Raw genomic sequence first — 105,285 nt, forward strand, 5'->3', positions numbered from 1 at the left:
GCCTTCGTGGGGTTCAAGACATGGGTCGTGGGCGAGATCCTGCGCGCGGCCGACGTCAACACCTATCTGGCTAAGCAGGTCATCGCCGTGGTGACCAGCGGCACTCGACCGCCGAGTCCGGTCGAAGGCCAGATGATCTATGAGACCGACACCGCTAGCTTCGTGGCCTACACCGGAAGCCACTGGGAAGTTTTCTCGTACCACGGCGACGAGCAGACCTACACGCCCGAGTGGACCGCGGCCACCACCAACCCCAGCATCGGAAACGGCACTTTGGACGGCCGGTATCGCCGTCTGCCCGGCCGTATGGTGAGCCTGCGCATCCAGGTGATCATGGGCTCCACCACGAACTTCGGTGACGGCATCTACGAACTCGGCCTCCCCCCGGGGCTGCCCGCGGAGGCCGGACACCGGTGGTTGGGCGTCACCCATCTTCAGACCGCAGCTCCCACCACGGACCTCTTCCAAGGCATCGCGCTCATCAGCGGCGACTCCAGTGGGGCCCGCATCAACCGCATCCGCTACTACAGCGGTGGCACGGGTGGTGAGCTCTTCAACTGGTCCAGCACGCATAACCACATCGGCGGAGACGGTGACCTGCTGACCGTCCAGCTGCTCTACGAAACCGCCACTCTCGGCTCGACGGAATAGGAGACCCGTATGGCCCTGTACGTGTGCTCGCTCGACGTTTCTCTGGACCAGGAGATCCCCAACGACGAGGCCTATCACCTGCTGAGGTTCCCGCACGAGAACCCCAACTACGACCCGTGGGGGATGCACTCGGCCACCCAGCCGGACGGCTGTCAGGTCACCGCATGGGAGAGCGACGACCGGTCCGGCCTGATCTGGCCGACCGTCGCTGGGTGGGGCACGCTCACCGCGGAGATCCAGTGGGCGGGCGGCGACTACGGGGAGCTGCGCGATCGCTTCGTCCGTGATCCCCTCGGCACCCCCAACGAGACGAACTTGGAGGACAGGTGCCCGACCGGTGGCATGCAGTTCGTCCACAAGTGCCACCAGATTTTCGTGAACCCGTCCGTCCCGCTGGGCCTCCAGGTCAAACACAACGCCAGCAAGCCGGTCAAGGTCACCTACGCCCAGTTCAAGATCTCAGTCGAGACGGACGTGGCGAGCCCATGAGCACCCCGGGAACGGAGGACTACCGCCACTTGGAGGCGTTGATCGAGCTGCTGCGCGCGGACCTGCGCGGCGCCGTCGGAGAGATCAAGACCGCACTGGCCTCGCGTGTGGACATCGCCGTCTACCAGGCTGATCAGCGCCGCGTTGAACAGCAGATTGAGAGCGTCCGCCTGGAGGCCGCCCGCGAGGTTGCGGCCGAGCAGGCGCTGCGCACGCGGGAGGTTGCGGCCGAACAGGCCCTGCGCGCACGTGAGATCGCGGCTCTGGGCGAGGAACTGGAGGAGGTCAAGAAGCAGCGCGCGGACGACAAGACCCAGCGCGTGGAGGAGCACAAGGAGCGCCGGGCCGACCGGCGCGTGGTCATCGGCGCCTGCATCGGCGCGGCACTGTCCTTCCTGGCGACCCTGGCCATGCTTCTCGTCCAGCTCTTCATCGGCTGAGCATCACCGCGCAGCTCCATTCCCCTCTTCCAGCTACAGAAAGTCACCGTGGCCGCCCCAGTGGGCGGCCTTTCGTATGCCCGGAGGGCGCCATGAAGTTCGAGTCCCGATCCGCCGTGGGGCTGCCATCGGTATCCGGTGTCTCCACCAACATCACACCCCGCTCCGGCGGCACGACCATCCACTACGTCGGAGGCGCCGTCGGCATCCCGGCCTCCGCCCCACACTCCCGCTGCCGAGCGAAGATCCGCGAGATCCACCGCTTCCACACCCGCGGCCGCGGCTGGGCGTTCTTCGCCTACAGCCTCGCGGTGTGCCAGCACGGCATCGTGATGGAGGGCCGCGGCAAGGGCCGGCGCACCGCGGCCAATGGCACCAACCCGGGCAACCAGCGCTACTACGCGGTGCTGGGGCTCATCGGCGGAAGTGAGCGCCCCTCGGCCCAGATGATCCAGGGCATCAAGGACACCGTCGCCTACCTGCGCTCCAGCGGCGGCGCGGGCTCGCGGGTCAACGGCCACCGCGACCACCTGTCCACCAGCTGCCCCGGCGACCGCCTCTACCAGCTCGTCCGCGACGGCGCCTTCGGCTCCGGCGGTTCCGGCTCGCCCGTGACCCCGGGTCCCGAAGGGATGGACTCCGAGCGCTCCTTCTCCAGCCAGCAGAAGGCCATCAACGCCCTGGGCTACCGGCCGCGCCTGGCGGTGGACGGCATCTTCGGGCCGCTCACCGAGGACGGCGTGCAGTGGCTCCAGCGTCTGGTCGGCGTCGACGCCGACGGTCTGTGGGGCCCGCGCACAGAGGCGGCCTACCGGGCCTACCTCGACGGCGACCCTGAGCCCGCCGACCCGCGGCCGCGCCTGGCGGTGGACGGCGACTTCGGCCCTGCCACGACCGGCGCGCTCCAGGAAGCGACCGGTGCCGACATCGACGGCGACTTCGGGCCGCAGTCCAAGCGCAAGCTCCAGGAGCACCTCAACGACCACGGCGCTGGCCTGGAGGTCGACGGCGTGGTCGGGCCGCTCACCACCAAGGCGCTCCAGCGCCACCTCAACAAGGTCATCGGCGCCAAGCTCGCGGTCGACGGCGACTGGGGCCCGAAGACCACCCGTGCCCTTCAGAAGGCCCTGAACGCGGGGGAGTTCTGATGCAGGACCTCACCGGGCGCAGCGCCGACACCCGGCACCTGGCCGGCCTGTTCATCTACACCCACCTGCCCCCGCACCTGCGGGAGATCAGCATCCCCTGCCACGACCTGGCCGAGGCCATGATCCTCGCCAGCCCCGACGGGCCCGAGCTCACCGCGGGCCTGCGCAAGTTGCTGGAGGCCAAGGACTGCTTCGTCCGGGCCGCACTCTGACCAGGAGGTATGCCATGGTCACGTCCATCGTCCGCACCGTCGTCCCCTACGCTGTCGGGCTGATCGTCTCGCTCGCCGCGAGCATCGGCCTGGACCTGCCGGCCGAGGCGACCACCGAGGTCCTCACCGCGGTGACGACCTTCGTCGTCGGCACCGTCTACTACTGGGTGGCGCGCTTCTTCGAGGAGCACATCTCCCCGCGCGTCGGCGGCCTGATGCTGCTCTCCCGCCGGCGCCCCGAGTACACCAAGGCCGCCTGACGGCGGCGCCGTGTAGCCTCACTGACTGCCCGCACGGGCGGACGCAACGAGCCCCGCTTCCTTCGGGAGGCGGGGCTCGTTTGCCATGTCTCAGAGGGTGTTCGCATCACATGGCGTGGATTCGGAAGGTGTTGCGCACACGGGCAATCGGTTCCCGATCACGGCTGTAGAAGAGCTTGTTGGTGAGCAGAACCGCCCACCGGTCAAGGTGCGGGGCGACCCACATCGCGGTCCCGGTGAACCCGTAGTGCACCCACACATCGTCGGCCGCGGTGGTGCCGGGCGCCGGGTGCCAGAACAAGCCGCGAGCCGGTTCCAGATCACCGGTCTGCACGCGCAAGGACTCATTGATCCAGGCCTTGCCGAAGGTGGCTTCGGTGGCAGGACGGAGCATGTGGGTCAGGAATCGGGCCAGGTCCTCGGCCACTGAGAAGACCCCGGCGATCCCGCATACCCCGCCCAGCAGTCGGGCGGAGAAGTCGTGCGCGATTCCGCACAGGTGCGCCCTTGTCTCCTCGTCCAGCTCGGTCGGTGCGGTGCGGGCAACCAGGTCCGCGGGCAGCGGCCCGAAACGGGTCTCGCGCATCGCGAGGGGATCCCACACCCGGTCGTGGGCCAGGTCGTCCAGATCGGTGCTGGTAATCTCCTCGGCGAGGAACCCCAGGATGAGGGCGGCCCGGTCGGTGTAGTGCACACGCTCGCCTGGCTCGTGGTGCAGGCGCTCGTGGAGCACACCGCGGCGAATGGCGGCCGCGTCAGTGCCGTACAGGGCACGCAGCTGCGCCCGGGGCGGCACCCCAGCGGTGTGGGTGAGCAGCTGGCGCACGCTCACCCTCCCCAGCGGAGCATTGGCCAGCTCCGGCAGCAGGGCACCCAGCGGGTCCTCCAGGTGCAGGGCGCCGTCCTCCCACAGGGTGCCGATCACCGACCACACCGCCACGACCTTGGTGAGCGAGGCGATGTCGAAGATCGTGTTGGCCCGCATCGGCGTATGCGGGTCGGTGGGGTCGAGCAGGCCCACCTGCCCGCCGCCGCCGCCGTCGACGCCGTCGGCGCCGCCAACCAGCCACACCGCTCCGGGCATCACCTCCTGGGCCACGGCCTCGTGCAGCAGAGTGGTGATGCGGTCGCTAGCCACGTCGCGGTCCTTCCTGTTCAGGGTGGGTCGGGGCGAGCCTAGCGGCCTCATGCGATCTCCTTGGAGACCTCGCGCAGCGCGGCGGCGGTGGCCGAGAGCGGGAACTGGGCGGCGTTGCGCAGTCCGGCCTCGCGGGCCTGGTCGAGTGCCCGCTGGTCCGAGGCCAGCCAGGACAGGGTGGTGGCCAGGGTGCGGGCGCTCAGGTCGGGCACGCCCAGGGCGCTGTCCCTCAAGGCGTCGGTGAGGCCGGGTACCTGTCGGTAGAGCACCGGCAACCCACATGCCTGTGCCTCGACGGCGACCAGGCCGAACGCTTCCAGGCGGGCGGAGGGCACCACGAGCAGGTCGTGGTGGGCGAACTCCTGCCACAGCCGTGGGCGCTCCAACCATCCCAGGTAGTTCGCCTCCGCTTCGGTGGGCGGAGTGGGGGCGGCGACGCTGAGCCGCACCTCGGCGGCCGCGCACGCGGCCACCAGGTCCTGCACCCCCTTCTCCGGGGATAGGCGTCCGGCGTAGAGCAGCCGCAACGGCCCCCCGTCCCCGCGCGCCGGGCGTGGGGGCGGGGCGGCGAGCAGGGCGTCGGGCACGCCCCAGGGCACCTGCACGATCCGGCCGGTGCCCAGGTCCGGAACCCGGCGCACCAGCAGGTCGACCATCGCCGCGGTGGGCGCGATGATCCGTTGGGCGTAGTGGGCGAGGCGGACCATGACCGCGTGCTGAGTCAGGCTCTGGTCGGCGTAGAGCAGGTCGGTGCCGTGGATCAACGCCAGGGCTGGTGCCTGAGGGAAGGCATCGGCCAGCGCGGGGGAGGCCCCGAAGGCTAGGTGGTGCAGGTGCAGCACGTCGGGGGCGGGCGCCTGAACGAGGAGCTGTTCTGCCAGGTGGGCGCGGTAGGTGCTGAACGCGGGCTCGTGGACGGCCTTGCCGGTTCCGTCGAGCAGGGCCAGGTCGGTGCCGATGGGTTGGTCGGGGCCGAGCATCCACGCCCAGGACTCGGCATGGAGCGGCGCGCCGCGGCGGGTGTACAGGTCGTGGAAGAGTTCCACGGACCCGCCGGGCGCGGTCGCGGGCAGGTCGATGCCGGTCACGATCACGGGGTCAGCTCCTCGAACAGGCGAGAGGTGTCGATCCCGCGGGTGCTCCTGTACTTGCGGCCCAGGCGCTGGTAGGACACGGCCTGGCCGAGCGTGGAGTGGAAGGTGAGCTTGCCCAAGGGCATGCCGGGGTAGACGCGCACCGGGTGCACGACGCGGATCTCCAGGGTCCAGGCGATCGCATGCCCCTGGTGTCCCAGCGGCGCGGAGATGTGCACCCAGATGCCCAGAGCGCCGCTGTCCTGGGACCCGTAGAGGCGTTGGGCGTAGGTCTCCGAGGCGGTGTACTCCAGGGTGCGGCCCAGGTAGAGCACCCCCGGCTCCAACACCACACCCTCAGCGGGCAAGGGCACGGGGGTGTAGGCGGTGGGGTGGGCGGCGTCCAGCACGGGGGCGCACCGGCGCAGCTCCGCTCCCAGTCGCCAGTCGTAGGCGTTGGCCGAGACCTGCTCGCTCCGGTAGGGGTCGATATGGATGGTGCCGTTGGCGACAGCGGCGCGGATCGCCGGACCGGTGAGGATCACGAGGCCACCTGCCCGGGGGCGTGGCGCCACAGCTCCGAGGCGCGCGGGCCGACCGCGTTTTGGTATTTGCCCTGGTAGAGGTCGACGCTGCCCAGGGCGGCCTCGAACATGACCTGGCCGATCTGCATCCCGGCGTAGATCCGCAGGGGCTGGACCGGGCTGAGGTGCAACGTCCACTGCCCGAGGAACCCCAGGTCGCCGATGGGCGCGGTGATCTGGATGTGCAGCCCCAGACGGCCGACGCTGGAGCGCCCCTCCAGTAGGGGCACGTGCTGGGTGGAGCCGATGCGTTCCACGGTGTGGCCCAGGTACAAGGTGTCCGGGCGCAGCAGGTACCCGTCGGGTCCGATGGTGAGCTCGTGGGTGGGGTTGGGCTGATAGGCGTCCAGGACCGGTGTGGTGTACACGCGCAGCGTGTCCCCGAGGCGCACGTTGTAGCTGTTGGGGTTGACTTGGGCGGGCTCGAACGGGTCGATGGTGATCGCGCCCTCTGAGACCGCGGCGGTGATGGCAGGGCCGGTGAGGATCATCGCGCCTCTCCCGAGGGGGTGGTCATCTCACGGATGAGCAGGTCCCGCAGGCACACCCCGGTGGGGGTGGTGGAGCGGGCGTCGAGGTGGGTGGTCGCCAGGTAGGCGGTGGTGACCACTTGCGCCAGCGTGGGCGAGGCCACCGCGGGGACGACGGCGAGGGGGCCAACGTCGCCGATCAGCCGGTCCAGCGTGCCCGCAGTCAATGGCTCCGGCAGATGAGCCGACACCAGGTGGTTGTCGAACGGGTCGAGTTCGGCCAGGTCCCACTCGCTCAGGTGCGCACCGACCCGGGCGGGTCGCAACGCGGTCTCGTTCAGCAGCACCGGCAGACGGGTGCGGTGGTGGGCGTGGCGGGCGAGTCGCTCGGTGAGCTGGGTCCGGTGCGGCACAGCGTGCCGATAGGTGGCCGTGGTGGGGGCGATGGTGCGGCTGGTGGTGCGCACCGAGCGGATGTCGTCGAGCAGGCTGGTCAGCTCCAGCGGCAGCTCGGCCACGTCCGGTTCGGTGATGGGGAAGAGGCCGCGCAGGAACCGCCATCCTGTCGGTTCCAGACGTGCGGCGGCGAACCCGGCCCCGTGCTCGGCGCCCTTGACCACCACCGCCTGGCCGGCGCGGGTCGGGCCTATCAGCGCGCTGTGGCAGTGCCCGGCGAAGACCACCCCGCGCAACGCCGGCAGGCGCGCGGCCAGGCCCTGGTCGTGCTCGAACCCCGAATGAGAGAGCACCACCCACTCGGTGGCGTCCACACTTCGGATCAGGCGGTGGAGTGCTGGCGCCGGATCGATGAGCTGGTGGCCACGACGCTCTGCCGCTGGCACACACGACCACGCCGAGGCCGACATGATGCCGGTGACGGCGACTCTGCGCCCACCGATGCGGCGCAGCTGCACCGGCGCCCACACCGGTGTACCGGTGGAGGAGGTGATGTTGCAGCACACCACCAGCGGCGCCAACTCCCGGGACCGGTAGTGGCGGTAGCCGTGGTTGCCGGGGACCACCGCGTCGTACAGATGCCGCAGCAGCTGGGTCTCCAGGTTGCCGCCGCGGGCTCGGTAGTAGCCGGTGCCCTCGAACATATCTCCGGAGTCCACCACCAGGTGGGTGGAACGTTTGGCCCACAAGGTGTCGACAAGGGAGGCGGCGTTGTCCAGGTGTGAGTGCAGGTCGGTGGTGGCCACCACTCCGGCCAGGGTGCGGGTGCTCACGCCTGCTCCTGAACGATCTTGGCGCCCAGGCTGGTGAGCGCACCGACCAGGTCGGTGTGGCCCCGCTGGATCTGGCCGGTGTCGATGACGCGCGACTCGCCCGCCACGCCCAGCGCGGCGAGGACCAGCGCGGTGCCGGTACGGATGTCGGTGGCGTGTACCCGCCCCGGGCGCAGCCGTTGCGGGCCGGTGAGTTCGCACAGGGTGGACGTGAGCTCCTCGATGCGGGCCCCGAGTTGGGCGAGCTCCCCGAGCAGGTTGGTGTGCCTGCCCGGGTTGATGGCGTCGCCGAACCGGTGGGTGCCCTCCACTCCCAGCGAGGTCACCAGCAGGGCGGGCTCGAAGTCGGCGTCCAACCCGTCCGGGTCCAGGTCCGCGACCGCGCGCAAGGGCGAGGCGGCCCCGCGCTGGGAGGCGTCCAACCGCACCTGGTCCTGCCCGACCTCGGGGGCGAACCCCAGGGTGCACAGCGCGGCGAGGAACGGGCCCAGGTGACCGGGGTCGACGCCGACGATGGTGCCCGACCCGCCGGTGATGGCCAGCCCGCACACCAGGGTGGCTGCCTCGATCTTGTCGCCGGGCACCACCCACCGACCCGGGCGCAGGGACGGGGCGGGGTCCACAGTCAGTTCTGTGGCGCTCACCGTCACGTCCACTCCGCACGATCCCAGTGCTCGCACCACGCTCAGCGTCTCCGGGGACAGGTTGGGGGTACCCACGATCAGTGGGCGGCCCTCCACGAGCGCGCGCAGCACCGCGGCGATCGTGGCACCCCGCGAGCGGAAGGGCAGGTTGATCCGTGGCGGCGGCACCGCTCCCGGGGCGCGGGTGATGGTGTAGCCGTCGGCGTGTTCGGTGACGCGGTCACCGAACACCTCATACACCCGAAAGTGCAGGTCCATGCCCCGCGTGCCGATGGCGCACCCGCCCGGCCAGGGCAGGCGGGCCTGGCCGTGGGCGCCGAGCAGCGCCGGAACGAGGTAGTAGGAGGCGCGGATGCGCGCGGCCTCGTCTAGGGCGCCCGGTGGGCGTGTCCCGGGAGCGACCTGGATCGTGGTGCCGCTGGGACTGACGTCGAACCCCGCATGGTCGAGGAGGCCGATCATGGTGGCCACGTCATTCGACCCCGGCAGGTTGCGCAAGGTCACGTGCTGGCCGACGCAGGCCGCAGCCGCCAGTAGCGGAAGCGCGGCGTTCTTGGATCCTGACACTGAGACGGTGCCGGACAGGGGTATATCTCCGCTGATGAGTATGGTCATGAGAGTGTGCTCTTCTCCACATGAGGGGCGCTGGCCCAAGCGCGCTGGGAGAAGCAGATGCGCGCCAGGTCGGCCAACTCTTCGAAATCAGTTGAGGGGATGCAGAGGGCGTAGCCCGGAGGCGTGGCAGTAGGCGACGAACGGCACATGCCGCTCCTGCCCAGGGGCGTAGGTTGGGAAGGGCGGGGCAGCTGACGGGGCGGCAGCGTCCCGCCGGGGGAGCCACACCGAGGTCCCAGAAACGGGGTGGCTGGTTGGCCCACGCGCCCGGTTCCTGTCTCTTCCGCCGGACGGCCTCCAGCTCTTCCTTCGCGGCGATGAGCTCCAGCCGCGCCAACCCTTCGCGAGCGTCCGCGGCGGCGATCTGCCGGTCCACCATCCGGGCCGGGGCTACCTGCTCGCCATGGCGGGCGTACTGGGGAACGAGCGGAGTTCCGTCACTGGCTACCGAAGTCCTCACCAGGGGACTCCTACAGGCCCAGCCGGATGCGAGCGTCGATGATCGCCTGGCGCAGCTCGCCCAGGCCTTCGCCCTGAACCAGGGTTTCGCCCGGGTACTGGGCCCAGTAGCCGTGCTTGTGGTTCTGGTCCGGCTGCTGCCACCCCAAAACCCAGCCGGGGTAGTCGGCCTCCATGCGCTCCAGGGCGCGGAACTCGGCCTCCTTGTCGGCCGAGACCACGTGGTCCTCGGAGTCCCAGGGGCGACGCAGGAGGATGCGATACGGGTTGTCGGGGTCGGTGCGGATGTTCCATCCGGAGTCGGTCATGTCTGGTCCTGGTCGTTGTCGGATGTCTGCCGGGTAGCCTTCATGCACTCTCGGATGAGTGCCGCTCGCTCCTCCTGGCCCAGCCTCACGGCCGCGCTGTGGGCGCGCTCCAAGGCGGTTACGACCGCATCAGCGGGATCTCCGTACCGCGCCAGGTGCAGGCGCTGTCCTTGGTGAAGCGGCGGTGTCCTCCCAAGGTGCGCACTGACACCAGGCGCCCGAGCCGCTCCCAGCGGATGAGCGTCTTGGTGTCCACCTGGAGAATCGCGGCCGTCTCGCCCGGGGTGATCCTGGCGTCGGCGGCGTGTAGCAGAGCGGGGTCGTGTGGGAGAGGCATGGCTTCCTCGTGAGCGCGCCGATCGTGAGGCGGTCGTGTGCGAAGGGGTTAGCCCGGGCCCCGGCGAGTGGGGGCCGGGGCCCGGGGCGGGACCGCCGCTCTCTCTTCAGCGGCCCCGCGTACCCGGCGGCGTCCCGCCGGGGGAGCCACCCCGAGGTCCCAGAAACGGGGTGGCTGGTTGGCCCACGCGCCCGGCGGAAGAGACAGGAACCGGGCGCGCGGGGGCTAGGTGAGCTGGCGCTGGGTGTCCCACAGGACGTTCTGCGGGGAGTCCACCCAGACGGACTGCTTGCCGGGGGTGCGGTCCAGCGTCAGGCCGAACTGGTCGACGCCCGGCTCGCCGAGGGAGCGCCACCGGCGCAGGGCCTCGCGGGCCTCGTGCACCAGCAGGCGGCGACCGCCCTGCTCGATGCGGCCATCCGCGTGCAGGCGTGCCCACGACTCGCATCGAGAGGAGGACAGCCATACGTGTGGCTCGGTGGCACCGGGTGTGGCGCCGGTGCCGTGCGACCAGTGCGGCAGCAGCAGGGACAGCAGCAGGGACGTGTCGTCGGTGAGCCAGGGACCGCGAGGGTCTCCGGACACGACCTCGGTGTGCTCGGCCCGGGCCTCAGGACCCGGGGCGGGCTGACTCGGCCAGCGCTGCGCGCGCGACCACATGCAGCGCAGTGGCCCGACGAAGCGCCCCTCGGCGAGCCCCGAGCCATAGCGCTCCAGGACGGCGAGCACACCGTGGGGGGATCCCGGGCTCGGCGACCACGGGGTGACCACCAGGCCGCGCGGATGCACCTGGTCGAACCAGGCCCACGGCACGCTTGCCACGGCGCACGTGGAGAGCACCCGGCGAACGCGCGGGAGCTCGATGCGCTCGCCGTTGCCGAGGATCACACTGGGCACGTAGCCGGCGGCGTAGAGGGATCCGCGCGCGGTGTCGGCGAGCTGCTGGTCGATCTCGACGGAAGTGACTTGCTTGTCGCCGACCAGTTCGCTCAGCAGCGCGGCGCCGTATCCGGTGCCGGTCCCGACCTCCAGGACCGGAGACCTCGGCTCGATGCGCGCCGCGTGCATCATGCGGGCCATGGCGCTCGGCGCGGACGAGGAGGAGGTCGCCATGCCCGGACCTCCGGGGCGCCCGTCGTCCAGCTGGGTGATGAGCGTCTGGTCGGTGTAGGCCGCGTGCATCCAGGCCTGCGGGTCCTCGGCTCGGTCGATGCGCTCGCCGGACTCGGACCAGACGACGTCGGGCAGGAAGCGGTGCCTGGGAACCTTCGCGAACGAACGCGCGATGTGCTCGGGTACGCCGGTGGTGCGGACCGCCTCAGCCAGAGCCTGGGCGAGGGGGATGTGGTTCATGGTGGTGTTGTGCCCGGTCATACAGTCACTCCCCGGGGGACCAGGTGTGGGTTGTGCAAGCGCAGCATTTTCTCCAGCTGCGCGGCGGTGAATTCAACCTCGGAACGCCATGGGGCCTCCGGGTCATGAGCGGTGGCCAACCAGATCCCGCTCGGAAGGAGCGCGATGTGGTGGGTGTCCTGCCAGCGCTCGTGGAGGCGAGCGTGCACCAGGAGCGGCGGCTCCCAGCGGTAGCACTTCACGTCCACGTGGTCGCCGAGGTGTCCAGCGTCCTCGCTGCACACACGGCGCCGCCCGTTGCTGTCGAGGGTTGTCTCGTTGCAGGCGGGCAGCAGCATGGCTAGTTCGCCCCCAGGCGGCGCAGTCCGGCGAGCGTGGCTTCGAGCAGCTCGCGACTGGGCGCGTCGAGGCGACTCTGCTGGGGCGCGACAAGGGCCGGCGCCGAGGCCCGGCGGTGGTGCCTGACGGGCCGTCCCGGGGGCCGGGTGCGGTGTTGGACACGCGAGGAGCGGGAGACCAGCGTCCGCACGCGAGCGGCGCGGCGCGGTCGGCTCGGGCGGTGTCCGTGGACCTGCTCCGCGGCGCGGGCCTGGACCTCGCGCAACGCGGACGACTTCAGGTAGCGCGGCATGCGCATCCTCCTGGACGAGTGCCGGATGGGAGGTCCGGCGGGACATCGAGTACCCTCATCATGAATCCTGAATTTCCGATTTTCAAGAGGGCCCGGAAATCCCGCCCTGGAAATCCCCGAATGTCCCGTTCGGGCCCACAGGGTCTACGATCGGCAGCATCGACATGCCAGGAGATCCCATGACGACGAAGCGATACAGCCCGACCGTGCGCCGTCGGCGACTCAGCGAGGACCTGCGCCGCTACCGCTTGGCCGCGCGGATGACCCTGGACGACGCTGCGGCCGCCACCGAGATCTCGCGGACCACCATCAGCAACATCGAGTCAGGAGTGAAGAAGCGGCCGCAGCTTCCCGAGATCAAGGCCCTGCTCGACGCCTTCGGGGTACATGACGAGCGCGAGCGCGAGGAGGTCCTGAACCTCACCCGCCAGTCGCGTGAGCGTGGATGGTGGGCGCGCTACCGGGATGTCCTGAATGGCAAGTTCATCGGCTTCGAAGCCGAGGCGAGCGTGATCCACACCTGGGAGCCGCTGGTGCTGCCCGGCCTGCTCCAGATTCCTGAGTACGTCCAGCTGCTCGCTAAGGCAGCCCGTGTGGGGGACGAACGGGGAATCCAGCGCGCCATCGACGCGCGCATCGAACGCCAGCGCATCGTGAACAGCGACCCGCCCGAGATGTGGGCAGTGTTCAGCGAGGCGTCCCTGCTCGCGCTGTCGGAGCATCCTGATGTGCTGCACAAGCAGGTCGCCTACCTGCTGGAGGCGCTCCGAGCTCCGCTGACGACCCTCCAGATGACGCCAGCGAACCGGCTCACACCGGGAATGGGTGGGCCCTTCGTCCTCATGGATTTCCCTGATGCAGCCGATCCGTCGGTCGTCTACCTGGAGACTGACACCGACGGGCTGTATCTGGAAGAACCCGAAGAGGTGGCGCGGTATCGCCACACCTTCGGCCACCTGCGCATCGCGGCACTGACACCAGATGAGACCGTGGAGCGCCTCCAAGAAATGCTCACCTAGGAAGCACGATGAACTCGACTATCCCAAACGACCTGTTCCGCAAGTCCTCCTACAGCCAGCCCCAGGGGCAAAACTGCGTGGAGGTCGCCGACCTGCCCGCTGCTTCCGCGGTACGTGACACCCAGAACCGCGACCTCGGACACCTGCTGTTCGGCTCCGGCGACTGGGCGAGCGCCCTGGCTGTCGTGAAGAACACTGCGGTCTGACCAACCACAGCAGAGGGGCCCGGCGAGCATCTCGCCGGGCCCCTCTGTAACTCGATATCCCGAAGGGAGTCTACCCCCAGGTGGCGACATCGGGAAGATCAGCAACCATTCACCCCGAAAAACCCGCCTCCTCGCAGGTGATCGGGCATCATCGGGGCTACGTCCTCCTGAGTAGAAGTGAACCCTCCCATGGAACTCGCTGACCCCAACTGCCGAAGCTGTAAGGGCCACGGCCTCAACTTCCCTGACGACACACGAGCCTGCCCTGCCCACACCACACCTCAGTGGCGCGAGCACCTCGCGGACCTCGACCGGCGCGCCAAGACGGTCACCGCCAAGGCGTGGCCCTACGGGCCCAACGTCGACGTCCGGGCGCGCATCGACCTCCTCGACTGGGCCGAGCCCCTCGGTGTGAGGCGCTCCTCGAACCGATGCAACGCCCTGCACTGGCTCCGCACTGGCAGGTGTTCGAGCGCCGTCGGGTCCGAGTGCACGCCGTTCAGCTGGATGGACCACACAACCAGCTGGATGCTGGACAGCAAGCCCGCCCTCGTCCTCACCCAGCCCTACAGCACCGCCGACCGCCTGCGAGAGAGAATGGGTGGACTCCTGAGGGATGAGGGCCTGCGGATCGAGTTCGAACCCGGCTGGTACGGATACGGCACCATCGGCGCGTTCATCTGGCGGAAGGACGCCCACGAGAAGCTGTCCAGGAGGGCGTAGGCGAGCATGCGGAAGGCCCCTGACGAATGCCAAGCAGGGGCCTTCCAGGTGCCCTTGAGTTCGCGCAAGACACTACGAGAAGCGTATCGACATTCGGGCCGCCCGGGGGGCGAATCCGGATACCGTCACAGCGTTCCCTTGTCCTGAAAAGGCCACTTCTCAGGCGATCAACTCGAACAGGGCCGCGAGCCCGCGATCGAGGAACTCCTCCTGAGTCAGCAGGACCTCGCCCTCGTGCAGGCCGGCTCCGCGGACGACGAGATGCCCGTCGAGTCGACACACTGCCGATCCGGGCCCCGCGTAGAGCAAGGAGAGCAGGCGTGCGGTCATGTCACCTGGTGTGGCCACGGCACCTTCCTGTGGATCGCGTTGATTGCTTCCATTGTGCGGGTAGCCAACGACGCTCGCGGCCGCTCACCTCGCCGGAGGCAGCGGGATGGCTTCGACACTCGGAAGGTGGGCCGCCCCCTCCGCGAACACGGTGGACTCGGCCATTTCGGTAGCCACCACGGTGGGATTCACCTCGACAGTGGCATGCACGCGCACGCCCGGGTCACGCCGGTTCTCCCGAGGTCCGCTCGTGTGGATCACCTGAACTCCTGGCGCGCGCTCCTGGGCGGCCAGGAAGGCTTCAACCTCCTCGGGCTGGCCCATGATGCGGACCTGTACAACAGCCATGCTCTCTCCCTCTCGTTGCGGTGACCGCTCAAGCTGCGGCCAGCTCCTTCTCACGCAGTGCCTTCTTGGCCGCGGCCAGGATCCGGCGGCCGGTCCGCTCGGACACGAATCCGAGCTCCTTCACGGCCAACAGGGTGGCCACGTCCTCTCCGCTCGCCGTGGTCAGCCGGTCGTCCAGAGCGCCGGGTTCGGTCAGCCAGTCCATGACCGCGCGCTCTCGGTCAACGGTCAACGCCTTTGGGGCAGGGCGGTGGCCGCTATCTACGGAGGACCGCTTCGCGGTTCGCTGTCCGGTGGCCGCGCGGCCAACCTTCGGCGCGGCCACCGGCGTCATGGCCATCACCTCGGCAGCGGTCACCAGCTGGCCGCAGATGACCAGCCGGTCATCGGCCAGAGACGCGGTCAGCGCGGACAGCGTCACCAGGTCGCCGCAGATCGTGGGCCGGGTGCCCGCCACGGTGGCCACGGCCAGGTGCTCGGCCACCGCCTTCTCCGGGATGAGCTGGCCGCAGATGACCGGCCGGGGCTTCGGCATGGCCACGTCGGCCACGGCCACCCAGCGGCCGCAGATGACCGGCCGCGCGGCCAATGCCGCGGCGTCCTTGGCCGCGGCCAACTCGGCGGCCACCCTGGCCGCGGTCACGCGCTCCATGACTGCGGCCATCGGCACCGTCCGGCCACACAACACTGGCCGCGCGGCCAACCTCTCTCGCTCCTCGGCAGTGGCCAACTCGGCGGCCGTGCGGTCAGCGGTCACCCGAGCGGTGACCGCGGCCACTGGGATGCGGTGGCCGCCGCAGATGGTCATCGATGCCTCCGTGCTCTTGAGTGTCCGCAGTGTCCACATGGCCAGTTGGAATGCGCCCTCTGCGGCGAAGGGCACCCAGATGGCCACGGCGATGCCCTGCCAGCCGTAGGCCACGCCGTGGTAGACGTTCGCCCCAACGGTGGCCACCATCGCGCCGATCAGCACCGGCTTGGCCCAGGGGCTGGGGGCGACGCCGCGGTTGCGGGCCAGCGTCAGGGTGGAGATGGCCAGGACCACGGTGATGTCCACGGTCCCAGCGATCACCACCGCGGACCACGGGGGGTTGCCGGCCTTGAGGACGAAGTCGTAGATGTGTGTGAAGCTGACGGCCAGCAGTCCGGCGGCAATGCCGACGCTACCGAAGATCGGGGTGTAGTCCCCGCGCCCGCGGCGCGAGCGCACGGGGGATAGGGTTGTCACAGGTCCACTCCTGGTCTGGTCAGGTAGTCGGATCAGGCCCCAGGCCGGTGCGCGAACACCGACCCGGGGCCGTTTTCGTTTACTCGATCTCGCCGGCGAAGGTCACCGGCGGGTACAGCGGCGCGGAGTTCTCGTCGTAGAACTCGATCGTCCACTGGAGCTGGGTGTCCTCTTCCGAGGCCCAGCAGTCCTCCTCCCAGGCACCGGACTGTCCGGCCGCCAACTGGTCGGGCGGGTTGATGCTCTCGCCCAGCACCGGGGCCTCGGACTCCATCAGTGGGTCACCCACCGAGCACGAGCTCGTGATCGAGCCGGTGTGGATCGGGGCATCGGTGCCGTTGGTGATCTCCACGGTCCAGGCGATGTAGGGAAGGTCCCCTTCCTCGCCCGTCGTGGAGTTCCATCCGTCCTCGGCGATGCGGCGCTCGACGTCGACGATGCGGATGGTGAACCCGTCGCCGAAGTCGTGGGTCTCGTCCAGGGCGACAGTTGCGGGTTCGGCGACCCCGTCCGGGTTCTCCTCGTACTCCTGCATCTCCTCCATGCCCGGAGGCAGCTCGGACTCATCGGCCTGGGGGGCCGCGGCGTCAGTGGTATCGCCGTCGCCCGTGCAGCCAGCGAGGGCCAGGGCGAGGGCGAGAGGCAGCGACGCAAGGGGGAGTGCGCGCAGTTCCATGGGGGTTGTCCTTCCGAGTCGGATAAGGCGGGAGCCTAGGGCTCCGGAGGGTGGCCTGTCCGGACTTCGCGGGATGTTGCCGTATGTGGCCAAGCAGCTCCCCGGTCTCCCCCGGGGAAGGCGGGGAGACCGGGAGATTCCTGGGAGAAATCTGGGAGACAGAATCGGCTGACTTTCGCAGTCATCGGCTGTCATCCGCACCGAGATACTGCCATTTACCAGGGCATACGCCAAGGCTCCTGGTCAGAAATCATGCACTACTTCAACACCGAGGCCGAGGTGGAGGCGTTGGCGGGCGCGGTCAAGGGGTTGTAGGCGCGCCGGTGATGGCCCGGCCGCCCCGGAGACGGGGACGGCCGGGTGAAGTCGTCGCCTGACCGCTGTGGGTCAGAGCGTGCTCGAAGACCGTCCGCCCAGGTGTCGGGCCAGGAAGCGTTCGAGCGTGCGGTACAGCTCGATGTTGCTGTCCGGGTTGATGAACCAGTGGCCCTCGGCCTCGTTCAGCAGGTACTCGACCTCGGCGCCGCGGGCGCGAAGCGCGTCGACGATGCGGTCGGAGTTGCGCCGGTGGACGCGAACGTCGTTGGCGCCGTGGACCAGCAGCACCGGTGCGGTGATGTCGTAGACCCGGCTGATGGGTGAGCGGGCGAGCATGTCGGCCTCCTGGCGGGGGTCGTCGGGGTCACCGATGTAGCGCAGGTAGCTGTTCTCGACGGCGCGGCGGGCGAACGGGACGACCGACTGGACGAGGTCGACAAGGTCGGACATTCCGGTGTAGCTGACCGCGGCGGCGAACCGGTCCGGGGTGAACGCGGCCCCGACGAGGGCGGCGTAGCCGCCGTAGGAGCAGCCGTAGATCGCGACCCGGTCCGGGTCGGCGTAGCCCTGCTCGACCGCCCAGTCGAGGGCGTCGATCAGGTCGTCGTGCATGCGCCCGGCGAACTGGCCGATCGCGGCCTGGGTGTGGGCCTTGCCGTAACCGGTGGAGCCGCGGAAGTTGACCTGCAGCACCGCGTAGCCGCGGTTGGCCAGCAGCTGCACCTCTGGGTCGTAGCACCAGCTGTCGCGGTACCACGGTCCGCCGTGCACCAGCAGCACGGTCGGCAAGCCGCGCGGGGCGGCCCCGACCGGCAGGGTGAGGTGGCAGGGCAGGGCCAGGCCGTCGCGGGCGGTGACGGTGATCGGGGTGACCGGGGCGAGCTGGGCCGGGTCCAGGTGCGGGAAGGGCCGGAACAGGCGGCGCGCCTGCCCCGTGGCGTGGTCGTAGAACCAGGTGACGCCGGGATCGCGGTCGTGGGCGAAGTCCACCACCCAACGCTGCGCCGTGGTGTCGCAGGACACGTGGGCCAGGTCGCCGTCGGACAGCTCGGCCAGCCGCGGCAGCACCGTGGCGAAGTGCGGGTCGAGCGCGTGGATCTCCTGGCGGGCGCCGAGGTAGCGGGCGCCGAGCAGTTCCCCGGTGCTCGGGTGCAGGATCAGCGAGGAAGGGAAGCGTGGGTCGGCCTCGGGGCGGGGGGTGTCCAGGTCGAACACGGGGTGGCTGTCCACCTCGACCTGCTCACCGGTGTCCAGGTCGACCCGGACCAGGCGGGTGCGGTCCGACCCGCGCGACGAACCGATCCACAGTCCGTTCCCGTCCGGGGTGAGCGCAGTCGGCAGGACCCCGAAGAGGACATCGGTGCCAGGGAACCGCGCGATCGGGCGCCGCTCACCCGTGGCCCACTCCGACAGCACGTGGTCACCCCCCTCCTCCATGGTGAACACCAGCAACCGGTCCGGGGCGCGCAGCCAGGAGAGGATGTCGCCGGGGTTCTCCGCGGCCGTGGTCAGGCGGCCGGTCACCAGGTCGAGCTCGAACAGGTCGACCAGGTCGGGACGGCGCATGTTGAGCTGCACGAAAGCCGTACCCGGCCGGTCCGGTGGGAGTTGCGCAGCGATCAGCCGCACGCCCTCGAAGGGGGTCAGGTCGACGGCGGGCTCGTCGGGTCGGTTCGGGTCGGCGCGGTGCAGGTGCCAGTTCTCGTCGCCGTCGGTGTCCTGCTGGAACAGCAGGTAGCGGCCGTCGGTGGTCCAGAAGAAGGCGTCGATGTTGCGCCGGGTGTCAGAGGTGACGCGCCGGACACCTGGGGCGTCGGCACCGTGTACGTCGTCAGGGGTGGCCCAGTCCGAGTCCAGGTCACGGATGAACACGTTGAGCCGACCGCGCCACGGAGCGAGGTAGGCGACCTTCGTGCCGTCCGGGGACAGCAGGGCCCGACTACGGGTGGGTGAGCCGAAAAAATCTTCGACAGCGATCAACTTCGACGGAGCGGTCATGACGGATCCTCATGGTCGACGGGTGCGAACACCCCTGAGTCCACTCCCCGACGTCGCGTCACACGCAAGTCCACACGAAATGGTCTGGGTCACAGGGGCTCGTCGGCGAAGCGCTTCGGAGCCCGGTCATGCCCCGTCGGGGCGGGCCAACCGTTGCTGGACCCGGCGCAGAACGCGATGCTGCACGGGCCGGAGAGTCTGCTCGTTCAGTTCGTCCATCAGCGCTGAGGCCCGTGCGTCGAACGGGGACAGAACGGTCAGTCGCGCCAGCACCGGTTTGAGGTGCGCGACCAGCTCGTCGATCAGCGATGCGACCTCGTCGTCCGGGGTGTTGGGCCCGAGGGCGTAGAAGCGCGCCGTCAGCGGTGCGGATGCGGCCATGCCCTCGTCCGCCTCGCCGAACAGGGCGGCGAATCCCGCTGGGCCGTCCTTGTCGAGCAGGTGTCCGAGCAGAATCAGCTGTTCGTGCTCGTAGCGGGCCATGTCCACCGGTATCCCCGCCGAGGAGGCGGAACGCCATGCCGAGAGCTCCGGAGGCAGGTCGGGCGGGGCGCCGCTGCGGCGCAGCGCGGCGATGCTGGCCCGGCGGGTGAGGAGCCGTTCGACCTCGGCGGCGGCTTGGCGGTCGAGTTCGTCGAGCAGCTCTTCCGCGGCCGCTGGATCGTCCAGCACCGCGGGTAGTGCGGACAGCGGTACGCCGAGTGCGGTCATCCTCGTGATGCGCAGGAGCCGGACGAGGTGGCCCACCTCGTAGTGCCGGTAGCCCCCGGCCGAGCGCGGTGGCTCGGGCAGCAGCCCGATCTGGTGGTAGTGGCGCAACGTGCGGACAGTGACACCGGCCAGTTCGGCGAGTTCACCGCTGAGCATCGGACAGCTCCTTCGGCTTCAGGTCGAGGTCGCGCAGGGCACGCGAGACGATCACGGCCAGCAGCACGAGGATCCACACCCCGGCGACGCTGAACCCGGCCAGGACAGGGGACCCGTACTCCGCCGTTACCCCGGCCAGACCGATCCCCACCGGTGCGGCGATCATCAGCAAGGCGGTCTTCACGCTGAGCACCCGCCCGCGTACCGCGTCGGTGGTCCGTTCGACCTGCAACACGCCGATGACCGCTCCGACCACGGCGTTGCCCAGCCCGAGCGCCGCGGCGCCGGCGAACACCACGGCCGGGGTGAGCAGGGAGGCCATCAGCAGGAACCCCGCGGTGGTCGTGACGAACCCGGCCGTCAGCCATGCTCGCGAGGGGAGTCGTCGACCGATGCCGCTGTAGAGCGCCGCACCGCACAGCATCCCGACGGCCAACGCGGTGAGGACGAGACCGAGCAGGTCGGGGCGGGCGATGAGACCGAAGTACAGCGGCATCACCAGGCCCTGCAACCCGCCGAGCGCCACGGCCAAGCCGATGAGCAGGCCTGACGTGCCGAGCAGGAACCGGCTGCGCACCACCACCGCCATGCCTTCTCCGAGTTCACGCAGGATCGACCGGGAAGGCGACCCGTTGGCCTCGACCTCACCGAGGCGGCGCGGCAGCGTCCGTGTCAGCAGCGCCGCGCCCGCCGATGTCGCCGCGGTGATCCACAGTACGGAAGTGGTGTCGAAGATGGCGAGCAGCACACCGGCCACCGCCGGGCCGATCACCAGGGCGGCGGAGGTCAGGGTCTGGCGTAGGCCGACTACCTGTGTCAGGTCGATCCCGGCGTGCCGAGCCACCATCGGGGCCAGCACCTCGCGGGCCGTCGTCCCGGGCACGTCCCCGAACGAGCCCAGGATGCCCAACACGATGAACCACACAAGGTCCAGGCCCCACACCAGGTCGGCCAGCGGCAGCGCGGCGACCGAGGCAGCGGAGATGACGTCGGAGACGACCGAGGCCGTTCGCCGGTTGATCCGGTCGATCACCACCCCGCTGAGCAGTCCGACCAGCACGGCCGGGACCGCCGTCGCGGCCGCCAGCGCCGCAGCGCCCAACGGGCTGCCCGTCGTCTGCAGCACGATCAGTGGCAGGGCCACCGCCGCGATGCCGTTGCCGAGCAGGCTCAGCAGATGCGACGCGAGATAGGAGACGACGGCTAGGTACTGTTTGAGCGGCATACGAGTAGGAAAGACCCGGACGTTACGTCGGAGTCAAGGGCGGTCGCGACCGACGATCCTGTCCGGACAGTGATCCCGGATAGGGGGTCCTGGGCCGGTGCGGGCGTCATCTTGGTCCCGACGCGGCGTCGGCGTGTGTCGTCGCCGCGTGACACGCGAGGACGAGTTCCGTCGACTCCTCGTCTGCGGGGCCCAGATCCTGGCGCGGATCCTGGCCGTGGGGCTGGTCGGGCTGGTGATTTGGTGCCCGCCGCGGGGTCGGGTGAGGCGGGGCGCGGCCGCGGGTGGGTGTTGACGGTGCCCTTGGGGCAGGGGCCACACTCAGATCCCATGAGCACCCCACAGCCCCCTGAGGGGCTTTCGCGGGGGGAGTTCGCCCGTGCGAGCGGGCTCTCTCCCAAGGCGCTGCGGTTGTACGAGCGCTCGGGTCTGCTGGTGCCCCACCGGGTGGGCGCGGGCGGGCACCGTCTCTACCTCGGTGCGCAGGTGGAGCGGGCCCGGCGCATCCGTCTGCTGCGCCAGATGGACATGCCCCTGGCGGTGGTGGCCGAGGTGATGGCGCAGGAGCGCGGGCAGGCCCTGGAGCGGGCCGAGGCGTGGTGGCGGGCCCAGGAGGAGGCGCTGCGTTCGCGGCGCGCGGCCCTGGCCGAGCTGCGCCTGTCCTGGGGCGGGGCGGTCGAGCGGGGCCCGGAGCCGGTGTGGCGGGTGCGCCGCGAACGCGTGGCGGCGGTCAAGGTGGTGGCGGTCAGGGCCCGCACCGACCAGCAGAACCTGGTGGCGACCTTCCACGCGCGGGCGCAGGCGCTGCGCCGTCACCTGGTGGGGCAGGGGGCGCGCCCCGGCCCCGGGTTCTGGGTGCTCTACCACGGTGCGGTGACCCCGGACGGGCCCGCGCCGATCGAGGTGGCGGTGCCCTTCACCGGACACGCCGAGCCCGAGGGGGAGGCGGTGATCCGGGTGGAGGCCGCCCATGTGCGCGCGGTGTGCGAGGTGGCGCGCGGGGACTGCTTCTATCCGCGGATCATGGGCGCCTACCGGGCGGTGGAGCGGTGGATGCTCCAGTGCGGTGCGCACGCGGCGGGGCCGTTGCGTGAGGTGTATGAGGCCTCCTGGGACGAGGTGGCCGAGGACGCGGTGTTCGCGCTGGTGGCGCGGCCGATGAGAGAGGCGGGACGCGGATGAGCACGGTAGGCGCGGGTGTGGATCGGTGGGTGGTACACACCCCCTACAGCGACCCGGGCGGGTATGCGCGGGTGTTGGCGGACCTGCCGGGGGACGTGGCGGGACTGGGGCGGGTGCTGCGCGGGGTGGTGGTCCACTACCGCAGCGGTGGGAGGCCCGATTTCACCGGGGCGCGGTTGGCGGAGATCGACCACCGGTGGGTGGAGGCGATGCTGGCCACCGACCAGGCCCGCTGCCCGGGCCCGTGGACGCGGGCGAGGACGCGGCCGTTGGTGGGGTGCTGTCGTGACTTCGCGTTGGTGACGGTGGCGGCGCTGCGGGAGCGGGGGGTGGCGGCGCGCACCCGGGTGGGGTTCGCCTCCTACCTGAACGACGGGTTCTGGACCGACCACGTGGTGAGTGAGTACTGGGACGGTGGGCGGTGGGTGTGGGCGGACACCCAGCTGGACCCGGAGCGGCCGTGGCCGGTGGACGTCATGGACATTGCGCGCGCGCCTGAGGCGCGGGGCGCGGTCTTCGCCAGCGCGGCGCAGGTGTGGCTGGCCCACCGCCAGGGGCGGGTGGACGTGGACCGCTACGGGGTGCACCCGGACCTGCCGTGGCGGGGTGCGGGGTTCGTGCGCGCCTACGTGTTGCTGGAGTTGGCGCACCGTCAGGGCGAGGAGGTGCTGTTGTGGGACACCTGGGAGGCCATGGAGGCGGAGGATGACGGTGTGTTCGACGAGGTGGCGCGGTTGCTGGTGGCGGCGGACGGCGGGGACGGGGTCGCCGAGCGGGAGCTGGCCGCTTGGTACGCGCGCGATGGTCGGTTGAACCCGGGCGGGCGGGTGCTGTGCACGTCGCCGTCGGGTTTCGTGGGGTGGGTGGACCTGGAGCGGCGGGTGGTCGAGCCTGGGTGAGTGGGTGGAGGCCGCTCCCCCAGCGGGGGAGCCCCACGGCTCACACGAGCAGGGCGACCAGCGGCGTCGGCAGCACCAGGATGAGCATGAGGCATCCGCCCGCCGCCGGGGTGGCCCTTCGGGATGCTGTGGCCTCCATGTCCGCGATCATGTGCTGCTGGGCAGGGCACCCCGGAGTCACGACGTCCTCGTGGCTGAACACGCGGCAGGGCAGCCCCGTCATGAACTCGGCGTCGTATTGCCGCCCGCACAGGGAACAGCGAGGATCGTTGGGCTTCACGGTCTTCGTTCCTCTCGTCGGCGGGCGGCCTGTGCCGCATGGCCACGCTGTCGGCCCCTCGGCCTCGCGGCGGGGCCGAGGCCGCGTTGGGTCGGCCGTGCGACACGGCTCCAACGCTCCTCTCGGACAGGGCCGGGGCCGTGCCGGGACGGCCCCGGCCGCCCGTGTGGTCGCGTCCCACCTCAACGCCCGTGCGGGTGGGTCCCCGCGGTCGGCCCGGGGAAGGCGTGGTTTCCCCGGTGGGGGCGGATCCGTCGCCGCGTCAGAGGTCGCGGTGGGGGCAGGGGGATCGCGGGCCCCGGCGCGGTTCAGCCGCGGGTGGTCAGGGAGGTGTGTTCGCGTACGGCGGGGGTGGGCTTGCCGGTGAGCGCCCCGGCCAGCAGGCGGCTCGCCCCCGGCAGGCCGGTCAGGCGCAGGGCGAGGCGGCGCAGGAGCAGTTGGGCGCGGGTGGGGGGCAGGAACCAGTGGGCGGTGCGGCGGGCGGCGCGCTGGCGCTGTTCGACCTCGGGGCGCCACTGCTGTTCGTAGCGGCCCAGCCCCTCCTCGAGGGTGGGGGCCGAGGCCAGGTGTTCGGCCAGGACGAACGCGCCGCCCACCGCGAGGGAGGCGCCCTGGCCCGCGAGCAGGGAGACCGCGCCGCAGGCGTCGCCGAGCAGGACGGTGCGCCCCCGGCTCCAGTGGGGCACCACGCTCTGGGAGACCTGGTCGTAGTAGACGTGTTCGGGGTCGGGGCAGTGCTGGAGGGCGCGGGGGACCAGCCAGCCCAGGTCGGCGTGGGTGCGGCGCAGTTCGGCGCGCGGGTCGGCGGGCCGGTCGGGGGTGGGGCTGCGGTGCACGGTGAAGGCGGCCACGCGGCCGTCGCGCAGCCCGTACAGGCCCATCTGTGCGCCGGTGGTGTCGGTGAGGTAGAAGCCGCTGTCGACCCGGGCGTGGATGTCGGGGTCGGTGAAGACGAAGGCGGCGGTGTGGAAGCCCAGGTAGCGCAGGTGGTCGGTTTCGGAGCCGAAGACCTGTGCGCGCACGGTGGAGTGGATGCCGTCGGCGCCCACGAGCAGGTCGCCGGTCAGGGTGTGGCCGCCCGAGAGGGTGACCTCGACGGTGTCGCCGTGGTCCTGGACGCGGCTCAGGGCCGCGCCGTAGCGCACCTGTACGTCGGGGGGCAGGGTCTGGCGCAGGGCGTGTTCGAGGTCGGGGCGCATGAGGGAGACCACGCCCAGGTGGGAGAACTGTTGGATGCCCAGCCTGGCGCGGGGTGTGCCGTCGCGGTCGACGAAGGTGGCGTGGTCGATGTCGTAGCCGAGTTCGCGCAGGCGGGGCAGCAGGCCCATGAGTTCGGCGGCCTGGTAGCCGGGGCCGAAGAAGTCGATCATGTAGCCCTGGGCGCGGGGGCCGGGGGCCTGTTCGAGGACGGTGACCTGCCAGCCGTGGGTGTGCAGGCGGTGGGCCGCGGCCAGTCCGGCGATTCCGGCTCCGCAGACGATCGCTCTCATGGGTGTGCTCCTGGGGTGTGGTGGGTGAGCAGGCGGCGCAGGACGGGTTCGATCTCGGTGGAGGTCAGGTCCGGGGTGAGTGCGCGGTGCAGCAGGATGCCGTCCAGGGTCGCGGCCAGGACGGTGGCGGTCTGGTGGGGGTCGGGGACGCCGGCGTGGGTGAGCCATTCGGTCAGGTGGCGGCGCATCAGGTCCAGGACGCCGGTGACGGCCTCGCGCAGGAGGGGGTCGCGGGTGGCGGCCAGGTAGGTCTCGGTGACCAGGTGGGAGGCGGGGTCGTCGCCGGGGTAGCAGTCCAGGTCGCGCAGGATCAGCGCGAGTCCCTGTTCGGGTGTGGTGGTGGGGCCCAGCAGGTGGGCGGCCTCCTCGACGATGGCGGTGATGGTCTGGGTGGCGGCCTGGGTGAGCAGGGCCTGGAGGGAGGGGAAGTGGTAGTGGACCAGGCCGGGGCCCACGCCCGCGCGTTCGGCGAGTGTGCGGGTGCTGACCGCTGACCAGCCGCGTTCGCTGATGAGTTCGGCCGCTGCCCGGATCAGGCGGCCTTTGACGTCCTCGCCGCGTGGTGCCATGTGCGTTCCGCTTCTTGGTCGGTTGCCTTGGGCTTCTGCCTTGGGCGAACGTATTGGTCACTCGCCCAATTCCGAGGATGGCACAGCGCCCGTTCCGGGACAAGCCCCGGGGCGGGCGCGCACGAAAAACGGGGGGTGTGAGGTCCCCCGTGGTCCTCACACCCCCCGTTCGGCCTACCGGGTCAGGCGGTGGCGCCGCCCTGGTCCAGGAGGATCTTGCGCGGCTGGGCCTTGGCCGCGACCGGGACGCGCAGGGTCAGGACGCCGTCGGTGTGGTCGGCCTCGATGTGCTCGGTGTCCAGGTCCTGGCCCAGGCGCAGACGGCGGGTGAGGGCCCCGGTGGGCCGCTCGCCGACCAGGACACGGCCCTGCTCGGGCCGCTCGGGGCGCTGGGCGCGGACGGTGAGCACCGAGCCCTCCACCTCCAGGTCGATGCCGTCGGCGGGCACGCCCGGCAGGTCGATCCGGACCAGGAGCGCGTCCTGGGTGCGCACCGCGTCCATGGCGGCGTTGCGCGGGGCGGAAGTGGTGGAGGCGGTGACGTCGAAGGGGATGGTGCGGGTGAGAAGCATGGAAAAACCCCCCGAAAAAACTCGGCTTGATGCTGATGGACTCAAGTTTATTGACGACTTCGGACGCGTCAAGGCGGTGTGGGGCACCCCACACGCCGACGCCCCGAACCCCGTGTACGTCGGGGTCCGGGGCGTGGGACGCGCGCTCAGCGGGCGCGGGCCAGGGTGATGATCTCGGGGCTGGACGCGGCCAGGGGCGAGCGGTCCCAGTCGCCGAACCGCTCGGCGGCCCGCAACCCGGCCCGCTCCAGCAGCGCGTCCAGATGGTCGGCTCCCACGAAGCGCAGGGTGCTCACGGTGCTCAGGGGGCTGGAGGAGTCGGAGCGGGTGGCGGTGCTGGTGAAGGTCACCAGTCCCTCGGGGGTGGGCTCGGCGGCGTCGTGGACGTCGGTCACGCGTACGCCGTCGGGGGTGGTGATCCGCTGCGGGTGTTCGGGGGTCCACCTTCGCCAGACGCGTGCGGCCGGGTTGCGGGTCTCGAAGGCCACCAGGCCGTCCGGGGCCAGGGCGCGGCGCATCGCCTCCAACGCGGCGGTGATCTCCTCGTCGGCGCGCAGTTCCTGGAAGGCGTGCCCGGTCATGGTGACCAGGTCGAACTCGCCGTCCCAGGTGTGGGTGGACAGGTCACCGCGCACCCAGGAGACGGCGTCGGTGCGCCCGCGGGCCACCTCCAGCATGGCCCCTGCGGGGTCCAGGCCCGCCAGGTGTCCGGTGTGGCCGCTGGCGCGGGCACGGTGGAGCAGCTGGCCGGTGCCGCATCCCACGTCCAGCACACGCGGGGCGGCCATGACCAGGTCCAGGTAGAAGTCGTCGCCGGGTCCCCAGGGGTTGAGGGCGTCGTAGAGGGTGGCGACGTCGGGGGAGTCGTAGGGGTTCATCGCGCCAGTGTGGCAGCGGGGCCCGGGCCGGTCACCGTGTTTTCGTCCGTCCTCGAGCGCCCCCCGCGACCGGGGTGACCCTGCGCGCCGCGACCCATCGCCCCTCCCATGCCGGGGAGGAGGCGGAACGCGGCGGCGGCACGGGTGTTCGCCCGACGCGGCCCCCGATCCCGCCGGGCGAAGACCCGTGCGCACGGCGCGTGCGCTCCCCGAACCTCGCCGCTAGGGCTGGAGCAGGGCCTTGGCGGCGCGTTCGGCGTCGTCGAGGGTGTTGTACAGGTGGAAGGACAGTCGGGTGCGGCCCCCGCGCTCGGTGGCGACCACCCCGGCCCGGGCCAGGCGCTCGGTGGCGCCGGGCAGGTCGACGCTGGTGATGGCCGAGCGGGCGGGTTCCTGGCCCAGGGCGGCACGGAAGTGGTCGGCCAGGGCGGTGTTGTGCGCGCGCACCTTCTCCAGGCCCACCTCCAGCAGGACCCGGCTGGAGGCGGCGGCCGCCACGGCCGCGAACCAGTTGGGTGAGGTGTCGAAGGCGCGCGCGGTCGGCGCCAGGTCCATCCGGGTGGCGTACATGGCCGAGGCCGTGTCGCGGGCGGCGGCCGGACCGGCGTTGTTGGGGCGCAGCCGTGCGCGCAGGGCGGGGGACAGGTAGGCCAGGGCCAGGCCGCGCGGGGCCATGAGCCACTTGTAGGCGGAGGCGATCAGGGCGTCGAAGACGGTGGCGTCCAGGGGCGTCCACCCGGCGGCCTGGGTGGCGTCGGCCACGACCAGGGCGCCGTGGGCGCGGGCGGCCGCGACGATGTCGCCGGTGGGGGCCAGGCGTCCGTCCGCCGACTGCACCGGACTGAAGGCGACCAGGTGCGTGCGCGCGTCCACGGCCTGGGCCAGGCGGTCCAGGGGGACGGCCTCCACGGTGACGCCGCGGTCGGCCTGGGCGTGCCAGGGGAAGACGATCGAGGCGAAGTCCCCCTCGGGGACCAGGACGCGGGCGTCGTCGGGCAGGCTGGCGGCGATGGTCCCGGTGATCTGGGCGGTGCTGGCGCCCAGGGTGAGGTCGTCGGCGGGCGCGCCCACCAGGGCGGCGAGGTTGGTGCGGGCCTGTTCGAGTTCGCGCCCCCAGGCCCCGGGGTCGCCGGTGGCGGTGTGCCAGGAGTGCACGGCGCGGGTCAGGGCCTGGTGGGCGGGCGCGGGCGGGATGCCGTACTGGGCGGTGTTGAGCCAGACGGTGTCGCTGCTCCACAGGTCGGGGATGGTGTCGTCCATGGGTACCGAGTGTGTCAGGCGGTGGTGGCCAGGGCGACGTGGAGGCTGTGCTCGACGATGCCGAGCATGAGGGCGCGGTCGGGGAAGTCGCCGTCGAGCAGGCGCAGGGGGCCGGCGACCAGGGACAGGTGCAGGGCCAGGTCGTACAGGGCGGTGCGGGCCGGGTCCAGGGCGCGGGTGGCCAGGCGCGGGTGGTGGTCGCCAAAGCGCAGGCGCAGGAAGGAGTGCTCCCATTCCACGTCGAAGAACATCAGTCCCTCGATGTCGATGAGCACGGGGGCGCCCTGGGCGTCGACCAGGACGTGGTCGGGGCCGAGTTCGCCGTGGATGAGCACGTGGTTCCGGCGGGGTTCCACGCGCGCGGCCAGGGTGTGCAGGGTGTCGGTGAGGCGTGCGTGGCCCTGGCGCACGCGCGGGTCGCGGTGGGCGGCCTCGTCCAGGTCGGCCAGGGCCCGGTCCAGGACCAGCTGGTGGCAGGAGGAGGCGGTGGGGGCGCCGCCCGCGCTCAGGTGGGCGACCTTGCCGAAGGCGGGCGCGGTGCTGTGGTGCATGGTGCGCAGGTCGCGGCCCAGGCGGTCCAGGACCGGGCGTGCGGCGGAGGGGTCCCGGTGCAGGAGTTCTTCGAGGGTGGGGCCGGGGACGTCCTCGAGCACGGCCAGGGAGCCGGGGTGGTGGGCGCCGCTGGTGTCCAGGGCGTACAGGCGGGGGACGCGCACGCCCAGGTCGGTCAGGGCGCGGTGGGCGGCGGTGAACAGGTCGGCGCCCGAGGCGTGGGAGAAGGGGTCGGCCGGGTCGGCGCCGTGCGCGGTGGCGGGCCAGTAGTCCTCGCTGTCGTGCCACAGGTAGGCGATGACGGTGGTCTGGTCCAGGGCCAGGCGGTAGACGCCCTTCTTGGAGCCGCCGCGCAGGCGCTGGACGGCGCGGGCGGGGCCGGGGCGTTCGAGCAGGTCGGGGACGGCGCGGGCGAGGTGGACGGCGGGCGTGCTCATGGCACTCCTGAGGGGTGTGGTGGGGTGAGCGACCATCCTCGCACGGCCTCGGTGGGGTGTGCCCGTGGTTTTCGCCGGTTCGCTCGCGCCGCGGCGTGCCTGCTCGTCGGCGCAGGGCTCAGGCGCGGTCGATGGGGGCCAGGACGCGGGAGAGCAGGTCGGCCAGCTGGGCGCGTTCGTCGCTGTTGAGGGGTTGCAGGACGTCGGCCTCGCGGTCGAGCTGCCCGGCGAAGAGGGTGTCGGCCAGGGCCTGTCCGCGTTCGGTGAGGCGGACCTGGACCTCGCGGCGGTCGCGTTCGAGGGGGGTGCGGGTGATGAGCCCGGCGGCCTCCAGGCGGGTGAGGCGTTTGGTGGTGGCGGCGCCCGAGGAGATGGTCTCGCGGGTGAGCTGGCGGGGGCGCAGTCCGTGGGGGGAGCGGCGCAGGGCGGCCAGGACCTCGAACTCGGGGCGGGTGACCTCGGCGTCGGCGAGCCCGTCCTCGGTGACGTTGTTCATCAGGGCGGCCAGGCGAAGGACGCGTCCCATGGCGGCCATGCTGGTCAGGTCCAGGTCGGGGCGCAGGCGCGACCAGCTGTGGAGGAAGCGGGAGACGGCGTCGCTCATGGTGTCCTTCGCGTGCGTGGCGGGGCCGGTGTGGTGGGCCGGTCGCCGGGTTCGGCGGGTGTGCCCGTGGGCGGGTGCCGGGCGGAGTGGGCGGTCTCTCCCCCCGGGGGGTTGTCCTGCCCTCAGAACATCCTAAGATAGTTTACTTGTGAATTACTTTTATCGTCTGTGGGGGGCGCTACGCCGCACCCTCACCACCCGCGGGGCCTTCGCACCCAGGCCCGTGCGCGGCAACATCGCCGTCACCGCACTGCGTGCCGGAGTGTGCGTGGCCCTGCCCCTGCTGGCGCTGCACGCCACCGGACGCACCGACCTGGCCCCCTACGCCGCCATGGGCTGCTTCACCGCCCTGTACGCGCGCGACGACACCTACGCCCGCCGCGCCCGGCTCCTGGCCGTGGTCGGCGCGGCCCTGACCCTGGCCGTGGCCCTGGGCGCGCTGGCCTCGGCCGTGCTCTCCCACCCCCTGGCCGCCATCACGGTCGTGGCCCTGGTCGCCGGCGGGGCCAAGTACCTCTCCGACGCCCTGGACTTCGGCGCCCCGGCCGGGCTGATGTTCGTCTTCGCCGCGGGGGTGGCCGCCTACAACCCCCAGACCCTGTCCGCGCTGCCGGTGGTGGTGGCCACCACCGCGACCGCGGCCGCCCTGTGCTGGACGCTGGCCGTGGTCGGCGCCCTGGTCCACCCCACCGCCCCCGAACGCCTGGCCGTCGCCCGCGCCCTGCACGCGCTCGCCCGCCACCTGCGCCACCCCGCACCAGCGACCCGGGCCGGGGCCGAGGCCGCCCTCCAACACGCCTGGCACGTCCTGCTGTCCTGCCCCGGCCACACCCCGGCCCGCCAGGGGCTGGAGGTCCTCACCGCCCGCGCCGAGACCCTGCTCACCGGCACCGGCGAGCGCGTCAGCGACGCCCGCGCCGCCGCCGAGATGAGTGAACTGGCCCGCCGTCTGCGCACCGAACGCGCCGTCGAACCCCTGGTCGGCGCCGACGAACACGCCGCCCTGGCCCGGACCGCCGCGCACCTGCGCCGCCACCACACGCCCGTGCCCGGGGCGGGCGAGCGCCTGCGCGCCGCACTGCGCGCCCCCTCACCCACCCCGGTGTCGGTGGTGCGCATCGTGCTCGCCTGCCTGCTGGCCGGGGCCCTGGCCTGGGCGCTGGGCATGGGACACGGCTACTGGGCGGCCGTCTCGGCCGGATCGGTCCTCCAGGCCGTCAACGTCACCGCCACCTGGCACCGCACCCTGCAACGCGGCACGGGCACGGTCGTGGGCGTGGTGCTGGCCGCCGCCCTCTTCTCCCTGGACTACTCCCCGCTGGGCGTCATCGCGCTGGTGGTGGCGTGCCAGATGGCGGCCGAACTGGTGGTGACCACCAACTACTCCTACGCCATCGTGTTCGTCACCCCGCTCACGCTGGCCCTGTCGGGCCTGGCCCACGCCGACCCGGGCGCGCACGGACTGGCGGCCGAGAGGCTGTGGGCCACCGTGCTGGGCGCCGCGGTCGGGCTCCTGGTGTGCGCGGCCGTTGCCAACCGCCGCGCCGGGGACCACCTGCGCGAGGCCCTGGCCGCGTGCGAGCACGAGCTCGCCCGGGTGCGGGAGTGCGCGGGTGCCGACGCGGCCGCGCGCAGGCGCCTGTCGCGCAGCCTGGTGGCGCTGCGCGCCTCCCACGCCCTGGCCTCCGGGGAGCCGTGGTCGGCGGGGGCGTACGCGCAACAGGTCCAGGACGTGCAACGGCGCGCCCGCGCCCTGCTGGACGGGGCCGCCCTCCCCGGCTGAGCGGGTCACCCCGCCGGGTGTGGTGTCCGGCCTTTTGCCACAGGGGTGCCGTCGCGCACCGGACCGCGGCTGGGACGGGGCGGGAACACCATCGAGCACAGGAGCTGACGTCGAGCCCTTCGGGGCCCGCCGCCGCGGCGCTCAGCGAAGTGCCGCGGCCTCCACACCCAGGAGTTCACGCCAGGTCCGCTCGCCCAGCTCAGTGATCCGCAGCGCCCGGCCCGAGCCCACGCGCGCGCACCAGCCCGCCTCCAGCGCGTGGCGGCACAGCGCCGCCCCGGCCGTTCCGGCCAGGTGCGGGAGGCGTTCGGTCCAGTCCAGGCAGGAGCGCACCAGCGGGCGCCCGCCCCCGCGCGCCAGCGGTATCCGCTGCTCGGCGAACCAGGCCACTCCGGCCTCGGTGAGCGCGAACCCGGTGTCCTGGGTCAGCAGACCCCGCTTCGTCATGGCCTCGGTGACGGCGCAGCCCAACCGCCCGGCCAGGTGGTCGTAGCAGGTGCGCGCCCGGGCCAGGGCCCGGTCGGCGTGCACGGTGCGCAGGGTGCGCGGGCGCTGGGCCAGCGCCAGATGCGGGTCCACGTGCGAGGCCAGGGTCTCCACCAGGTGCGCCACCGCCTCGTCGGCCAGGCGCACGTAGCGGTGGCGGCCCTGGCGTTCCTGGGCGAGCAGGCCGCCCTCGACCAGCCGGGTCAGGTGCTCGCTGACGGTGGAGGCGCCCACCCCGGTGTGGCGGGCCAGCTCCCCCGCGGTCCAGGCGCGCCCGTCCAGAAGCGCCAGGCACACCCCGGCGCGGGTGGGGTCGGCCAGCAGGGAGGCCAGGGCGGCCAGGCGGGTGGCGTCGGGAACGTGCATACCTCCAGGATGGGCCGCGCACGGTGCGGTGGCGACCGAAGTGTGGCCCTGCGGCCGGTGCGGCGTTGCCCTGTCACCGCGGTCCGGTGCTGTTCTGGGCTGCTGTGGCCTCGCCGTGCACGACGGCCAGGCCCCCGACCCCGCGGGCGATCGTGCGCGCTGACCGGCCCCGGCGCGGAAGGCCGGGATCGCGCGGCGCTCGTCGGCGTCGACCACCGTTGCGCGCACCCCCTGGCGCACAGCCCGGTTGTAAAGCTATTCTTTACAAGTGCAAGAAAAGTTGACAGATGCGCTGCGGGCCCTGAAAGCGCGCATGGAGGCCTTCCTCGCCTCACGTGTCCTGACCAAGGACGACGACTGGGCCGACTCGTTAGGGCGCGCCGTGAGCGTGCAGGCGGCCGCCGCCGACGTCGTGCGCGCTGTCGTGCAGCAGGCGCGCCAGAACGGCGCCACTTGGCAGGTCATCGGTGACGCGCTCGGCGTGAGCAGGCAAGCGGCGTTCCAGCGCTATGGCAAACCGATCGATCCCAGAACAGGAGAGCCCATGAACACCACGCCGCTCCCCGGCGTCGCCGAACTGGCCGCCTCGGTGGTCGAGGACCTCGCGTCCGGACGATGGTCGCGCGTCACCGAGCGGTTCGATCCGACCATGCGCGACGGCCTGTCGGAGGACGCGCTCGCGGCCGCGTGGGCGCAGATCATCGGACTGGCGGGAGCTTTCGAGGGGCGTGGAGAGCCGGAGGCCACCCGGGCCGGCGACGTGACGATCACGAACACGCCGCTCTCGTTCGAGGCGGGCGACTACACGGCACGAATCGCGTTCCGCGACGACCGCGCCATCGCCGGTCTGCACATCCTCGAAGGGCGGACGCCGTGACCATCGAGTCCCCGGGCGGACCGAAGACGACCACGACCCGAGGCGGACCCCGCATGAGCAGTGGCGATCTGCGAGCCGTCGGCGTGTTCACCACCCTGGCGTTCGCACTCGCCTGGCTCGTCGCGCTCCCGCTCTGGTTCGGTGACGGGCTCGCCAGCCCCTGGTTCCCGCTCGTGGCCACCGCCATGATGATGACCCCCGCGATCGCCGCCCTCGTCGTCGTGTTCCTCGTGGAGCGGCCGCGGCAGAAGGCGTGGACGCTCGGACTGTGGCCGCTGCGACCGGTCCGGAGACTGCTCGGGTACGCGGCGTTGGGGATCGTCGTGTCCATCGCGCTGGTCCTGGTGGCGCTCCCGGTCGGCGCGCTGCTGGGGGTCTATCCGGCCGACTTCGCGAACTTCTCCGCGTTCGAGCAGGTCCTCGACGAGCAGGCGGGCGCTACGGGAGCGGCCGAAATCCCGCTACCGATCGGCGCGCTCATCGCCATCCAGCTCGCCGCCCTCCCCGCGGCGGCGTTCATCAACCTCATCCCGGCACTGGGCGAGGAACTCGGCTGGCGGGGGTGGCTGCTCCCGAAGCTGATGCCGCTCGGCACGCTCCCGGCCCTCCTGGTCATGGGTGTCATCTGGGGTCTTTGGCACGCTCCGCTCGTCCTCCTCGGGTACAACTACCCCGACGCGCCGGGCTGGCTCGGCCTGGCCGCGATGGTCGCCATGTGCGTCCTGGTCGGCGCGGTCTTCGGCTGGCTGCGGCTCCGATCGGGATCCGTGTGGCCCGCGGCCCTCGCACATGCCGCGTTCAACGGGGCGGGCGGGACCTACCTCCTCTTCGCCAGGGCAGGCGAGCACGTCGACACCACGCAGGCGACGATCCTCGGCTGGAGCGGGTGGATCGTACCGCTCGCGCTCGTCGTGGTCCTCATCGCCACAGGACAGTTCGCTTCCGCGAAGCACCCGTCCACCCCCACCGTCAAGGAAGGGGCGTCCCCCTGAACGCCCGGCGCGAGGGCCCCGGGTCAGACCAGGCGAACCGGTACGCCGGAAAAGGGGGCGGCGCCCACTCCCGCGGGTAGGTAGGGGACGAGGTCGCGCCCGTGGACGCCGGGCCCGAGGGAACGGCATGTCCAGCCCGCACCCGCGGCGAGAAACCACCGCCGCGACGCCTGCGGGCGCGCTCCACCGACGAAGCCTCACGAGCGGGCACCGTGAGGCCGCGCACCGACGCACCCGAACCCGGCAACCCCGCCGCCTCCAGGAGGCACTCCGTGAGCACCACCTCGATCACCACCACCGTCCAGCTCTCCATAAGCCAGCCCAACGCCGACGACGTCAAGGTGTTCTGGCGCCGGGACCACCCCGAACTCCTGGCCCTGGCACTGGTCGACGTGGCGCCCGGAGTGACCCTGCACCTGCATGACGACAGCGGGGACCGCCCCTACCTGGACAGGCTGATCGAGACTCTGACCCAGGTACGCGACCGGATGTCCGAGCAGACCCCGGACCAGGACACCTGAGGTCCGCGCCCGGACGGGGCCGCGGCGACGACCCGGGCCCCGCCCCCGGCCCGACGACCGCCCGGTCAGCGGGTGCCCGTCACCACGGTGGCCTCCCACTCCGGGCAGGAGACCACCTCACAGGCCAGACCGCCCCGGACGAAGGCCTCCCGCGCCGCGGGAACCTGCTCCTGACCCACCTCCACCAGCACCCGACCGCCCGGCGCCAGCCACCGACCGGCACGGGCCGCGACACGGCGCAGCAGGTCCAGCCCCTCCGGGCCCCCGTCCAGGGCCCGCCGGTCCTCGTGCACGCGCGCCTCCGCGGGCAGCAGCGCGATCCGGTCGGTGGGGACGTAGGGCACGTTGGCGACCAGCACCTGGACGCGGCCGCGCAGGTCCGGGGGCAGGGCGTCGTACAGGTCGCCCCGGTGCACCTCGCGCCCGGGCAGGTTGCGCCGGGCGCAGGCCACGCTGGCGGCGTCGATGTCGGCGGCGTGCAGGGTGATGTCGGCGCGGGTGTGGACCAAGGCCGCGCCCAGGGCCCCCGAACCGCAGCACAGGTCGACGGCCAGGGCGCCGGGGGTGAGCAGGGCGGCGGCTTGGCGGGCCAGGAACTCGGTGCGGGGACGGGGCACGAACACGCCCTCGTCCACGTGCACGCGCAGTCCGCAGAACCAGGCCCAGCCCAGGACGTGTTCGAGGGGCAGACCGGCACAGCGGCGCCGGACCATCAGATCCTGTTCGTCGGGGGTGCGCGCGGTGGAGGCGATCAGGCTCGCCTCCTGCTCGGCGAAGACGCAGCCCGCCCCGCGCAGACGCGCGACGAGAACAGGGGAGACCGGGGACAGTGGGGATGCCACGAGAGCCTTTCGACGAACTGTCGGGCGCTCCGGCTACGACGAGAGTGTGTCACCTCGCGGTGGGAACGCCCCTCCTGCGACAGCGATGATCGTCCTCACCCCCTCGGTTGTGCGGTTCGGTGCCCCGAAACCCTATCCCACCTGGCCCGGCTCAGGAGTCGCGGGGCGGCATCGGCAGGCGTTGCAGGTCCTGGGCCAGTGTGAGGGGCCCGTCGAACTCGGCGGCGGCCTCGGCGAGGAAACGGGCGTCGTCGTGTTCCTCGTAGCGTTCGGAGATGTGGGTGAGCACCAGGGTGCGCGCCCCGGCGCGCGCGGCGACGCGTCCGGCCTGGCGGGCGGTCAGGTGGCCGTAGGCGCTGGCCAGGTGCTCCTCGGTGTCCAGGTAGGTCGACTCGATCACCAGCATGTCGGCTCCGCGCGCGAGTGCGACCGCCTCCTCGCACTCGGCGGTGTCCATCACGAACGCCATGACCTGGCCCCGGCGCGGCCGCGCGCAGTCGGCCAGCTCCACGCGGCGCCCCTCGGCGGTGGTGAGCGTCCCCCGGCGCTGGAGTTCGCTGACCATGGGGCCGCGCACACCGTGGGCGGCCAGCCGGTCGGGCAGCATCCGCCAGCCGTCCGGTTCGGCCAGACGGTAGCCGTAGGCGGTGGTCGAGTGGCGCAGCGGCAGCGCGGTGACACGCAGGTCCGGCTCACCCAGCGGACAGGAACCGGTGCCGCCGACCGGTTGGGGCAGTACGACGTCGGTGTCGTGGAAGGCGGTGGCGTGGCGCAGCCGCTGCCAGTAGTGCTGGCCGTCGGCGGGGTAGGACACGCGCACGGTGTGGGGCACCCGGTCGCGGGCGATGCGCTGGATGGTGCCGGGCAGGCCCAGGCAGTGGTCGCCGTGGAAGTGGGTGACGCAGATGCGGGTGATGTCGGTGGCGGCCAGGCCCGCCATGCGCATCTGGCGCTGGGTTCCCTCGCCGGGGTCGAACAGGACGCCGTGGGTGTCCCACCGCAGGAAGTAGCCGTTGTGGTTGCGGCGACGGGTGGGCACCGCGCTGGAGGTGCCCAGGACCACGAGTTCGCGTACGGACATGGGAGGGATCCTGCCACAGCACCGGGCAAGGCCCCTCCGGGGCGGCCGGGCTCAGTCCCAGCGCTGGCGTCCGCCGAGGTGGCGGGCGAGGAAGCGCTCGGCGGCGCCGAACATGGTGATCAGGTTCTCCGTGTTGACGACGGCGTGTCCCTCGTCGTCGAAGACCAGGTACTCCACGTCCACGCCGCGCTCGCGCAGGCCGTCCACGAGCTGGTCGGACTCGGCCTTGACGACGCGTGCGTCGTTGGCGCCCTGCACCACCATCAGGGGGGTGCGGATCTCGTCCACCCTGCTGATCGGCGAGCGGGCCAGCATGTCCGCCTCCTGCTCGGGGACGGCCGGGTCGCCGACGTAGCGGTACCAGTTGTTGACCAGCGAGGGCCGGACGAACGCGGGCTGGGTCCGCATGAAGTTGGCCAGGTCGGAGATGCCGACGCAGTCGATGGCGACGAAGCGGTCCGGGGTGAAGGTGACGCTCACGAGCGCGACGTAGCCGCCGTAGGAGGTACCGAAGACCGCGACCCGGTCGGGGTCGGCATAACCCCGGGCCACCGCCCAGTCCACGCCGTCGATGAGGTCGTCGTGCATCTTCCCGGCGAACTCGCCGATGGCGGCCTTCATGTGCGCCTTGCCGAACCCGCTGGAGCCGCGGAAATCGTAGAAGTAGGTGGCCTCGGGATCGCGGTCGTGGGCGAAGGACACGACCCACCGCTGCCCGCTGTCGTCACAGGACACCGCGGCCAGGTCGCCCTCGGACAGCTTCTCCAGGTTCGCCCACACCTCGGCGAAGCCCGGGTCCAGGGCCTGGATCACCTGGCGCTCACCCAGGTAGCGCGTTCCGATGAGCTCGCCGGTCGCCCTGCTCTGGATCAGCGACGACGGGTCCGAGTAGGCGGTGCGCAAGGCCACGGCGAGTTCGAGATCCGGGTGGCTGTCGACCTCGGACTCCTCATCGGTGCTCAGGTCGACGCGCACCAGGCGGGTGCGGTCGCCGCCCCGGCTGGAGCCGATCCACATCCCGGTGCCGTCCGGTGTGACCTACGCCGGGAAGACGCCCACCGGGTAGTCGGCGCTGTCCCACGTCATGATGGGGTGCAGGGTGCCCGTCGCGGGGTCGCGGCGGGAGATCTCGAAGGCGCCGTCGGTGTTGAGCGAGCTGGTGAGCAGTTCACCGTCGCGGCCCTGGGCCAGCGCGGGTCATCGGTCCACTGGTAGCTCATCACGCTGCGGGTCTGGTCGGCGGTCACGCAGCGCGGTTCGCCGACGAAGCCTCCGGACGGGTCGAGGTCCTGGACCCAGACGTTGAGCCGGTCCCTCCACGGCGCCAGGTAGGCGATGCGGGTACCGTCCGGCGAGATGGACGCGCCGGAACGCTCCGGCGAGTCGAAGAGGTCCTCGACCGTCAACAGGTCAGGCAGTGCCATGTCATCCCTCTCGTTCATGTTCGGTGAGACAGGGGGCCTGCACACCAGGAGAAACCGTGCCGCCACGGCACACTCAAGGACCTGACGGCGTGACGCGGCACACCCTCGCCAGTCCTGGGGGTTCTGTGCGTGGCAGACGTCAGGAGCGGAGGCGCTCACCTCGGCGAGGCGCGGCCGCGGGCGGGTCCCATGACGCCTTCGGGGCGGGCCGTGCCGCGGCGCTGGCCGCGGAGCTTGAGGGGGAGGGGTGGGAAGGCGTCTTCGGAACAGCGTGCGGTGACAGTACAGCAACCGCTGTACCCATCGCGTTTTCGGGCTCCGATCAGAGCTCCCTGACGCCAGCGCCAACGAAACTCCGGACTCCCCCACCCTCTTTGTAGCAACACATGTAGTAGCACCTTATAAGGTTCACTTATCGGAGGTGAGAATACGGGGGTCCTCGGGCCCGTGTTACGTGTGCGGTATCGCTTTACGTTTCTTATTAACGTAACTAACGAAACGTTATTCAGGGGGCTGCGCAGTAGGTGCGCTGAGTACAGCCCGTCCAGGGGTGAACACAGGGGTTCGGGGCGCATTTGCCCGGCCTCAGTGAAGCCGACGCGCTGTGAACGATGAAGAGCACGCTCTACAACCGGGGTGCTAGGCGTTCGCTCGGCGGAGGCGTTCGGCTGCCTGTGCGCGAACGGCGTCACAGGACATCGGGGGATCGCCGTGCACGGCCTCCCAACGGGCGTTGTGCGCCGCCGGCCACAGGCTGGCCGCCCACGCGATCTCCTGTTCCTCCAAGGTGAACCGGCGCCCCCGGAAATCCTGATAGGCCGCCAGGAACGCGGCGGAGCTCTCGATCGGGGCCAGAGTCGGTGGCGAGGCGCTGGCGAACGCCCCGCACGCCGCACCCGCCAGTGCCGCCTCTGGCTGCCACGCCAGGCTGTCCCAATCGTGTACGGCCCACACATCCACGTTGTGCCAGCGAAGGTTCTGCGCTTCGAAGTCGGCGTGGCCCAGTACGCACGGCAGGTCGGCGGCCAGCATCCGCTCGCGGACCCGACGGGCTGTGTCGGCGACGTACTCGGGTACGGCGTCCTGGTCCCGGTTGTCCAGCTCTGCGATCGTCGGCCATACCCCCGAGTCTGTGTGGTCCCAACGCACCCAGCGTGGATTCGGCAGCGGCGGTGCGACGGCCACCTCGGCCAGCTCGGCCATCAACCGGGCGAACACGGCCGCGTAGCGCACGGCGACATCCGGCGAGTCGCCGCGTAGCGGTTCGCCGCCGGGTCGGGACTCCTCGGCGTGCACGACCAGCGAGCCGACGTCGATCGCAGGCGTGAGCGGCCGGGCGCACGGAAACCCCCGCTCCGCCAACCGGGCCTGCGCGGCAACACAGGACGCGGCCCGGCTCTCGTCCTGGCGCGCCTTCACCACGACGTCCCGCCCGTCGGCCAACCCCAGCCCGAATACCGCCGACATCGACCGCAACTCGAACAGCACGCTGACCGGCTCGCACCCCAACTGGTCATGACACCAGGCCGGAAGCCAGTCCGGCAGATCATCGAACGGCACGGTGGGGATTGTGCCATGCGCGCCGAACACAGCGGAAGCGGTCTGAACCAACGACAAAGCCCAGCACACACCACTGCGTCTGCGCACCCGGAGCGAAGTCCGTGCCTGGGGGTTGTTTGAGATAACACGAACTGCCTGGCGAGCTGGATGAGAACTGGACGTGGCCGTGTCTCGCTCAACCCGCCATCTCGCAGGTCACATGTTCAGATTGCGTGAGACAGGGCAGCATGGGCGCGTCCCGGTCATGCGACGTGGCGCGTTCACCCCGTCAGCGGGCGCGATCGGACCGGTGAACTACTGTTGCCTCCCATGGCGCACCCCCCCATCGGCCTCACCGCGGAGCTGGTCCGAAGCCTGCTGCTCGAGCAGCACCCCGACCTCGCCGACCGCCCCCTGCACTCGGGGGCGCGGGGCTGGGGCAATCAGATGTGGCGGCTGGGCGACGACCTCGCCGTCCGGCTGCCCTGGTCATCGCGGTCCACGAACGCGCTGATGCGCGGAGAGCTCCCCTGGCTGCCCACCCTCGCCCCGCGCCTTCCCCTACCGGTCCCGGTCCCGCTGCGGCTGGGCATGCCCAGCCCACGGTTCGAGCGGCCCTGGATCGTCACCACCTGGGTGCCGGGCACGCCCGCCGACCGCGCCCCCGCCACGAACGCCACGCGGGCGGCCGATGACCTGGCCGCCTTCCTGACGGCTTTGCACCAGCCCGCCCACGCCCAAGCTCCCGCCAACCGCAAGGGCGGACCCCTCACCACCTGCGCCGAGCAGTTCTCCGAGCAGTTCGCCTCAGCCACCGGACAGGGGCTGGTCGAGGATCCGGATGCGGTCCGCGCGATCTGGAAGAACGCCGTCGCCGCACCCGCCTGGCAGGGACCCGCGCTGTGGCTGCACGGCGACCTGCATCCGGCCAACGTCCTGACCGCGGACGGCACCTTCTGCGGTGTGGTCGACTTCGGCGACCTGTCCGCGGGCGACCCGGCCTGTGACCTGGCCGCCGCCTGGATCCTGCTGCCGGACGGCGCCGTCAAGCGCTTCTATCGCACCTACCAGCCGACTCCGGACGCCGCGACCCTGCGCCGGGCCCGCGGATGGGCCGTGCTGTGCGCCCTCGGCGGTCTCCTCGTCGGCGAGGCCGGCGTCCGCGGGCGCCTGGGCGGCCACGCCACCTGGGGCTCACCCGCCCGCGCCGCACTGCGGCGCCTCACCAGGGCCTGAACAGGAAAACCCCGACGAGGAGAGGCCCCGCGCCTTCAAGGAGGTCCAGGTGGTCCCCCGCCTGACCCGCACCGCCCTGGTCGGCTCCCGGGCCGAGGAGCTGCCCGCCGCAGCGGCGATGGACGGGCGCTACGCGTTCGCTCGGCGCGGGCACTCGGCCGCCTGCGCGCGCACGGCCCCGCCCCGGTGTGCGGCGGCGCGCCGTGCACGGCCTCCCGACGGGCCTCGAACACGCCTTGTGCGCAGCGATTTGCCCCTGACACCGGTGTCAGGTCCTAACGTGTCCGGGTAATCCGTGCAGTAGTCCGTGCGCCCACGTGCGCACGGACGCCGGGCGACCACCACGAGGAAGAGGGAACGGTGATGGCGATTCTGGGAATCATCGGAAGCGGGAACATCGGGACCGCGGTCGCGCGGCTGGCGGTCGCGGCGGACATCGACGTGGTGATCACCAACTCACGCGGTCCGCAGAGCCTGGCCGGTCTGGTCGAGGAGCTGGGGCCCCGTGCGACCGCCGCCACTGTGGAGGAGGCCGCCCGCGCCGGGGAGGCGACCGTGCTCAGCATCCCGCTGACCGCCTACGGCTCCCTGCCTGAGGGGGCGCTGCGGGGACGGACGGTGCTGGACACCGGCAACTACTACCCCTTCCGAGACGGACGCATCGCCGAACTGGACTCCGAGGAGGTAACCACGACCGAACTCGCCCAGCGGCTCCTGCCCGGCGCCCTGCTGGTCAAGGCCTTTAACAACATCATGGCCCACCACATCCCCCAGCTGGCCCGCCCCGCAGGGGCCGGTGACCGCAGCGCCCTGCCCGTCGCCGGTGAGGACCCCGGCGCCAAGGCCCGTGCGGCCGAGCTGATCGACCGGCTCGGCTTCGACACCGTCGACGCCGGAACCCCGGCCCAGAGCTGGCGTTTTGAACCCGAGTCCGGTGCCTACACCCGGATCTACCTCGCCGATCCCGACGTGCCGACCGAGCAGATGATGCAGGCCCCCGCCGCTCCGGTGTCGGCCGAGGAACTGTGCGCCGCCCTGGAGGGGAGCCGACGGGTGAAGGTGGCCGAGCGCACCTTCTGACAGCTCACTACCCAAGGCCTCCGCCGGTTCCGCGGCGGAGGCTCCGGGTCTGCCAGGAGCGCTCTGTCAAGGATGTCGGAGGCGGCCGTGCAGGAAGGCTTGGCTCGTCCGAAACTACGGTCGCCGCATGAAGGAAAACACCATCGACCCTTGGGCAGCTGTGGTTCCACACCATGCTTCCTGCCCCCGCACGCGCCCTTCGGGTTCAAATGAACAGGGCCCGGCTCAGGCGGACACCGTATTCCGCGTCGGGGTTGGTCGCGGCGTCCCCGACCCTTTCCTGGATCGCGGCGACCGCCAGGTCCCGCCGCTTCGGCAGGCGCGCCGCATCGGCCGCCTCCAGCGCGGCCGGCATCTCCTGTCGGGTGAGGTCGGTGCAGTAGCAGGGCGCCCCCGGCTGCTGCCGCCATGACCGCGCGAGCGTTCCGGCATCGAACGCGTCGAATCCGGTGTCCTCGACGAGCGCCATCCCCACACCGCGCTCCCCGTCTCCGTCGGCCGCGACCGGGATGGCGATACGCCCCGGGCTTCCCGCGGGTCTGCCCTTCTTCGCCAACGAGTCGGAACCGATCGCGTTCCATGCCTTGACCACGGGTCGGCCCAGCTGTTCGACCACCCACAGGCTTTCGACCTGGCCTGCCTCGATGGCCGTGTTCCTGTCGTCACGCGCCGGATAGTAGTTCGACGTGTCGATGATGACCGTCTCAGTCGGCACCCCGGCGATCAGCGGCGCGATCTGCGGAAGGCGGTTCATGGGAACCGACAGGATCACGACGTCCACGTCCACCACGGCTTCCGCCGCTGGGACCGCTCGCCCTCCCGAGGACAGCACGTCGGACCCGATCGTGTGCGGGCCGCGTGAGTTGGCCACCTTCACGTCGTGTCCGGCCGCGCTCAACCGCTGGGTCAGGGTCTTGCCGATGTGCCCGACGCCCACAATGCCGATCTTCACGGTGTATCTCCTGTGCATGGGTTGATGGGGCAGGTTGCCCGCCTGTAGCCAGTCAGACCCTTGAGCCGGTCAGGCCGGTACCCCAGGCGGTGAAGGGTGTGCGTGGGAAGCTCTCGTTCGTCTCTAGTGCGCCCCGTCGAGGACGCCGGGGGTGTCGTGCAGCACCACGCTCTCGGCCAGCGGCACCCGCCCCATCCGGTACCCGCTCGAAGGCCCCTGCGGGTCGGCCGATCCGAAGGAGATGCCGAACAACAGCTTCATCTGCGCCTCGACGCCCAGGAACTCGCGCACGACGTCGGCGTAAAAGCCCAGCATCGTCTGCGGGATGCCCGCAAGGCCACGCGCCTCCAGCGCGAGCAGGAAGGTCTGCGCGTACATGCCCACGTCAGCGGCCACACGCACCCCGTCACCGAACCGGGGCAGGAACAACAGCGCCACGTGAGCAGCACCGAAGAACTCCAGGTTGCGCAACGCGGCCCCGCGGCGTCCTTCGGTATCGGAGCGCTCCACGCCCAGCGACTGGTAATAGGCCGCACCCTGCTCCCGGGCGCGCTGGAGGTAGGAGCCCTCGCCGAAGTCGGCGTAGTCGAAACTGAAATCAGGAGAGGTACGGCCGGTCCGGTCGGCTTCCAGTAGCGCGGCGCTCAATGCGTCGCGGCGCTCCCCGGAGACGATGTGCACCTGCCAGGGCTGGGTGTTGCAGTTGGAGGGCGCCCTTTGGGCGTCCTGGAGCACCGCGCGGATGTCGGCCGCGGGCACCGGGTCCGGGAGGAAGCCCCGGACCGAGCGCCGTGAGCGCACGATGTCGGTGAAGGAGCGGGAACTGGCGGGCACAACGGTTCCTCTCAAGCGGGGTCGTCTCACGCGCACACCACGCAACGCCAGACCAAGGGGTTCGTGGTGGACACGCCGCTACACTAGGACCTGACATCGGTGTCAGGGGCAAATCGAAACGGAGGCCGCCCGTGCGGATCGGGGAACTGGCCGAGCGGACCGGAGCCAGCGTGCGTTCCCTGCGCTACTACGAGAAGCAGGGCATGCTCTCCAGCCAGCGCAGCGCCAGCGGACAACGCCACTACGACAAGGCGGCCGTGGACCGTGTGGTGTTGATCCGGCAGTTCTTCGCCGTCGGGATGAACAGCACGACCATCGCCGCGCTCCTGCCGTACATCAAGACCAACGGAGAGCACTGCCCCCCGCAGGTCCTGCGCCAGCTCGTCTCCGAACTCGAGCGCATCGACACCCAGGCGGCCGAACTGGCCCGCGCACGCCAGATCCTGAACGGCATGATCAAGGCCACCCAGGACGCCATACGCGGCGACTGGACTCCCTCTGAGTGACGTCTGCCCCGTCGGCCGGAGCAAAGGAGAAGGAGGCGCTGGTCGACGCTTCGACGGACCGCACTCGCCCCCCACCCGGACGAGAACGGAAAAGAGGGGGTGCGCGCCGCGCGGGCGCACACTCCCTTCATGCGGGGTCAGCCGTTGTAGGGAGCCGCGACGTCCAGGACCCGGACGACGCCGAAGCGGTCCTTGAGCATCCCGTAGAGCGGGGCCCACTGGGAGGGTTCCAGCGGCTGCACGATGAGCGGCCCTGTTTCGGGCCGAAGACCATCACGGTGACGCCGCTGGTGGTCTCCTCCGCGACGTCGCCCCTGACGACCGTGGCGTTCCACTCGGCCTCGGCCAGCGTCCGGGAGGCCACGTACTCGGGCAGGGCGTTGACGCGCTTGCCGTGGTCGTCCCCGTCCCGTCGGGGCCCGGCACCGGGCCCCGCACAGGATGGAGGTCAGGCGTCGCCGTCGAGCATGGCGGCGGTCAGGACGCCGCCGGCGACGCCCCAGCCGCCGTCGGCGACCTCCTCGATCAGCACGACGGTGGTGGGTCGGGCCCGCTCACCGTAGATCTCCGCGTACAGGTCGGTGGTGCGCTCGACAAGCTTCTTCTTGTCCTCGGCGGTGATGGTGCCCGCGGGGACCTTGAAGTTGGCGAAAGGCATGGGTGTTCCTCCTTGGATGGGTTCTCCCGTGATGCGGAAGCATGTGTCCGATTTCGACTGTGGCGTCACACCATGCCCCCGTTGGCTCGAAGGACCTGGCCATTCACCCAGTGCCCTGCCGGGCTGGTGAGGAAGGCGACCACCTGGGCGATGTCCTGCGGGGTGCCCAGACGCTCCAGAGGCGGGGCCTTGGCGAGCTGGTCGATCTGCGCGGGCGTCTTGCCTTCGAGGAACATGTCCGTGGCTGTGGGGCCGGGGGCGACGGTGTTCACGGTGATGTCCTGCCCGCGCAGCTCGCGGGCGAGGATCAGCGTGATCGACTCGACGGCTGCCTTGCTCGCCGCATACGCACCGTAGGCAGGGAACTGAGTGCCGACCACGGAGGTCGAGAACCCCACGAACGAGCCGCCCGCGCGCAGTCGTCGGGCGGCCTGCTGGGCGACGACGAAGGCGCCGCGGATGTTGGTGCGGTGCACGGCGTCGAGCACCGCCAGGTCGAGGTCGGCGATGGGCGACAGAGCGAGTCGGCCGGCGCAGTTCACCACGACGTCCACCTCGCCGAACACCTGCTCCGCCCGGTCGAACAACTCGGCGACCGCGTGCTCGTCCGCCACGTCCGCCTGCGCGGAGACCGCCCGACCGCCGGTGGCCGTGATCGCCGCCACCACCTCCTCGGCGGCGGCCGCGTCGCGGGCGTAGTTCACCACGACGGCAAGGCCGTCCTGGGCGAGTCTGAGGGAGACCGCCCGGCCGATGCCGCGTGATCCGCCGGTAACGACGGCGACACGCATGTCCGGCGAAGGGGTGGTCGTGGAGTGGTCCGTAGTCATGTCCTCCAAGATGCACGGCGCCGACCGGCGGAACCAGGGGATCTCATCCCCTGTGTCGGCGGCCCAGCCGGACGCAGAATGGACGGCATGGGTTCTGTGAGATACACCGAGCTGGGGGCTTTCCTGCGCTCGCGGCGTGACCGCATCCGCCCAGCTGACGTGGGACTTCCCCACGGGCTCCGCCGCCGGGTACCCGGGCTGCGTCGCGATGAGGTGGCCCAGCTCGCCGGCGCGTCGGTGGACTACTACAACGAACTCGAACGCGGCGCCGGATCCCAGCCCTCCGAGCAGATGATCGCCGCGCTGGCGAGGGCTCTGCGTCTGAGCGCTGACGAGCGCGACTACCTCTACCACCTGGCCGACCGCCCGGTGCCCGCGTACGGCGGACCGGCCTCGCACGTCCACCCCGGCATGCTCGACCTGCTCATCCGCCTGACATCGACACCCGCGCAGGTCATCACCGACCTGCACGTCACCCTCGTTCAGAACCCGTTGGCGATGGCGCTGCTCGGGGACCATTCCGGCCTTCGTGGCGCTCGGGCCAGCTTCATCCACCGGTGGTTCACCGATCCCGACGCCCGGCAGATGTATCCCGAAGCCGACCATGAGGGCCAGTCCCGGGCCTTCGCCGCCGACCTGCGGGCAGCCGCCGCCAGACGAGACGCCAAGGACACCGAAGCCCGCTCGATGATCAGCTCGCTGATCGACGCCTCCCCCGAATTCGCCGCTCTGTGGGCCGACCACGACGTGGCGTTCCGGCGCGACGACCGCAAACGCCTCATCCACCCCACGCTCGGCCTGATCGAGGTCAACTGCCTCCACCTGTTCAGCGAGGACGGCCGACAGCGGCTGCTCTGGTTCACTCCTGCGGTCGGCACCGACAGCGCCGACCTCCTTGACCTGCTCGCCGTCCTGGGCACCCAGGAAGTCACCGGACCGGCACTCTGAGAACCTCCCGACCGCTGTGCCGGTCGCCGACGAAATCCCGGGGCCATGTGGCGCTGCCTCACCCTCCGGGGTGGAAACGGGAGAAGGGGGTGTGCGCCGGGCGGGTGTCCGGCCCGGCGCACACCCCCTTCATGCGGGGTCAGCCGTTGTAGGGGGCCGCGACGTCCAGGACCCAGACGACGCCGAAGCGGTCCTTGAGCATCCCGTAGAGCGGCGCCCACTGGGAGGGCTCCAGCGGCTGCACGATGGTCGAGCCGACGGTCAGCTTCTCCCAGAAGGCGGTGATCTCGTCGGCGCTGTCACCGCGCACGGAGACGAAGACGGCGTTCTCGCCCTGGTTCCACGGCATCGTCGAGGGCACGTCGTAGGCCATGACGCGGAATCCGTTGTCCGCGACCACCTGGCCCCAGACCACCCAGTCCGCCTCGTCCGGGTTGGTCACGTTGCCCGCGTCCTCGTAGGTGACGGCGACGACGTGCCCACCGAAGACGGAGTGGTAGAAGTCGAGCGCCGCGCGGGCGTCGCCGCGCAGGTTCAGGTGGGTCGTGGTCGTGACGGACATGCTGGCTCCCTGGTCGTGTGTGTGGATGGACGCCGAACGGGTTCGTGCCACAAGCGGGCGGTCGTACGTCACCATGGCGACCGCCCGGCACCGGGCCGGGCAGCCGTGACCGCTCCGGCGGTGGACACCTGGTGCCCGCCGCCGGTGGGGTCGATGGGTCGTGACCTGCGATGACCGTGCTTGTGCTGGTTTTCGTCGGCATCTGTGGTCTCACATTGGCAGGCGTACAGGCCAGGGTGTGTCCTCTACTTCCCGCAGGATGGACCCCATGATGAAGACTTCCGCTCGTCTGCTGGCGCTGCTCTCCGTGCTCCAGACCCGCCGGGACTGGTCGGGCCAGGACCTGGCCGCCCGGCTGGACGTCAGTGCGCGCACGGTCCGCCGTGACGTGGACCGTCTGCGCGAACTCGGCTACCCGATCACGACCTTCAAGGGACCCGACGGCGGGTACCGGCTCGACGCGGGATCACGGATGCCCCCGCTGCTGTTCGACGACGACCAGGCCGTCGCGCTGGCCGTGGCGCTCCAGGCGGCCACGGCGACCGGCGCCGGGATCGGGGAGGCCGCGGCGCGCGCCCTCAACACCGTTCGACAGGTCATGCCCGCCCGGCTGCGCCAACGGATCAACGCGATTCGGGTCGCCGTGGTCGCGCCGCCCGACGTCCGACAGGCGCAGGCTGACGGCGGCCTGCTCACGGCGATCAGCTCCGCCGTGCACGCCCGTGAGGAACTGCGCCTGGACTACACCCCCGCCTTCCGGCCCGCCTCGTCCCGGGACGAGGCGGCCGTGGACCCGCGCCGGGTACAGCCCCACCACCTGGTCACCTGGGCGGGGCGCTGGTACCTCCTGGTCTGGGACGTCGAAAGCGACGACTGGCGGACCCTGAGGGTGGACCGCATCGTGCTCCGCAGCCCCAACGGTCCCCGTTTCACCCCGCGGGAAGTCCCCGGAGGCGATGTGGGGTCCTTCCTCACCAGCCGGTTCCGGGGCTCCGACGGCACGGTCGACTGGCCCTGCCGCGGTGAGGTCGTCCTCGATCTGCCCGCCGCCGCCGTCGTTCCCTTCGCGCACGACGGGCTGGTCGAGGAGATGGGCGCCGAGCGCTGCCGTCTGGTCCTCGGTTCCTGGTCGTGGGTCGGCCTGGCCTCGGCCATCGGGCGCTTCGACGCCGACTTCGAGGTCGTCGGGCCGCCTGAACTCGAAGACGCCTTCGCGCGTCTGGCGCGCCGTTACGGAGGCGGCGGCCGTCAGGCCCGCGCCCCCGAGTGCTGACCGGGCGCCGCCAACCCGCTCGACCGCGTCCGCAGGCGCCTGGAGGCCGATCCCACCCTGCTGGCCACCGGCCCCACGGCCGTGCTCTACGGGGTGTGCGACGAGATCGTCGACCACTACGGCACGGTGGTGCACAAGATCGAGTCCGACATCATCGAGCTGGAGCGGGCGGTCTTTCGTCCCCGCGGCTCGGACGTGACCGAGGACATCCATCACCTCAAGCGCGAGGTGCTGGAGTTCCGCAGCGCGGAGAGCCCGCTCATCCCGGTGCTGGAGGAGATCGCCAAGGGGCGCATCCAGCGGTTCGAGGAGACCCGGGAGTACTTCCGCGACGTCCTGGACCACCTGTTGCGGGTGGACGACCAGGTCGACGACCACAACGAGCTGCTCACCAGCGCGCTGACCGCCCACCTGGCCCTGCTGGGCAAGCAGCAGAACGAGGACGTCCGCAAGATCTCCTCCTGGGCGGCCGTCATCGCGACCCCCACCATGATCGCCGGGTTCTACGGCATGAACTTCGACCACATGCCCGAACTGCACTGGCTGTTCGGCTACCCCCTCGTCATGGGCGTGATGGTCGGCGCCTCCGGCCTGGTCCACCACCGGCTGCGCAAGAACGGCTGGCTGTAGGTACGCCGGGCCGGGAGGGGCGGGCGCTCCTCCCGGCCTCGTGCGCGGACCACGAACGCGGCTCCCCTCCCTCTGCCACACGGGTTTCTCCCTGACATCCACAATGTCTTGCCTAAAGGCTTTAGGAAGAAGTAGAGTGGCTTATGTCGAAGAGGGGAGAGGTTATGGCACGCGCGGGGCTGACCACAGAACGCCTTACCGAGGCAGGAGCCGAACTCGCCGACGAGGTCGGCTTCGAGCGGGTGACCGTCTCCGAACTGGCCCGTCGCTTCGACGTCAAGGTCGCCAGCCTGTACTCGCACCTGCGCAACTCCCAGGACCTCAGAACCCAGATCGCCCTGCTCGCCCTGGAGGAGCTCGCCGACCGGGCCGCCGACGCCCTGGCCGGGCGGGCCGGCAAGGACGCCCTGACCGCCCTGGCCAACGTCTACCGCGACTACGCCCGCGAGCATCCCGGACGCTACGCCGCGGCCCAGCTCAGACTCGACCCGGAGACGGCGGCCGCCAGCGCCGGTGTCCGGCACGCACAGATGACGCGGGCGATCCTGCGCGGCTACGACCTGACCGAGCCGGACCAGACGCACGCGGTCCGGCTGCTGGGCAGCGTCTTCCACGGCTACGTGACCCTGGAACTGGGGGGAGGGTTCAGCCACAGCGCACCCGACACCCAGGAGACCTGGACACGGACCCTGGACGCCCTCGACGCGCTGCTGCGCAACTGGCCCGCGCCCTGACCGCGACCTCACACCGGCGCTCGACCGCGCGTCCCGCCGACCGACCAGAGCTGCACGACAGCCCCGACCACCAGGTTGACACCATGCACACCCAGCACCACTGGACCACCACACCCCTCACCCCGGACCTCCTGCGCGGAGCCCTCGACCTGGAGCGCACCGAGCACGGCGTGCTGCCGCACCGGCTGCCCGCACGGGCCCGCGCCCAGTGCGCCGACCCGCAGCTGCTCATGGCCGAGTCCCAACCCTCCGGGGTGCGGCTGGCCTTCCGGACCCGGGCCACCGCCGTCGAACTCGACACGCTGCCCACCAAACGCGCCTACACGGGCGCCCCGCCCCGCCCGGACGGCGTGTACGACCTGCTCGTGGACGGTCACCTCGTCGACCAGGCCAGTGCGACCGGCGGCAACACCCTGACCATCGACATGGCCACCGGCTCCGCCGAGCACCGGCCCGGACCGGTGGCCACCGTGCGCTTCACCGGCCTGCCCGACCGCGTCAAGGACGTCGAGGTCTGGCTGCCGCACAACGAGACCACCGAACTCGTCGCCCTGCGCACCGACGCAGCCGTCGAGCCCGTCCCCGACCAGGGCCGCAGGGTGTGGCTGCACCACGGCAGCTCCATCAGCCACGGCTCCGACGCCGCCAGCCCCACCACTACCTGGCCCGCGCTCGCCGCCTCCCTCGGCGGGGCGGAACTGGTCAACCTCGGTCTGGGCGGCAGCGCCCTGCTCGACCCGTTCACCGCCCGCGCCATGCGCGACACCCCCGCCGACCTGGTCAGCCTCAAGATCGGCATCAACCTGGTCAACGCCGACCTGATGCGCCTGCGCGCCTTCGGTCCCGCGGTGCACGGCTTCCTCGACACCGTTCGGGAGGGGCACCCCAGCACACCGCTGCTGGTCGTCTCGCCGATCCTGTGCCCCATCCACGAGGACACGCCCGGCCCGTGCGCCTTCGACCTCGACTCCCTCCACGTCGGAAAACTGCGGTTCCGGGCCACCGGCGACCCCGGCGAGCGCGCCGCCGGAAAGCTGACGCTCACCGTCATCCGTGAGGAGCTGTCGCGTATCGTGCGCCAGCGCGCGGCCGAGGACCCGCACCTGCACTACCTCGACGGCCGTGAGCTCTACGGTGAGGCGGACCTCGCCGAGCTGCCGCTGCCCGACGAGCTGCACCCGGACGCCGCCACACACCGGCGCATGGGCGAGCGCTTCGCCGAGCGCGCCTTCGGTGCGGGCGGCCCGTTCCACACCCCCAGACCCTGAGACACCCGACCGGTCCGCCCTTCCCGACCGGTCGTCGTTCCCTGGCTGCTCATCCGGAAAAAGCACCCCTTCGGGAGGGCTTCTCCACAGGGGCTGCCGTCCTCGGTTGGTCGGCCGGACACGGGGCCGGGCAGCGGACCGGCCCCGTGGCGCACCAGCCCCGGCCCGCTCGTGCGGGTCAGGCGGGGTCGGAGCGCGCGGACACCAACTCCTGGGCCTCGCGCACGATCTGGGTCAGCCGGGAGTGGTGGGCGCCGGGCCAGTACACCCGCTCGCACGCGGAGCAGCGCGCGAACGCGTCGTAGGTGGCGCGGGTGCCCGCCTCCAGATCGTCTTGCACCTCTTCCTTGGACGCGTGCACCAGTTCGCCGTTGCACGCCGGGCAGCGCGTCCAGGGCCGCAGGGGCGGCGCGAAACGCTCCAGCACCTCGCGTAGCTGGTCGGCGGGCCGCTGCTCGCGCACGTGGCCGCCAGCTCGCAGGCCGCTGCGGCACAGCAGTCCGCGGTCGCGGGTGAGCAGCACCCTGTCCTCGGCGTTGGCCTGGCGGAACAGGGAGGGGTCGTCGCGGTCGTTGTCGTAGGCGGTGTCCAGACCCAGCAGGCGCAGGCGCCGGGCCAGGGTGCCCAGGTGCACATCGAGCAGGAACCGCGGTTCGGCGAAGGGCAGGCGCTGCGGGTACTCCACGGGCAGGACCTCCACGGCCTCACCCGGGGCGGGGATGTGGGAGGCAGGGGTGTCGCGGCCGTCGACGCGCAGCGCGCCGACCTCGGTCAGGGGTACGCCCAGCGACTGGACGACGTGTCCGAGGGTGGAGGTGGAGTCGCCCTTCATGCGCACGGTTCCGCCTCGGTGCCGCGGCGGCAGAAAGAACCGCAACTCGGGCGCGAAGCTCAGGTCCAGCATCGGTTCTCTTCCTTCCAGCGGGCCATTGCCTCCCGCGGACCATGAGGGCGATCGGTCGCGGCGGGCCGCGGCTCGGCAGACATTCGGTGCGGCCGGTACGCGGTTCAGGGCAGGCGCGGGCGCACCCGTTCGGCGGTGAAGCGCACGAAGCCCTCGGGGTCGGGTTCGTCTGCCGTGGGCTGCAACACCACGGTGTCGGCTCCGGCCTCGGCCATGTGCCGCACCGCCTCGGCGATGCGGTCGGCGTCTGCGGCCACGCCGGTCTGCGGCGTCAGGCCCTCAGCGCGCAGTTCGGTGGCCATGCGCCGGTCGGCGTCGGGGCCGGTGGCGGACAGCAGGCCCACGCCCCCGGTGAGGTTCTCGGTCCAGGCCAGGGCGGCGGAGGCGGCGCCGCTCTCCAGGAAGCAGTCCTCCCACAGCCAGAGCTGGTCGAGTCCGGCCTCGTCGGCCGCGCGTGCCACGGAGCGCAGGCGTTCGGGGGGCAGTGGGGGGCGGAAGACGGCTCCGAGTTCGGTCATGGTGCCGTTCTACCGGCGGGGGAGGGGGGAGACAACGACTTTCGCCCTCCCCGTCCTCCGCGGTGCAGGCCGGGACCTCCACCGACACGAAGAAACCCGGTCCGGGTTGCTCAGGGCACGAGGCGCACCACGCCGCCGGAGTCCGTCACGGCGACCAGGGTGATCTCGAAGCCGTTCATGACGAACACGCCCCCCGGTTCCTCTCCGTCCGGGGGCGGCAGGTGGCCCGACAGGGTGGTCCCGGGTCCGTAGCCGCTGACGTCCAGTCCGTCCTCGCCGACGGCGTCGACCACGAACAGGTCCACGCCGTGGGAGCCGTCCATGGCGAACTCGTCGCCGCTCTCCACCAGCACCTCGCAGTCGGCGTCGGCGCAGGCCTCCAGGTCGGTGCCGTCGGCGGCCTCGGGTGGCGCCGGGGCGGTGGGAGAGGGGGAGGCTGTGTCCGCGCTGTCGGGCGGGGAGGCGTCGGCGGCCGAGGGGTCCTGTTCCTGCGATCCGGCGCAGCCGCTGAGCAGGGCGGTCACGGCACCGGCTGCGGCCAGGGCGCGGATCGGGCGGAGGGTGGTGGTCATGGTGCCCCGTCCATGGGTCGGGCCGCGCACACCCGGGGGCGAGGGGAGGCCGCGCGGCGGTGGCCTCGTCACCGACGGTTGTGCCCCGGCCCCGCGGTGTCCATACCCGCGCCGATGTGGTGCGCGTCACTCTTGCCGGCGCGGGCTGGCCCCGCCGCCCGGTCGCCTCCTCCCCTCTGGGCACCGGGCCGGGGAGGAGGCGGCCGCCGCGTTCACGCGACAGCCGCGGGGAAGGCCTTCCTCACCCCGTGACGGCGGGTGGGGCCACCGACCGGGCGCGGTCGAGGTCTCGGGGCTTCCTCATCCGTGTGGCGGCAGATACAGGCGCCCCTCCAGCCGGGAGTCCGCCTCGCCGGAGATCCAGCGGCGCGAGGCGGCGACGTCGTCGGCGGGGTAGCCCGGGTCGAAGCCCGTCACGGCGTCCAAGCGCTCCAGTGCCTCCGGCGGCAGGTCCACATCCACCGCGCCCAGGTTGTCGGCCAGTTGTCCGGCGTCGCGCGCACCGACGATGGGGTGCACCGCGCGCGAGCGCGCCAGGGTCCAGGCGATCGCGACCTGGGAGGGGCTCGCCCCCAGTTCGGCGGCGACCTCGCTCACCGCGCGGGCCGCCCGGTGGTCGCGCTCGGTCAGGGAGGCCGGGTCGACCCTGGTGCCGGACGGGGCGCCGCCCGGCCGGGTGTACCTGCCCGAGAGCACGCCCGCGGCCAGTCCCCCGTAGGTGGCCACGCTCATGCCCAGGGCCTCCGACATCGGCAGCAGTTCGCGTTCGATGTCGCGGCGCAGCAGGTTGTAGGGCACCTGGATCCCGGCGAAGGGAGTCCAGTCGCGCCACTGGGCCAGCGTGTTGGCGCGGGCCACGACCCACGCGGGCAGATTGGAGGCGCCCGTGTACAGGACCTTGCCCGCGCGCACGGCGTCGTCCAGGGCCCGCATGGTCTCCTCGACCGGTGTGTGCTCGTCCCACACGTGCACCCACAGCAGGTCGACGTGGTCGGTGCCCAGCCTGCGCAGGCTCCGCTCCAGGGACAGGGTGAGGTTCTTGCGGTGGCTGCCGCCCGCGTTGGGGTCGGCGGGGTCGCGGGTGAGCGTGTACTTGGTGGCCAGCACGAACCGGTCCCGGCGTCGGCGCAGCAGGCCGCCCAGGACCTCCTCGCTGTCGCCGTAGGCCGAGGCGGTGTCGATGACGTTGCCCCCGGCGTCGGCGTACAGGTCCACCATGCGGCGCGCCTGGTCGGCGTCGGCGAAGGTCATCGCGCCCAGGAACAGCTCCGAGACGCGCAGGCCGGTCTGGCCCAGAAGCCGGTAGCGCATCAGAGCACGCCCCCGGCGGTCGGTGCGGGGGCCGCGTCGGGTCGGCGCGGGGCGTCGGGGGTTCTCTGGCTGGGGGCCGGGTCGGCGGTGAAGGTCATGGCCCCGAGTCTCGGGGGCGCGGAGCCGGGTGGGAAGGCCGCGGTGGGGCTAGCCCCGCCGCGGCCAGGATGCGCCCGGGTCGCCGCCCGTAGACTTCCGCCCATGAGCGAGAACGAGCTGGGAGCGTTCCTGCGCGCCCGCCGGGAGGAGCTGGCCCCGGGCCGGGTGGGGCTGCCCGTTGGGGCGCGCCGCCGCACCCCCGGGCTGCGGCGGGCCGAGCTGGCCACCCTGTCGGGGGTGAGCATGGACTACCTGACCCGGCTGGAGCAGGGACGCGATCGAAACCCCTCACCGCAGGTCCTGACGGCGCTGGCGGACGCCCTGCTGCTGTCGGTGGGCGAGCGCGTTCAGCTGCGCAACCTGTCCAAGGCGGCCTCGGGCGCCGGTGCGCTGTGCCCGGGCGGGCAGCCGCCCGAGCGGGAGGTGCGGCCCACGGTGCGGGCGCTGCTGGAGCGGATGGCGCACACCCCGGCGGTGCTGCTGAACCGGCTCGGCGACGTGGTGGCCCACACCGACGCCTACGAGCGCCTGGCCGGACCGGTCGGGCTCACGGAGGGGGATCCGCCCAACCGGGTCTGGTTCCTGTTCGCCGACGACCGGGCCCGGGAGGCCTACCCGGACTGGGACCGGGTGGCCGACGAGTGGGTGGCCGTCCTCAGGGCCTGGTCCCCGCGCGAGGACCCGCACACGGCCCATCTGGTGGAGGAGCTGTCGATCGTGGCCGGTGCCGCGTTCACCGACCGGATGCGGTCCGCGCCGTCGGCGCCCCGGCGCACGGGGGTGGAGCGCCTGGCCCACCCGAGCGCGGGCGAACTGCGCATGTCCTACGAGACCCTGGACACCGAGGACCAGCAGCTGGTGGTCTACCTGCCCGCCGACGAGGCCACCGCGGCCGCGCTGGAGGACCTGGAGCGGCCCGGCCGGGGTGGTCTGCGGGCGGTGCCGGGCTGACCGCCCCGGGCCCCGTCACACCAGTGAGGCCAGCAGTTCGGGTTCGGCGTGCACGCGGATGCCGACGACGCGGTCGCCTTCGACGGTGAACGCCAGCGCCGCGTAGGGCTGCCCCTCGCGCAGGGACACGAACCCGGGCAGGCCGTCCACGGACACCACGCGCGAAGCCCCGGCCAGGCGCGAGAAGGCGATGGCCTGCCCCGCCGCCGCCTCGGCTCCGCTGGTGGCCGTGGGCACGCCCCGTATCACCGCGAACTCGTCGGCGCTGATGACCACGTCGGGGGCCAGTACCGCCAGCAGACCCTCGAAGTCGCCGCCGCGCGCCGCGGCCAGGAACGCCTCCACCACCCGGTACCGCCGGGCCGGATCGGGCACGCCGTCCGCGTCCGCGCCGCGCACCCGACGCCGTGCGCGACTGGCCAGCTGCCGGGCGGCGGCCGGGGTGCGCTCCAGGATGGGCGCGATCTGGTCGAAGGGCAGCGCGAACAGGTCGTGCAGCACGAACGCCAGCCGTTCGGCCGGGGTGAGGGTGTCCAGGACCACCAGCAGCGCCATCCCCACCGAGTCGGCCAGGAGCACCTGTTGCTCGGGGTCGGTCTGCGGGGCGTCCGGGGTGGGTTCGGGCACGTCCCCGCCCACGGGGTCCTCGCGGCGCGAGGCGCGCGAGCGCAGCATGTCCAGGCACACCCGGCCCACCACGGTGGTCAGCCATCCGGCCAGGTTGTCGATGCTCCGGGCGTCGGAGCGGCTCAGCCGCAGCCACGTCTCCTGCACCGCGTCCTCGGCCTCGCTCGCCGATCCGAGCATCCGGTGGGCGATCGAGCGCAGCAGCGCGCGGTGCTCCTCGAAAAGCGCGGCCCACACTTCGTCGGTGTTCATCGGTCACGTTCCCTCGTCGGCGTCCGTCGTGGTTTCGACTCATCGGGCTGACGTCTGGATGCGGCCCGATGTGACCGGTTTCGACGAGGAGATCCATGGACACCCGGAACGAACTGCGTTCGCTGCTGCGCGGCCGTGTGCCCACCGGCGGCGAGGAGGGCTTCGAACTGGCCAGACGTCCCTTGGAGGGGTTGGTGGCGTCGCTGGGTCCGGACGTCAGCGACCGCAAGCCGCTGACCTCGCTGGTGCCGGGGGGAGTCGGCCACCGACATGTCCTTCGCGCAGGCGCTGGAGCGGTTGCGGCGGACCAAGGCCGAGCGCGACCCGCGAGGTGTGGTGCGGTCCAACTACCCGGTACTCGGCTGACGCGGTGGTGGGGCGGGCGGGGTGCCGCCCGACCCACCACCGCGTGCTCGGAAGCGGGGCGCCTCAGGCGCCGCCGCGCTGGAGGAGGCGTTCGTGGCGCTGGCGGGCGGCCTGGGCCGAGCCCAGTCCGAGGCCGAAGGCGATCTCCTGCCAGGTCATGCCGCGTCCCTTGGACATCTGCAACAGCCCGGCCTCCAGCTGGTCGAACTCGGCACGCGCCCAGGGCACCAGGGTCAGGGCGGCGGTGAGGTCGTCCTGGTCCACGGCCGGAGTACCTGGATCGGGCTGAGCGCTGCCCGCGGCCAGGTCGGCGACGCGCCGCAGGGCGTCCAGGGGCGCCATGGGCATGCGCAGTTCGTCCCAGCGCGTGCGGTGCTCGCCGGTGGCGTGCCGTTCGGTGATGCGCAGCAGCGCCTCGTGGGTGCGCAGGCGGCGAACGCTCTGCGGGTCGGGTGGGGTGAAGGCGCCCTCGCGCTGTTCCTCGCTCATGCCTCCAGCATGGGAGACACAACCTCCAGTTGTCAATATTAAGTTTTCAACGAAATGTTCACTCGAGGGGTCGCCGGTCCAGGAACTCCGCGAAGGTCACCTTGCCCACCGCCCGCTCCGGGGCCAGGTGGCCCCCGGCCCGGTAGGCGGCGAAGACGGAGCCCGGCAGGCGCACGGGCACCGTCCGCAGGTCCGTCCCCGCCCAGCGCTGGTAGGCCCCGGCCAGGTCGCGGAAGGACTCCACGCGCGGGCCGCCCATGTCCGCCACGCGCCCGGCCGGAGGGTTCCCGGCCAGGTGGGCCAGACGGGAGGCGACCTCCTCGACCTCCACGGGCTGCACGTCCACGTCGGGTACGGGCATGAACGGAAGGCGGGCCGCGCCCGCGCACAGCCTGAACACCAGGTCGTGGAACTGGGTGGCGCGCAGTACCGTCCACCCCAGGCCGGAGGCCGCCAGCGCGCTCTCCACGGTGTGCTTGGCCTTGTAGTAGCCCAGCGGAACCCGGTCCACGCCCACGATGGAGACGTAGACCAGGTGCGCCACGCCCGCCTCGCGGACCGCGCGGATCAGGTGGGTGGCGGACTCGATGTCGCCACCGGCGGGCGTGCTGGCGCAGTGCACGACGGTGTCCACGCCCCGGACCGCGTCGGCCAGCCCGGTGCCCCGGCGCAGGTCCACGGCGAAGGACGCGGGGTCCCCGGGGTCGGGGCGGCGGCTCAGGCCGCGCACCTGGTGCCCGGCCCGGCGCAGGCGTTCCACGACGGGCCGTCCCAGGGTGCCGGTGCCGCCGGTGACGAGGACTGTCTTCATGCGCGCTCCTTCGCTTCCTGGAGAACCCATGCTAGGTCTCGGGGAACCGGGCGCGGCGGTCCCCTGCGGGGCGCCCCCGAGCGTGTCCGCGGCGGGGCTCCCCGCGGGCTGCCCCGACCGGGGGGCGGTGGTGTCTTTGCTGCCCGGTGTCCGGTTAGAGTGCTGGCGGCGTCGGCGCAGCGGAGCGTCCGAGCGAACGGTGAGGGAGTGTGCCCATGTCCGGGATCGCCGGGAGACTGACGGCAGCGGTCGGCGCGGAGCAGGTGGTCACCGACCCCGCCGTCCTTGAGGGCTACTCCCACGACGAGGCCGAATGGGCTCCCCACGGCCGCCCGGCCGCGCTCGTGCGCCCCCGCCACACCCAGGACGTGGCGGCCGCGGTGGGAGTGTGCGCGGAAACGGGCGTCCCGGTGGTCGCGCGCGGCGCGGGGACGGGGCTGTCGGGGGCGGCCAACGCCGTGGAAGGCTGGGTCGTGGTCTCCTTCGAACGGATGAACCGGGTCCTGGAGGTCGACCCCGTACAGCAGACCGCCACCGTGCAGCCGGGCGTGGTCAACAACGACCTGCGCGAGCGGGTGGCGCGCGACGGCCTGTGGTACCCGCCGGACCCGGCCTCCGCCCCCTGGTCGACCATCGGCGGCAACGTGGCCACCAACGCGGGCGGCCTGTGCTGTGTCAAGTACGGCGTCACCCGCGACTACGTGCTGGGCATGGAGGCGGTCGTGGGCTCGGGCGAGGTGGTGCGGCTGGGCCGGACCACCGCCAAGGGCGTGACCGGCTACGACCTGTGCGGGCTCATGGTGGGCTCGGAGGGGACCCTGGGCCTGGTCACCGAGGTGACGCTGCGGATGCGGCCGCTGCGCACCGGCACCGAGCACACCGTGGTGGGCTACTTCGACTCGCTGGTGGAGGCCGGGCGGGCCGTCGCGGCGGTCTCGGCCGCCGGGGTGGTGCCCTCGGCGATGGAGCTGATCGACCGCTTCTGCCTCCAGGCGGTGGACGACTGGAAGAACATGGGCCTGTCCGCCGAGGGCGAGGTGCTGCTGCTGGCGCGCAGCGACCAGCCCGGGGCGGCGGGCGAGGAGGAGGCCGACCGCATCCTGGCGTGCTTCCGGGCCGAGGGCGCGGTCTACGCGGTGCGCTCCACCGACGAGGAGGAGGCCGAGGCGCTCTTCGAGGCCCGCCGCCTGGCCTACCCGGCGCTGGAGCGGCTCGGCCCGCTGCTGACCGAGGACATGTGCCTGCCCAAGGCGAAGGTGCCGCTGATGCTGGAGCGCATCGAGGCGATCGGCAGGCGCTTCGACACCCGCATCGGCAACATCGCGCACGCCGGGGACGGCAACCTGCATCCCCTGTTCATCGTCCCGGCCGGTGACGAGGACGCCAAGAAGCGCGCGCAGGAGGCCTTCGAGGTGATCGTGGACGAGGCGATCGCCCTGGGCGGCACGGTCACCGGCGAGCACGGCGTGGGTCTGCTGAAGATGCGCGGGGCCGCCCGGGAGATGGGGCCGCACGTGCTCGCCATGCACCGGGCCGTCAAGGACGCCCTGGATCCCCGGGGCATCTTCAACCCGGGCAAGGTCTTCGCCGCGTCGTAGCGGACGGGTCCCGCGCGCGATCAGGTGTGTCGGGGGCCGGTGCGGACCGCGAACGCCGGGGTGCGAAGCCGCAAGAACGGCGGAACCGGTCGGGGAGTGTGCGGCGTCTCAGAGGGCAGGAGCAGCACCGCGCACGAGGAGACCCCCCATGGAGACCACCACCGTCCTGGTTCTGGTGATCGCGGCCCTGGTGGTCGTCGGCGTGGTCGCGGCGGCGGTCGCGGGGTCGGCCGCCGAACGCCGCCGCTCCCGCGGCCTGGCCCTGTGGGCCTCGCGTCAGGGGTGGCGCTACGACCGGGAGCGGCCCGAGCTGGTCGACCGGTTCGAGGGCGTTCCCTTCCTGGAGCGGCGGTCCAACGCCCGGGCCAGGCACGTGCTGTGCGCCGAGGCGCGCGGCCGCCGGGTCCTGGCCTACGAGTACGGCTACGCCGCGCCCCACCCCCAGCAGCGCCACCGCACCGTCGCGCACGTGTACACGGTGGTCGCGGTGGCCCTGCCCGCGGGCGTGCCGCTGCTCCAGGTGGAGGAGGCGGGCACCGGCGCCGGTGCGCCCCAGCCCAGGACGGACGGCGCCCGCGCCTGGAACGCGGGCGAGGCCGCCTTCGACGACCGGTTCGCCGTCGTGACCGGTGACGGCGCCTTCGCGGCGACCGTCCTGGGGGAGCCGGTGCGGGAGTGGCTGCTGTCGCGGGAGGGTGTGTGCCCGTTCCGCTTCGGCGGTCGGTACCTGCTGGCCTGGGAGCGCGGGCCGCTGGAGGCCGGCCGTGTCCGGGAGCGCGCCGACGCGGCGATCGACCTGCTGGAGCGGGTTCCGTCCGGTGTCTGGGAGAGCGCGCAGGACACCCTGGGTTAGGCGCCGGCGAACGCGGTGCGCAGGCGGCGCACCCCCTCGGTGATCTCGGCGGTTCCGGCCGCGCCGCCGTAGCTGAGCCGCAGATGTGGGGCGGTCGGCTCCGCAGGGAAGTAGGCCTGGCCGGGGGCCACCGCCACCCCGGCGCGCAGTGCCGCTGACGCGAGCGCGGTCTCGTCGGTCTCACCGGGCAGCCGCAACCACAGGTGGTACCCGCCCGCGGGCAGGTGCGGCGCCGCCAGTTCCGGCAGTTCCCGTGCCAGGGCCGCGGCCATGGCCGTGCGGCGCTCGCGCAGGCCCTCCGCGACCGCGCGCAGGTGGCGGCCCCAGGCGGGGGAGCCGACCAGCTCCAGCACGGCCTCCTGGAGGGGGCGCGCCACGAAGAAGCTGTCGACCAGCTGGATCGCGCGCAGGCGCCGCGTCACCGGTCCCCGCGCGGCGATCGCCCCCACGCGCAGGCTGGGCGAGGTCGCCTTGGTCAGCGACCGCACGTGCACCACGGTGCCGTCGGGGTCCTCGGTGGCGAGCGGGGGCGGCGGGGCGGCGGCGTCGGCGTGCGCCAGGTGGCGGGCGAAGTCGTCCTCCACCACGAACGCGCCCGCCGCGCGCGCGATCCGCACCACCTCGCCCCGGCGGTCGGGGGACAGGACCGCTCCGGTGGGGTTGTGGAAGAGCGGCTGGCACACCAGCACCCGCGCGCCGGTCGCCGTGAACGCCTGTTCCAGCAGGTCGGTGCGGACACCCTCGGCGTCGACCGGGACGGGGACGGGGCGCAGGCCCGCGGCCCGGGCGATGGCCAGGAGGCCGGGGTAGGTGGGTGACTCCACCAGCACGGGAGCCCCCGGGGGAGCCAGGGCGCGCAGCGCGGTGGTCAGCGCGCTCTGCCCTCCTGCGGTGACCAGCACGTCGGCCGCGCCGACGGGGCCGCCGATCTGGCGGGCGAACCAGCCGCGCAGCTCCTCCACCCCTTCCGCGGGCGGCCGTGCCCAGGCGCCCGGCCGTCGTCCCGCGCGGGCCAGGGCGGAGCCCATGGCGTGCTCGGGCTGGAGGCCGGGGTGCAGGTAGCCGCCGTTGAACGCGACGACTCCCGGGGCGGGCGGGGTGAGGGTGGCCAGCACTCCGGAGGCGTCCACGGTGCGCGGGGCCGGCTCACCGAAGGCCGCCGCCGTCTCGGCGCTCAGCGCGACCTCCTGCCAGGAGGTGTCGCCGACCGGGCGCTCGGAGGCGCCCCCGCCCGCCCGGAACGCCCCGGCGCCGGGGCGGGTGACCACCAGGCCCTCGGCGACCAGCGCCGCGACGGCCCGCGACACGGTCACCGGGCTCACGCCGTAGCGCTCCACCAGGACCCGGCTCGACGGCAGCTTCTCCCCTGGAGAGTAGCGGTTGACCTCCCTGCGCAGGAAACTGGTCAGATCTCGCACACTGCTACGCTGTTTCATGAAGACACAAGATAGCGCTATCGCGCCGCGCGGAGTAGCGGCGCTCGGTGCGACACTGTGCGCCGCGCTCGGCGTCCTCGGGTTCTCGTTCACCCTTCCGGCCACCGCGTGGGCCCTGGAGGGGTTCGGGCCCTGGAGCGTCGCGGTGGTCCGGTGCGCGCTGGCCGCCGTGCTGGCGGGCTGCTGCCTCGCGGCGGTCCGCGCCCCGCTGCCCGACCGCGTCCAGTGGCGGGGCATCGCCGTCGTCTCCCTGGGCTGCGTGGCGGCGTTCCCGGTGCTCAGCACGCTCGCCCTCCAGGTGTCCTCCACCTCCCACGCCGCGGTCGTGATCGGGCTGCTACCGATCACCACCGCCGTGTTCGCCCTGCGCCGCGGCTCGGTGCGTCCCTCCCGCCGGTTCTGGACGGCCGCCGTGTGCGGCGCCGCGGCCGTCGTCGCGTTCGCGCTGGTGCGCAGCGGCGGAACACCCGGCCTGGCCGACCTGTACCTGCTGGGAGCCCTGGTGCTGTGCGCCGCCGGGTACGCCGAGGGCGGTCGGCTGGCCGCGCACCTGCCGGGCTGGCAGGTGATCGCCTGGGCGCTGGTCGCCGCCGCGCCGCTGACCGTGCCCGCCGCTCTCTGGGCGCTGGCCGCCGAGCCGGTGGAGGCCGTGCCGCGCGCGCTCGTCGGTATGGCCTATCTCGGCGCGGTGTCGCAGTTCGGCGCGTTCGTGGTCTGGTACCGGGGGATGGGCGCGATGGGCGTGGCCCGGGCCAGCCAGCTCCAGCTCGCCCAGCCGCTGCTGACCCTGGTGTGGGCGGTTCTGCTGGTGGGGGAGACGCTGTCCCCGGCCGCGCCCGCCACGGCCGTCGTCGTCCTCGTGTGCATCGCCGTCACCCAGAGGTCGCGCGGCTGAGCGCGCGGGCGGGGCACGGGCGTCCCCGGCCGGGAGTGTGAGAGGGCGGCCTGTGCGGGTAGGGGCGCCAACGCGGCACGGAGGGTGCCGGAAGAGTCCAGCTGAGGGGGCAGCCATGGCCGACACGCTCAACGGCCGCCGGGTCGCGATTTTGGCGGCGGACGGGGTCGAGCAGGTCGAACTCGTCACACCGCGCAAGGCTCTGAGCGAGGAGGGCGCCACCATCGACCTGGTCTCGCTCAAGTCCGGGCGGATCCAGGCGATGAACGGCGACATCGAACCGGCGGACACCTTCGACGTGGACCGCGTGGTCTCCGAGGTCGGGGTGGACGACTACGACGCCCTGGTGGTCCCCGGCGGGACCGTCAACCCGGACAACCTGCGCTCGGACGAGAACGCGGTGGGGTTCGTGCGCGACTTCGTGGCCGCGGGCAAGCCCGTGGCCGCCATCTGCCACGGGCCGTGGATCCTGGTGGAGGCCGACGTGGTGCGGGGGCGCAGGGTGACCTCCTACCCCAGCCTGCGCACCGACATCCGCAACGCGGGCGGGACCGTGGTGGAGGAGGAGGTGGTCACCGACCAGGGGATCACCACCAGCCGCAACCCGGACGACCTGCCCGCCTTCTGCGAGCGCATCGTGCGCGAGTTCGCCGCCGAATAGGCGGCCTCCGCGTCCCACAGGGGCGCGGAAGCGACGACGGGGCGGTGGGCGCTGGTCGGGCGCCCACCGCCCCGTGTGTCGGGCGCGCCTACTCCGACTCGGGTTTCTCGGGGTGGCGGCGCAGGTGGAGGATGGCCGCGATGAGGCCGCCCCACACCAGGACGATGGAGATGGCCATCATGACGATCGCGCTGGTGGTCATCAGCGGTCCCCTTCCTTGGTCGTGGTGGCCGCGGTGTCGGCGTCCTGGCGTGCAAGGGCGTCGGCGCGCTTCCAGGGGAAGAGCGAGACGACGATCCCGAAGACGATCGCCCCGATGGCCAGGCCCCATCCGGCGGCCAGCAGGAACCCGGTCGAGTAGTCCTCGTAGTTCTCCGTCAGCTCCGTGCGCAGGCTGTCCCACATCATGAAGCCGAGCAGGATCGGGGTGACCACGCCCAGGGCGACCTTCCACCACAGGCCGAGCCGGATGGAGGAGATCGCGTTGGTGTGCTCCTGGAACATCGGCAGCTTGCGCGCGATCCAGCCGAAGACCACGATCATGACGAGTCCGGCCAGCGCGATGCCGTACTGGTTGATGAAGTGGTCGAACACGTCCAGGAAGTGCAGGCCCTCGGGCGTGGGGAAGAGCAGGATCGAGGCCAGCGCGGTGGCGCCGCCCACCAGCAGCACGGTCTGGACGCGGCCCAGACCGGTGCGGTCCTGCACGGCGGAGACGATCACCTGGACGATGCTGACCAGCGAGGTCAGGCCAGCGATCACCAGGGAGCCGAAGAAGAGCACCCCGAACAGCGCGCCACCCACGGGCAGGGTCGAGATGATCTGCGGGAAGGCGACGAAGGCCAGGCCGATGCCGTCGGCGGCGACGTCCTCGACCCCGGTGCCCGCCGCGGTGGCCATGAAGCCCAGGGCGGCGAACACGCCGATGCCCGCGAGCAGTTCGAAGGAGCTGTTGGCGAAGCCCGCCACCATCGCCGAGCCGGTCAGGTCGGCCTTGCGGCGCAGGTAGGAGGCGTAGGTGACCATGATGGCGAAGCCCACGGACAGGGAGAAGAAGATCTGCCCGTAGGCGGCGATCCAGACGCTGCCGTCGAGCATGTCGCTCCAGTCGGGGGTGAACAGGGCGTTCAGGCCGACCGCGGCCCCGTCCAGGGTGAGCGCCTGCACGACCAGGACCAGGAACAGCACCACCAGCAGCGGGATGAAGACCTTGTTGGCCTTCTCGATGCCGTTGCGCACGCCCAGCGCCAGGATGAGCAGCACCACGGCCCACACAGCGATGAGCGGCCAGGCCACGCCCGCGACGTAGCCCGAGACCATGCCGGGCCCCTCGCTCGTCTGGAGGAAGTCCTCGAAGAAGAACGCGTTGGGGTCGTCGCCCCACTGCTGCCCGATGGAGAACCAGGCGAACCGGACGGCCCAGGCCACGATCACGGCGTAGTAGACCGCGATGACGAAGCAGATGGCCACCTGCCACCAGCCGATGGCCTCGGCGGGCCGGGTGATGCGCCGGTAGGACAGCGGGGCGGAGGAGCGGTAGCGGTGCCCGATGCTGTACTCCAGGATCAGCAGCGGGATACCGGCGGTGAGCAGGGCGATGAGGTAGGGCAGCATGAACGCGCCGCCGCCGTTCTCGTAGGCGATGTAGGGGAATCGCCAGATGTTGCCCAGACCGATGGCGGATCCGATCGCCGCCATCAGGAAGCCCGCGCGCGATCCCCACTGCTCGCGAGTCTGTTGGACCATGTTCAGGTCTCCTAAATCATCCCGTAGTTCGCGATCCGCACGGTAGCAGGAGTTGGCCTGGTCAGCACCGTGGGGCGTCCAGACTGCGCGCGATGTCGCCCCACGATGCTCCTTTCGGTTCCTTTTGTCTAGACTCGCACTTCGGGTGAAAACGACAAGGGGCGCTTACCGGAAACCTTCAGGGGCCCTTGTGTACGCGCGTGGCGGTGACCGCCGGAGGTGGGGCGCCCGTGCGCCGCGGCTCGCCGTGGCGTCGGGAGACCGGACGCCTACGCGCCGCGGTGGCGCGGGCGTGCGCGCAGGCGCGCGTTGGGCAGCTCCGGAGCCGGGAGCGCCGCGCCGTCGTCGGCCGCGACCGCGGCGAAGCGCCGCACGCCTCCCTCGCCGGAGCCCTCCCGCTCGCTCTCCCAGGCGAGGCGGGCCCGCGTGATCTCATCGTGGTCGCGGCCGACGAAGTTCCACCACATGAGCAGGTCCTCGGTGAAGGGCACACCGCCGATCACCAGCACGTGCGCGGTCTCCTCGGCCCACAGCTCCACCTCCGTGCGCCCCTCGCCCGCGTAGAGCAGCGCACCGGCCTCGACGCTGTGGCCGAGGACCCGCACGGGCGCGTCCAGCGGCAGGACGCCGTGCTCGAAGGACTCCTCCAGGGGCAGGCGCACCCGGGCCCCGGGCTCCAGCACGACCTCGGCGCCCATGAGCGGGGTGTGCACGCGTGCGGGGGAGCGGCGGCCGTCCACCTCTCCGGCGATCACCGTGACCCTGGCCCCCGGCGCGTCCGTCCCGGGCAGGTCGAAGGCGGGCAGGTCGGCGTGGTGCTCGAAGCGGGCCGGTCCCTCCCGGTCGGCCTCGGGCAGGGCGATCCACAGCTGGGCGCCGTGCAGCAGCGGCGGGGCGTCGGCGGGGGAGCGCTCGGAGTGGGCGATGCCGTGCCCGGCGGTCATGAGGTTGAGCTGGCCGGGGCGGACCAGCTGGTCCGAGCCCAGGCCGTCCAGGTGGTGGACCGAGCCCTGGACCAGCCAGCTCACGGTCTGTAGGCCGATGTGGGGGTGCGGCGGCACCTGCATGCCGGGGCCGTCGGCCACACCGGTGGGTCCGTAGACGTCGGCGAAGCACCACGCGCCGACCATGCGGCGGTTTTTGCCGGGCAGGGCGCGGCGGACCAGCATGGCGCGCGGGCCGCCGAGCGGGACCTCGCGCGGTTCGAGGAGTTCGGTGTCGCCGGGCGCGGCGGTGACGGCGGGGGCGATCTCTCCGCCGCAGACGCGCTCCTCGGCGGGATGGGTGTCCAGGTTGCTCACCCTGCCGAAGTTAGTCGAGGCGGACCCGCTCCGGCACCTCCCGGGGAACATGCCGGAGGGCGTTTCGCGTCACCATCGCATGTGGACGTGTTCGGCGAAACCGAGCAGGCCGTCCACGGAGACGGACTCCTCCCCGTCGGGGCGAACCGTGCCGGTGTAGTGGCCGAAGAGCTGGTGGGTGTCGTTGACGATGACCCCGGCGTCGGTGCGGTCGGCGCGCTCGTGGAAGGGGGTGAACACCAGGTCGACCTGGTCCGAGCCGGGGGTGCGCACCCACCAGGGCTCGTCCGGGCTGTCGGGGTCGTAGACCCACTCCAGTTCCTCGCCGATCTTGGACAGGCGTCCGTCCACGCACAGGGCGTTCTCGGTCAGGCCGGTGCCGCGGGTCCACTGGCCGCCGAACTGGAGCCCCACGGTGCGTTCGCCGGTGCGGCCCGAGGCCGCGCCCCAGTTCCAGCGGGTGTCGTAGGGCCATCGGCCGCGGCCGTGGTCGAGCACGCCCCAGGCTCCGTCGAAGTCGAGGGAGTCGCGGCCCAGGCGTACCGAACCGCGTGCGGGCCGGGCGGTGTGCTTGGAGGTGTACTGGAAGCGGTCGGCGCTCCAGGGAATGACCACGCTCATGGTCTCGTGGCCCTCGGGCAGGTCGACGGTCAGGTCGGTGGGGGTGTCTCGGGCGTGGTCGCGCAAAAGGCGGCGGTCACCGGGGGGAGTACCGCGCACCCGTTGCCGCCCCGAAAACCGGGTGACGTCCCCCGAGCGCCCTGCCACTCTGGCTCTCTCCGGTGGGGGGAGCCCGTATGAGCGACTGCCTGTTCTGTCAGATCCGGGACGGCCGTGCGGTCGGCAGCCTGGTCCACTCCGACGACCTGGTGCTGGCGTTCATGGATCTGTACCCGGTCACACCGGGGCACGTGTTGGTGGTTCCCCGCGAACACCTGGTGGGCCTGGACGAGGTCGGTGACGAGCTGGGCGGGCGGCTGTGGAGCGTGGCCCGCCGCGTGGGCGATGCCCTGCGCCGGGACGCGGGGGCCGCGGACAGCGGCTTCCCGTGGCCCGGGCCAGTGCGCTGTGAGGGCGTCAACCTGTTCCTGGCCGACGGCGAGGCAGCGGGACAGGAGATCTTCCACCTGCACCTGCACGTCTTCGCGCGCTTCGCGGGCGACTCCTTCGCCGTCCACGCCCTGTGGGAGGAGGCCGACCGCGCCGAGCTCGATGGCCGCGCGGCCAGGCTGGGCGCCCTGCTCGCCTGACGGTTCCGGACAGCGGCCCCGTCCGATTGGTGAGCAGGCTGTACCGGGCGGCCTTGTCCGGTGCCGCCGACATCAGCGACCCGTTTGATTGTGCGAGAATTTTCGCACTATTATTGTGCGACAATAGTCGAACGATCATGGAGGCGATGGCAGTGGCTGCGGTACGGACCTACGTTCACCCCGAGACCGAGGAGATCTCACTGCCGCGTGTGCTGTTCGCGCTGAGTGAGCCGCTGCGCCTGGAGATGGTCCGCAAACTCGCCCGGGAGGGCGAGGTGGACAGCATCGACCTGGGACCCGACCTGCCCAGGTCGACCCTGACCCACCACACCAGCCTGCTGCGCGAGTCCGGCGTCGCCTTCGTGCGGGCCGAGGGGCGCAAGTGCATGATCAGCCTGCGCGCCGAGGACCTGGACGCCCGATTCCCCGGCCTGGTGAGCACCGTCCTGGCCGGGTACGCGCCCGAGTCGGACGACGAACACGAGGGGGAGCCCGGCGGCGCGGGCGCGCGGCAGGGGGCCGGCCAGTGATCCGCCGGCTGTGGCCACTGGTGGCCGCCACCGTCTCGCTCGGTATCGACGCCTACGTGCTGGCCGGTGTCCTGCCCGGGATCGCGGACTCGCTCACGGTGTCGGTGGCCGCCGTCGGCCTGGGCGTCACCGCCTTCACCGGCGCCTACGCGTTCGCCGGTCCGCTGCTGTCGGGACCTCTCGTCGCCGGTTCCACCAGGCGCGCCCTGGCCGTGGCGCTGGCCCTGTTCAACCTCGGCAACCTGGTCACCGCCCTGGCCCCCGGCATCGCGGTGTTCCTGACGGCGCGCGTGGTGGCCGGGCTCGGCGCCGGGGTCCTGACCGCGGTGGCGACCGCCACGGCCGCCGCGATGGTCGCCGACCACGAGCGCGGACGCGCCATGGCGCTGGTGACCTTCGGGCTGTCGACCGGAACGGTGGCGGGCGTACCGGTCGGCATGCTCATCGGCCAGTGGGCGGGATGGCGCTGGACCATGGGCCTGGTCGTGGTGATCGGCGCCGTCAGCATGGCCGCGATCCTGCTCCGCCGGGCACCGTACCCGTCCATCGCGGTGGTCCGGGTCGGTGAGAACCTACGCCTGCTCAGGGTCCCGGCGATCACCACGGGCGTGACGTCGGCCTTCCTGCTCGGGCTGGCGAGTCTGGGCCTGTACACCTACCTGGTCCCCATGGCGGACGAGCGCGGCCTGGCCCCGTTGGCGTTCACGCTGGTGTGGGTGTGGGGCGCCGGCGGCGTCGCCGCCTCGGCCCTGATCGGCAAACCCCTGGACGCCTGGGGGCCTCGGCGGCTGTTCCCCGCGATCGTGGCGGTTCTGACCTCGGCCCTGGCCGCTCTGGCGTTCCTGGACCAGGCCGCCGTGTGGGTCGTCGCGGTCGCCCTGTGGGGAGCCGCGGGGTGGGCGAGTGTGCCCGTTCTCCAGCACCTGCTCGTCCACGGGCGCCAGCGGCAGGCCATGGCGGTCGTCGCCTTCCAGATGGCCGCCATGTACCTGGGGTCGGCGGCCGGCGCGGCCCTGGGCGGTCGGCTGCTGGAGCACGGTACGTCCGCCGGAGCGCTTCCCGGCTGGGCGGTCGGGGCCGCGTTCGCGGCGTTCGTGCTCGCCCTGGCCATCACGCGCGGCAGGGCGGTGCGCCCGCCCGCGCGGACCGGGGCGGACCCCGACCGGTCCTGAGACCGCGGCGGTCGCGGGCTGAGGCCGCGGTCCCTCCGGCGCGGGGAGCGAGGCCCGCACCGCTGATCATCGGAGCCGCCGACGGGGTCCGAGCCCTGGGCGTGGGGTTTTCCGCGACAACCACCGAAGGCCCCGGGGCCAGGCGCCCCGGGGCCTTCGGACCGTCCTGTGGAGACCGGTGTCGAAACGCTTCACGTCGTGGCAGGTCCGGGGCCCCTCTGGTGCGCGGGGGTGGTTTTGCCGTAGGCTGGAAAGCGCTTTCATACGGAAAGGTGGTAACAACCCATGGGTGATCACGTGCTGGGTGTCGCCATGAACGGCGTCACCGGACGCATGGGGTACAGGCAGCACCTGACCCGGTCCATCCTGGCCATCCGGGAGGCGGGCGGCGTACGCCTGCCCGACGGCTCCCGGATCATTCCCGAGCCCGTCCTGGTCGGACGCTCCGAGCACAAGCTGCGCGAGATCGCCGAGCGCCACGGAATCGAGCGCTGGTCCACCGACCTGGACGGTGTGCTCTCCGACGACGACATCACGGTCTACTTCGACTCGCAGATCACACACGCCCGCGAGGCCGCCGTGCGCGCGGCCATCGCCGCGGGCAAGCACGTCTACGTCGAGAAGCCCACCGCCAGCACGCTCAGCGCCGCCCTGGAGCTGGCCAAACTGGCCCGCGACGCGGGCGTGCGCAACGGCGTGGTCCAGGACAAGCTCTTCCTGCCCGGCCTGCTCAAACTGCGCAGGCTGGTCGAGAGCGGCTTCTTCGGCCGGGTCCTGTCGGTGCGCGGCGAGTTCGGCTACTGGGTCTTCGAGGGCGACTGGCAGCCCGCCCAGCGCCCCAGCTGGAACTACCGCGCCGAGGAGGGCGGCGGCATGGTGCTGGACATGTTCCCGCACTGGCACTACGTCCTGGAGCACCTGTTCGGCCCGGTGCGCGCGGTCACCGCCAAGGTGGCCACCCACATCCCGCGCCGCTGGGACGAGGAGGGCCGGCCCTACGAGGCCACGGCCGACGACTCCGCCTACGGCATCTTCGAGCTGGACGGCGGCGTCATCGCCCAGATCAACTCCTCCTGGAACGTGCGCGTGGCCCGCGACGAGCTCGTGGAGTTCCAGGTCGACGGCACCCACGGCAGCGCCGTGGCGGGGCTGCGCTCCTGCCGCGCCCAGCACCGCTCGGCCACGCCCAAGGCGGTCTGGAACCCCGACCTGGAGGACCTGGGGCGCTACCGGGAGCAGTGGGAGCCGGTGCCCGACAACACCGAGTTCCCCAACGGGTTCCGCGCCCAGTGGGAGGACTTCCTGCGCCACGTGGTCCTGGACACCCCCTTCCCGCACGACCTGCTCTCGGGCGCGCGCGGCCTCCAGATGGCCGAGGCCGGACTCCAGTCGGCGCGCACCGGACGCACGATCGAACTGGACGAGGTCACCCTCGCATGAGCACACTCCTGCTACCCGCCGCCGACGGCACCGCCGCCCCCTACGCCCTGGGCGGCACCCCCGTCGACGCGTCCCCCCTTCCCCCCGCCCGCTCGCGCACGGCCTACGCGGCGGCCCACGTGGTCGCCGACCCCCTGGAGGCCAACGCCCCCGGCGCCCCGGCCCGCCTGGACTGGGAGGCCACCCTGGCCTTCCGCCACCACCTGTGGGACCAGGGACTGGGCGTGGCCGACGCCATGGACACCGCCCAGCGCGGCATGGGCCTGGACTGGGCGGCCACCGCCGAGCTGATCCGCAGGTCGGGTGCGGAGGCCGCCGCGCGCGGCGCCGCCCTGGCCTGCGGGGTGGGCACCGACCAACTCGACCTTTCGCACGCCGATCTGGAAAGCGTTATCACCGCGTACGGTGAGCAGCTCGACGTCGTCCAGGGCGCCGGTGCCACCCCCATCCTCATGGCCTCGCGCGCCCTGGCCGCGGTCGCCTCGGGCCCCGACGACTACGCCAAGGTCTACGCCGACCTGCTGCGCCGGGCCGACCAGCCAGTGATCCTGCACTGGCTGGGCACCGCCTTCGACCCGGCCCTGGCCGGGTACTGGGGCTTCGCCGACCCGGCCGAGGCGATCGAGCCGGTGGCGGCCCTGATCGCCGAGCACGCGGCCAAGGTGGAGGGCATCAAGGTCTCCCTGCTCGACGCCTCGCTGGAGGTGCGGCTGCGGCGGCTGCTGCCCGAAGGCGTGCGCCTGTACACCGGCGACGACTTCAACTACCCGGACCTCATCCTGGGCGACGAGCAGGGCCACTCCGACGCCCTGCTGGGGGTCTTCGCCGCCATCGCCCCGGCCGCCGCCCGCGCGCTGGCCGCCCTGGACGAGGGCGACACCGCGCGGTACCGGGCCCTGATGGACCCCACGGTCCCGCTGGCCCGGCACCTGTTCGCCGAGCCCACCTTCTACTACAAGACCGGTGTGGCCTTCCTGGCCTGGCTCAACGGCCACCAGAAGGGCTTCCACATGGTGGGCGGGCTGCACAGCGCCCGCGACCTGCCCCACCTGGCCCAGGTGGTGCGCCTGGCCGACGCCGCCGGGGCCCTGACCGACCCGGACCTGGCCGCGGCGCGCATGCGGGCGCTCCTCCAGGTGTCAGGAGTGGACCAGTGAGCACGGTTCCCGAGGGCGCCCAGGCGCCCCTGCCGACGACGGCCCCGGCCGCGGCGACCGTTCCGGCGGTCGTGCCCGGCGCGGTGGACGTGCCCTCAGGGCTGCCCGCCGCGGTGCCCACCCCCGAACCGGGCGACCCGCGCCTGGCGCGGCTCTCCCTCAACCAGGCCACCGTCAAGTACTGGAACCTGACCCAGGCCGTGGACGGCTGCCTGCGCGCCGGGCTGCCCGCCATCGGGACCTGGCGCGAACCGGTCGCCGAGATGGGCCTGGCCAGGGCGGCCGGTCTGCTGCGCCGGTCCGGGCTGCGCGTGTCCTCGCACTGCCGCGGCGGGTTCCTCACAAGCCCGGACCAGACCGCGGCCCTGGAGGACAACCGGCGCGCCGTCGACGAGGCCGCCGAACTGGGCGCACCCTGCCTGGTCATGGTCGTGGGCGGCATGCCCGACGGCGACCGCGACCTGGTCGAGATCCGTGAGCGGGTGGCGGACGGCATCGCCGAGCTGGCGCCCTACGCCCTGGAGCGCGGGGTCCGGCTCGCGCTGGAGCCCCTGCACCCGATGTTCTGCGCCGACCGCGCCGTGCTCTCCACACTGGGCCAGGCCCTGGACCTGGCCGAACGCTTCGACGCGGCCGCCGTCGGCGTGGTGGTGGACGCCTACCACGTGTGGTGGGACCCCCAGGTGTGGGAGCAGATCGCCCGCGCCGGGGCGGGCGGGCGCATCGCCTCCTTCCAGGCCTGTGACTGGGAGCTGCCGATCCCCGCCGACGCCCTGCTGGGGCGCGGCATGGTCGGCGACGGCCACGCCGACGTGCGCGCCCTGCGCCGCGCGGTGGACGCGGCGGGCTACGACGGCGACATCGAGGTGGAGATCTTCAACGAGCGGATCTGGTCGGCCGACGGCGACGACGTCATCGCCACCCTGGCCCGACGCCACGTCCAGCACGTCCTGTGAGGCCCCCGGGGGCGCACGCGCGCCCCCGGTCCCCCCGAGCTCAAGGAGCGAGCTTGACTTCTCTCCCAGCTGAAGCAGGGAGGTTCTTCCCTCGCGGGTTGAGTTTTCTGCTTCGTAGCCGGTTGCCGACCCGAACTAACGGCGGGGGACGGGATACCGTCCATCGGTCTCACACCAGCTCCCGCCCCTACTGTGTGGGCTTCGCCAGGATCACACAGCGGGGGCCCGACATCACTTCCCGCCAGCCCGGCGGTAGGCCTACCCGGACGTGGTTCTCGTCCGAGCCAACGCGAGTCAGGCTAGCACCGGTCCCAGCGTTGGTTCGCGGGTTCGGTGATTCTGGTGGGCGGTGATCTGCCTGGGGCGAACCACCGTTTCCCATTTTGCCCCCTAGAAGTCCGATTCCTCCCTGGCCTTAAGGCCAGAGTTTCTTAAGGACCCAGATGAATTTCGACGGAATTCTCTTCTTCCCCCTGACCCCCTTCGATTCCGAAGGAGGAGTGAACGAGGACGTGCTGGCCGAGCACGTCGCCTCGGGCGTGGAGCACGGCGCGGGCGGGGTGTTCGCGGCCTGCGGCACCGGTGAGGTGCACGCCCTGTCGGCCGCCGAGCACGCCGCGGTGGTGCGGCGGTCGGTGCAGGTCACCGCGGGCCGCGTGCCGGTGGTGGCCGGTGCGGGCGGCAGCGTGGGCACCGCCATCGAGCAGGCGCGCGCGGCCCGCGAACTGGGCGCGGACGCGATCCTGCTGCTGCCGCCCTACCTGGTGGGCGCGCCGCAGCGGGGGCTGGTGGACTACGTGCGCACGGTGGTCGCGGCCTCCGACATCCCGGTGGTGGTCTACCAGCGCGGATCTATGGTCTTCACCCCCCAGAGCGCGGCGGAGCTGGCCGCGATCCCCCGGGTGGTGGGGATCAAGGACGGGGTGGGCGACCTGGGGCGGATGCACCAGATCGTGATGGCGGTGCGCGACCTGCGCGGCGAGGAGTTCACCTTCTTCAACGGCCTGCCCACGGCGGAGCTGACCGTGGCGGCCTACCGGTCGGTGGGCGTGCCGCTGTACTCCTCGGCGGCGTTCGCGTTCGTGCCCGAGGTGGCCGACGCCTTCTACCGCGCCTCCCACTCCGGCGACCCGCTGGCCGACACCCTGATGCGCGAGTTCTTCGAACCGCTGGTGCGGCTGCGCGACCGGACGCCGGGGTACGCGGTGTCGCTGGTCAAGGCGGGCGCGCGGCTGCGCGGGGTGGACATGGGCGGGGTGCGCGCGCCGTTCACCGACCCCACCGCCGAGGAGGAGTCCGCGCTGGCCGAGCTGATCGAGACCGGCCTGTCCCTGGTCAAGGAGGGCTGACCGTGCGCGTCACCGAGGTCGGCGCCCAGGCCTTCCGGCTGCCGCTGCACCGGCCCTGGGACGGGGGCGTGGACCGCAACGACGTCGTGGTGGTGCGGGTGGCCACCGACTCCGGGCTGGTCGGCACGGGGTTCGCGTGGACCCCGCTGATCGGGGCCCGGGCGGTGGCCGCGCTGGTCAACGACGACCTGCGGCCCGCACTGGTGGGCGCCGAAGCCCATCCGGCCCGGTGGGACGAGTTGCGCTGGCATCTGCGCGAGGCGGGTACCAGCGGGCTCACCCTGATGGCGCTGGCGGGGGTGGACATCGCCCTGTGGGACCTGCGCGCCCGCGCGGCGGGGTCGAGCCTGGTGGACCTGGTGGGTCGGCGCCGGGAGTCGGCGCCGGCCTACGGCAGCGGGGTGAACCTGGACTACTCCCTGCCCGACCTGGTGGAGCAGGTGCGCGGGTGGGTGGAGGCCGGGCACGTCGCGGCCAAGATCAAGGTCGGCTCGCCCGACCCGGCCCGGGACGCCGAGCGGGTGGGCGCGGTGCGCGAGGTGCTGGGCCCGGACCGGCTGCTGATGGTGGACGCCAACCAGCGCTGGGACGTGCCCGGAGCGGTCCGGGCACTGGACGCGCTGGAGGGGTTCGGCCCGCACTTCGTGGAGGAGCCCCTCCCGGCCGAGGACCTGGAGGCGCACGCCCGCCTGCGTGAGCGCACGCGGGTGCCGTTCGCCGTGGGTGAGAACCTGCGCACGGTCGCCGAGTTCGAACGGGCCGTGGAGCTGGGGGTGTGCGACGTCGCCCAGCCCAACGTGGTGCGGGTGGGCGGCATCACCCCGTTCCTGCGGATCGCGGAGTCGATGGCGCGCCGCGGCGTGCTGGTGGCTCCGCACCTGTTGCCCGAGCTGTCGGGGCAGCTGGCGCTGTGCCTGCCCCGGGTGGCCATGGTCGAGGACATCGACCGGGCCTCCTTCGCCGCGCTGGGCGCGTTGGCCCGCCCCAGCGGGGTGGAGTTCGACCGGGGCCGGGTGCGCGCCGACACCGGCCACGGCCACGGCCTGGTGTTCGCCGACACGCTCACACCGGTCGCGGACGCTTCCCCCTAGCACCGGGTCGCGACCGGAAAGGGGCCGGGACGCCCCGTGGCGGTGGCGTCCCGGCCCCGTCATGAGTAGGAGTACTCAGCGGGGCCGGGTGCGCGTACCGATGTGGGGCGTCCCGGCCCGGTCCTAGGTTCGGGGCATGACCTCCCTCCTCGTGGGCCACGCCGCGGCGGCCCTGCACTTCGGTTTCCTCGCCTTCGTCGTGTTCGGCGGCGTGCTGTCCTGGCGCTGGCCCCGGATGTTCTGGGTGCACCTGGCGGTGGCCGCCTACGCGCTGGGCATCGTCATCGTCGACTGGCCGTGCTTTCTGACCGAGATCGAGAACTGGTCGCGGGCGCGCACCGGGCGGGCGGTGATGGAGAACGGCTTCATCGACTTCCACCTGACCGGGAACCTCTATCCGCCCGAGCACCTGCTCACCTCGCGCCTGGTCATGGCCGGGATCGTGGCGGTCACGTGGGCGGGCACGGGGTGGCTGGCCCTGCGCCGCCGCGCGGCGGAGCGGGCCGGGGTGTGAGGCGGCCGGGCCCGCCCGGAGCTGTCCCCCGCTGCCGGATGCTCAGGCCAGGAGTTCGCGTGCCAGCGCCCGGGACCACCAGCGCTCGACCCGGTCGGACTCCCAGCCGCGCTCGACGGTGAGCGTGGTGCAGACGTCCCATCCGCACCCGCACCGGTCCCGCCGGGGCGTCTCACGAGGCGCCGGACCGGGACGGTGGGGAGGTCGCCCGGTGCCGACCGCGGGGCTCAGCGGGTGGGCGGCGCGGTGCTCTCGCGCTCGACGACCTCGCCGCGCACCGTGACCACGCGGGGCTGGTCGCTGGGCTCGCTGTCCAGGGCGAGCACCGCCGCGCGTTCGCCCATCTCCTCCAGCGGCAGGCGCACCGTGGTCAGGGCGGGGGTGAGGTCGCGCAGGGTGGGGATGTCGTCGAACCCGGCCACCGACAGGTCGGTGGGCACCCGCAGACCCAGGTCGCGCAGCGCGGCCATCGCGCCCGTGGCCATGACGTCGTTGACGGCGAACAGGCAGGTGGCGTCGGTGCCCACCGCCATCAGGCGGCGGGTGGACTCGTATCCGCCGTCGCGGGTGAAGGCGCCGTGCACCACGTTGTGGTGGGCCAGCTCCAGGCCCGCGCCCGAGAGCGCGGAGTGGAATCCGTCCAGGCGTTCGCGGGCGGTCTGGAGGTCGGTGGGCCCGGCCAGGATGGCGAACTCCCGGTGCCCCTGGGCGATGAGGCGGCGGGCCAGGTCGGAGGCCCCGGTGTGGTTGTCGGGGGTGACCGTGTCCGCGGGCAGGCCCTCCTGGGACACGCACGCCACCCGCCCGCCCTGGCGGCGGAACATGCGGATCTCCTCGGACAGGCGCCGGTTGCTCTCCTCGTCGGTGGAGCGCGAGCCGACCAGCACGACCGCGCGGGCCCGGTGCGCGCGCAGCGTGGCCAGGATGCGGCCCTCCTTCTGCGGGGAGCGGTTGGTGGTGCCCAGCACCAGGACCAGCCCCTGCTCCTCGGTGTGGCGGGTGACCCCGGCGGCGATCGAGGAGAAGTAGGGGTCGGAGATGTCGTGGACGAGCAGGCCGACCAGGGCACTGCTGTTGCGGGCCAGGGTCTGGGCCGAGGCGTTGGCCAGGTAGCCGAGCTCGCGCGCACTGGCGGTCACCTTGTCACGCAGGCGCTGGCTGACCTGGCGTGTGCTGCCGTTGATCACCCTGGACGCCGTGGCCAGGGACACCCCGGCGTGCTCGGCGACCTGTTCCAGTGTCACGTAACCGGACTCCACGCCGCTCCCTCTCCTGCCTCGGCCCATGGGAAAACTCTTTCCTACCCTAGCGGAGCCCTCGACCAGCTCATGGACGCTCGGACGTCGCACCGGCACCACCGGCCCCGGACCCGTCCGGAGAGGCGGCTGACCGGTTCTCCCCGGCGCGCAGCTGCGTGCGCCAGGTCCGGGAGGGGGCCCAGCCCAGCGCGGTGCGGGCCGCCTGGGAGGAGAAGACCGCGCGGCCGTCGGCCAGGGCCGGGGCCACCGGGGCGGTGCCGGGGTGGTGCAGGGGCAGCAGGGCGTCGACCGGGACCTCGGACAGCGGGTCGGGGGCCATGGCGTTGAACACCTGGCCGCCGCTGACCTTGGCCGGGTTCTCGACGACCAGCGCGAACAGCTCGGCGGCGTCGCGGGCGTCGACGTAGTTGAACAGGGAGGTGGCGGCCAGGGCGGGGTCGGCCAGCCGCTCGGCCATGGTGTGTCCCAGCTGGGTGGGCGCGCCCTCCCACTCATCGGGGGCCACGACGTAGCCCGGGCGCACGCACGACAGGACGCAGGTGGCGGAGGTGCGCGCCAGGGCGCGCACGGTGTCCTCGATGATCGCCTTGCTCAGCCCGTAGGCGTGCCAGGGCGTGACCGGGTGGGCCTCGTCCAGCGGCAGGTAGCGGGGCGCCCAGGAGGGGGTGTTGTACCCGTAGACGGTGGGGCTGGAGGCGGCCACCGCCGAGTGGGCGCCGTGGGCGACGGCGGCGGAGAGCACCGCCCAGGCCAGGCCGGTGTTGATCTGGAGGGTCTCCACGTCGGGGCGGGCGAAGGGCACGGCGATCCCGGCCAGGTGGACGACGGCCTCGGGGCGGGCCCGGGTGAAGGCCGCCTCCAGCGCGGCCGGGTCCAGCAGGTCGGCGGTGACCGCGTCGACGCCCTCGGGCAGGTCGGCCGCGGCGGTGTCCACGGAGGTCACCTGGTGTCCGCGTGCGGCCAGGGTGGCCACGACGCTGCGGCCGAGCCGCCCGGAGCCGCCGGTGACGAGAACGCGCATGGGTGTTGTCTTCCTTCCCTCGCCCCCGTGCTCGGGGGAGTTGTCCACAGGTCGTACGGGGCACTGGTGCCGCCCCGCGCGGCGGACCTAACGTTGATATCGGGGGGGTCCCCGGGCCCGCCTGCTTCGTGCTGCGTCCGTCGCGCCCGGACCACCCTCGCAGAGCCCGCCCCCCGCAAAGCCCTTCTCCGCGAGGCGTGCCTCACAGACCGTGTTTTATGGGCCGTATCTCATGGGCCGTGTCTCATGGGCTCTCATGGGCCGGGCCCCGCCGGTTCGGCTCGCGGACCCACCGCGACACCGCCCCCGGTCCTGACGCGGAGCCCGGCCCACATCCAGGGCGACGGATCACGGATCACGGGCTCAGGGCAGCTCCCGCGCGGCCTCGGCCAGGGCCGCCAGCTCCACGGCTCCGTCGGTGCGCCCGTCGCGCACCGCCACACGCAGCCGCCGCTCCAGGCGCCCGCTCTCGGGCAGGGGCAGTCGGGCGTCCCACGCCAGCGCGGGCCCCACTCCCGGGTACTCCTTGGCCCGCAGGAACCACGGGTCGGTGTGCTCGCCTGGCTGGAGGAAGACCAGGGTCCACCCTCCGCTCACGGCCTCGTCCGCGTCCTCACCGCCACCACCGACCAGCGCCAGCCACTCCGCCCGCGAGCCGTGCAGGGCCTCCTCACCCTCCAACCCGCCCGCGCCGACGACGGCGGGCGGGGCCGCGGCCACGGGCGCGCGCCAGAACAGGCCCCCGTACCCGGCGCCGGGGCGGCCGTTGGTGGCGGGACTGCCGATGCTCAGGTCGCGTCCCGAGGTGTTGCGCAGCTGCGTGCGCACCTCCAGGACCCAGGCGCGCCCGTCCAGGCCCGCGGCCCGCACGGTGCGCTCCTCGCTCAGCATCTCGGCCCCGTCCGGACCGGTCCACGACAGCGCCTCGACGCGGCGGTCCGCGGCCAGCTCCAGCCAGGACACGTGCCGCTGGCGCCCGTGGTTGTCCAGCAGCACCGACCCCCGGTCGCGGGTGAAGGTGCGCCCGCCCCAGAAGCTCACCCCCGACACGTCGGGCACGGCCACGCCCACCCCGAAGTGGTGCAGGTGGTCGGCGGGCCGCTCCTCGGTGACCGGCACCCCGGCGCGGGTGCGCACCGGGTGCAGGTAGGGGCGCGGGGACAGGGTCGGCTCGATGTCGGTTCCGTCCCTGAGGACGGCCAGGACGCGACCGTCCAGGGTCAGAGTGTTCACGGCGTGGCCTTCGCGTCGGTCGGTCCCGTCCGGGCTGCGGGGGACCAGGCGGGGTCGAGTTCGGAGAACAGCGCCAGGTGCTCGGCGCTGCGGTGGATGAGGGTGTCGATGCCGGGGATGATCCGGCGCACCCCCTCCTCGGTGCGGTACACGTGCTGCATGCCCACGGGCAGCGCCACCGGGTCGGGCGCGGTGCGCACCGCTTCGAGCACGTGCATGAACGCCCGGGTGGCCTGGGGCGGCACCAGCAGCGGCCCGCCCCCGCGTACGTGGTCGACCAGGTTGGACATCAGGTGGGTGCGCGGGTGCGTGGTGGTGGCCGGGTCCCGGCCCGGCCGGTGCACGGTGACCCGGTCCAGCGTGTACTCGAACTCGATGCGTCCCAGGTCGCCGTGCACCACCAGGCGCGGCGGCAGGTGCTCGGGCGCGCACAGGGTCACCGCCAGGGTGATGGGCAGCCCGTCCGCGGTGCGCACGCGCACGCACGAGGTGTCGTCGGCCTCGATGGGGTGGGCGTGGAACATCTCCAGCTCCACGTCCCTCGGTGCCTCGGCCGCGGCTCCGGCCACGGCCAGCGCGGTGGCCAGGGCGTGGGCGAAGGGGTTGGTCAGCGCCCCGTCCACCACGTCGCGCCCCTGGAGGCGGCGCCGCCCCGCCCAGGGTGCGCGGTCGTAGTAGGCCGAGGTGCGCACCCACGTGCCCGAACCGCCGATGCCGCGCACGCGCCCCACCGTGCCCTCGCGCACCAGCGTGCGCACGGCCTCCACGGCGGCCGAGCCCAGGCTCTGGAAGCCCACCTGGCAGGCCAGCCCGGAGGCGTCCACGGCCGTGGTGAGCTCCTCGAACTCGGCCAGGGTCGCGGTGGTGGGCTTCTCCAGCAGCAGGTGGGAGCCGTGTTCCAGCGCGGTGCGGGCCAGGGGCAGGTGGGTGTGGATGGGCGTGGCCAGGACGGTGATCCGCGCACCGGTGCTCTCGATCGCCTCGCCCAGGTCGGCGTGGCAGGGCAGCGCGCCGTGCCCCTCCAGATCGTCGCCCTCGGCGACGGGGCGCTGGTCGCACACGCCCACGAGCCGGACCAGCCCGCTCTCCGCCAGCTCACGCAGGGAGCGCAGGTGGGCGCGGCCGTGGCCGTGGACTCCGGCCAGCAGCACGGGCACGGGCTCGGCCATCAGCTGCCCCCGAGCAGGTCGGCGACGCGGACAGGCGCCCCCGAGGCGATGGAGGCGTTGGCCGCCAGCCCGGTGAGCAGGGCGTTGCCGCCGTCGGAGTGGTCGGGGCGGATGCCGTCGTCCTCGCCGCCGAAGAGCGAGTCGAGCATGAGCTGGTCACCGCCGCCGTGGGTGCCCTCGCCCACCGCCACGGTGATCTCCTCGGGCGGTTGCCAGTGGCGGCGCAGCCACAGCCGGGCGCTGGTGTGCTCCTTGGGGGCGGGCATGCCGCGCACGGGCGTGGCCTCGTCCTGGTCGGGCGAGGTGTACTCGAACTCGGTCATGTCCAGCTCCAGGCGCCCCCGGCTGCCCGTGATCGCGATGCGGTAGCCCTCCCAGGGGGCGTAGGCGACCAGGTGGTAGGTCAGGCGCGCCCCGGTGTCGTAGCCGACCAGCACGGACATGTCGTCCTCGATGGTGATGCCGGGCCCGAAGACGTTGAGGTCGCGCCGGTAGCCGTCCTCGTGCTCGGCGTCCAGGTACAGGGCCCTGAGGTCGGGGCTGTCGTCCATGTGCAGGGCGAAGGGGTCGCTCTGGGCGGCGTCCTCGCCGTGGCCGCGCTCGTAGTCGGCGGCCAGGCCGTGGCGGCGGCCGTTGTCGTCGCCGTAGAAGAACAGCCTCCCCGACGCGAACACGTCGGTGGGGCGGGCGCCGATCCACCAGTTGACCAGGTCGAAGTGGTGGCTGGCCTTGTGCACGAGCAGGCCGCCGGACTGGGTCTTGTCGCGGTGCCAGCGGCGGAAGTAGTCGGCGCCGTGGCGCAGGTCCAGCAGCCACTCGAAGTGCACCGACCCGACCTCGCCGATGACCCCGGAGGCGATGAGGTCGCGCAGCTGGCGGTGGACGGGGTTGTAGCGGTAGTTGAAGCCCACGGTCACCCGCCCCCCGGTGCGCGCCTGGGCCTCGTTGATGCGTCGCAGCCCCTCCAGGTCGGCGGTCATGGGCTTCTCGGTGATGGCGTCGAGGCCGGCGTCCAGGGCCGCGACGACGTAGTCGGCGTGGGTGCGGTCGACGGTGCAGACGATGACCTCGTCGACCCTCTCCTCCTTGATCATGCGGACGAAGTCGTCGGGGGAGTAGGTCGGCACGGCATCGAGGCCGGCGTCGGTGACGATGCGGTTGTGCACGGCCATGCGGGTGCTGTTGGTGTCGCAGAGGGCGACCAGACGTCCCCGGTCCCGGTGGGTGCCGGTCAGGGCCCAGGTGTACATCCGGGCGCGGGAGCCGGTGCCGACGATCGCGTACCTGCGTGGGGTGGTGTGGTTCACACAGGGCATGGTAAACGCTTTCCCACCCGGCCGACAAGGGTGTCGACCAAGACGTGTCCGAGCATCCGCACCTCCGTAACTCATGACGAACCGTGCCCATCCGACTGCGGAGGGTGGGATTTCCCGTGCGAACGATCGCGGAGGCGGTGGGGGCGGAGCGATTCCCGTGCTTCCCGGGCCGCCGGAAGCGTAACGATATGGGGCTTGGATCACAGTTTTCGGGAAACCTGCCGTTGACACCCATGTAACCCGGTGCTAGAAACTGAACATCTTAGTACGTGGATAGCGCTTACCAGAACATGTTTCGGCAGTTCAACACGTGTTCTCGCCCACAGCGTACGCGTCTTCCGAACGAGATTGGCAGTTTCCATGATTCCAGGACCGCACGCGCCCGCCAGCGCTCCGGCGGTGGCCCCACAGGAGGGTGGATCCCCGTGAGTGCCCTCCTGCAACGGCGGCCCGACAAGGCCCCCGAGGACCCGGCCGGTGCCAAGCCGCGCCGCCGGGTCGGCAAGAGCCCGGCCCCGGGCAAGCGGCGGAACGAGAACCTCGCCGCCTACGGCTTCCTGGCCCCGTGGTTCATCGGCCTGGCGTTCATCACCGCGGGCCCCCTCCTGGCCTCCCTGTACTTCTCCTTCACCGACTACAACCTCATCGGTGACTACGAGTGGGTCGGCCTGGAGAACTACCAGCGGATGTTCGACGACGAGCGCCTGCACAGCGCGCTCAGGGTCACGTTCGTCTACGTGTTCGTGTCGGTGCCGCTCCAGCTCGCCCTGGCCCTGGCCCTGGCGATGGTCCTGGACCGGGGCGTGCGGGGGCTTCCCCTGTACCGGTCGGTGTACTACCTGCCCTCCCTGCTCGGCGGCAGCGTGGCCATCGCCATCCTCTGGCGCCAGGTCTTCGGCGCGGAGGGCCTGATCAACCAGGTGCTCGCCTTCTTCGGCATCCAGGGCGAGGGCTGGGTCTCCCACCCCGACTACGCGCTGGGCACCCTGATCGTGCTCAACGTGTGGACCTTCGGCGCGCCCATGGTGATCTTCCTGGCGGGTCTGCGCCAGATCCCCGTCATGTACTACGAGGCCGCCGCGGTGGACGGAGCGGGCCCCTTCCGCCGCTTCTGGAACATCACCGTCCCGATGCTCACCCCGATCATCTTCTTCAACATGGTGTTGCAGTTCATCAACGCCTTCCAGACCTTCACCCAGGCGTTCGTGGTCAGCGGCGGCACCGGCGGCCCCTCGGACTCCACGCTCTTCTACACGCTCTACCTCTACCTACGCGGCTTCGGCTCCTTCGACATGGGCTACGCCTCGGCGATGGCCTGGCTGCTGCTGATCATCATCGGCGGGTTCACCGCGGTGAACTTCATCGCCTCCAAGTACTGGGTCTTCTATGGCGACTAAGACAATGGCTCCCGTGACCTCCAAGGAGCGCACGCGGGCCGAACGCACACGACGGCTGATCACGCACATCGGGCTCATCGCCTTCGGGCTGATCATGCTCTACCCGCTGCTGTGGATGCTCTCCAGCTCGTTCAAGCCCACCGAGGAGATCTTCCGCGCCCCGGGCCTGATCCCCGAGACCTTCACCCCGGGCAACTACACCGAGGGCTGGAACGCGCTCCAGTTCCCGTTCCACCACTACCTGCTCAACTCGGCGGTCGTGGTGGCCGGGGCGATCGTGGGCAACCTCATCGGCTGCTCGATGGCGGCCTACGCCTTCGCCCGGCTGGAGTTCCGCGGCAAGCGGCTGTTCTTCGCCACCATGATGGCCACGATCATGCTGCCGATCCACGTCGTGATCGTGCCGCAGTACATCCTCTTCGCCGAGCTGGACTGGATCAACACCTTCCTGCCGCTGATCGTGCCCAAGCTCCTGGCCACGGACGGGTTCTTCATCTTCCTCATGGTGCAGTTCATCCGCGGACTGCCCCGTGACCTGGACGAGGCGGCGCGCATCGACGGCTGCGGCCACGTGCGCATCTTCTTCCAGATCATCATGCCGCTGTCCCTGCCGGCCCTGGCCACCAGCGCGATCTTCACCTTCATCTGGACCTGGAACGACTTCTTCAGCCAGCTGATCTTCCTCACCGACCCGTCGATGTACACCGTTCCCGTCGCCCTGCGCACCTTCGTCGACTCGACCTCGCAGACCTCCTGGGGTCCGCTGTTCGCCATGTCGATCGTCGCCCTGGGACCGGTCTTCGGTTTCTTCCTCGCGGGTCAGCGATACCTCGTCAAGGGCATCGCCACCACCGGAATCAAGTAGTCGAAGGGAACCGAACTCATGCACGCACACCCTGGCAGCGGGCGCCCCCAGGCCCGTCGCCGCAGCCCTTTCCTCTCCGTGGCCGCGGGAGTGGGCGCCATCGTGATGGCGGCCACCGCCTGTGGCGGCTCCGAGGCCGACGACGGCACCGTGGAGCTGCGCTTCTCCTGGTGGGGCGCGGACGACCGCCACTCCACCACCCAGCAGGTCATCGACCTGTTCGAGGCCGAGAACCCGGGCATCACCATCGTCCCGGAGTACACCGACTGGGCCGGGTACTGGGACCGCCTGGCCACCAGCACCGCCGCCAACGACGCCCCCGACATCATCACGCAGGAGGAGCGCTACCTGCGTGAGTACGGCGACCGCGGCGCCCTGCTCGACCTCAACGAGGCCGGTCTGGACATGTCCGGGATCGACCCCCTGGTCGCTGAGAGCGGCGACCTGGACGGACAGACCTTCGGCGTGGCCACCGGCGTGAACGCCTACGCCATCCTGGCCGACCCCCAGGCCTTCGAGGACGCGGGCGTGGAGATGCCCGACGACGAGACGTGGACCTGGGACGACTACATCGAGATCTCGGCCCAGATCAGCGAGGCCACCGACGGCGAGACCGTGGGCACGCAGAGCATGTCCTACAACGAGACGGGCTTCCAGATCTTCGCCCGCCAGCGCGGGGAGAACCTCTACGCCGAGGACGGATCCCTCGGCTTCTCCCAGGAGACGCTGGAGGAGTGGTTCTCCGTCACCGAGCAGCTGACGGAGAACGGCGGCCAGCCCGGCGCCGCCGAGAGCGTGGAGATCGAGGCGGGCGGCCCCGACCAGTCGGTGCTCTCCACCAACCAGGGCGCGATGGCCCACTTCTGGACCAACCAGCTGGGCGGCATCTCGGCCTCCTCCGGCCGCGACATCGAGCTGCTGCGCTACCCGGGTGAGAGCACCGAGGACCGCACCGGCATGTTCTTCAAGCCGGCCATGTTCTACTCCATCTCCGCGGGCACCGAGCACCCGGAGGAGGCGGCGCTGTTCGTGGACTTCCTGCTCAACAGCGAGGAGGCCGCCGAGCTGATCCTGGCCGACCGCGGTCTGCCCGCCAACGTGGACGTGCGCTCGCACATCATCGACTCCCTGCCCGAGGCCGACGCCCGCAGCGCGGTGTTCCTGTCCGAGATCGAGGGCACGATCGTGGACGGCAACCCGCCGCCGCCGATCGGCGCGGGCCAGGTCGTGGACATCACCAAGCGCGTCACCGAGGACCTGACCTTCGGCGACCTGACCCCGGCCGAGGCCGCGGAGCAGTTCATCGCGGAGGTCGAGGCGGCCACCGGCGAGGCCTGATCCAAAAGGCGCGGATCCAGCACCAGTACGCGGGCGGGCCCGGCGGGAGGAGACTCTCCCGCCGGGCCCGCCCGCGTGTGCGGTCCGCCCGGGCGATGGCGGGGACCGGCGGTCGTTCGGGGCGGAGCCCCGAGGGCGCCCGTGCGCCGCCCCTCGTTCCTCAGGGGGAGGCGGCGACCGGCGGCTGCTCGGGGTCGGACTCCGGCGGCGCCGGGGCCGGGGGCACGGCGGTCTGGGCGACGAAGGCACCCGCGACGATGACGGCGGCGCCGACGGCCTGCACGGGGGTGAGCGCCTCGCCCAGCAGCACCCACGCCAGCACGATCGCGGTGACCACCTCCAGGTAGGCGACCGCCCCGGCGACCTGCGGCGACAGGCGCCGGATCGCCGAGATGCCGAGGAAGTAGGCGAGCGCGGTGCACACCAGGCCCAGCCACAGGGCCGCCGCCCATCCGGGGAAGGAGAACCCGCCGAGCGCGACCGGGTCGGCGAGCATGTGCCAGGGCAGCGTCCAGGGCCGGGCCAGGACGCCCAGCAGCACCGCGGCGACCAGAGAGCCGAAGGCGACCACGGCCAGCGGGTGGGTGTCCTCGTCCATGCTGTCCGAGAGCAGGAAGAAGGCGGCCTGCGCCGCGGCGGCGCCCAGCGCCAGCCCCACGCCGACCGCGTCCAGGCGCACGCCCGCCCACACCTCCAGCAGCAGGCCGAGCCCGGCCACGGCCAGGACCACGCCGACCACGGCGGCGGGGGAGACGCGGGTGCGGCGCACCACGCGCAGCCACAGCAGGACCAGGACCGGGCCGAGGAACTCGATGAGCAGGGCGATGCCCACGGGGATGCGCGCGATGGAGGCGAAGTACAGGGCCTGGACCCCGGCCATCGGGAAGACGCCGTAGGCCAGGACCAGCAGCGGACGGCGACGGGCGATGCGCCAGTGGGACAGGGCCACGGGCAACAGCAGCAGCGCCGCCCCGGCCACGCGCAGCCAGGTGACGTGGAGGGAGTCCATCCCCGCGTCCAGCAGGGGGCGGGCGAAGACGCCCGATCCGCCGAAGGCGAGTGCCGAGGCGAGCGCGAAGGCCAGCCCCGAGCGGCGGTGGCGCGCGGGTGGGACGGACACGGCGGTGCTCCCGGGGGGGTGGTGGGGACATGGGACCGCTGACGAGCATACGGCCGGGGCCTGCCGGGGACCTCGGGCGGCGGGGCGCCCTCCGGTGACGGGCGGTGCGCGGAGGGCGTTCGCGACCGCGTTCCTTTCCCGCGGGGCGGCGGGTGCTGCGCGAGGGTCCGCGACCGGTCGCGGACACGGGAGGCGCTTCGGGTCGGGCTCCTGCGGCTGTGGGCCGGCGCCGGGGGCCAACGGGCGATCGCGCCCCTCCCCGGGCGGAGCACCGGGCGAGGGCGGCTCCGCTCCGGTGGCGGTGCGGCTGGCCTCAGCCCCGTGCGGGAGTGAGGTCGATCTGGGCCCAGGAGACGTCGTGCCAGGCGTCGAACTTGCGGCCGACCCGGCGCATGAGGCCCGCGTCCTCGAAGCCCAGGGAGCGGTGCAGGCCCAGACTGGCGTCGTTGGGCAGGGTCATGCACGCGACGGCGGTGCGCATACCGCGTTCGGCCAGGCGGGGCAGCAGTTCCCGGTACAGGGCGCGGCCCGCGCCGGTGCGCCTGCGCCCCATGGCCAGGTAGACGCTGACCTCGCACGTCCACTGGTAGGCGTCGCGGGCGCGGAAGGGGCCGCCGTAGGCGTAGCCGACGACCCCGTCCGCGTCCTCCAGCACGATCCAGGCGTGCCGCCGCTGAGCCGCGGCGATCCGCTCGGCCATCTGCTCGGCGGTGGGCGGCTCGTACTCGAAGGTGATCGCGGTGTCGGTGACGTAGGGAGAATAGATCGCCGCGCACGCCGGGGCGTCCGCGGGTGCCGCGTCGCGGACGGTGAGGGTCGGCATCGAAGTCATGTCGACCATGGTATTCATCCGAGATCCCTATAGTGAACGTCATGAGCGACACACTGGGACCGGCCCTGGCTTCGACCCTGCGCGAGCTGCGCCGGACCCGCGGGCTGAGCGGAGGGGCCCTGGCCGAGCTCTCCGGTGTCTCCCGGGGCATGATCAGCCGGATCGAGAACGGCGAGGCCCAGCCCACCGCCTCCCTGCTGGGACGGCTCGCCGCCGCACTCGGCATCACCCTGTCGGAGCTGGTCGCCCGCGCCGAGCAGGGCGACCGCCGCCTGGTCCGCGCGCACGAGCAGCCCGTGTGGACCGACCCAGGGACGGGCTACCGGCGGCGCGCGGTCTCGCCCGCAGCCGGTGGCCCGATCGAGCTGGTGGAGGTGGAGCTGCCGCCGGGGGCGCGGGTGGGCTTCCCCGCTCAGGCCTACGCCCTCACCCACCACCAGATCTGGGTGCTGGAGGGCACGCTCGCCTTCCGCGAGGGCGGTGCGGAGTACGTGCTGGAGCGGGGCGACTGCCTGCACCTGGGCCCGCCCGAGCCGTGCGAGTTCCACAACCCGACCGGAGAGGACTGCCGCTATCTGGTGGTCGTCTCCCGGCGCAGCGCCTGAGTCCGCGGCCCTGCGCGGGCACACCGGGAACCGGGGGCGGGCACGACGCTCCCGGCGCCCCGCGGGTCAGCCGTCCGCCCCACCCGCGGGGCCCGGAAGCCGTCAGGCGCCCGGCTCAGGGCACCAGCGCCCCGACGAACACCGCGCGCTGGTCGGCCAGCCAGGACTGGCGGCGGTCCCAGCTCTCCCACCCGCCCGTCCGCTCCAGGTCGCGGGCGAACAGGCCGTCACCGTTCTCGACCCGCTCGGCCACGAAGACACGGGCGACGGCCGTGTAGTCCTCGACCGTCTCGGGCAGGGCGCGGCGGTCGTCGGGGGAGAGGCCGTAGGCGTCGGCGAGGGCGCGTAGCCGGTGCGGGGCGACGCTCCCCTCGTGCGGGGTCCCGGCGGCCGACACCGGGTCGAGCGCGGGCGCCAGGTAGTAGGCCAGCGCCGCCACGTCCCAGACCGGACGGCCCGGCGCGGCCAGGTCGAAGTCGATCAGGGCCGAGGCCCGGCCCCGGCGGAAGACGATGTTCTCCAGGCAGGGGTCGTTGTGGCACAGGATCGGGCCGCCCTGGGGATCGGCCATCCCGGTGGAGCCGGTGTTCCAGGAGGCCGAGGCGTCCACGGGCACGCGTGCGGCGGCGTCGTGGTAGCGGCGCAGCAGCTCGGCGGCCGAGCGCAGGGTGTGCTCGGTGAACGCCCAGTCGGGGAACGGCGGAAGGGCGACGTCCCCCTCCACGAAGGTGAGCTCCTCCCGGCCGTCGTCGCGCAGCCGGAGCGGCACCGGAGCGCCCCTGAACCCGCTCTCGGCCAGGGCGCCCAGGTGGGCGTGGATGGCGGGCGCGGCGGGTGTCGCGGTGCGCACGACGTGGCCGCCGTACCGGAACACCGTGGTCATCATGCCACCGGCCAGCCGCTTCCCCCTGTTGTCGGTGCCGCTGTCGGTGTCGGTCGGGTGGGTCATCGCTCTCCTCGGGGTTGGGAGGACCTGCGGCGGCGGGTCTACTTCGAAACTACTGCCAGTGCCCGCCCGGGGGGAGGCCGCGCCGCGTCGAAGGTCGTCCCGGAGGAGGAAAAACCCGGTCACAGCAGGGGAACCGGGACCGGACGCGACCCCCGGGCCAGCGACTCGGCTCCGGCCACCCCGACCAGGGAGGCCGCCACCGCCGCGCGTACCGGCACCAGCGGCTCGGCGCCGTGCTGGACGGTGTCGCGAAAGCCACGCAGCAGGCGCACCGTGCCCTCCGCTCCGCGCTCCACGGGCGCTCCGTCCAGGATCAGCGCGGGCGGGACGCGTTCCTCCTCGCGGGCGCTGCCGTCGGGGCGGGTCCACCCCTCGTGGCGTACGCGCACCGACCAGGCGCGCTCTCCGCGTGCCCGCACCGACTCGGCCAGTCCGAGGGTGCCGCGCACCGACACCCAGCTCCAGTGGCTGTCGGGTTCGCCCTGGAGGAAGCCGTTGCGGGTGACGGCCAAGGCGCCCGTGGACAGGCGCACCACCATGGTGCTGGCCTGGCGCGGCGCGGCCTCGTCCACGGTGAACGCGCTGACCTCCACCGGATGCGCCCCGGTGATCGCCAGGATCGGCGACAGGGAGTGGGTGCAGTAGGCGGTGGGGGCGATGCGCCCGCGCCAGTGGGCGGGGTCGCCGGTCAACCCGCTGACGCCCTCGGGGGACATGCCGTGCAGGTAGTCGGCCTCGATGAGGCTGATCCGGCCCAGTTCGCCCATCCGGACGGCCTCGCGGACGAGCAGCACGTGCGGGTGCAGGGTGTAGTTCTCGGCCAGGGAGTAGGTCGCCGACGAGCGGTCGGCCGCCGCGACCAGCGCCCTCGCCTCGGCCTCGTCGGCGCACGCGGCGGTCTCGGAGAGCACGTGGACGCCGCGGTCCAGGAAGGTCCGGGCCAGGGGCGCGTGGGCGTCGAAGTCGTTGGCCAGGATCACTCCGTCCAGATCCTGGTCGAGCAGGTCCTGCCAGCGTCCGGCGAGGGTCGCGCCGGGCAGCCGCTCGCGGGCCGCGGTGCGCGGGGCGGGATCGCGGTCGCAGGCCGCCACCACGTCCATGCCCAGCCTGGCGGCCCACTCCGCCAGGTGCAGACCCATCCCCAGTCCCACCACTCCCACGCGCATGGGGGCATCATCGGCCCCCGCGCGGCCGCGGGGCAACGGATTTTACGCGCGGCACCGCGAGGTGGGCCCGAATCGTCGGGCGTGGGGCGCGTCACGTGCGCGAAGCGGCCGGAACACCGGATGGCTCAGCGGGTTCAGGCCAGACCGGCGGCGACCCACACGGTCCCGGCGCCGCCTGTCCGCCTTACCTGGACCTCCATCCCGGCGCCACCGCGCAGAGCCAGCGGCACGCGCAGGCGTGAGGGGGCACCGCCGAGTTCCAGCTCCGGCCCCGACGCCGCTCCGTCGACCACCACCCGGGCCAGCCCCGTGGTGCCCGCGTCCGCTCCCCCCGCGAGCAGCACCCGCGTGTGACCGGGGTCCTCCTCCCACCAGGTGTGTCCGACCGTCTCCCAGGTGTCGGAGGAACTGCTCCACTGGTCGTGTGCCCGCGCTGGCAGGATCGGACCGCCGACGGGTGGCGGGGCCTCCGGCACGACGGATGTGCGGGCCGCCGAGGTGGCCCCGCCGGAGTCCTGTCGGGACGCCTCCAACCGGGCCAGACGGCGACGGATGTCGCGCAGCTGGTCGAGGAGCGTGTCCGGTCGGTTCACACGGCTCATGGCGTCTCCTCCACCGGTATGACGGTGAGTCGGATCAGTTCCTCCTCGGCGTCGTCGCCCGGGGAGACCTCGTACTCCACGATGCGGGTCGTGACGTCGACGGGACCGGAGAAGAACGGGTCGTCGATGATGACGCGGGCCGGATCGCCGACCCGGTAGGTGCCCAGATACGGCGGGCGGTCGGCGCGCACGGTCAGCTCGGGGAGGGTGACGGGGCGCTCGAGGTTGTGTCGGCGCTGCTCGGCGAGGGCGCTCAGCAGGCTTCGGTCGCTGATGTCGAGCGCGGCCACGGCGCTCTCCAGCAGAGGCAGGGGCCGTGGACCGGGCGTGGTCGCCGCCGCGTACTCGATCAGCTGTTCGGCGCCGCTGCCCGCGCCTCGGGCGAACACCCGGTTCGCCGCGTCGGCGGCGTCCACCGGCCAGTCGAAATCGACCAGCCCGGCCCCGTACTCCCACAGGTGCGCGGTCCCCGTCTGGCCCAGCTGGGGTGAACCGAAGAGGATCGACCGCTCGGGGACCCCCCGTACGTAGCGGACGTCGGAGACGAAGTCGAAGCCGTCGGCGGCGTCGGACAGGTCGGAGAGCGCCTCCAGGACCGGCTTGAGGTCGAAGGGCTGGTAGGCGGCGGTTCGGGGAACGTGCGGGGCGGTACCGCTCCGGCGTACGCGGATACCCAGGTCACCGTTTGGCGGCCTCTGGGCGAGGTCGATCAGCGACTCGGCGATGGAGAGCTGGTCGACGCCCTCTCCTCCTTCGGCGGGGAAGCGGACCGGCGGCTGCTCCGCGATCGGGATCCCGGGTCGCAGCGGATGGGGGAGGACGAAACGGTGCTCGAAGTAGGAGAGGAAGTCGGCGGCGCTCACTTCCAGCATGCCGTCCGCGGCCGCGTAACGGGTGGTCCAGACGATCCCGCCCCACACCAGGACGCCGTCGCGGTCCACGTACAGCGCGGTCCTGCCCGGCTCGGTGAGTCGTCGGGGCGCCAGCGCCCGCACACCCGGGTCGCGGGTGGGCAGGGTGCCGCGGAAGGTGCCCGGGGCGTTGAGGACCCGGGTGAAGCCCACTCCCGTCAGCGGGAGGTCGCCGATGATCTCTCCGCTGAGCAGGTCGGCGGCGTAGTAGGTGTAGGTGGCGCTCATGGCGCCGTGGTGGGTGTGTCGGGGAGGCCGGCCTCCCAGGGCGCGTCCGTGTGCCAGGACACGTTCAGGTACACCCACTCTCCCGCGACGATCGCGCCGGGGTCCACACGTGGCAGCGAGTTGAGCCACAAGGTGCCGCCGGAGACGGCGAAGCGCCTGATGCCCACCTCCGTGCGCACGAGGGTGTGGAAGGAACCGGAGGAGGGCAGGAACGCCTGGTAGTCGGCCAGGGAGCCCAGTGTCGGCCGTCCCTCGTCCGTCGTCTTGGCGACGCGCCCGGCCAGGTGGACGGTGTCGTCGACGCGGCGGATGCGCAGCGAGGACACCTCCGTGCCGCCCTCGGAGTAGGTCCAGTCGGCTACCACCCCCGTGAACTCCAGCCAGCCGGTGTCGCGGCGGCGGCGGTGCGCCTGCCAGCGGTCGCGGTGGAAGGACTCCAGGTCTCCGGTGTCGAGCCGGTGCAGGTACAGGCCCTGGTGGGGGTTGACGGGGCGGGCGGCCTCGTCGCGTACGGGCAGCACGCCGCCCACCGCGCAGGTGAAGGGATGCTCGCGCCACAGCGCCCGGATGTCCGTCCCGAGCACGAACTCGGCGTTGGCCGCCACCCTCACGAGGGCCAGCCGGATCGCGGGCCCCTCGGGTTCGGGGGGTTCCCACCCCTCGCTCTCCTGGCCGGTGAGGACCACGATCTCCAGTGCCCGTGAGTCGGCCGTGCCGGTGAGCAGGGCCGCGATGAGGTCCGTGCGGTCGTAGACCTCCTCCGGCGGATAGTCCTCCAGGAGCCGGATCGTGTGGGTCTCGGGCAGGGTGACCAGGTAGGGCCCCTCGTCGGTGTCCATCACCGCCTGGAACGGATCGACCGAGAGGACCCCGGGTCCGGACCCGGTCGCCTGGCTGACCCTGCCGGGTGTTCCCGGACCGGGACGAAAACCCGAGCGGACCCGCCCCGGACGGGTGTCCTCGCCGGTGGCCGGCGTGACCAGCAGCCCGGTGGACAGGCGTGCCTCCTGGGCGGTCATCTCGTTGACCCACGCGGGCCGACGTGTGTTCATGCTGGGGAGTTCTCCTCCGTGGTCGTGGAAACGGTGTGTCGTCAGAGCCACGCGTCGCGCCAGACCCCGCTGAGCCGAGCGCCGGGGTCGCCGTCCGCGGTCCGGAACGTGATCTGGTTGGTGCCCGGGGCGAGGTCGAACCACCGCGAGCCCGACCGCAGGGCGGACCGGCGCGACACCGACCCCGGTGACGTGGACGTGCCGAGCAGGACCGTGCGCGCGTCCACGTCGACGTCGAGCCGCTGCCCGGAGCGGAGCGTGATGTCGAAGGCCAGGTGTTCGCCGGTGACGGCGTGCTGCACCACCGGGTCCACGCAGGGTCCGGTGATCTCCCACCTCGGAGCCGTGGGAATGGTCCCGGCGTTGCGCGCGGTGAACCGGCCGCCCTGCTCCTCACCGAAGCCGAGGGGGAAGGCCAGGGGGAAGGCCAGGCCCGGCGGCCGGGTGGGAGGCGCCGTGGTGGCGCGTCGCTCCTGGTGGGAGTAGCGGGTGGGGTCGGGCGCGGTCACCTGCAACGACCATTCGAAGGCGTAGGGGGTGGTGTCGCGGGTGCGGCTCCCGTCGGTGAGGCGAACGCGTACCTGGCGGGTCGCGGTGTGTTCGCGCACCACGAGGGGGAAGAGCCGCGACCCGTCGGCGAGCAGGGCCGCGAAGGTGTCCTTGGCCCGTTCCTTCGTCGCGCGCGAGGGCGCTATCGCGACGCCCTCCAGGGTGATGACCCGCGGTGTCCGGTAACTGGGCGCGTCGAAGGCTCCGTGGCGCTGCGGGCGGTCGGTGAGGTCCACGCGCGGCGGCGGGGACCCGGTCCACCCCTCGTCACTGACGATCCACCACTCCACCCCGTGCTCGTCCCGGCGGTTGCCCGCCCAACGGCCGAGGTGGAAGACGGGCAGTTGCAGTTCCTCGTTCATCGTTTGCCCGCCCAGACCAGTTCGCGTTTGACCATGCGGCTGATTTCGTACTCGGACTGCCCCGCGCGGGGGTAGACGTTGATGGTGACGCCTTCGGACGAGGAGGCCCCGGACATGGCCCCTGTGCCGCGGCGCCCTGCCGTGGCGGCGCCGACGATCCCGGAGACGTCCGCCCACAGGCCCGGGTTCGCGGGTGAGGGCACCAGTCTGCGCATGGCCGCGTCCACGGCGGGCGCGCTGGCGTTGATTCCCCGCGCCAGCCCCTCGCCCACCGCCAATCCCAGGTCGGCCATCACGCGTGAGGGTGAGTTGATGCCCAGGGCGTCCTTGACGAAGCCGGGGATCATGTCCGTGACGAACCGTTTGATGGTGTCGACGATCCCGCTCGCGGCGTTCTTGATGCCCTGGATGAAGCCCTCGATGAGCTGCCTGCCCTTGCTCACCAGGGTCGTGCCCAGGTTGCCCAGGGCGTTCATCGCCCGGCCCGGCAGCTCCCTGACGAATCCCACCGCCTCGGAGATCCGGGCGCTGATCGCCTCGACGACCTGGGCGAACGCGTCACGGACGGTGGTGATGATGCCGCGGATGCGTCCGATGACGCTGAGGACGGTGTTTACCGCCCCTGTGATGACGGTCGTGACGGTGCTCCACACGGTCTGCACGATGGTGGCGACGGTGTTGAAGGTGGTGGAGACGATGTTGCGGATCGTGTTGACGACACCGGAGATCACCGCCTGGATGTGCGGCCACACGGTGGAGACGAGGGTGGAGATCGCCGTGAAGACGGACTGGATGACTCCCCAGACAGCCGCGATGACCGGCTGGACCACCGCGAGGACGGCGTTCAGCGCTGAGGTGATGACCTGCTGGATGTGCGGCCAGACCGTGACCACCAGGTTGCGGATGTTCTCGAAGACGGGTTGGACCACCGACCAGATGGCCGCGAAGACGCCGGTGACGATGTTCCGGAACGTCTCGCTGTTCTGGTAGGCGGCGATGAGACCGGCCACGAGCAGGGTGATGCCGGTGACCAGCAGGCCGATGGGGTTCATGCGCAGGACCGTGTTGAGGAGGCGCTGCGCGCCCGCCCAGAGCTGGGTGGCGACCGTGATGGCCTGCTGCACGACGGGGAGTTGGCGCATCGTGCCCATGGCGGTGAGGATCTCGCTCCCCACGGTGCGCAGTTCGACGCCCAGGTTGCGTACCTCGGTCACGGTGCCCAGCAGGGATTCGCGCATGGACGAGACCATCGCTGGCAGTTCGGCCATGGCCCCCGCGGCGTCCTGGACCTGACCGACCATCTCGCTGACCGAGTCGACGGTGGTCGTCACCGCGTCCCGGTAGCCGAGAACGGTGGTGACGGCCTCGGTGACGGCGGGGTTGGCGGTCTTGAAGGAGTCGACCATCTGGGTGACCTGGTCGGTGACCAGGCCGGCGAACCCCTGGCCGATGTCGTTGGCCGCCTGGTCGACCGCCTGGGAGACGGACCGTTGCAGTTCCTGGATCAGCCCGCTGACCGCCTGTTGGGCGCTACCGGTGATGGCGGCGACTTCGCTCAAGGTGGCTCATGTCCTTTCCGGTCGGGGCGCGTCATGTCCCGAAGAAGTCACGCAGTTGCCGGTCGGTCGCCTCCGGCACGGTCGCGGCGGTACTTCGACCGGGGTGGCCCTCGGGGCGGGGGACCGGGCTGGGAGGCGAGGGCGCCCTGCGCTTCCTGTCCGTGTGCGCCGAGGCGAACAGCCAGTTCCCGACCGCCTGGTGATCGGCGACCAGCGCGAGCAGGTGCTCGGCCACCCCCCACTGGGCCGCGTCGCCGTGCATGGCGCGGACCAGGGCGCTGTCACGCGGAAGGTGGGCGAGCAGCACCCGGAGCCGTCGCGCGCTCAGCCGCCCGCGGTGGTAGTCGAGCAGGTCCACCCCGTAGACGCGCAGGAGGTCGGCTTCGATCGCCTCGGCGTGCTCGGTCAGGAGCGCGTCGAGGGCGATCCTTCCCCCAGGCTCATCCCCGTCTGCGCTCCGTAGGCCGCGAGGATCGCCTGGACGTCCTGCACGCTCACGTCGTGCTTGGCGAAGCGGACGAACTGGTCCTCGCCCAGGAGCACCTGCAACAGACCGTCGAGGTCGGAGGGGCCGAGTTCGGCGAGCCTGCTCGCCGCCTGCCGGGGCAGTTCGGTCGGCAGGCGGTAGACCTCGTCGTCCAGCTCGAACTCCCAGTGCTGCCCCAGCGCCTCCAGGCGCTGGGCTCGGGCGGCGTTGACGTTGAATCGTTCCATGGTCGGGGCGGTGTCCCTTGCTCGTGGCGGTGGCTGGGGGCGGCTCAGGTGGCGGCGGGCGCGGGCGAGGCGGCGGGCTCCTCTTCTCCGCCGTCCTGACCGGCGTCGTGGGTGAGCCAGACGACCATGTCGTGCGGGTTCTGCGAGGGGGTGATGGCCTGGAAGGTGACGTTGAGCTGCACGGCGGCGGAACGGGTGATCTGCACGTCCTCGCTCTCCGTCACCATGCCGCGGGGGATGACGAACCGGGACAGCACGTCACCGTCGGAGAACTCCACGAGCAGTGCCCGCTCGTCCGGCTGGGGAGCCGCGGAAAGGCTGGCACGGGTTGTTCCGTTCTCGGTGCTCGCCCCGGGGTCGCCGAAGAAGAAGGAGAGCGTGTGCCGGTTGATCTGGAGCAGGGCGAAGGTCACCGTGAACTCGCGTTCGCTGTAGGCGAGCCGGACCGGCGCGGTGTGCTGCCAGGACTGTACGGCCTCCAGCGAGTCCGCCTTGGTGAAGGTCACGCCCTCCTCGTTGGTCAGTCCCAGATCACTCCACACGGGGGACAGGTCACCTGTCGCGTCGGGGACCGGGGTGTTGGCTGGAGCGACCAGCACACGTCCCGTTCCTCCGACCCGAACCTCCTTGGTGTTCGCGGCCATGAGCGTTCTCCCTCTTTCGCGCCCCCGGGAGCAGGACCCGCTCACGCGGCCGGGGGCGGGACCGCGTGCTGACGTGTTCGTTTCGCGCAGCGGGTGTCGGCGCTGTACCCGTCGCGCGGGAAATCTGGACAGCGGGCAGGGACGCGCAATCCCGCGCCCGGACCCGGTGGTGCCATTCCTCCGTCCGCTTCGACGAACGCGCCCCAGCAGCCGATAAGGAGCATGTGGGACAAAGAGTGCGCACCACGCAAAAGCCTCTGCGGTAAAGACGCCGGAATCCGCGCTGGATCGAGGAAGCGAACGGCGAGGAATCGCTTACCCGGCAACCTCTCCAGCACCACTGATTCTTGGTGATGGCACGGACGGACCGCAACCGTTTTCGGCGTCTGTCCGGATGTGGCCAGTACGGGCCCTCGGGGAACTCCAGGAACACCCGCTCTCCTCATGGAGGAAGAAGCGGACCGGGAAGGGTTGGTGACCTGCGCTCATGCGCGCCGCCCTCTGCCCGGTGGCGCCGCGACGCGGGGCGACGTCCGTTGGCGTGGGTATCGCGTGGATGGCGGGTGTTGACACGCGTACCGGTTCCCAATCTCCGATATCCGTACAGCTTGCATCCGATATGTCTGTTTATTTAGCTATTGCCTGCCATGACCTGCGCTCTCATCCGGAAGAAACAGGGCTGCCTCGCTTGGGAGGGCACGGAGCCGTCCGGAGGAGCACGGGTTCTTCGCGCGTCCGGCACGGGACGGTGAACGCCCATACGGGTCTTTGGTAAATCCTTGCACAACTGGCCGATAACCAAGGAAGGTGAATACGGAAACGATATTGGCCGCGCGCACGCGGGCGGGGACACGGCGGACACGGCGGAGTGCCCGCCCGCGTGCGGGCGCACTCCACCGCGGAACACGGCGGCGGGGACCGCGGCGGCCGCGTCACGCGAGCGCAACGCGGCGGAAACACGACCTCGGTGGAGCACCGGGGCCGCCACTGGGTCTTCGCGTCATGAGAACACGAGCTGACCTGGGTCGACATCTGTTCCCCGGAGGGGGTAGCCGACCGCGGCCACGGAGGTTTTATGTTTACATCGAGGTAATACACTCCTCACACAGCCACGATCCGCAGGCGTGAGGACCTCAGGGCCTCGGATCACCACCATGTGTTGCGCCAGCGTGCGCTTGTTCGAGGTTCCCGACACAACGGCGTGTGGGGTGCCCGTTCCACCTGTGCTGAAAGGAACGTTCACCCATGTCCTTCGCCGACGAGGCAGGCCGTGACCACCACCCCGGAGTCCGCGCCGCCTATGAGCACGTCGTGCGCCGCAACCCCGACGAGCCGGAGTTCCAGCAGGCGGTACTGGAGGTCCTGGACGACCTTTCCCCCGCCCTGACCCGGCATCCCGAGTACGACGAGCAGCGCATCCTGAAGCGCCTGTGCGAGCCCGAGCGCCAGATCATCTTCCGGGTGCCCTGGCGTGACGACCAGGGCCAGGTGCACGTCAACCGGGGCTTCCGGGTGGAGTTCAACAGCGCGCTGGGCCCCTACAAGGGCGGCCTGCGCTTCCACCCCAGCGTCAACCTCGGCGTGATCAAGTTCCTGGGCTTCGAGCAGATCTTCAAGAACGCCCTGACCGGCATGAACATCGGCGGCGGCAAGGGCGGCAGCGACTTCGACCCCAAGGGCCGCTCCGAGGCGGAGATCGAGCGGTTCTGCCAGTCGTTCATGACCGAGCTGCACCGCCACCTGGGTGAGCACACCGACGTCCCGGCCGGGGACATCGGCGTGGGCGGCCGCGAGATCGGCTACCTGTTCGGCCAGTACCGGCGCCTGGCCAACCGCTGGGAGGCCGGGGTGATCACCGGCAAGGGCCTGGAGTGGGGCGGCTCGCGGGTGCGCACCGAGGCCACCGGTTACGGCAGCGTGCTCTTCACCGAGCGGATGTTGGAGCGGTCGGGCCGCGGCCTGCACGGCCAGCGCGTGACGGTCTCCGGGTCGGGCAACGTGGCGATCTACTCGGCGGAGAAGGCCCAGCAGCTGGGCGCGAACGTGGTGGCCTGCTCCGACTCCGGAGGCTACGTGGTGGACGACAAGGGGCTGGACCTGGACCTGCTCAAGCAGGTCAAGGAGGTCGAGCGCGCCCGGATCAGCGTCTACGCCGAGCGTCGCGGCGGCGGCGCCCGCTACGTCGAGGGCGGCAGCGTCTGGGACGTGCCGTGCGACGTGGCGCTGCCCTCGGCCACCCAGAACGAGCTGGACGCCGACGCGGCGCGCACGCTGGTGCGCAACGGCGTCGTGGCGGTGGCGGAGGGCGCGAACATGCCCACCACGCCCGAGGCGGTCAAGGTGCTGCGCGAGGCCGGTGTGCTGTTCGCGCCGGGCAAGGCGGCCAACGCCGGCGGTGTGGCCACCAGTGTGCTGGAGATGCGCCAGAACGCGCGGCGCACGTCGTGGTCCTTCGAGCACGCCGAGGCCGAGCTGGCCGAGACGATGGCGGGCATCCACGACCGCTGCGAGGAGGCGGCCGAGCGCTACGGGGCCCCGGGCGACTACGTGCTGGGCGCCAACGTCGCCGGGTTCGAGCGGGTGGCGGGCGCGATGCTGGCCCAGGGCCTGATCTAGCGGACTGACCGGAACTGTCGCCGGTGCGAGGCATGGGGTTCTGACCTGCGATGATCTTGTACTTATAGCCGGTGTCGGCGCTCGAGCCTCGCTATAAGTACAAGATCACGGCGGGTGGGGCGGGCTCTGGTGACCTCTTCCGGTCACCGCGCTGGCCTCCGGTGCCCACGAGCGGCGGCCGCCCCGAGTGGTCGGCCGCCGCGGTGTCTCAGACCCTCACCACAGGTGGTGGACCTGGGGTCGGACGAGCTCGTCGTAGACCTCGCCCACCCGGGCGCGGACCTCGGGGTCGAGCGGGGCCAGTTCGGCGGCGGAGGCGTTGCCGCGCGCCTGGTCGGCGTTGCGGGCGCCGGGGATGACCACGCTGACGCCCTCCTGGTCCAGGATCCAGCGCAGCGCGAACTGGGCCATGGTCACGCCCTCGGGCACCAGCGGGCGCAGGCGCTCCACCGCCTCCAGCCCGGTCGCGTAGTCGATGCCGGAGAAGGTCTCGCCCCTGTCGAAGGCCTGGCCCTCGCGGTTGAAGTTGCGGTGGTCGTCCTCGCCGAAGGCGGTGTCGGCGCGGAACCTGCCCGACAGCAGGCCGCTGGCCAGGGGCACGCGCGCGATGACGCCGACCCCGGCCTCGCGGGCGGCGGGCAGCACCTTCTCCAGCGGCTTGTGGCGGAAGGCGTTGAGGATGATCTGCACCGTGGCGACGTTGGGACGGGCGATCGCGGTCAGCGCCTCGTCCACGGTCTCCACCGACACGCCGTAGGCGCGCATGAGGCCCTCGTCGACCATGGCGTCCAGGTCGTCGAAGACGGCGTCGGTGGCGATGACCCGCGCGGGCGGGCAGTGCAGCTGGACGAGGTCGACGGTGTCCACGCCCAGGTTCTGGCGGGAGCGGTCGTTCCAGGCGCGGAAGTTGTCGGGGTTGTAGTTGTCGGGGGTCTGGTCGGCGCGGCGGCCCATCTTGGTGGCCACCGTGATGCCGGGGCGCTCCTTGAGCAGCTGGCCGACGAGCCGCTCGCTGCGGCCGTCGCCGTAGACGTCGGCGGTGTCGAAGAAGGTGACACCGGCGTCGGCGGCCGCGTGCAGGGCGGCCAGGGCGTCGGTTTCGCTGACCTCGCCCCAGGAGGCTCCGATCTGCCAGGCGCCGAAACCGATGACGCCCACGTTGTTGCCTGTGCGGCCGAGTACGCGTGTTTCCATGGGTGCGATCCTAGGCCCTTGGGAGCGTTCCCATCTGCACGGACTCCCGTGATCGCGCTCCACCCCCGCCAGGCGGCCGGTGAGGGGCCGGGGGCGGTGGCCCGGTGTCCTGGGGCTGTAACAGCGGTCACGCCCGGCGTTCACCGTGCCGCGACGGAACGTCCCCGGACGTTCACACCGCGTTGCCCGAGGGCGGTTACCTTCGCTGCGTCAGCGTTCCCCGGCAGAAAGGCACCCCCCGTGTCCCGCTTCGCCGCCCGCCCCGCCCTCGCCCTGCTCGGCACGACCCTGCTGACCCTGATCCCCGTCGTCGCCACCGCACCCGCCGCGTCCGCGGCCACCACGCCCGAACGCGTGATCCTCTCGCCCACGGCCGACCCCGCCACCTCCCAGACCCTCGCCTGGCGCTCGGACGGCTCCGGCTCGCCGGTCGTGCAGATCGCCCCCGCCGCCGACCCCGGCCGGGTCACCACCGTCGAGGGCGCCGACACCGGCTCGGCCAGCGGCACCTTCCACGCCGCCACCGCCACCGGCCTGACCCCCGACACCGCCTACCGCTACCGCGTCGGCGACGGCACCGCCTTCAGCCCCTGGCGCACCTTCACCACCGCGGCCTCCGGCGCCGAGCCCTTCACCTTCCTGTACTTCGGCGACGTCCAGAACGGCATCTCCACCGGTGGTGCCACCGTGGTGCGGGCCGCCCTGGCCGCCGAGCCCGAAGCCGAGCTGGTCGTGCACTCCGGCGACCTCGTCGACTCGCCCAACAGCGAGTCCCAGTGGACCGAGTGGTTCGACGCCTTCGGCCCCGAGGCCACCGGCACCGTCAACCACCTCGCCGCCCCCGGCAACCACGAGTACTCGCTGCTCTCCCTGAGCCGGTACTGGAACCCGCAGTTCCCGGGCGCGGGCAACGGGCCCACCGGCGGACGCCACCTGCCCCAGACCGTCTACCACACCGACTACCAGGGCGTGCGCTTCGTCGTCCTCAACTCCAACTACCGCAACGCGGCGCCGCTGAGCGCCGACTCCTGGCTGGACACCCAGCAGCGCTGGCTGGAGGAGGCCCTGGCCACCAACCCCCACCCCTGGACGGTGGTCACCTTCCACCACCCGGTCTTCTCCAACAGCCCCAGCCGCGACAACGGCCCCCTGCGCGACTCCTGGCTCGACACCCTGGAGGAGCACGACGTGGACCTGGTCCTCCAGGGCCACGACCACTCCTACGGCCGGGGCAACCTGACCGCGAACCGCACCGACGACGCCGACGTGCAGACCGGGCCGGTCTACACCGTCGCGGTCACCGGCACCAAGATGTACGACGCCTCCGCCTCCAACTGGACCGACAACGACGCCGAGGTGCGCGTGCAGCTGGCCGACACCTCCACCTTCCAGGCCGTGGAGGTGGACGGCACCCGCCTGCGCTACACCGCACGCACCGCCGACGGCGCGGTCGTGGACTCCTTCACGATCGACAAGAGCGACGGCAAGCGCGTGACCGACACGCTCTGAGCCCCGCCGTGGCGCCCCCGGTCCTTCTCTCCGGGGGCGCCACGCCTGCCGGAAGCCCCCTCGCGCCGATGCCGCCAAGCGTCAGGGGTGGGGGGCACGCCGTGGCGGGGAGCGGCGCCGGCACAGGGGCGCCTGGGATGACCTCGCTGCGGCCCTCAGCCGCCGAAGCCGGTCAGCGCACCGCGACCGTCGAACCTGGCCGCCGAGGCCCAGGCGATCTCCCAGCGGTTGCCCTCGGGGTCCGCGACGTAGGTGGACCGCCCTCCCCAGGGGCGCTCCACCGGCTCGGCCACGACCGTGGCACCGGGCGGCCGGAGATCCCGGTCGGCGGCCTCGGCCCGAAGCGCTCCCGGTAGGCGGAGGGGCTGACCCGGTGCGGACGCGCACGCTCGCGCGCGGGTTGGCGGCGTGGGCCGACGCGGTGAGCACCGACCCTCGCCGCGAACAGGACGTGCCACTCCCGCCGGACACGGGGTGAGGCCTACGCCCCGCCGCCGGTGAGCGCTCCACGCACCATCGCCTCCGCGAGGGTGCGGACCCGCTCCCGGTCGAGCAGGTCGGCGGGGAGGGTGACCAGGTTGAACAGCGTGCCGGAGTAGAGGCTGATGAGGACGGAGACCGCGGCCTCGGGCACGCCCGTGCCCATCTCGTCGTGCAGCCCGGCGGTGTCGGCGAGCGCGGTGGCGCCCAGCCGGGCCAGGACGGCGGCCAGCGCGGGACGGCGCCGGGCCTCCAGTTGCAGCTCGAAGACCGCCAGGTAGCGCTCGCGCAGTTCGGTCGCCGCGGTCCACAGCGAGTCGGCGAGGATCTCGGCCAGGTCGTGCGCGCTGGTCGTCCTGCGGGGCGCCGGATCCGTCCCGTCCGCCGTGCCCTGCGCCGGGTCGACGGCGCTGGCGGCGGTGGCGGCGGCCATGTCCGCGAAGTGGAGTTCGAGGACGCGTTCGGCGGCCGCGATGAGCAGGGCCTCGCGGTTGCGGGCGTAGTTCGTGGCGGTCCCGGCCGGGACCCCGGCGCGGGCCTCGACGGCGCGGTGGGTCAGCCCGTGCGCCCCCTCCTCGGCGAGCAGGGCGATGGCCGCGTCCGCCAGGGCACGGCGTCGTCGCAGGTTGGCGGGAGGCATGGGGGTCAGTATAGGTCGGCCACGCCTACCACTACTATCGTATTGAATGGCGGTCGGCACCTGCCGGACGCCCGACGGCGAGGGAGTGGACGGCTATGAGGGAACCGGTGGCGACGGTGGTCGGCGGCGGCATCGCGGGGCTCGCGTCGGCGGTGGCGCTGGCCCGGGAGGGCTGGCGGACCACCGTGCTGGAGCGCCGAGTCGGCGAGGCCGAGGTCGGCGCCGGGGTCGCGATGCTCGGCAACGGCGTCGCCGCGCTGCACGCGCTCGGGTTCGACGACGAGCGCGTCGCGCGGATCGGGTACGAGACCACCGCGACGGGATTCCGGGACATCCGGGGCCGCGGCCTCCTGCTCATCCCCGACCACCGCCCCGACGTGCGCGCGGTGGTCACACTGCTGGGCCTGCACCGGCAGCGGCTGCACGCCGCCCTCCGCCAGGCAGCGGAGGAGGCCGGAGTGGAGGTGGCCACGGAGGCGCGGGTCACCGGTGTGCGCCCCGGAACGCCCGGCGGGGCGCGCGCGGAGGTGGAGTGGCGCGGAGGGGACACCGACCACCGCACGGAGACCGACCTCGTGGTCGGCGCCGACGGGATGTGGAGCGCGGTACGCGCCGCGCTCTTCCCCGGTGTGCGTCCCCGTTACAGCGGGAGCACGAGCTGGCGCGCCGTCGTTCCCGACACCGCCCGCGACGGACGTCTCGTCGAGTACTGGGGGCCGGACGGGGAGTTCGGATCGGTGCGGGTCGGCGCGTCGGAACTGTACTGGTACGGCTACGTCCGCGCCCCGGAGGGAGCGGTCGTCGGCGACGAGCACGCGGTGGCGCGCGCCCGGTTCGCCCACTGGGCGCCCGAGATAGGCGAACTCATCGCCGACACCGCTCCCGACCAGCTCATGCGCCACGACGTCTACCACCTGCCGGGCGGGCTGCCGAGCTACGTCCGCGGGCGGGTCGCGATGGTCGGCGACGCCGCGCACGCCGCGCTGCCCACGATGGGACAGGGGGCGGCCACCGCCCTGGAGGACGGCGCCAGCCTCGGACGTCTGGTCGGCGGCTGGGCGGCGCACGGCCACGACCTGGGGCGGGCCCTGGCGGAGTTCGACGCTGTCCGGCGCCCGCGATGCCGCACGATGGCCGCGCAGGCCGTTCTCATGGCGCGGTTCGGGGCGGACCTGGGCGGCGGGTGGCGCCAGACGGTGCGCAACGCCGCGCTGCGTCTGGTCCCCGGCGGTGCCGTCGTGCGGATGGGCTCCTCGGTGGCGCAGTGGACGCCCCCGCCGGTCCCCGGCACGGCTCCGACCCGTCCCTAGTCCGCCACTGACAGCGGCATCACCTTCTGGATCCGTGTCAACCGTCGTCGGCGGGCTGGACCGGCATTGCTGGCCGTGGTTCAGGGGCGGGTCTTGGACAGGTCCTGAACGATGGTCCGTTCGGGGACGAAGCGGACGAGCCGTGTGTCGTCGTCGAAGTCCTTGAAGTCGGTGGGCCAGGTGGACTCGTCATCGCCGAGGTAGCGACGGAGCTTGCGTCTGGAGCGTTCCTCGTCGTAGGGCACGACCTCGGCCTTACCGCGCATGATCACCTGGAGGAACTCCAGTCTCTCCAGGTCACAGGTGTCCACGACCAGCGCGACCCGGGGGTCCTTGGCCAGGAACCGCGACATTCGCGAGTAGGCGCCGGTGATCCACCAGATTGCCCCCTCTTCCCACAGGAACCACACCGGACGCACCGTGGGTGCGCCGGAGGAGTCGGAGACGGCCACCCTGGCGACCAGGGGCCGGGCGAGGAAGGCGTCGACGTCGAAGGGGTGATCGTGCTGGCTGAAGGTGCTGGGGGTTTCGCTCACATCTTCAGACTAAGCGGCCCGGAACGGCGGGGAAAGGAGCTTTTCTGAGCTGTGGACAACCCGTCGTGGGGGTGTGCGGTGGGGGGGGGGGGGGGGGGGGGGGGGGGGGGGGGGGGGGGGGGGGGGGGGGGGGGGA

General features: G+C 72.1%; 111 protein-coding genes and 3 pseudogenes. 44 read left to right on the forward strand and 70 right to left on the reverse strand.

The window, feature by feature from the left end; translation table 11 throughout:
* The 6 genes from ACSIH6_RS14675 to ACSIH6_RS14700 form a co-directional block, all read left to right on the forward strand.
* Positions 1-651 (forward strand): hypothetical protein (locus ACSIH6_RS14675; protein WP_435108837.1); only part of this gene is annotated, 651 nt, incomplete at its 5' end.
* Positions 652-660: 9 nt separating this feature from the next.
* Entirely contained in the window at positions 661-1,140 is a 480-nt protein-coding gene (locus ACSIH6_RS14680) for a hypothetical protein (RefSeq protein ID WP_435108838.1), read from the forward strand.
* Positions 1,137-1,580 (forward strand): hypothetical protein, encoded by a 444-nt coding sequence (locus ACSIH6_RS14685; RefSeq protein ID WP_435108839.1) that lies wholly within the window; start codon positions 1,137-1,139, stop codon positions 1,578-1,580. The genes ACSIH6_RS14680 and ACSIH6_RS14685 overlap by 4 nt, the downstream gene beginning before the upstream one ends.
* A gap of 92 nt (positions 1,581-1,672) precedes the next feature.
* Complete coding sequence (locus tag ACSIH6_RS14690) at positions 1,673-2,728, forward strand: peptidoglycan recognition protein family protein (RefSeq protein ID WP_435108840.1); 1,056 nt, start codon at positions 1,673-1,675, stop codon at positions 2,726-2,728.
* Entirely contained in the window at positions 2,728-2,940 is a 213-nt protein-coding gene (locus ACSIH6_RS14695; RefSeq protein ID WP_435108841.1) for a hypothetical protein, read from the forward strand. The genes ACSIH6_RS14690 and ACSIH6_RS14695 overlap by 1 nt, the downstream gene beginning before the upstream one ends.
* 14 nt (positions 2,941-2,954) lie before the next feature.
* Positions 2,955-3,200 (forward strand): hypothetical protein, encoded by a 246-nt coding sequence (locus ACSIH6_RS14700; protein WP_435108842.1) that lies wholly within the window; start codon positions 2,955-2,957, stop codon positions 3,198-3,200.
* Between the two features lie 106 nt (positions 3,201-3,306).
* Here the strand turns inward: ACSIH6_RS14700 and ACSIH6_RS14705 are convergent, their stop codons facing one another.
* From ACSIH6_RS14705 to ACSIH6_RS14755, 11 genes are all read right to left on the reverse strand, one after another.
* Positions 3,307-4,338 carry a serine hydrolase domain-containing protein gene (locus ACSIH6_RS14705; RefSeq protein WP_435108843.1) on the reverse strand — a complete coding sequence of 344 codons (1,032 nt, stop codon included), beginning with the start codon at positions 4,336-4,338 and terminating at the stop codon, positions 3,307-3,309.
* A gap of 47 nt (positions 4,339-4,385) precedes the next feature.
* Positions 4,386-5,432 (reverse strand): glycosyltransferase family 4 protein, encoded by a 1,047-nt coding sequence (locus ACSIH6_RS14710; protein WP_435108844.1) that lies wholly within the window; start codon positions 5,430-5,432, stop codon positions 4,386-4,388.
* On the reverse strand, positions 5,429-5,956 hold the full coding sequence (locus ACSIH6_RS14715) for a dCTP deaminase (protein WP_435108845.1): 528 nt from the start codon (positions 5,954-5,956) through the stop codon (positions 5,429-5,431). Before ACSIH6_RS14715 ends, ACSIH6_RS14710 begins: the two co-directional genes overlap by 4 nt.
* On the reverse strand, positions 5,953-6,486 hold the full coding sequence (gene dcd, locus ACSIH6_RS14720; RefSeq protein ID WP_435108846.1) for a dCTP deaminase: 534 nt from the start codon (positions 6,484-6,486) through the stop codon (positions 5,953-5,955). The genes ACSIH6_RS14715 and dcd overlap by 4 nt, the downstream gene beginning before the upstream one ends.
* Positions 6,483-7,694 (reverse strand): metallophosphoesterase, encoded by a 1,212-nt coding sequence (locus ACSIH6_RS14725; protein ID WP_435108847.1) that lies wholly within the window; start codon positions 7,692-7,694, stop codon positions 6,483-6,485. Before ACSIH6_RS14725 ends, dcd begins: the two co-directional genes overlap by 4 nt.
* On the reverse strand, positions 7,691-8,953 hold the full coding sequence (locus ACSIH6_RS14730; RefSeq protein WP_435108848.1) for a carboxyvinyltransferase: 1,263 nt from the start codon (positions 8,951-8,953) through the stop codon (positions 7,691-7,693). The genes ACSIH6_RS14725 and ACSIH6_RS14730 overlap by 4 nt, the downstream gene beginning before the upstream one ends.
* A gap of 470 nt (positions 8,954-9,423) precedes the next feature.
* Positions 9,424-9,720 carry a hypothetical protein gene (locus ACSIH6_RS14735; protein WP_435108849.1) on the reverse strand — a complete coding sequence of 99 codons (297 nt, stop codon included), beginning with the start codon at positions 9,718-9,720 and terminating at the stop codon, positions 9,424-9,426.
* A gap of 118 nt (positions 9,721-9,838) precedes the next feature.
* Positions 9,839-10,057: a MerR family DNA-binding transcriptional regulator gene (locus ACSIH6_RS14740; protein ID WP_435108850.1), complete on the reverse strand. Its 219-nt coding sequence runs from the start codon at positions 10,055-10,057 to the stop codon at positions 9,839-9,841.
* 225 nt (positions 10,058-10,282) lie between these two features.
* The gene (locus ACSIH6_RS14745; RefSeq protein WP_435108852.1) at positions 10,283-11,431 is read right to left on the reverse strand and encodes an rRNA adenine N-6-methyltransferase family protein; all 1,149 of its coding nucleotides are present in this window, start codon (positions 11,429-11,431) and stop codon (positions 10,283-10,285) included.
* The gene (locus tag ACSIH6_RS14750; protein ID WP_435108853.1) at positions 11,428-11,748 is read right to left on the reverse strand and encodes a hypothetical protein; all 321 of its coding nucleotides are present in this window, start codon (positions 11,746-11,748) and stop codon (positions 11,428-11,430) included. Before ACSIH6_RS14750 ends, ACSIH6_RS14745 begins: the two co-directional genes overlap by 4 nt.
* Before the next feature lie 2 nt (positions 11,749-11,750).
* A complete protein-coding gene (locus ACSIH6_RS14755) occupies positions 11,751-12,041 on the reverse strand; it encodes a hypothetical protein (protein WP_435108854.1) in 291 nt (96 codons plus the stop codon).
* Between the two features lie 179 nt (positions 12,042-12,220).
* On the opposite strand from ACSIH6_RS14755, the gene ACSIH6_RS14760 reads away from it, so the two are divergent.
* The 3 genes from ACSIH6_RS14760 to ACSIH6_RS14770 all read left to right on the forward strand — a co-directional run bounded on the left by ACSIH6_RS14760 (position 12,221) and on the right by ACSIH6_RS14770 (position 13,989).
* Positions 12,221-13,060, forward strand: coding sequence for a helix-turn-helix domain-containing protein (locus ACSIH6_RS14760; protein WP_435108855.1), 840 nt, complete (start codon positions 12,221-12,223; stop codon positions 13,058-13,060).
* Between the two features lie 8 nt (positions 13,061-13,068).
* Positions 13,069-13,266: a DUF397 domain-containing protein gene (locus ACSIH6_RS14765; RefSeq protein ID WP_435108856.1), complete on the forward strand. Its 198-nt coding sequence runs from the start codon at positions 13,069-13,071 to the stop codon at positions 13,264-13,266.
* Positions 13,267-13,455: 189 nt separating this feature from the next.
* On the forward strand, positions 13,456-13,989 hold the full coding sequence (locus ACSIH6_RS14770; RefSeq protein ID WP_435108857.1) for a hypothetical protein: 534 nt from the start codon (positions 13,456-13,458) through the stop codon (positions 13,987-13,989).
* A 159-nt stretch (positions 13,990-14,148) separates the two neighbouring features.
* Here the strand turns inward: ACSIH6_RS14770 and ACSIH6_RS14775 are convergent, their stop codons facing one another.
* The 7 genes from ACSIH6_RS14775 to ACSIH6_RS14805 form a co-directional block, all read right to left on the reverse strand.
* Positions 14,149-14,337: a hypothetical protein gene (locus ACSIH6_RS14775; protein ID WP_435108858.1), complete on the reverse strand. Its 189-nt coding sequence runs from the start codon at positions 14,335-14,337 to the stop codon at positions 14,149-14,151.
* A 66-nt stretch (positions 14,338-14,403) separates the two neighbouring features.
* A complete protein-coding gene (locus ACSIH6_RS14780) occupies positions 14,404-14,667 on the reverse strand; it encodes a hypothetical protein (protein WP_435108859.1) in 264 nt (87 codons plus the stop codon).
* Between the two features lie 28 nt (positions 14,668-14,695).
* Positions 14,696-15,895 (reverse strand): hypothetical protein, encoded by a 1,200-nt coding sequence (locus ACSIH6_RS14785; RefSeq protein WP_435108860.1) that lies wholly within the window; start codon positions 15,893-15,895, stop codon positions 14,696-14,698.
* Positions 15,896-15,974: 79 nt separating this feature from the next.
* Positions 15,975-16,571, reverse strand: coding sequence for a hypothetical protein (locus ACSIH6_RS14790; RefSeq protein ID WP_435108861.1), 597 nt, complete (start codon positions 16,569-16,571; stop codon positions 15,975-15,977).
* 387 nt (positions 16,572-16,958) lie between these two features.
* On the reverse strand, positions 16,959-18,887 hold the full coding sequence (locus tag ACSIH6_RS14795) for a S9 family peptidase (RefSeq protein WP_435108862.1): 1,929 nt from the start codon (positions 18,885-18,887) through the stop codon (positions 16,959-16,961).
* Positions 18,888-19,013: 126 nt separating this feature from the next.
* Positions 19,014-19,754: a MerR family transcriptional regulator gene (locus ACSIH6_RS14800; RefSeq protein WP_435108863.1), complete on the reverse strand. Its 741-nt coding sequence runs from the start codon at positions 19,752-19,754 to the stop codon at positions 19,014-19,016.
* Positions 19,741-20,979 carry an MFS transporter gene (locus ACSIH6_RS14805; protein ID WP_435108864.1) on the reverse strand — a complete coding sequence of 413 codons (1,239 nt, stop codon included), beginning with the start codon at positions 20,977-20,979 and terminating at the stop codon, positions 19,741-19,743. The genes ACSIH6_RS14800 and ACSIH6_RS14805 overlap by 14 nt, the downstream gene beginning before the upstream one ends.
* Positions 20,980-21,309: 330 nt before the next feature.
* Here ACSIH6_RS14805 and ACSIH6_RS14810 point away from each other — a divergent pair, with 330 nt between their 5' ends.
* Positions 21,310-22,161 carry a MerR family transcriptional regulator gene (locus ACSIH6_RS14810; protein ID WP_435108865.1) on the forward strand — a complete coding sequence of 284 codons (852 nt, stop codon included), beginning with the start codon at positions 21,310-21,312 and terminating at the stop codon, positions 22,159-22,161.
* The gene (locus ACSIH6_RS14815; RefSeq protein ID WP_435108866.1) at positions 22,158-23,060 is read left to right on the forward strand and encodes a transglutaminase-like domain-containing protein; all 903 of its coding nucleotides are present in this window, start codon (positions 22,158-22,160) and stop codon (positions 23,058-23,060) included. Before ACSIH6_RS14810 ends, ACSIH6_RS14815 begins: the two co-directional genes overlap by 4 nt.
* Before the next feature lie 40 nt (positions 23,061-23,100).
* Here the strand turns inward: ACSIH6_RS14815 and ACSIH6_RS14820 are convergent, their stop codons facing one another.
* The 8 genes from ACSIH6_RS14820 to ACSIH6_RS14855 all read right to left on the reverse strand — a co-directional run bounded on the left by ACSIH6_RS14820 (position 23,101) and on the right by ACSIH6_RS14855 (position 29,702).
* Positions 23,101-23,340, reverse strand: a complete 240-nt coding sequence (locus ACSIH6_RS14820; RefSeq protein ID WP_435108867.1) for a hypothetical protein — start codon at positions 23,338-23,340, stop codon at positions 23,101-23,103.
* A 308-nt stretch (positions 23,341-23,648) separates the two neighbouring features.
* Positions 23,649-24,830 carry an FAD-dependent oxidoreductase gene (locus ACSIH6_RS14825; RefSeq protein ID WP_435108868.1) on the reverse strand — a complete coding sequence of 394 codons (1,182 nt, stop codon included), beginning with the start codon at positions 24,828-24,830 and terminating at the stop codon, positions 23,649-23,651.
* Positions 24,827-25,399, reverse strand: coding sequence for a TetR/AcrR family transcriptional regulator (locus tag ACSIH6_RS14830; protein WP_435108869.1), 573 nt, complete (start codon positions 25,397-25,399; stop codon positions 24,827-24,829). Before ACSIH6_RS14830 ends, ACSIH6_RS14825 begins: the two co-directional genes overlap by 4 nt.
* Before the next feature lie 182 nt (positions 25,400-25,581).
* Complete coding sequence (locus ACSIH6_RS14835) at positions 25,582-25,971, reverse strand: Hsp20/alpha crystallin family protein (protein WP_435108870.1); 390 nt, start codon at positions 25,969-25,971, stop codon at positions 25,582-25,584.
* A gap of 146 nt (positions 25,972-26,117) precedes the next feature.
* Positions 26,118-26,849, reverse strand: a complete 732-nt coding sequence (locus tag ACSIH6_RS14840) for a class I SAM-dependent methyltransferase (protein ID WP_435108871.1) — start codon at positions 26,847-26,849, stop codon at positions 26,118-26,120.
* Positions 26,850-27,071: 222 nt separating this feature from the next.
* A complete protein-coding gene (locus tag ACSIH6_RS14845) occupies positions 27,072-28,109 on the reverse strand; it encodes an aminotransferase class V-fold PLP-dependent enzyme (RefSeq protein WP_435108872.1) in 1,038 nt (345 codons plus the stop codon).
* A 14-nt stretch (positions 28,110-28,123) separates the two neighbouring features.
* Positions 28,124-29,098 (reverse strand): phosphotransferase family protein, encoded by a 975-nt coding sequence (locus tag ACSIH6_RS14850; RefSeq protein WP_435108873.1) that lies wholly within the window; start codon positions 29,096-29,098, stop codon positions 28,124-28,126.
* 118 nt (positions 29,099-29,216) lie between these two features.
* Positions 29,217-29,702: a MarR family winged helix-turn-helix transcriptional regulator gene (locus ACSIH6_RS14855; RefSeq protein WP_435108874.1), complete on the reverse strand. Its 486-nt coding sequence runs from the start codon at positions 29,700-29,702 to the stop codon at positions 29,217-29,219.
* A 148-nt stretch (positions 29,703-29,850) separates the two neighbouring features.
* Here ACSIH6_RS14855 and ACSIH6_RS14860 point away from each other — a divergent pair, with 148 nt between their 5' ends.
* Positions 29,851-31,485 (forward strand): FUSC family protein, encoded by a 1,635-nt coding sequence (locus tag ACSIH6_RS14860; protein WP_435108875.1) that lies wholly within the window; start codon positions 29,851-29,853, stop codon positions 31,483-31,485.
* 141 nt (positions 31,486-31,626) lie between these two features.
* Here ACSIH6_RS14860 and ACSIH6_RS14865 read toward each other — a convergent pair whose 3' ends face one another.
* The gene (locus ACSIH6_RS14865) at positions 31,627-32,337 is read right to left on the reverse strand and encodes an ArsR/SmtB family transcription factor (RefSeq protein ID WP_435108876.1); all 711 of its coding nucleotides are present in this window, start codon (positions 32,335-32,337) and stop codon (positions 31,627-31,629) included.
* A gap of 313 nt (positions 32,338-32,650) precedes the next feature.
* Between ACSIH6_RS14865 and ACSIH6_RS14870 the strand changes: the two genes are divergently transcribed.
* The 3 genes from ACSIH6_RS14870 to ACSIH6_RS14880 all read left to right on the forward strand — a co-directional run bounded on the left by ACSIH6_RS14870 (position 32,651) and on the right by ACSIH6_RS14880 (position 34,727).
* Positions 32,651-33,214, forward strand: coding sequence for a DUF3887 domain-containing protein (locus ACSIH6_RS14870; protein ID WP_435108948.1), 564 nt, complete (start codon positions 32,651-32,653; stop codon positions 33,212-33,214).
* Positions 33,215-33,267: 53 nt separating this feature from the next.
* Positions 33,268-34,206, forward strand: a complete 939-nt coding sequence (locus ACSIH6_RS14875) for a CPBP family intramembrane glutamic endopeptidase (RefSeq protein WP_435108877.1) — start codon at positions 33,268-33,270, stop codon at positions 34,204-34,206.
* Positions 34,207-34,478: 272 nt separating this feature from the next.
* A complete protein-coding gene (locus ACSIH6_RS14880) occupies positions 34,479-34,727 on the forward strand; it encodes a hypothetical protein (RefSeq protein WP_435108878.1) in 249 nt (82 codons plus the stop codon).
* Positions 34,728-34,792: 65 nt separating this feature from the next.
* Here ACSIH6_RS14880 and ACSIH6_RS14885 read toward each other — a convergent pair whose 3' ends face one another.
* The 5 genes and pseudogenes from ACSIH6_RS14885 to ACSIH6_RS14905 form a co-directional block, all read right to left on the reverse strand.
* The gene (locus ACSIH6_RS14885) at positions 34,793-35,569 is read right to left on the reverse strand and encodes a putative protein N(5)-glutamine methyltransferase (protein ID WP_435108879.1); all 777 of its coding nucleotides are present in this window, start codon (positions 35,567-35,569) and stop codon (positions 34,793-34,795) included.
* 151 nt (positions 35,570-35,720) lie between these two features.
* The gene (locus ACSIH6_RS14890) at positions 35,721-36,650 is read right to left on the reverse strand and encodes a ribonuclease Z (RefSeq protein ID WP_435108880.1); all 930 of its coding nucleotides are present in this window, start codon (positions 36,648-36,650) and stop codon (positions 35,721-35,723) included.
* Positions 36,651-36,701: 51 nt separating this feature from the next.
* Positions 36,702-37,805: pseudogene (locus tag ACSIH6_RS14895) on the reverse strand (alpha/beta hydrolase family protein); the annotation flags it as partial.
* On the reverse strand, positions 37,733-38,074 hold the full coding sequence (locus ACSIH6_RS14900) for a TolB-like translocation protein (RefSeq protein ID WP_435108881.1): 342 nt from the start codon (positions 38,072-38,074) through the stop codon (positions 37,733-37,735). The pseudogene ACSIH6_RS14895 and the gene ACSIH6_RS14900, both read right to left, overlap by 73 nt.
* 639 nt (positions 38,075-38,713) lie before the next feature.
* On the reverse strand, positions 38,714-39,634 hold the full coding sequence (locus ACSIH6_RS14905; RefSeq protein WP_435108882.1) for a phosphotransferase: 921 nt from the start codon (positions 39,632-39,634) through the stop codon (positions 38,714-38,716).
* A gap of 309 nt (positions 39,635-39,943) precedes the next feature.
* On the opposite strand from ACSIH6_RS14905, the gene ACSIH6_RS14910 reads away from it, so the two are divergent.
* Together ACSIH6_RS14910 and ACSIH6_RS14915 are read left to right on the forward strand one after the other, a co-directional pair.
* Positions 39,944-40,849, forward strand: a complete 906-nt coding sequence (locus ACSIH6_RS14910) for an aminoglycoside phosphotransferase family protein (RefSeq protein ID WP_435108883.1) — start codon at positions 39,944-39,946, stop codon at positions 40,847-40,849.
* Between the two features lie 363 nt (positions 40,850-41,212).
* The gene (locus ACSIH6_RS14915) at positions 41,213-41,929 is read left to right on the forward strand and encodes an NADPH-dependent F420 reductase (RefSeq protein ID WP_435108884.1); all 717 of its coding nucleotides are present in this window, start codon (positions 41,213-41,215) and stop codon (positions 41,927-41,929) included.
* Positions 41,930-42,134: 205 nt separating this feature from the next.
* On the opposite strand, the pseudogene ACSIH6_RS14920 reads toward ACSIH6_RS14915, so the two are convergent.
* Positions 42,135-42,929: pseudogene (locus ACSIH6_RS14920) on the reverse strand (NADPH-dependent F420 reductase); the annotation flags it as partial.
* Between the two features lie 75 nt (positions 42,930-43,004).
* Positions 43,005-43,715, reverse strand: coding sequence for a nitroreductase (locus ACSIH6_RS14925; protein ID WP_435108885.1), 711 nt, complete (start codon positions 43,713-43,715; stop codon positions 43,005-43,007).
* A 131-nt stretch (positions 43,716-43,846) separates the two neighbouring features.
* Here ACSIH6_RS14925 and ACSIH6_RS14930 point away from each other — a divergent pair, with 131 nt between their 5' ends.
* Positions 43,847-44,221, forward strand: coding sequence for a MerR family transcriptional regulator (locus ACSIH6_RS14930; RefSeq protein WP_435108886.1), 375 nt, complete (start codon positions 43,847-43,849; stop codon positions 44,219-44,221).
* Between the two features lie 448 nt (positions 44,222-44,669).
* On the opposite strand, the gene ACSIH6_RS14935 is transcribed toward ACSIH6_RS14930, so the two are convergent.
* Together ACSIH6_RS14935 and ACSIH6_RS14940 are read right to left on the reverse strand one after the other, a co-directional pair.
* Positions 44,670-44,879, reverse strand: coding sequence for a 4-oxalocrotonate tautomerase family protein (locus ACSIH6_RS14935; protein WP_435108887.1), 210 nt, complete (start codon positions 44,877-44,879; stop codon positions 44,670-44,672).
* A 65-nt stretch (positions 44,880-44,944) separates the two neighbouring features.
* Entirely contained in the window at positions 44,945-45,709 is a 765-nt protein-coding gene (locus tag ACSIH6_RS14940; protein WP_435108888.1) for an SDR family oxidoreductase, read from the reverse strand.
* 87 nt (positions 45,710-45,796) lie between these two features.
* Here ACSIH6_RS14940 and ACSIH6_RS14945 point away from each other — a divergent pair, with 87 nt between their 5' ends.
* Positions 45,797-46,657, forward strand: coding sequence for a helix-turn-helix transcriptional regulator (locus tag ACSIH6_RS14945; protein WP_435108889.1), 861 nt, complete (start codon positions 45,797-45,799; stop codon positions 46,655-46,657).
* A gap of 139 nt (positions 46,658-46,796) precedes the next feature.
* Here ACSIH6_RS14945 and ACSIH6_RS14950 read toward each other — a convergent pair whose 3' ends face one another.
* Complete coding sequence (locus ACSIH6_RS14950; RefSeq protein WP_435108890.1) at positions 46,797-47,219, reverse strand: VOC family protein; 423 nt, start codon at positions 47,217-47,219, stop codon at positions 46,797-46,799.
* 268 nt (positions 47,220-47,487) lie between these two features.
* On the opposite strand from ACSIH6_RS14950, the gene ACSIH6_RS14955 reads away from it, so the two are divergent.
* The 4 genes and pseudogenes from ACSIH6_RS14955 to ACSIH6_RS14970 all read left to right on the forward strand — a co-directional run bounded on the left by ACSIH6_RS14955 (position 47,488) and on the right by ACSIH6_RS14970 (position 51,124).
* Positions 47,488-48,492, forward strand: a complete 1,005-nt coding sequence (locus ACSIH6_RS14955; RefSeq protein ID WP_435108891.1) for a helix-turn-helix transcriptional regulator — start codon at positions 47,488-47,490, stop codon at positions 48,490-48,492.
* A 30-nt stretch (positions 48,493-48,522) separates the two neighbouring features.
* A pseudogene (locus tag ACSIH6_RS14960) lies at positions 48,523-49,122 on the forward strand (magnesium and cobalt transport protein CorA); the annotation flags it as partial.
* A gap of 164 nt (positions 49,123-49,286) precedes the next feature.
* Positions 49,287-49,856, forward strand: a complete 570-nt coding sequence (locus ACSIH6_RS14965) for a TetR/AcrR family transcriptional regulator (RefSeq protein ID WP_435108892.1) — start codon at positions 49,287-49,289, stop codon at positions 49,854-49,856.
* A gap of 83 nt (positions 49,857-49,939) precedes the next feature.
* The gene (locus ACSIH6_RS14970) at positions 49,940-51,124 is read left to right on the forward strand and encodes a GDSL-type esterase/lipase family protein (protein ID WP_435108893.1); all 1,185 of its coding nucleotides are present in this window, start codon (positions 49,940-49,942) and stop codon (positions 51,122-51,124) included.
* Positions 51,125-51,302: 178 nt separating this feature from the next.
* Here the strand turns inward: ACSIH6_RS14970 and ACSIH6_RS14975 are convergent, their stop codons facing one another.
* The 4 genes from ACSIH6_RS14975 to ACSIH6_RS14990 form a co-directional block, all read right to left on the reverse strand.
* Positions 51,303-52,028: a Mut7-C RNAse domain-containing protein gene (locus tag ACSIH6_RS14975; RefSeq protein ID WP_435108894.1), complete on the reverse strand. Its 726-nt coding sequence runs from the start codon at positions 52,026-52,028 to the stop codon at positions 51,303-51,305.
* Positions 52,029-52,132: 104 nt separating this feature from the next.
* Entirely contained in the window at positions 52,133-52,546 is a 414-nt protein-coding gene (locus ACSIH6_RS14980; protein ID WP_435108895.1) for a hypothetical protein, read from the reverse strand.
* A 110-nt stretch (positions 52,547-52,656) separates the two neighbouring features.
* A complete protein-coding gene (locus tag ACSIH6_RS14985; RefSeq protein WP_435108896.1) occupies positions 52,657-53,118 on the reverse strand; it encodes a hypothetical protein in 462 nt (153 codons plus the stop codon).
* A gap of 300 nt (positions 53,119-53,418) precedes the next feature.
* On the reverse strand, positions 53,419-54,429 hold the full coding sequence (locus ACSIH6_RS14990; RefSeq protein ID WP_435108897.1) for an aldo/keto reductase: 1,011 nt from the start codon (positions 54,427-54,429) through the stop codon (positions 53,419-53,421).
* A gap of 201 nt (positions 54,430-54,630) precedes the next feature.
* Between ACSIH6_RS14990 and ACSIH6_RS14995 the strand changes: the two genes are divergently transcribed.
* Entirely contained in the window at positions 54,631-55,479 is an 849-nt protein-coding gene (locus ACSIH6_RS14995; RefSeq protein WP_435108898.1) for a helix-turn-helix transcriptional regulator, read from the forward strand.
* Positions 55,480-55,494: 15 nt separating this feature from the next.
* On the opposite strand, the gene ACSIH6_RS15000 is transcribed toward ACSIH6_RS14995, so the two are convergent.
* The 3 genes from ACSIH6_RS15000 to ACSIH6_RS15010 form a co-directional block, all read right to left on the reverse strand.
* Positions 55,495-56,358, reverse strand: coding sequence for a sigma-70 family RNA polymerase sigma factor (locus ACSIH6_RS15000; RefSeq protein WP_435108899.1), 864 nt, complete (start codon positions 56,356-56,358; stop codon positions 55,495-55,497).
* Positions 56,359-56,787: 429 nt separating this feature from the next.
* Positions 56,788-57,213, reverse strand: coding sequence for a DNA-binding protein (locus tag ACSIH6_RS15005; protein WP_435108900.1), 426 nt, complete (start codon positions 57,211-57,213; stop codon positions 56,788-56,790).
* A 58-nt stretch (positions 57,214-57,271) separates the two neighbouring features.
* Positions 57,272-58,024, reverse strand: a complete 753-nt coding sequence (locus tag ACSIH6_RS15010) for an SDR family oxidoreductase (RefSeq protein ID WP_435108901.1) — start codon at positions 58,022-58,024, stop codon at positions 57,272-57,274.
* Positions 58,025-58,239: 215 nt separating this feature from the next.
* Here ACSIH6_RS15010 and ACSIH6_RS15015 point away from each other — a divergent pair, with 215 nt between their 5' ends.
* Both ACSIH6_RS15015 and ACSIH6_RS15020 read left to right on the forward strand, forming a co-directional pair.
* Entirely contained in the window at positions 58,240-59,622 is a 1,383-nt protein-coding gene (locus tag ACSIH6_RS15015) for an FAD-binding oxidoreductase (protein ID WP_435108902.1), read from the forward strand.
* Positions 59,623-59,770: 148 nt separating this feature from the next.
* Complete coding sequence (locus ACSIH6_RS15020; protein WP_435108903.1) at positions 59,771-60,475, forward strand: hypothetical protein; 705 nt, start codon at positions 59,771-59,773, stop codon at positions 60,473-60,475.
* On the opposite strand, the gene ACSIH6_RS15025 is transcribed toward ACSIH6_RS15020, so the two are convergent.
* Positions 60,472-61,911: an aminotransferase-like domain-containing protein gene (locus ACSIH6_RS15025; protein ID WP_435108904.1), complete on the reverse strand. Its 1,440-nt coding sequence runs from the start codon at positions 61,909-61,911 to the stop codon at positions 60,472-60,474. The two genes, ACSIH6_RS15020 and ACSIH6_RS15025, sit on opposite strands and share 4 nt — an antisense overlap.
* Here ACSIH6_RS15025 and ACSIH6_RS15030 point away from each other — a divergent pair.
* On the forward strand, positions 61,910-62,806 hold the full coding sequence (locus tag ACSIH6_RS15030) for a DMT family transporter (protein ID WP_435108905.1): 897 nt from the start codon (positions 61,910-61,912) through the stop codon (positions 62,804-62,806). The two genes, ACSIH6_RS15025 and ACSIH6_RS15030, sit on opposite strands and share 2 nt — an antisense overlap.
* 115 nt (positions 62,807-62,921) lie before the next feature.
* A complete protein-coding gene (locus tag ACSIH6_RS15035) occupies positions 62,922-63,467 on the forward strand; it encodes a type 1 glutamine amidotransferase domain-containing protein (RefSeq protein WP_435108906.1) in 546 nt (181 codons plus the stop codon).
* Between the two features lie 88 nt (positions 63,468-63,555).
* Here ACSIH6_RS15035 and ACSIH6_RS15040 read toward each other — a convergent pair whose 3' ends face one another.
* The 4 genes from ACSIH6_RS15040 to ACSIH6_RS15055 form a co-directional block, all read right to left on the reverse strand.
* The gene (locus tag ACSIH6_RS15040) at positions 63,556-63,669 is read right to left on the reverse strand and encodes a methionine/alanine import family NSS transporter small subunit (protein WP_435108907.1); all 114 of its coding nucleotides are present in this window, start codon (positions 63,667-63,669) and stop codon (positions 63,556-63,558) included.
* Positions 63,669-65,213, reverse strand: a complete 1,545-nt coding sequence (locus ACSIH6_RS15045) for a sodium-dependent transporter (RefSeq protein ID WP_435108908.1) — start codon at positions 65,211-65,213, stop codon at positions 63,669-63,671. Before ACSIH6_RS15045 ends, ACSIH6_RS15040 begins: the two co-directional genes overlap by 1 nt.
* A 269-nt stretch (positions 65,214-65,482) precedes the next feature.
* Positions 65,483-66,514: a pirin family protein gene (locus ACSIH6_RS15050; protein ID WP_435108909.1), complete on the reverse strand. Its 1,032-nt coding sequence runs from the start codon at positions 66,512-66,514 to the stop codon at positions 65,483-65,485.
* 69 nt (positions 66,515-66,583) lie between these two features.
* The gene (locus tag ACSIH6_RS15055) at positions 66,584-67,201 is read right to left on the reverse strand and encodes a DUF2804 domain-containing protein (RefSeq protein ID WP_435108910.1); all 618 of its coding nucleotides are present in this window, start codon (positions 67,199-67,201) and stop codon (positions 66,584-66,586) included.
* A gap of 110 nt (positions 67,202-67,311) precedes the next feature.
* On the opposite strand from ACSIH6_RS15055, the gene ACSIH6_RS15060 reads away from it, so the two are divergent.
* The 9 genes from ACSIH6_RS15060 (at position 67,312) to ACSIH6_RS15100 (ending at position 75,973) form a co-directional block, all read left to right on the forward strand.
* On the forward strand, positions 67,312-67,764 hold the full coding sequence (locus ACSIH6_RS15060) for an HIT family protein (protein ID WP_435108911.1): 453 nt from the start codon (positions 67,312-67,314) through the stop codon (positions 67,762-67,764).
* A gap of 146 nt (positions 67,765-67,910) precedes the next feature.
* On the forward strand, positions 67,911-68,294 hold the full coding sequence (locus tag ACSIH6_RS15065; RefSeq protein WP_435108912.1) for an ArsR/SmtB family transcription factor: 384 nt from the start codon (positions 67,911-67,913) through the stop codon (positions 68,292-68,294).
* The gene (locus ACSIH6_RS15070) at positions 68,291-69,466 is read left to right on the forward strand and encodes an MFS transporter (RefSeq protein ID WP_435108913.1); all 1,176 of its coding nucleotides are present in this window, start codon (positions 68,291-68,293) and stop codon (positions 69,464-69,466) included. The genes ACSIH6_RS15065 and ACSIH6_RS15070 overlap by 4 nt, the downstream gene beginning before the upstream one ends.
* A gap of 285 nt (positions 69,467-69,751) precedes the next feature.
* Complete coding sequence (locus ACSIH6_RS15075) at positions 69,752-70,906, forward strand: Gfo/Idh/MocA family protein (protein WP_435108914.1); 1,155 nt, start codon at positions 69,752-69,754, stop codon at positions 70,904-70,906.
* Positions 70,903-72,063, forward strand: coding sequence for a dihydrodipicolinate synthase family protein (locus tag ACSIH6_RS15080; protein ID WP_435108915.1), 1,161 nt, complete (start codon positions 70,903-70,905; stop codon positions 72,061-72,063). The genes ACSIH6_RS15075 and ACSIH6_RS15080 overlap by 4 nt, the downstream gene beginning before the upstream one ends.
* Positions 72,060-73,019: a sugar phosphate isomerase/epimerase family protein gene (locus tag ACSIH6_RS15085; protein ID WP_435108916.1), complete on the forward strand. Its 960-nt coding sequence runs from the start codon at positions 72,060-72,062 to the stop codon at positions 73,017-73,019. Before ACSIH6_RS15080 ends, ACSIH6_RS15085 begins: the two co-directional genes overlap by 4 nt.
* Before the next feature lie 443 nt (positions 73,020-73,462).
* Positions 73,463-74,368: a 5-dehydro-4-deoxyglucarate dehydratase gene (locus ACSIH6_RS15090; RefSeq protein ID WP_435108917.1), complete on the forward strand. Its 906-nt coding sequence runs from the start codon at positions 73,463-73,465 to the stop codon at positions 74,366-74,368.
* A gap of 2 nt (positions 74,369-74,370) precedes the next feature.
* Entirely contained in the window at positions 74,371-75,459 is a 1,089-nt protein-coding gene (locus tag ACSIH6_RS15095) for a mandelate racemase/muconate lactonizing enzyme family protein (protein WP_435108918.1), read from the forward strand.
* A gap of 136 nt (positions 75,460-75,595) precedes the next feature.
* Positions 75,596-75,973: a DUF2784 domain-containing protein gene (locus ACSIH6_RS15100; RefSeq protein WP_435108919.1), complete on the forward strand. Its 378-nt coding sequence runs from the start codon at positions 75,596-75,598 to the stop codon at positions 75,971-75,973.
* A 227-nt stretch (positions 75,974-76,200) separates the two neighbouring features.
* On the opposite strand, the gene ACSIH6_RS15105 is transcribed toward ACSIH6_RS15100, so the two are convergent.
* The 5 genes from ACSIH6_RS15105 to ACSIH6_RS15125 form a co-directional block, all read right to left on the reverse strand.
* On the reverse strand, positions 76,201-77,232 hold the full coding sequence (locus tag ACSIH6_RS15105; protein WP_435108920.1) for a LacI family DNA-binding transcriptional regulator: 1,032 nt from the start codon (positions 77,230-77,232) through the stop codon (positions 76,201-76,203).
* Between the two features lie 67 nt (positions 77,233-77,299).
* On the reverse strand, positions 77,300-78,253 hold the full coding sequence (locus ACSIH6_RS15110) for an NAD-dependent epimerase/dehydratase family protein (RefSeq protein WP_435108921.1): 954 nt from the start codon (positions 78,251-78,253) through the stop codon (positions 77,300-77,302).
* A gap of 363 nt (positions 78,254-78,616) precedes the next feature.
* Positions 78,617-79,486, reverse strand: a complete 870-nt coding sequence (locus ACSIH6_RS15115; protein ID WP_435108922.1) for a DUF6807 domain-containing protein — start codon at positions 79,484-79,486, stop codon at positions 78,617-78,619.
* Positions 79,483-80,655, reverse strand: a complete 1,173-nt coding sequence (locus tag ACSIH6_RS15120; protein WP_435108923.1) for a Gfo/Idh/MocA family protein — start codon at positions 80,653-80,655, stop codon at positions 79,483-79,485. The genes ACSIH6_RS15115 and ACSIH6_RS15120 overlap by 4 nt, the downstream gene beginning before the upstream one ends.
* Positions 80,655-81,962, reverse strand: a complete 1,308-nt coding sequence (locus ACSIH6_RS15125) for a Gfo/Idh/MocA family oxidoreductase (protein WP_435108924.1) — start codon at positions 81,960-81,962, stop codon at positions 80,655-80,657. Before ACSIH6_RS15125 ends, ACSIH6_RS15120 begins: the two co-directional genes overlap by 1 nt.
* Before the next feature lie 434 nt (positions 81,963-82,396).
* Here ACSIH6_RS15125 and ACSIH6_RS15130 point away from each other — a divergent pair, with 434 nt between their 5' ends.
* From ACSIH6_RS15130 to ACSIH6_RS15140, 3 genes are read left to right on the forward strand one after another with little or no spacing between them, the layout of a single operon-like run.
* Positions 82,397-83,368, forward strand: coding sequence for a carbohydrate ABC transporter permease (locus tag ACSIH6_RS15130; RefSeq protein ID WP_435108925.1), 972 nt, complete (start codon positions 82,397-82,399; stop codon positions 83,366-83,368).
* Positions 83,358-84,233: a carbohydrate ABC transporter permease gene (locus ACSIH6_RS15135; protein ID WP_435108926.1), complete on the forward strand. Its 876-nt coding sequence runs from the start codon at positions 83,358-83,360 to the stop codon at positions 84,231-84,233. The genes ACSIH6_RS15130 and ACSIH6_RS15135 overlap by 11 nt, the downstream gene beginning before the upstream one ends.
* An 18-nt stretch (positions 84,234-84,251) precedes the next feature.
* A complete protein-coding gene (locus ACSIH6_RS15140) occupies positions 84,252-85,571 on the forward strand; it encodes an ABC transporter substrate-binding protein (protein WP_435108927.1) in 1,320 nt (439 codons plus the stop codon).
* Positions 85,572-85,731: 160 nt separating this feature from the next.
* On the opposite strand, the gene ACSIH6_RS15145 is transcribed toward ACSIH6_RS15140, so the two are convergent.
* Together ACSIH6_RS15145 and ACSIH6_RS15150 are read right to left on the reverse strand one after the other, a co-directional pair.
* The gene (locus tag ACSIH6_RS15145) at positions 85,732-86,691 is read right to left on the reverse strand and encodes an EamA family transporter (RefSeq protein ID WP_435108928.1); all 960 of its coding nucleotides are present in this window, start codon (positions 86,689-86,691) and stop codon (positions 85,732-85,734) included.
* 313 nt (positions 86,692-87,004) lie between these two features.
* The gene (locus tag ACSIH6_RS15150; RefSeq protein ID WP_435108929.1) at positions 87,005-87,532 is read right to left on the reverse strand and encodes a GNAT family N-acetyltransferase; all 528 of its coding nucleotides are present in this window, start codon (positions 87,530-87,532) and stop codon (positions 87,005-87,007) included.
* 32 nt (positions 87,533-87,564) lie between these two features.
* Here ACSIH6_RS15150 and ACSIH6_RS15155 point away from each other — a divergent pair, with 32 nt between their 5' ends.
* Positions 87,565-88,128 (forward strand): helix-turn-helix domain-containing protein, encoded by a 564-nt coding sequence (locus ACSIH6_RS15155; protein ID WP_435108930.1) that lies wholly within the window; start codon positions 87,565-87,567, stop codon positions 88,126-88,128.
* A gap of 115 nt (positions 88,129-88,243) precedes the next feature.
* Here ACSIH6_RS15155 and ACSIH6_RS15160 read toward each other — a convergent pair whose 3' ends face one another.
* From ACSIH6_RS15160 to ACSIH6_RS15205, 10 genes are all read right to left on the reverse strand, one after another.
* A complete protein-coding gene (locus tag ACSIH6_RS15160) occupies positions 88,244-89,077 on the reverse strand; it encodes a phosphotransferase (RefSeq protein WP_435108931.1) in 834 nt (277 codons plus the stop codon).
* Positions 89,078-89,196: 119 nt separating this feature from the next.
* Complete coding sequence (locus ACSIH6_RS15165; protein ID WP_435108932.1) at positions 89,197-90,243, reverse strand: Gfo/Idh/MocA family protein; 1,047 nt, start codon at positions 90,241-90,243, stop codon at positions 89,197-89,199.
* Positions 90,244-90,377: 134 nt separating this feature from the next.
* On the reverse strand, positions 90,378-90,845 hold the full coding sequence (locus ACSIH6_RS15170; protein ID WP_435108933.1) for a hypothetical protein: 468 nt from the start codon (positions 90,843-90,845) through the stop codon (positions 90,378-90,380).
* The gene (locus ACSIH6_RS15175; RefSeq protein WP_435108934.1) at positions 90,842-91,984 is read right to left on the reverse strand and encodes a hypothetical protein; all 1,143 of its coding nucleotides are present in this window, start codon (positions 91,982-91,984) and stop codon (positions 90,842-90,844) included. The genes ACSIH6_RS15170 and ACSIH6_RS15175 overlap by 4 nt, the downstream gene beginning before the upstream one ends.
* Positions 91,981-93,036, reverse strand: coding sequence for a hypothetical protein (locus ACSIH6_RS15180; RefSeq protein WP_435108935.1), 1,056 nt, complete (start codon positions 93,034-93,036; stop codon positions 91,981-91,983). The genes ACSIH6_RS15175 and ACSIH6_RS15180 overlap by 4 nt, the downstream gene beginning before the upstream one ends.
* 41 nt (positions 93,037-93,077) lie before the next feature.
* On the reverse strand, positions 93,078-93,947 hold the full coding sequence (locus ACSIH6_RS15185; RefSeq protein WP_435108936.1) for a phage distal tail protein: 870 nt from the start codon (positions 93,945-93,947) through the stop codon (positions 93,078-93,080).
* Positions 93,944-95,506, reverse strand: coding sequence for a phage tail protein (locus ACSIH6_RS15190; protein ID WP_435108937.1), 1,563 nt, complete (start codon positions 95,504-95,506; stop codon positions 93,944-93,946). Before ACSIH6_RS15190 ends, ACSIH6_RS15185 begins: the two co-directional genes overlap by 4 nt.
* 31 nt (positions 95,507-95,537) lie before the next feature.
* Positions 95,538-95,864: a hypothetical protein gene (locus tag ACSIH6_RS15195; protein WP_435108938.1), complete on the reverse strand. Its 327-nt coding sequence runs from the start codon at positions 95,862-95,864 to the stop codon at positions 95,538-95,540.
* A 47-nt stretch (positions 95,865-95,911) separates the two neighbouring features.
* Positions 95,912-96,220 carry a hypothetical protein gene (locus ACSIH6_RS15200; protein ID WP_435108939.1) on the reverse strand — a complete coding sequence of 103 codons (309 nt, stop codon included), beginning with the start codon at positions 96,218-96,220 and terminating at the stop codon, positions 95,912-95,914.
* Between the two features lie 44 nt (positions 96,221-96,264).
* A complete protein-coding gene (locus tag ACSIH6_RS15205; protein WP_435108940.1) occupies positions 96,265-96,864 on the reverse strand; it encodes a phage tail tube protein in 600 nt (199 codons plus the stop codon).
* Positions 96,865-98,109: 1,245 nt separating this feature from the next.
* Here ACSIH6_RS15205 and gdhA point away from each other — a divergent pair.
* Complete coding sequence (gdhA, locus tag ACSIH6_RS15210; protein ID WP_435108941.1) at positions 98,110-99,480, forward strand: NADP-specific glutamate dehydrogenase; 1,371 nt, start codon at positions 98,110-98,112, stop codon at positions 99,478-99,480.
* A gap of 216 nt (positions 99,481-99,696) precedes the next feature.
* On the opposite strand, the gene ACSIH6_RS15215 is transcribed toward gdhA, so the two are convergent.
* Positions 99,697-100,674 carry an aldo/keto reductase gene (locus tag ACSIH6_RS15215; RefSeq protein WP_435108942.1) on the reverse strand — a complete coding sequence of 326 codons (978 nt, stop codon included), beginning with the start codon at positions 100,672-100,674 and terminating at the stop codon, positions 99,697-99,699.
* A 240-nt stretch (positions 100,675-100,914) separates the two neighbouring features.
* Here ACSIH6_RS15215 and ACSIH6_RS15220 point away from each other — a divergent pair, with 240 nt between their 5' ends.
* Positions 100,915-102,183, forward strand: coding sequence for a purple acid phosphatase family protein (locus tag ACSIH6_RS15220; protein WP_435108943.1), 1,269 nt, complete (start codon positions 100,915-100,917; stop codon positions 102,181-102,183).
* A gap of 155 nt (positions 102,184-102,338) precedes the next feature.
* On the opposite strand, the gene ACSIH6_RS15225 is transcribed toward ACSIH6_RS15220, so the two are convergent.
* Entirely contained in the window at positions 102,339-102,476 is a 138-nt protein-coding gene (locus tag ACSIH6_RS15225) for a VOC family protein (protein WP_435108944.1), read from the reverse strand.
* A gap of 188 nt (positions 102,477-102,664) precedes the next feature.
* Positions 102,665-103,303 (reverse strand): TetR/AcrR family transcriptional regulator, encoded by a 639-nt coding sequence (locus tag ACSIH6_RS15230; protein WP_435108945.1) that lies wholly within the window; start codon positions 103,301-103,303, stop codon positions 102,665-102,667.
* Positions 103,304-103,398: 95 nt separating this feature from the next.
* Between ACSIH6_RS15230 and ACSIH6_RS15235 the strand changes: the two genes are divergently transcribed.
* On the forward strand, positions 103,399-104,613 hold the full coding sequence (locus ACSIH6_RS15235) for an FAD-dependent monooxygenase (RefSeq protein ID WP_435108946.1): 1,215 nt from the start codon (positions 103,399-103,401) through the stop codon (positions 104,611-104,613).
* A gap of 80 nt (positions 104,614-104,693) precedes the next feature.
* Here the strand turns inward: ACSIH6_RS15235 and ACSIH6_RS15240 are convergent, their stop codons facing one another.
* A complete protein-coding gene (locus tag ACSIH6_RS15240; RefSeq protein WP_435108947.1) occupies positions 104,694-105,149 on the reverse strand; it encodes a pyridoxamine 5'-phosphate oxidase family protein in 456 nt (151 codons plus the stop codon).
* Positions 105,150-105,285: the final 136 nt, after the last annotated feature.

Origin of the sequence: Nocardiopsis synnemataformans (genome assembly GCF_965343085.1) — a bacterium.
Taxonomy (GTDB): Bacteria; Actinomycetota; Actinomycetes; order Streptosporangiales; family Streptosporangiaceae; genus Nocardiopsis; species Nocardiopsis alborubida.

Bases quoted from the DNA above. Each gene is read 5' to 3' on its own strand.
- ACSIH6_RS14745 (WP_435108852.1), bottom strand. From the start codon at position 11,431: ATGACCGGGCACAACACCACCATGAACCACATCCCCCTCGCCCAGGCT.
- ACSIH6_RS15035 (WP_435108906.1), top strand. From the start codon at position 62,922: ATGGCCGACACGCTCAACGGCCGCCGGGTCGCGATTTTGGCGGCGGAC.
- ACSIH6_RS14890 (WP_435108880.1), bottom strand. From the start codon at position 36,650: ATGTCCGTACGCGAACTCGTGGTCCTGGGCACCTCCAGCGCGGTGCCC.
- ACSIH6_RS15215 (WP_435108942.1), bottom strand. From the start codon at position 100,674: ATGGAAACACGCGTACTCGGCCGCACAGGCAACAACGTGGGCGTCATC.
- ACSIH6_RS15200 (WP_435108939.1), bottom strand. From the start codon at position 96,220: ATGGAACGATTCAACGTCAACGCCGCCCGAGCCCAGCGCCTGGAGGCG.
- ACSIH6_RS14900 (WP_435108881.1), bottom strand. From the start codon at position 38,074: ATGGCACTGCCTGACCTGTTGACGGTCGAGGACCTCTTCGACTCGCCG.
- ACSIH6_RS14875 (WP_435108877.1), top strand. From the start codon at position 33,268: ATGAGCAGTGGCGATCTGCGAGCCGTCGGCGTGTTCACCACCCTGGCG.
- ACSIH6_RS14735 (WP_435108849.1), bottom strand. From the start codon at position 9,720: ATGACCGACTCCGGATGGAACATCCGCACCGACCCCGACAACCCGTAT.
- ACSIH6_RS15155 (WP_435108930.1), top strand. From the start codon at position 87,565: ATGAGCGACACACTGGGACCGGCCCTGGCTTCGACCCTGCGCGAGCTG.
- ACSIH6_RS15235 (WP_435108946.1), top strand. From the start codon at position 103,399: ATGAGGGAACCGGTGGCGACGGTGGTCGGCGGCGGCATCGCGGGGCTC.
- ACSIH6_RS14760 (WP_435108855.1), top strand. From the start codon at position 12,221: ATGACGACGAAGCGATACAGCCCGACCGTGCGCCGTCGGCGACTCAGC.
- ACSIH6_RS15140 (WP_435108927.1), top strand. From the start codon at position 84,252: ATGCACGCACACCCTGGCAGCGGGCGCCCCCAGGCCCGTCGCCGCAGC.
- ACSIH6_RS14985 (WP_435108896.1), bottom strand. From the start codon at position 53,118: ATGACCACCACCCTCCGCCCGATCCGCGCCCTGGCCGCAGCCGGTGCC.
- ACSIH6_RS14855 (WP_435108874.1), bottom strand. From the start codon at position 29,702: ATGAGCGACGCCGTCTCCCGCTTCCTCCACAGCTGGTCGCGCCTGCGC.
- ACSIH6_RS15000 (WP_435108899.1), bottom strand. From the start codon at position 56,358: ATGAACACCGACGAAGTGTGGGCCGCGCTTTTCGAGGAGCACCGCGCG.
- ACSIH6_RS14965 (WP_435108892.1), top strand. From the start codon at position 49,287: ATGGCACGCGCGGGGCTGACCACAGAACGCCTTACCGAGGCAGGAGCC.
- ACSIH6_RS14935 (WP_435108887.1), bottom strand. From the start codon at position 44,879: ATGCCTTTCGCCAACTTCAAGGTCCCCGCGGGCACCATCACCGCCGAG.
- ACSIH6_RS14945 (WP_435108889.1), top strand. From the start codon at position 45,797: ATGGGTTCTGTGAGATACACCGAGCTGGGGGCTTTCCTGCGCTCGCGG.
- ACSIH6_RS15040 (WP_435108907.1), bottom strand. From the start codon at position 63,669: ATGACCACCAGCGCGATCGTCATGATGGCCATCTCCATCGTCCTGGTG.
- ACSIH6_RS14940 (WP_435108888.1), bottom strand. From the start codon at position 45,709: ATGACTACGGACCACTCCACGACCACCCCTTCGCCGGACATGCGTGTC.
- ACSIH6_RS15175 (WP_435108934.1), bottom strand. From the start codon at position 91,984: ATGAGCGCCACCTACACCTACTACGCCGCCGACCTGCTCAGCGGAGAG.
- ACSIH6_RS15030 (WP_435108905.1), top strand. From the start codon at position 61,910: ATGAAGACACAAGATAGCGCTATCGCGCCGCGCGGAGTAGCGGCGCTC.
- ACSIH6_RS14970 (WP_435108893.1), top strand. From the start codon at position 49,940: ATGCACACCCAGCACCACTGGACCACCACACCCCTCACCCCGGACCTC.
- ACSIH6_RS15100 (WP_435108919.1), top strand. From the start codon at position 75,596: ATGACCTCCCTCCTCGTGGGCCACGCCGCGGCGGCCCTGCACTTCGGT.
- ACSIH6_RS15170 (WP_435108933.1), bottom strand. From the start codon at position 90,845: ATGAGCCGTGTGAACCGACCGGACACGCTCCTCGACCAGCTGCGCGAC.
- ACSIH6_RS15165 (WP_435108932.1), bottom strand. From the start codon at position 90,243: ATGCGCGTGGGAGTGGTGGGACTGGGGATGGGTCTGCACCTGGCGGAG.
- ACSIH6_RS14805 (WP_435108864.1), bottom strand. From the start codon at position 20,979: ATGCCGCTCAAACAGTACCTAGCCGTCGTCTCCTATCTCGCGTCGCAT.
- ACSIH6_RS14730 (WP_435108848.1), bottom strand. From the start codon at position 8,953: ATGACCATACTCATCAGCGGAGATATACCCCTGTCCGGCACCGTCTCA.
- ACSIH6_RS14975 (WP_435108894.1), bottom strand. From the start codon at position 52,028: ATGCTGGACCTGAGCTTCGCGCCCGAGTTGCGGTTCTTTCTGCCGCCG.
- ACSIH6_RS15180 (WP_435108935.1), bottom strand. From the start codon at position 93,036: ATGAACACACGTCGGCCCGCGTGGGTCAACGAGATGACCGCCCAGGAG.
- ACSIH6_RS14695 (WP_435108841.1), top strand. From the start codon at position 2,728: ATGCAGGACCTCACCGGGCGCAGCGCCGACACCCGGCACCTGGCCGGC.
- ACSIH6_RS15185 (WP_435108936.1), bottom strand. From the start codon at position 93,947: ATGAACGAGGAACTGCAACTGCCCGTCTTCCACCTCGGCCGTTGGGCG.
- ACSIH6_RS14850 (WP_435108873.1), bottom strand. From the start codon at position 29,098: ATGAGCACGCCCGCCGTCCACCTCGCCCGCGCCGTCCCCGACCTGCTC.
- ACSIH6_RS15015 (WP_435108902.1), top strand. From the start codon at position 58,240: ATGTCCGGGATCGCCGGGAGACTGACGGCAGCGGTCGGCGCGGAGCAG.
- ACSIH6_RS14700 (WP_435108842.1), top strand. From the start codon at position 2,955: ATGGTCACGTCCATCGTCCGCACCGTCGTCCCCTACGCTGTCGGGCTG.
- ACSIH6_RS14810 (WP_435108865.1), top strand. From the start codon at position 21,310: ATGAGCACCCCACAGCCCCCTGAGGGGCTTTCGCGGGGGGAGTTCGCC.
- ACSIH6_RS14910 (WP_435108883.1), top strand. From the start codon at position 39,944: ATGGCGCACCCCCCCATCGGCCTCACCGCGGAGCTGGTCCGAAGCCTG.
- ACSIH6_RS14915 (WP_435108884.1), top strand. From the start codon at position 41,213: ATGGCGATTCTGGGAATCATCGGAAGCGGGAACATCGGGACCGCGGTC.
- ACSIH6_RS15005 (WP_435108900.1), bottom strand. From the start codon at position 57,213: ATGAGCGAGGAACAGCGCGAGGGCGCCTTCACCCCACCCGACCCGCAG.
- ACSIH6_RS15135 (WP_435108926.1), top strand. From the start codon at position 83,358: ATGGCGACTAAGACAATGGCTCCCGTGACCTCCAAGGAGCGCACGCGG.
- ACSIH6_RS15110 (WP_435108921.1), bottom strand. From the start codon at position 78,253: ATGCGCGTTCTCGTCACCGGCGGCTCCGGGCGGCTCGGCCGCAGCGTC.
- ACSIH6_RS14865 (WP_435108876.1), bottom strand. From the start codon at position 32,337: ATGCACGTTCCCGACGCCACCCGCCTGGCCGCCCTGGCCTCCCTGCTG.
- ACSIH6_RS14680 (WP_435108838.1), top strand. From the start codon at position 661: ATGGCCCTGTACGTGTGCTCGCTCGACGTTTCTCTGGACCAGGAGATC.
- ACSIH6_RS14815 (WP_435108866.1), top strand. From the start codon at position 22,158: ATGAGCACGGTAGGCGCGGGTGTGGATCGGTGGGTGGTACACACCCCC.
- ACSIH6_RS14800 (WP_435108863.1), bottom strand. From the start codon at position 19,754: ATGCTCAGCGGTGAACTCGCCGAACTGGCCGGTGTCACTGTCCGCACG.
- ACSIH6_RS15075 (WP_435108914.1), top strand. From the start codon at position 69,752: ATGGGTGATCACGTGCTGGGTGTCGCCATGAACGGCGTCACCGGACGC.
- dcd (WP_435108846.1), bottom strand. From the start codon at position 6,486: ATGATCCTCACCGGCCCTGCCATCACCGCCGCGGTCTCAGAGGGCGCG.
- gdhA (WP_435108941.1), top strand. From the start codon at position 98,110: ATGTCCTTCGCCGACGAGGCAGGCCGTGACCACCACCCCGGAGTCCGC.
- ACSIH6_RS15230 (WP_435108945.1), bottom strand. From the start codon at position 103,303: ATGCCTCCCGCCAACCTGCGACGACGCCGTGCCCTGGCGGACGCGGCC.
- ACSIH6_RS14870 (WP_435108948.1), top strand. From the start codon at position 32,651: ATGGAGGCCTTCCTCGCCTCACGTGTCCTGACCAAGGACGACGACTGG.
- ACSIH6_RS15090 (WP_435108917.1), top strand. From the start codon at position 73,463: ATGAATTTCGACGGAATTCTCTTCTTCCCCCTGACCCCCTTCGATTCC.
- ACSIH6_RS14840 (WP_435108871.1), bottom strand. From the start codon at position 26,849: ATGAACCCCTACGACTCCCCCGACGTCGCCACCCTCTACGACGCCCTC.
- ACSIH6_RS14835 (WP_435108870.1), bottom strand. From the start codon at position 25,971: ATGCTTCTCACCCGCACCATCCCCTTCGACGTCACCGCCTCCACCACT.
- ACSIH6_RS14790 (WP_435108861.1), bottom strand. From the start codon at position 16,571: ATGGAACTGCGCGCACTCCCCCTTGCGTCGCTGCCTCTCGCCCTCGCC.
- ACSIH6_RS15080 (WP_435108915.1), top strand. From the start codon at position 70,903: ATGAGCACACTCCTGCTACCCGCCGCCGACGGCACCGCCGCCCCCTAC.
- ACSIH6_RS14830 (WP_435108869.1), bottom strand. From the start codon at position 25,399: ATGGCACCACGCGGCGAGGACGTCAAAGGCCGCCTGATCCGGGCAGCG.
- ACSIH6_RS14955 (WP_435108891.1), top strand. From the start codon at position 47,488: ATGATGAAGACTTCCGCTCGTCTGCTGGCGCTGCTCTCCGTGCTCCAG.
- ACSIH6_RS15045 (WP_435108908.1), bottom strand. From the start codon at position 65,213: ATGGTCCAACAGACTCGCGAGCAGTGGGGATCGCGCGCGGGCTTCCTG.
- ACSIH6_RS14825 (WP_435108868.1), bottom strand. From the start codon at position 24,830: ATGAGAGCGATCGTCTGCGGAGCCGGAATCGCCGGACTGGCCGCGGCC.
- ACSIH6_RS14685 (WP_435108839.1), top strand. From the start codon at position 1,137: ATGAGCACCCCGGGAACGGAGGACTACCGCCACTTGGAGGCGTTGATC.
- ACSIH6_RS14795 (WP_435108862.1), bottom strand. From the start codon at position 18,887: ATGACCGCTCCGTCGAAGTTGATCGCTGTCGAAGATTTTTTCGGCTCA.
- ACSIH6_RS15020 (WP_435108903.1), top strand. From the start codon at position 59,771: ATGGAGACCACCACCGTCCTGGTTCTGGTGATCGCGGCCCTGGTGGTC.
- ACSIH6_RS14980 (WP_435108895.1), bottom strand. From the start codon at position 52,546: ATGACCGAACTCGGAGCCGTCTTCCGCCCCCCACTGCCCCCCGAACGC.
- ACSIH6_RS14780 (WP_435108859.1), bottom strand. From the start codon at position 14,667: ATGGCTGTTGTACAGGTCCGCATCATGGGCCAGCCCGAGGAGGTTGAA.
- ACSIH6_RS14750 (WP_435108853.1), bottom strand. From the start codon at position 11,748: ATGCTGCTGCCCGCCTGCAACGAGACAACCCTCGACAGCAACGGGCGG.
- ACSIH6_RS15065 (WP_435108912.1), top strand. From the start codon at position 67,911: ATGGCAGTGGCTGCGGTACGGACCTACGTTCACCCCGAGACCGAGGAG.
- ACSIH6_RS14770 (WP_435108857.1), top strand. From the start codon at position 13,456: ATGGAACTCGCTGACCCCAACTGCCGAAGCTGTAAGGGCCACGGCCTC.
- ACSIH6_RS15120 (WP_435108923.1), bottom strand. From the start codon at position 80,655: ATGGCCGAGCCCGTGCCCGTGCTGCTGGCCGGAGTCCACGGCCACGGC.
- ACSIH6_RS14990 (WP_435108897.1), bottom strand. From the start codon at position 54,429: ATGCGCTACCGGCTTCTGGGCCAGACCGGCCTGCGCGTCTCGGAGCTG.
- ACSIH6_RS15010 (WP_435108901.1), bottom strand. From the start codon at position 58,024: ATGAAGACAGTCCTCGTCACCGGCGGCACCGGCACCCTGGGACGGCCC.
- ACSIH6_RS14755 (WP_435108854.1), bottom strand. From the start codon at position 12,041: ATGCCGCGCTACCTGAAGTCGTCCGCGTTGCGCGAGGTCCAGGCCCGC.
- ACSIH6_RS14845 (WP_435108872.1), bottom strand. From the start codon at position 28,109: ATGGACGACACCATCCCCGACCTGTGGAGCAGCGACACCGTCTGGCTC.
- ACSIH6_RS15150 (WP_435108929.1), bottom strand. From the start codon at position 87,532: ATGGTCGACATGACTTCGATGCCGACCCTCACCGTCCGCGACGCGGCA.
- ACSIH6_RS15060 (WP_435108911.1), top strand. From the start codon at position 67,312: ATGAGCGACTGCCTGTTCTGTCAGATCCGGGACGGCCGTGCGGTCGGC.
- ACSIH6_RS14690 (WP_435108840.1), top strand. From the start codon at position 1,673: ATGAAGTTCGAGTCCCGATCCGCCGTGGGGCTGCCATCGGTATCCGGT.
- ACSIH6_RS15025 (WP_435108904.1), bottom strand. From the start codon at position 61,911: ATGAAACAGCGTAGCAGTGTGCGAGATCTGACCAGTTTCCTGCGCAGG.
- ACSIH6_RS15160 (WP_435108931.1), bottom strand. From the start codon at position 89,077: ATGACCCACCCGACCGACACCGACAGCGGCACCGACAACAGGGGGAAG.
- ACSIH6_RS14950 (WP_435108890.1), bottom strand. From the start codon at position 47,219: ATGTCCGTCACGACCACGACCCACCTGAACCTGCGCGGCGACGCCCGC.
- ACSIH6_RS14765 (WP_435108856.1), top strand. From the start codon at position 13,069: ATGAACTCGACTATCCCAAACGACCTGTTCCGCAAGTCCTCCTACAGC.
- ACSIH6_RS14995 (WP_435108898.1), top strand. From the start codon at position 54,631: ATGAGCGAGAACGAGCTGGGAGCGTTCCTGCGCGCCCGCCGGGAGGAG.
- ACSIH6_RS14740 (WP_435108850.1), bottom strand. From the start codon at position 10,057: ATGCCTCTCCCACACGACCCCGCTCTGCTACACGCCGCCGACGCCAGG.
- ACSIH6_RS15205 (WP_435108940.1), bottom strand. From the start codon at position 96,864: ATGGCCGCGAACACCAAGGAGGTTCGGGTCGGAGGAACGGGACGTGTG.